Source organism: Paenibacillus sp. FSL H7-0323 (assembly GCF_038002725.1).
In the GTDB taxonomy this organism is placed as follows: domain Bacteria; phylum Bacillota; class Bacilli; order Paenibacillales; family Paenibacillaceae; genus Paenibacillus_AQ; species Paenibacillus_AQ odorifer.
Window position 1 is genome coordinate 1,556,698 of sequence record NZ_JBBODB010000001.1, and the last position, 115,343, is coordinate 1,672,040.

At 43.5% G+C, this 115,343-nt stretch carries 106 protein-coding genes and 2 pseudogenes (2 of these 108 only partly in view); 67 read left to right on the plus strand and 41 right to left on the minus strand.

Going from position 1 to position 115,343, the window contains the following annotated elements; translation table 11 throughout:
- The 21 genes from MHH89_RS07115 to MHH89_RS07215 all read left to right on the plus strand — a co-directional run.
- On the plus strand, positions 1-5,678 hold the 3' portion of the coding sequence (locus MHH89_RS07115; RefSeq protein ID WP_341086711.1) for a stalk domain-containing protein. The gene continues 1,120 nt to the left of window position 1, outside the view; 5,678 of the gene's 6,798 nt are visible here — the last part of the coding sequence; the start codon falls outside the window, past its left edge; its stop codon occupies positions 5,676-5,678.
- A 207-nt stretch (positions 5,679-5,885) separates the two neighbouring features.
- A complete protein-coding gene (locus tag MHH89_RS07120) occupies positions 5,886-6,563 on the plus strand; it encodes a response regulator transcription factor (RefSeq protein ID WP_076190267.1) in 678 nt (225 codons plus the stop codon).
- Positions 6,560-7,567, plus strand: a complete 1,008-nt coding sequence (locus MHH89_RS07125; RefSeq protein ID WP_076279713.1) for a sensor histidine kinase — start codon at positions 6,560-6,562, stop codon at positions 7,565-7,567. Before MHH89_RS07120 ends, MHH89_RS07125 begins: the two co-directional genes overlap by 4 nt.
- A gap of 83 nt (positions 7,568-7,650) precedes the next feature.
- A complete protein-coding gene (locus tag MHH89_RS07130; RefSeq protein WP_340976059.1) occupies positions 7,651-8,373 on the plus strand; it encodes an ABC transporter ATP-binding protein in 723 nt (240 codons plus the stop codon).
- Positions 8,370-9,143: an ABC transporter permease gene (locus MHH89_RS07135; RefSeq protein WP_341086712.1), complete on the plus strand. Its 774-nt coding sequence runs from the start codon at positions 8,370-8,372 to the stop codon at positions 9,141-9,143. The genes MHH89_RS07130 and MHH89_RS07135 overlap by 4 nt, the downstream gene beginning before the upstream one ends.
- Complete coding sequence (locus tag MHH89_RS07140) at positions 9,140-9,898, plus strand: ABC transporter permease (protein ID WP_076126564.1); 759 nt, start codon at positions 9,140-9,142, stop codon at positions 9,896-9,898. The genes MHH89_RS07135 and MHH89_RS07140 overlap by 4 nt, the downstream gene beginning before the upstream one ends.
- 190 nt (positions 9,899-10,088) lie before the next feature.
- Positions 10,089-10,673, plus strand: coding sequence for a TetR/AcrR family transcriptional regulator (locus MHH89_RS07145; protein WP_341086713.1), 585 nt, complete (start codon positions 10,089-10,091; stop codon positions 10,671-10,673).
- 157 nt (positions 10,674-10,830) lie between these two features.
- A complete protein-coding gene (locus MHH89_RS07150) occupies positions 10,831-11,700 on the plus strand; it encodes an NAD(P)-dependent oxidoreductase (RefSeq protein WP_341086715.1) in 870 nt (289 codons plus the stop codon).
- A gap of 63 nt (positions 11,701-11,763) precedes the next feature.
- Positions 11,764-12,816, plus strand: a complete 1,053-nt coding sequence (locus MHH89_RS07155; RefSeq protein WP_036677037.1) for an LLM class flavin-dependent oxidoreductase — start codon at positions 11,764-11,766, stop codon at positions 12,814-12,816.
- A 60-nt stretch (positions 12,817-12,876) separates the two neighbouring features.
- Positions 12,877-13,818 carry an alpha/beta hydrolase gene (locus MHH89_RS07160; RefSeq protein WP_341086717.1) on the plus strand — a complete coding sequence of 314 codons (942 nt, stop codon included), beginning with the start codon at positions 12,877-12,879 and terminating at the stop codon, positions 13,816-13,818.
- A 306-nt stretch (positions 13,819-14,124) separates the two neighbouring features.
- Positions 14,125-15,051, plus strand: coding sequence for an ADP-ribosylglycohydrolase family protein (locus tag MHH89_RS07165; RefSeq protein WP_076126570.1), 927 nt, complete (start codon positions 14,125-14,127; stop codon positions 15,049-15,051).
- A gap of 44 nt (positions 15,052-15,095) precedes the next feature.
- Entirely contained in the window at positions 15,096-16,745 is a 1,650-nt protein-coding gene (locus tag MHH89_RS07170; protein ID WP_341086719.1) for a DUF6138 family protein, read from the plus strand.
- Between the two features lie 602 nt (positions 16,746-17,347).
- On the plus strand, positions 17,348-18,028 hold the full coding sequence (gene pnuC / locus MHH89_RS07175) for a nicotinamide riboside transporter PnuC (RefSeq protein WP_076217644.1): 681 nt from the start codon (positions 17,348-17,350) through the stop codon (positions 18,026-18,028).
- A complete protein-coding gene (locus MHH89_RS07180) occupies positions 18,025-19,035 on the plus strand; it encodes an AAA family ATPase (RefSeq protein ID WP_341086720.1) in 1,011 nt (336 codons plus the stop codon). The genes pnuC and MHH89_RS07180 overlap by 4 nt, the downstream gene beginning before the upstream one ends.
- 26 nt (positions 19,036-19,061) lie before the next feature.
- Positions 19,062-19,949 (plus strand): NUDIX domain-containing protein, encoded by an 888-nt coding sequence (locus tag MHH89_RS07185; RefSeq protein ID WP_341086722.1) that lies wholly within the window; start codon positions 19,062-19,064, stop codon positions 19,947-19,949.
- 2 nt (positions 19,950-19,951) lie between these two features.
- On the plus strand, positions 19,952-20,503 hold the full coding sequence (locus MHH89_RS07190) for an NADAR family protein (protein ID WP_341086723.1): 552 nt from the start codon (positions 19,952-19,954) through the stop codon (positions 20,501-20,503).
- A gap of 59 nt (positions 20,504-20,562) precedes the next feature.
- Complete coding sequence (locus MHH89_RS07195) at positions 20,563-20,796, plus strand: hypothetical protein (RefSeq protein ID WP_341086724.1); 234 nt, start codon at positions 20,563-20,565, stop codon at positions 20,794-20,796.
- 302 nt (positions 20,797-21,098) lie between these two features.
- Positions 21,099-23,054: an AraC family transcriptional regulator gene (locus tag MHH89_RS07200; protein ID WP_341086725.1), complete on the plus strand. Its 1,956-nt coding sequence runs from the start codon at positions 21,099-21,101 to the stop codon at positions 23,052-23,054.
- Positions 23,055-23,128: 74 nt separating this feature from the next.
- Positions 23,129-24,154, plus strand: coding sequence for a FecCD family ABC transporter permease (locus MHH89_RS07205; RefSeq protein WP_445739124.1), 1,026 nt, complete (start codon positions 23,129-23,131; stop codon positions 24,152-24,154).
- Entirely contained in the window at positions 24,151-25,164 is a 1,014-nt protein-coding gene (locus MHH89_RS07210) for a FecCD family ABC transporter permease (RefSeq protein ID WP_076179405.1), read from the plus strand. Before MHH89_RS07205 ends, MHH89_RS07210 begins: the two co-directional genes overlap by 4 nt.
- A gap of 9 nt (positions 25,165-25,173) precedes the next feature.
- Positions 25,174-26,031: an ABC transporter ATP-binding protein gene (locus MHH89_RS07215; RefSeq protein ID WP_076190254.1), complete on the plus strand. Its 858-nt coding sequence runs from the start codon at positions 25,174-25,176 to the stop codon at positions 26,029-26,031.
- Positions 26,032-26,577: 546 nt separating this feature from the next.
- Here MHH89_RS07215 and MHH89_RS07220 read toward each other — a convergent pair.
- Positions 26,578-27,489, minus strand: coding sequence for a helix-turn-helix transcriptional regulator (locus MHH89_RS07220; RefSeq protein ID WP_076126589.1), 912 nt, complete (start codon positions 27,487-27,489; stop codon positions 26,578-26,580).
- A gap of 99 nt (positions 27,490-27,588) precedes the next feature.
- Here MHH89_RS07220 and MHH89_RS07225 point away from each other — a divergent pair, with 99 nt between their 5' ends.
- From MHH89_RS07225 to MHH89_RS07235, 3 genes are all read left to right on the plus strand, one after another.
- On the plus strand, positions 27,589-28,530 hold the full coding sequence (locus MHH89_RS07225) for an alpha/beta fold hydrolase (RefSeq protein ID WP_076281777.1): 942 nt from the start codon (positions 27,589-27,591) through the stop codon (positions 28,528-28,530).
- Complete coding sequence (locus MHH89_RS07230; RefSeq protein ID WP_232061375.1) at positions 28,506-29,096, plus strand: YdeI/OmpD-associated family protein; 591 nt, start codon at positions 28,506-28,508, stop codon at positions 29,094-29,096. Before MHH89_RS07225 ends, MHH89_RS07230 begins: the two co-directional genes overlap by 25 nt.
- A 244-nt stretch (positions 29,097-29,340) precedes the next feature.
- Entirely contained in the window at positions 29,341-29,511 is a 171-nt protein-coding gene (locus tag MHH89_RS07235; protein ID WP_217696906.1) for an alpha/beta fold hydrolase, read from the plus strand.
- A 20-nt stretch (positions 29,512-29,531) separates the two neighbouring features.
- On the opposite strand, the gene MHH89_RS07240 is transcribed toward MHH89_RS07235, so the two are convergent.
- Complete coding sequence (locus MHH89_RS07240) at positions 29,532-29,849, minus strand: hypothetical protein (RefSeq protein WP_076302981.1); 318 nt, start codon at positions 29,847-29,849, stop codon at positions 29,532-29,534.
- Positions 29,850-30,195: 346 nt separating this feature from the next.
- Between MHH89_RS07240 and MHH89_RS07245 the strand changes: the two genes are divergently transcribed.
- Positions 30,196-31,689 carry an SMI1/KNR4 family protein gene (locus MHH89_RS07245; protein WP_076281776.1) on the plus strand — a complete coding sequence of 498 codons (1,494 nt, stop codon included), beginning with the start codon at positions 30,196-30,198 and terminating at the stop codon, positions 31,687-31,689.
- A gap of 366 nt (positions 31,690-32,055) precedes the next feature.
- Positions 32,056-33,528, plus strand: a complete 1,473-nt coding sequence (locus tag MHH89_RS07250) for a serine hydrolase domain-containing protein (protein WP_341086729.1) — start codon at positions 32,056-32,058, stop codon at positions 33,526-33,528.
- Between the two features lie 216 nt (positions 33,529-33,744).
- Here the strand turns inward: MHH89_RS07250 and MHH89_RS07255 are convergent, their stop codons facing one another.
- The 4 genes from MHH89_RS07255 to MHH89_RS07270 all read right to left on the minus strand — a co-directional run bounded on the left by MHH89_RS07255 (position 33,745) and on the right by MHH89_RS07270 (position 36,195).
- Positions 33,745-34,095, minus strand: coding sequence for a hypothetical protein (locus tag MHH89_RS07255; protein ID WP_036677002.1), 351 nt, complete (start codon positions 34,093-34,095; stop codon positions 33,745-33,747).
- Complete coding sequence (locus MHH89_RS07260) at positions 34,085-34,324, minus strand: helix-turn-helix transcriptional regulator (RefSeq protein ID WP_036677000.1); 240 nt, start codon at positions 34,322-34,324, stop codon at positions 34,085-34,087. Before MHH89_RS07260 ends, MHH89_RS07255 begins: the two co-directional genes overlap by 11 nt.
- Before the next feature lie 292 nt (positions 34,325-34,616).
- Positions 34,617-35,186: an MFS transporter gene (locus MHH89_RS07265; protein ID WP_076281774.1), complete on the minus strand. Its 570-nt coding sequence runs from the start codon at positions 35,184-35,186 to the stop codon at positions 34,617-34,619.
- Positions 35,187-35,271: 85 nt separating this feature from the next.
- Positions 35,272-36,195 carry a ketopantoate reductase family protein gene (locus MHH89_RS07270; protein ID WP_076281773.1) on the minus strand — a complete coding sequence of 308 codons (924 nt, stop codon included), beginning with the start codon at positions 36,193-36,195 and terminating at the stop codon, positions 35,272-35,274.
- Positions 36,196-36,343: 148 nt separating this feature from the next.
- On the opposite strand from MHH89_RS07270, the gene MHH89_RS07275 reads away from it, so the two are divergent.
- The 4 genes from MHH89_RS07275 to MHH89_RS07290 all read left to right on the plus strand — a co-directional run bounded on the left by MHH89_RS07275 (position 36,344) and on the right by MHH89_RS07290 (position 38,602).
- Complete coding sequence (locus MHH89_RS07275; protein WP_076217632.1) at positions 36,344-36,895, plus strand: TetR/AcrR family transcriptional regulator; 552 nt, start codon at positions 36,344-36,346, stop codon at positions 36,893-36,895.
- 408 nt (positions 36,896-37,303) lie between these two features.
- Complete coding sequence (locus tag MHH89_RS07280; RefSeq protein WP_076106729.1) at positions 37,304-37,537, plus strand: transcriptional regulator; 234 nt, start codon at positions 37,304-37,306, stop codon at positions 37,535-37,537.
- Between the two features lie 374 nt (positions 37,538-37,911).
- Positions 37,912-38,202 carry a hypothetical protein gene (locus tag MHH89_RS07285; RefSeq protein ID WP_076281772.1) on the plus strand — a complete coding sequence of 97 codons (291 nt, stop codon included), beginning with the start codon at positions 37,912-37,914 and terminating at the stop codon, positions 38,200-38,202.
- On the plus strand, positions 38,162-38,602 hold the full coding sequence (locus MHH89_RS07290; protein WP_139332083.1) for a multidrug efflux MFS transporter: 441 nt from the start codon (positions 38,162-38,164) through the stop codon (positions 38,600-38,602). The genes MHH89_RS07285 and MHH89_RS07290 overlap by 41 nt, the downstream gene beginning before the upstream one ends.
- A gap of 138 nt (positions 38,603-38,740) precedes the next feature.
- On the opposite strand, the gene MHH89_RS07295 is transcribed toward MHH89_RS07290, so the two are convergent.
- Genes MHH89_RS07295 through MHH89_RS07310 form a run of 4 tightly spaced genes read right to left on the minus strand, consistent with a single transcriptional unit; the run spans position 38,741 to position 41,027 of the window.
- Positions 38,741-39,208, minus strand: a complete 468-nt coding sequence (locus MHH89_RS07295) for an SRPBCC family protein (protein ID WP_076277576.1) — start codon at positions 39,206-39,208, stop codon at positions 38,741-38,743.
- A 23-nt stretch (positions 39,209-39,231) separates the two neighbouring features.
- Positions 39,232-39,975 (minus strand): pirin family protein, encoded by a 744-nt coding sequence (locus tag MHH89_RS07300; RefSeq protein ID WP_341086737.1) that lies wholly within the window; start codon positions 39,973-39,975, stop codon positions 39,232-39,234.
- Between the two features lie 13 nt (positions 39,976-39,988).
- Positions 39,989-40,840, minus strand: coding sequence for a DsbA family protein (locus tag MHH89_RS07305; protein ID WP_341086739.1), 852 nt, complete (start codon positions 40,838-40,840; stop codon positions 39,989-39,991).
- Positions 40,830-41,027, minus strand: coding sequence for a hypothetical protein (locus MHH89_RS07310; RefSeq protein WP_076279732.1), 198 nt, complete (start codon positions 41,025-41,027; stop codon positions 40,830-40,832). Before MHH89_RS07310 ends, MHH89_RS07305 begins: the two co-directional genes overlap by 11 nt.
- Positions 41,028-41,179: 152 nt before the next feature.
- On the opposite strand from MHH89_RS07310, the gene MHH89_RS07315 reads away from it, so the two are divergent.
- The 3 genes from MHH89_RS07315 (at position 41,180) to MHH89_RS07325 (ending at position 44,113) form a co-directional block, all read left to right on the plus strand.
- On the plus strand, positions 41,180-41,554 hold the full coding sequence (locus MHH89_RS07315; protein ID WP_076217626.1) for a winged helix-turn-helix transcriptional regulator: 375 nt from the start codon (positions 41,180-41,182) through the stop codon (positions 41,552-41,554).
- Between the two features lie 452 nt (positions 41,555-42,006).
- The gene (locus tag MHH89_RS07320) at positions 42,007-43,407 is read left to right on the plus strand and encodes an MFS transporter (protein WP_076281769.1); all 1,401 of its coding nucleotides are present in this window, start codon (positions 42,007-42,009) and stop codon (positions 43,405-43,407) included.
- Positions 43,408-43,522: 115 nt separating this feature from the next.
- The gene (locus MHH89_RS07325; protein ID WP_254847688.1) at positions 43,523-44,113 is read left to right on the plus strand and encodes a TetR/AcrR family transcriptional regulator; all 591 of its coding nucleotides are present in this window, start codon (positions 43,523-43,525) and stop codon (positions 44,111-44,113) included.
- A 162-nt stretch (positions 44,114-44,275) separates the two neighbouring features.
- On the opposite strand, the gene MHH89_RS07330 is transcribed toward MHH89_RS07325, so the two are convergent.
- Positions 44,276-46,093: a GAF domain-containing protein gene (locus MHH89_RS07330; protein ID WP_076217624.1), complete on the minus strand. Its 1,818-nt coding sequence runs from the start codon at positions 46,091-46,093 to the stop codon at positions 44,276-44,278.
- A 206-nt stretch (positions 46,094-46,299) separates the two neighbouring features.
- Here MHH89_RS07330 and MHH89_RS07335 point away from each other — a divergent pair, with 206 nt between their 5' ends.
- From MHH89_RS07335 to MHH89_RS07450, 24 genes and pseudogenes are all read left to right on the plus strand, one after another.
- Positions 46,300-47,892: an ABC transporter substrate-binding protein gene (locus tag MHH89_RS07335; RefSeq protein ID WP_076277581.1), complete on the plus strand. Its 1,593-nt coding sequence runs from the start codon at positions 46,300-46,302 to the stop codon at positions 47,890-47,892.
- A 25-nt stretch (positions 47,893-47,917) separates the two neighbouring features.
- Positions 47,918-48,865 carry an ABC transporter permease gene (locus MHH89_RS07340; protein WP_076217622.1) on the plus strand — a complete coding sequence of 316 codons (948 nt, stop codon included), beginning with the start codon at positions 47,918-47,920 and terminating at the stop codon, positions 48,863-48,865.
- Between the two features lie 16 nt (positions 48,866-48,881).
- Entirely contained in the window at positions 48,882-49,778 is an 897-nt protein-coding gene (locus MHH89_RS07345; RefSeq protein WP_076279734.1) for an ABC transporter permease, read from the plus strand.
- A gap of 24 nt (positions 49,779-49,802) precedes the next feature.
- Positions 49,803-50,786, plus strand: a complete 984-nt coding sequence (locus MHH89_RS07350; RefSeq protein ID WP_076217620.1) for an ABC transporter ATP-binding protein — start codon at positions 49,803-49,805, stop codon at positions 50,784-50,786.
- A 9-nt stretch (positions 50,787-50,795) separates the two neighbouring features.
- On the plus strand, positions 50,796-51,779 hold the full coding sequence (locus tag MHH89_RS07355; protein WP_076217619.1) for an ABC transporter ATP-binding protein: 984 nt from the start codon (positions 50,796-50,798) through the stop codon (positions 51,777-51,779).
- A 30-nt stretch (positions 51,780-51,809) separates the two neighbouring features.
- Positions 51,810-53,105, plus strand: coding sequence for a CapA family protein (locus MHH89_RS07360; RefSeq protein ID WP_076217618.1), 1,296 nt, complete (start codon positions 51,810-51,812; stop codon positions 53,103-53,105).
- A 20-nt stretch (positions 53,106-53,125) separates the two neighbouring features.
- A complete protein-coding gene (locus MHH89_RS07365; RefSeq protein ID WP_076306612.1) occupies positions 53,126-54,550 on the plus strand; it encodes an amidohydrolase in 1,425 nt (474 codons plus the stop codon).
- A 25-nt stretch (positions 54,551-54,575) separates the two neighbouring features.
- Complete coding sequence (locus MHH89_RS07370; RefSeq protein WP_076217616.1) at positions 54,576-55,994, plus strand: M20 family metallopeptidase; 1,419 nt, start codon at positions 54,576-54,578, stop codon at positions 55,992-55,994.
- Positions 55,995-56,037: 43 nt separating this feature from the next.
- Positions 56,038-56,919, plus strand: coding sequence for a DMT family transporter (locus tag MHH89_RS07375; RefSeq protein ID WP_076279737.1), 882 nt, complete (start codon positions 56,038-56,040; stop codon positions 56,917-56,919).
- Between the two features lie 164 nt (positions 56,920-57,083).
- The gene (gene aspA, locus MHH89_RS07380) at positions 57,084-58,508 is read left to right on the plus strand and encodes an aspartate ammonia-lyase (protein WP_076217614.1); all 1,425 of its coding nucleotides are present in this window, start codon (positions 57,084-57,086) and stop codon (positions 58,506-58,508) included.
- 16 nt (positions 58,509-58,524) lie between these two features.
- On the plus strand, positions 58,525-59,925 hold the full coding sequence (locus tag MHH89_RS07385; protein ID WP_076307877.1) for a M20 family metallopeptidase: 1,401 nt from the start codon (positions 58,525-58,527) through the stop codon (positions 59,923-59,925).
- Positions 59,877-61,196: pseudogene (locus tag MHH89_RS07390) on the plus strand (NAD(P)-dependent malic enzyme); the annotation flags it as partial. The gene MHH89_RS07385 and the pseudogene MHH89_RS07390, both read left to right, overlap by 49 nt.
- 23 nt (positions 61,197-61,219) lie before the next feature.
- Positions 61,220-62,038: an alpha/beta fold hydrolase gene (locus MHH89_RS07395; RefSeq protein ID WP_305953995.1), complete on the plus strand. Its 819-nt coding sequence runs from the start codon at positions 61,220-61,222 to the stop codon at positions 62,036-62,038.
- Positions 62,039-63,130: 1,092 nt separating this feature from the next.
- Positions 63,131-63,982 (plus strand): aldo/keto reductase, encoded by an 852-nt coding sequence (locus MHH89_RS07400; RefSeq protein WP_076307878.1) that lies wholly within the window; start codon positions 63,131-63,133, stop codon positions 63,980-63,982.
- Positions 63,983-64,035: 53 nt separating this feature from the next.
- Positions 64,036-65,019: an aldo/keto reductase gene (locus tag MHH89_RS07405; RefSeq protein WP_076279739.1), complete on the plus strand. Its 984-nt coding sequence runs from the start codon at positions 64,036-64,038 to the stop codon at positions 65,017-65,019.
- Between the two features lie 59 nt (positions 65,020-65,078).
- The gene (locus tag MHH89_RS07410) at positions 65,079-65,867 is read left to right on the plus strand and encodes an SDR family NAD(P)-dependent oxidoreductase (RefSeq protein ID WP_076279740.1); all 789 of its coding nucleotides are present in this window, start codon (positions 65,079-65,081) and stop codon (positions 65,865-65,867) included.
- Complete coding sequence (locus MHH89_RS07415; protein ID WP_076217609.1) at positions 65,867-66,187, plus strand: putative quinol monooxygenase; 321 nt, start codon at positions 65,867-65,869, stop codon at positions 66,185-66,187. The genes MHH89_RS07410 and MHH89_RS07415 overlap by 1 nt, the downstream gene beginning before the upstream one ends.
- 235 nt (positions 66,188-66,422) lie before the next feature.
- Complete coding sequence (locus MHH89_RS07420) at positions 66,423-68,255, plus strand: beta-glucoside-specific PTS transporter subunit IIABC (RefSeq protein ID WP_076279741.1); 1,833 nt, start codon at positions 66,423-66,425, stop codon at positions 68,253-68,255.
- 59 nt (positions 68,256-68,314) lie between these two features.
- Positions 68,315-69,757, plus strand: a complete 1,443-nt coding sequence (locus MHH89_RS07425) for a glycoside hydrolase family 1 protein (RefSeq protein WP_076306613.1) — start codon at positions 68,315-68,317, stop codon at positions 69,755-69,757.
- A gap of 172 nt (positions 69,758-69,929) precedes the next feature.
- Positions 69,930-70,718: an SDR family oxidoreductase gene (locus tag MHH89_RS07430; RefSeq protein ID WP_076217606.1), complete on the plus strand. Its 789-nt coding sequence runs from the start codon at positions 69,930-69,932 to the stop codon at positions 70,716-70,718.
- Between the two features lie 80 nt (positions 70,719-70,798).
- Positions 70,799-71,506 (plus strand): SDR family oxidoreductase, encoded by a 708-nt coding sequence (locus tag MHH89_RS07435; RefSeq protein WP_076279743.1) that lies wholly within the window; start codon positions 70,799-70,801, stop codon positions 71,504-71,506.
- A 42-nt stretch (positions 71,507-71,548) separates the two neighbouring features.
- Entirely contained in the window at positions 71,549-72,400 is an 852-nt protein-coding gene (locus MHH89_RS07440) for an aldo/keto reductase (RefSeq protein ID WP_076279744.1), read from the plus strand.
- 382 nt (positions 72,401-72,782) lie between these two features.
- The gene (locus MHH89_RS07445) at positions 72,783-73,952 is read left to right on the plus strand and encodes an MFS transporter (protein ID WP_076220729.1); all 1,170 of its coding nucleotides are present in this window, start codon (positions 72,783-72,785) and stop codon (positions 73,950-73,952) included.
- Positions 73,953-74,005: 53 nt separating this feature from the next.
- On the plus strand, positions 74,006-75,166 hold the full coding sequence (locus MHH89_RS07450) for an FAD-dependent monooxygenase (protein WP_081386221.1): 1,161 nt from the start codon (positions 74,006-74,008) through the stop codon (positions 75,164-75,166).
- Positions 75,167-75,286: 120 nt separating this feature from the next.
- Here the strand turns inward: MHH89_RS07450 and MHH89_RS07455 are convergent, their stop codons facing one another.
- Positions 75,287-75,835, minus strand: a complete 549-nt coding sequence (locus tag MHH89_RS07455; protein ID WP_076220730.1) for a TetR/AcrR family transcriptional regulator — start codon at positions 75,833-75,835, stop codon at positions 75,287-75,289.
- A gap of 229 nt (positions 75,836-76,064) precedes the next feature.
- On the opposite strand from MHH89_RS07455, the pseudogene MHH89_RS07460 reads away from it, so the two are divergent.
- Positions 76,065-76,266 (plus strand): annotated as a pseudogene (locus MHH89_RS07460) (aldo/keto reductase); the annotation flags it as partial.
- Between the two features lie 72 nt (positions 76,267-76,338).
- A complete protein-coding gene (locus MHH89_RS07465) occupies positions 76,339-77,502 on the plus strand; it encodes an MFS transporter (protein ID WP_341086743.1) in 1,164 nt (387 codons plus the stop codon).
- A gap of 1,694 nt (positions 77,503-79,196) precedes the next feature.
- On the opposite strand, the gene MHH89_RS07470 is transcribed toward MHH89_RS07465, so the two are convergent.
- The 12 genes from MHH89_RS07470 to MHH89_RS07520 form a co-directional block, all read right to left on the minus strand.
- Positions 79,197-79,730 carry a putative immunity protein gene (locus MHH89_RS07470; protein ID WP_341002745.1) on the minus strand — a complete coding sequence of 178 codons (534 nt, stop codon included), beginning with the start codon at positions 79,728-79,730 and terminating at the stop codon, positions 79,197-79,199.
- A gap of 15 nt (positions 79,731-79,745) precedes the next feature.
- Positions 79,746-81,623, minus strand: coding sequence for an asparagine synthase (glutamine-hydrolyzing) (gene asnB, locus MHH89_RS07475; protein WP_341086744.1), 1,878 nt, complete (start codon positions 81,621-81,623; stop codon positions 79,746-79,748).
- Positions 81,624-81,771: 148 nt separating this feature from the next.
- A complete protein-coding gene (locus MHH89_RS07480) occupies positions 81,772-82,710 on the minus strand; it encodes an alpha/beta fold hydrolase (RefSeq protein WP_341086745.1) in 939 nt (312 codons plus the stop codon).
- 278 nt (positions 82,711-82,988) lie between these two features.
- Positions 82,989-83,201 carry a DUF896 domain-containing protein gene (locus tag MHH89_RS07485; RefSeq protein ID WP_036676956.1) on the minus strand — a complete coding sequence of 71 codons (213 nt, stop codon included), beginning with the start codon at positions 83,199-83,201 and terminating at the stop codon, positions 82,989-82,991.
- A gap of 62 nt (positions 83,202-83,263) precedes the next feature.
- The gene (locus MHH89_RS07490; protein ID WP_248548678.1) at positions 83,264-83,680 is read right to left on the minus strand and encodes a MarR family winged helix-turn-helix transcriptional regulator; all 417 of its coding nucleotides are present in this window, start codon (positions 83,678-83,680) and stop codon (positions 83,264-83,266) included.
- 188 nt (positions 83,681-83,868) lie between these two features.
- A complete protein-coding gene (locus MHH89_RS07495; protein WP_036676951.1) occupies positions 83,869-84,963 on the minus strand; it encodes a HAMP domain-containing sensor histidine kinase in 1,095 nt (364 codons plus the stop codon).
- A gap of 81 nt (positions 84,964-85,044) precedes the next feature.
- Positions 85,045-85,683: an ABC-2 transporter permease gene (locus tag MHH89_RS07500; protein WP_076126625.1), complete on the minus strand. Its 639-nt coding sequence runs from the start codon at positions 85,681-85,683 to the stop codon at positions 85,045-85,047.
- 17 nt (positions 85,684-85,700) lie between these two features.
- Complete coding sequence (locus tag MHH89_RS31290) at positions 85,701-86,336, minus strand: ABC-2 transporter permease (protein ID WP_405168292.1); 636 nt, start codon at positions 86,334-86,336, stop codon at positions 85,701-85,703.
- Positions 86,329-87,198, minus strand: a complete 870-nt coding sequence (locus MHH89_RS07505; protein ID WP_076281762.1) for an ABC transporter ATP-binding protein — start codon at positions 87,196-87,198, stop codon at positions 86,329-86,331. Before MHH89_RS07505 ends, MHH89_RS31290 begins: the two co-directional genes overlap by 8 nt.
- Entirely contained in the window at positions 87,195-87,575 is a 381-nt protein-coding gene (locus MHH89_RS07510) for a GntR family transcriptional regulator (protein ID WP_341086748.1), read from the minus strand. Before MHH89_RS07510 ends, MHH89_RS07505 begins: the two co-directional genes overlap by 4 nt.
- 156 nt (positions 87,576-87,731) lie before the next feature.
- The gene (locus MHH89_RS07515) at positions 87,732-88,409 is read right to left on the minus strand and encodes a M99 family carboxypeptidase catalytic domain-containing protein (protein ID WP_076280406.1); all 678 of its coding nucleotides are present in this window, start codon (positions 88,407-88,409) and stop codon (positions 87,732-87,734) included.
- A 180-nt stretch (positions 88,410-88,589) separates the two neighbouring features.
- On the minus strand, positions 88,590-89,888 hold the full coding sequence (locus MHH89_RS07520; protein ID WP_076132990.1) for an alpha-glucosidase/alpha-galactosidase: 1,299 nt from the start codon (positions 89,886-89,888) through the stop codon (positions 88,590-88,592).
- Between the two features lie 257 nt (positions 89,889-90,145).
- On the opposite strand from MHH89_RS07520, the gene MHH89_RS07525 reads away from it, so the two are divergent.
- Positions 90,146-91,009, plus strand: coding sequence for an AraC family transcriptional regulator (locus MHH89_RS07525; protein ID WP_341086750.1), 864 nt, complete (start codon positions 90,146-90,148; stop codon positions 91,007-91,009).
- Positions 91,010-91,019: 10 nt separating this feature from the next.
- Here the strand turns inward: MHH89_RS07525 and MHH89_RS07530 are convergent, their stop codons facing one another.
- A complete protein-coding gene (locus MHH89_RS07530; protein WP_370510713.1) occupies positions 91,020-91,550 on the minus strand; it encodes a GrpB family protein in 531 nt (176 codons plus the stop codon).
- Between the two features lie 39 nt (positions 91,551-91,589).
- Positions 91,590-92,810, minus strand: coding sequence for an MFS transporter (locus tag MHH89_RS07535; RefSeq protein WP_076126637.1), 1,221 nt, complete (start codon positions 92,808-92,810; stop codon positions 91,590-91,592).
- A gap of 187 nt (positions 92,811-92,997) precedes the next feature.
- Here MHH89_RS07535 and MHH89_RS07540 point away from each other — a divergent pair, with 187 nt between their 5' ends.
- Together MHH89_RS07540 and MHH89_RS07545 are read left to right on the plus strand one after the other, a co-directional pair.
- A complete protein-coding gene (locus MHH89_RS07540) occupies positions 92,998-93,777 on the plus strand; it encodes a GNAT family N-acetyltransferase (RefSeq protein ID WP_076126639.1) in 780 nt (259 codons plus the stop codon).
- 24 nt (positions 93,778-93,801) lie between these two features.
- A complete protein-coding gene (locus tag MHH89_RS07545; protein ID WP_076277588.1) occupies positions 93,802-94,110 on the plus strand; it encodes a DUF4190 domain-containing protein in 309 nt (102 codons plus the stop codon).
- Positions 94,111-94,185: 75 nt separating this feature from the next.
- On the opposite strand, the gene MHH89_RS07550 is transcribed toward MHH89_RS07545, so the two are convergent.
- The 8 genes from MHH89_RS07550 to MHH89_RS07585 form a co-directional block, all read right to left on the minus strand.
- Positions 94,186-95,376, minus strand: a complete 1,191-nt coding sequence (locus MHH89_RS07550) for a Ger(x)C family spore germination protein (protein ID WP_341086752.1) — start codon at positions 95,374-95,376, stop codon at positions 94,186-94,188.
- Positions 95,369-96,472, minus strand: a complete 1,104-nt coding sequence (locus MHH89_RS07555; RefSeq protein ID WP_076218056.1) for a GerAB/ArcD/ProY family transporter — start codon at positions 96,470-96,472, stop codon at positions 95,369-95,371. The genes MHH89_RS07550 and MHH89_RS07555 overlap by 8 nt, the downstream gene beginning before the upstream one ends.
- A 37-nt stretch (positions 96,473-96,509) precedes the next feature.
- Positions 96,510-98,180 carry a spore germination protein gene (locus MHH89_RS07560; RefSeq protein ID WP_076126801.1) on the minus strand — a complete coding sequence of 557 codons (1,671 nt, stop codon included), beginning with the start codon at positions 98,178-98,180 and terminating at the stop codon, positions 96,510-96,512.
- Positions 98,181-98,352: 172 nt separating this feature from the next.
- Positions 98,353-100,551: a DEAD/DEAH box helicase gene (locus MHH89_RS07565; RefSeq protein WP_076126645.1), complete on the minus strand. Its 2,199-nt coding sequence runs from the start codon at positions 100,549-100,551 to the stop codon at positions 98,353-98,355.
- Positions 100,548-101,867 carry an ATP-binding protein gene (locus MHH89_RS07570; protein ID WP_076126647.1) on the minus strand — a complete coding sequence of 440 codons (1,320 nt, stop codon included), beginning with the start codon at positions 101,865-101,867 and terminating at the stop codon, positions 100,548-100,550. Before MHH89_RS07570 ends, MHH89_RS07565 begins: the two co-directional genes overlap by 4 nt.
- A gap of 15 nt (positions 101,868-101,882) precedes the next feature.
- Positions 101,883-103,439 (minus strand): TerB N-terminal domain-containing protein, encoded by a 1,557-nt coding sequence (locus MHH89_RS07575; RefSeq protein WP_341086754.1) that lies wholly within the window; start codon positions 103,437-103,439, stop codon positions 101,883-101,885.
- 184 nt (positions 103,440-103,623) lie between these two features.
- Positions 103,624-104,826, minus strand: a complete 1,203-nt coding sequence (locus tag MHH89_RS07580) for an MFS transporter (protein WP_036677382.1) — start codon at positions 104,824-104,826, stop codon at positions 103,624-103,626.
- A 90-nt stretch (positions 104,827-104,916) separates the two neighbouring features.
- Positions 104,917-105,684, minus strand: a complete 768-nt coding sequence (locus MHH89_RS07585; RefSeq protein WP_036676915.1) for a DUF1836 domain-containing protein — start codon at positions 105,682-105,684, stop codon at positions 104,917-104,919.
- Positions 105,685-105,798: 114 nt separating this feature from the next.
- Here MHH89_RS07585 and MHH89_RS07590 point away from each other — a divergent pair, with 114 nt between their 5' ends.
- Positions 105,799-107,109, plus strand: coding sequence for a hemolysin family protein (locus tag MHH89_RS07590; RefSeq protein ID WP_076126650.1), 1,311 nt, complete (start codon positions 105,799-105,801; stop codon positions 107,107-107,109).
- 80 nt (positions 107,110-107,189) lie between these two features.
- Here MHH89_RS07590 and MHH89_RS07595 read toward each other — a convergent pair whose 3' ends face one another.
- From MHH89_RS07595 to MHH89_RS07605, 3 genes are read right to left on the minus strand one after another with little or no spacing between them, the layout of a single operon-like run.
- Positions 107,190-107,693, minus strand: coding sequence for a GNAT family N-acetyltransferase (locus MHH89_RS07595; RefSeq protein WP_341086755.1), 504 nt, complete (start codon positions 107,691-107,693; stop codon positions 107,190-107,192).
- A 24-nt stretch (positions 107,694-107,717) separates the two neighbouring features.
- The gene (locus MHH89_RS07600) at positions 107,718-108,146 is read right to left on the minus strand and encodes a GNAT family N-acetyltransferase (protein WP_076184843.1); all 429 of its coding nucleotides are present in this window, start codon (positions 108,144-108,146) and stop codon (positions 107,718-107,720) included.
- A gap of 25 nt (positions 108,147-108,171) precedes the next feature.
- A complete protein-coding gene (locus MHH89_RS07605; protein ID WP_036677380.1) occupies positions 108,172-108,525 on the minus strand; it encodes a VOC family protein in 354 nt (117 codons plus the stop codon).
- Positions 108,526-108,716: 191 nt separating this feature from the next.
- Between MHH89_RS07605 and MHH89_RS07610 the strand changes: the two genes are divergently transcribed.
- Positions 108,717-110,033, plus strand: a complete 1,317-nt coding sequence (locus MHH89_RS07610) for a TrkH family potassium uptake protein (RefSeq protein WP_076184980.1) — start codon at positions 108,717-108,719, stop codon at positions 110,031-110,033.
- A 54-nt stretch (positions 110,034-110,087) separates the two neighbouring features.
- Here the strand turns inward: MHH89_RS07610 and MHH89_RS07615 are convergent, their stop codons facing one another.
- Positions 110,088-110,366: a hypothetical protein gene (locus MHH89_RS07615; protein WP_076126655.1), complete on the minus strand. Its 279-nt coding sequence runs from the start codon at positions 110,364-110,366 to the stop codon at positions 110,088-110,090.
- Between the two features lie 178 nt (positions 110,367-110,544).
- On the opposite strand from MHH89_RS07615, the gene MHH89_RS07620 reads away from it, so the two are divergent.
- The 3 genes from MHH89_RS07620 to MHH89_RS07630 all read left to right on the plus strand — a co-directional run bounded on the left by MHH89_RS07620 (position 110,545) and on the right by MHH89_RS07630 (position 113,461).
- Positions 110,545-111,777 carry an aminopeptidase gene (locus MHH89_RS07620; RefSeq protein ID WP_076281757.1) on the plus strand — a complete coding sequence of 411 codons (1,233 nt, stop codon included), beginning with the start codon at positions 110,545-110,547 and terminating at the stop codon, positions 111,775-111,777.
- 44 nt (positions 111,778-111,821) lie between these two features.
- On the plus strand, positions 111,822-113,051 hold the full coding sequence (locus MHH89_RS07625) for an aminopeptidase (protein ID WP_341086756.1): 1,230 nt from the start codon (positions 111,822-111,824) through the stop codon (positions 113,049-113,051).
- A gap of 227 nt (positions 113,052-113,278) precedes the next feature.
- Positions 113,279-113,461, plus strand: a complete 183-nt coding sequence (locus MHH89_RS07630; RefSeq protein WP_076126661.1) for a hypothetical protein — start codon at positions 113,279-113,281, stop codon at positions 113,459-113,461.
- A 73-nt stretch (positions 113,462-113,534) separates the two neighbouring features.
- Here the strand turns inward: MHH89_RS07630 and MHH89_RS07635 are convergent, their stop codons facing one another.
- The 3 genes in view from MHH89_RS07635 to MHH89_RS07645 are tightly spaced (at most 25 nt apart) and all read right to left on the minus strand, a layout consistent with a single transcriptional unit that may run on beyond the window.
- Positions 113,535-114,227 carry an AlkZ-related protein gene (locus MHH89_RS07635; protein ID WP_076190238.1) on the minus strand — a complete coding sequence of 231 codons (693 nt, stop codon included), beginning with the start codon at positions 114,225-114,227 and terminating at the stop codon, positions 113,535-113,537.
- Between the two features lie 25 nt (positions 114,228-114,252).
- Positions 114,253-114,825, minus strand: a complete 573-nt coding sequence (locus MHH89_RS07640) for a TetR/AcrR family transcriptional regulator (protein ID WP_341086757.1) — start codon at positions 114,823-114,825, stop codon at positions 114,253-114,255.
- Positions 114,826-115,343: the 3' portion of an MBL fold metallo-hydrolase gene (locus MHH89_RS07645; protein ID WP_341086758.1), read on the minus strand. Its footprint extends 199 nt past the window's final position; the window shows 518 of its 717 coding nt (coding positions 200-717); its start codon lies off the right edge, out of view; the stop codon is at positions 114,826-114,828.

Below are 115,343 nucleotides of genomic sequence, written 5' to 3' on the forward strand. Positions count from 1 at the left end.
TGAAACAAGGTGAAACAGCAACATTTAGCATTACGGCATCAGCCGCTGCTACCGCTTATCAATGGTATGTATCTGATGATGAGACTGGCTTGAGCGGGACAAAAGTCAGCGGAGCTGATAAGGCAGTATTAACACTTTCCAATGTGGACGCAGCTTCACAACAAGGCAATTTTTATTATTGCGAGGTTTCCTCGGCAGAGGGAGTTGTAGTGAAATCCCATGCTGTACCGTTGTTGATAACCACCAATACGCAGGTGAATGCACCAATTAATCCAACGCTTGACTCGGATTCGGGTATTTATAATGGCGCTTCCAATTACGGGGATACCCTTGTAACACTGTTCAAAGACGGTGTACCTGTTGGTTATTATTTATCGAAAAATGGGGGACCCGACCAGCCTAACAATCATGAAAGGCATCATGTTCTGCCCTATGCAAGGGCACTGGGAGTGGGCAACTACACGGTTACAGCTATTGTCATAAATAATGCGGGAGATATCAGTGAAGAAGTTGCAGCATCCGGAAAATTAAAGATTGAGAAATTGCCTGTACCGGCAAATGCCAGATGGAACGGCACGTACGCTACATGGGATCGCGTCGCTAACGCATCTGCCTATTCGGTTCAACTCTTCAGTAATGGAGTGGCTAAAGGAAGCCCGATTGCAGCAACAAGCAATGATGCGGCTTTGTCCCCGACTTTAAATGATACATTTAAAATAAAAGCAAACGGCAACGCAACGTCACGATTCTTAGACTCTGATGAGTCAGGGGAGAGTGCACAATATTCAGCGAACATTGCGCTAATTCGCCAGAACGATACATTACGGGCAGGAGATAGAACGCGGTTAATGGTTGACACAGCTGATGTGTTCGTTGCTGATAACATCAGCTTCAGTCCGGCGGATCAAGACAAGGATAAGATTGAAGTTGATGATGCCGGATTCGTGACGGTTAAGAAAGGTTATATTCCGACAGGGAACGAAGAAGTTACTGTACATGTGAGCGTTGATTACTTCAATAAGGCTGACACTAAGTTTTACGATGGATTTGAAGAGGAGAAGAAATTTTCAAATGGTGCGAACGGATATGTTCACAGCGATGTGATGTCCCGTACCGGAGGAAAGGCCGCGACATCAAGCGGCACCGGTCAGGTGGCGACTGTTCCAGGTACCTATAATTATGCCCCTGCAACCGGTAAGACAACAATCGTTACTGCTTGGTACTATGATGATGGCAGAGCGGCTTCCAATGACCACGCTGTCTTTGGCTTAACCCCATCGTCCAATGAACATATCGCAATAAATTATGGCAATGGAGATGGTGACTGGGCGGCAAATCTGACCAATTACGCAGTCAGGCCTGGTTCATCCGGGAGATTCTATCCTGTAGATGTCCAGCGAAGCGAAGGTTGGCATAAATTTCAATGGTTCGTTACATCAACAGGAACAACCTATAAAATCGATGGACAAGACATTCAAAGGCAAACAACAGCTGGCGGAAATTTTGATACTCCAGTTAAGAACAATATTTCCAAGATCGATGCATTGCAGCTTGCTACGAACTGGGGCAACAAGCCTGGAACGGTTAAGGATATACAGAACAGGCATTTTATCGATGACGTATATGTTATCGATAGTGGAATAGCAGCCCAAACCGGAACAGCTTCTATTACGCTAAAGCTCTTACCTAAAGAGTATAGTCACTTGGAAGACAGCACATATGTTATTGGTCTGGATGACTATAATATCACCGTAAATCCTGATTTAACGGATCTGGCTGGAGTGAAGATCGGCGCTGTAACTCTGCTGCGGAATGTGGATTATACGGTTAGCGGTAATGTATTGAAGATTAACAAAGAATCATTCACAAGAAATAATATCGTGCCGGGAAAATATACCGTTAGACTTGATCTGTATCCTGCCGAAATCACCTTCGAGTTGAACATTGTCCCCCTTGAAGTCCGTGATTATTATCTCTCCAATAACGGTGACGATCATGCAGATGGACGCACACCAGCTACGGCATGGAAATCAATCTCCAAGATTAATGAATATGTATTTATGCCAGGTTCAACTATTTATCTGGATGCGAATAGCGTATGGAACGAACAAATCAGACTGCGCGGCAATGGTGAGGAAGGAAATCCGATTACGCTTACAAAATATAATACGACCGACCCTAACCAACGCCCGGTAATTAATGGTGGAGGAACAGCGTCGAGCCCATCAGGCATTTCCTTAAACGGTACCATTGAGTTATATGACGTAAACTATTGGGTAGTCAGTGGAATTGAAGTAACGAACATCGGCAATGCGGCAGGTGACGGCCGCTCCGGTATCGCTGTAATGTCACGGATTTCCAAGCTGGGACAAGGTCAGTTTAATATTCAAGATTATGCTGATGCTCGTATGCAAGGAATCGTCATTCGAGATAACTATGTTCATGATGTTAATGGGCTGCACCAAGCAAATGGGGCAAGTAAGGTATCCGGCGGCATCATTATTAATGGTTATGTGGATATATTGGTTGAAGGCAACAAAACCCTTCGTTGTGATAACGAAGGTATTCGCAATAATGCCTACGGGCCAAGCAATCCAGGGACTAATAACACAGGCATTACTTGGAGTAATTCTAGCTATCCTTGGGCATCCAACGCTGTGTTTAGAAACAACTGGGTTTCTAGTTCGGTTGGAGATGGCATTGTCATGTCCGGCGGGAACAACTCCCTTGTGGAACGAAATGTGGTCACAGACAACGGTTATAGCTATTTAAGCGATAAGAGCGGCAATCTGGTTACGAACTGGGGGCCAAATAATACAACACCAACATATCTAGGTTCGCAAAACTATGCGGCTGCGTGGATTATGGCAAGTAAAGGCACCATCTTCCGCTATAATGAAGCTGTGGATAACCCTTATCATGCAAGTAATGACGGTATGGCTTGGGACATTGACAACTATTGTCAGGACAATGTGTATGAATACAATTACAGCCGAAATAACTATGGTGGTTGGTACTTACAGATGAATGCTGCCAAGGGCAATATCGTTCGCTATAATATTAGCGTGAACGACGGCCGCAGCCCCGATTTTAACAAGAGCTTTAACAGTCTAATATTGCTTGCAGGAGGTTCTTCAACGAGCGAGGAATTAAGTGGCTTATACTATAACAATGTCATCGTCACACCATTGAAGAATAGCAGTTCGTTAGTATTTGACCCGACAGCCTCCAACTTGCACATTTATTTCCAAAATAATATATTTGCCTACACTGGGGCAAACAATCAGGTTGGTCTGAAAGGCGGGGGAACATCAGCTCCATTTGCAGCCGGACGGTTTACGAACAACATTGTGTATCCGGCTAATCTTTTTGGCAGCATGAACGCAGGTGGAGGCGGATATCTAGGTGCAGGCGTAACAGCAACAGACAACCGCTATGTAACGGAAGAGGAACTGAATTCTATATTAAAAGATTATAAATCTGCACCTGAACATTGGATTACCAACAGTGGGACAGTGGATGCCAAGCTTGATTACGATGCGATGAACGGGTTCCGTCTTGCGGATGGTAATAACCTGGCCTATGGTGCAGGTGCCGAGATTGTAAGCCCATATGTGGATCGGGCGAATGCTCTGCCTCATATGACGGAGAGAACAGACTTCTTCGGCAATTCACTTAGCGCTAGAACGCATTCCATCGGCGCGCACAACCCTTATGCGGTAACTTTTGATTCCAATGGGGGCAGTGAAGTTGCGGTGAAGTTCGCTGACATGGGCGGTACAATTACCGAGCCAACAGCGCCGACAAAAGATAAAACTGTTTTCGGCGGTTGGTATCAAGATAAAGGATTAAACGATGCTTGGAATTTCGATGCTGATCCTGTTACAAGGGATATTAAATTATATGCGAAATGGGCTGAAGACGCAGGTACGGCACCAACGATAATGACGAATTCGCTTGCGGATGGCAAGGTAGGACAACCTTATTCGGCAGTTCTTACCACTGATGGCGATAAGCCGATCAAATGGGCCGTTGTAGAGGGGCAATTACCATCAGGATTGAGCTTGGATGAAGATGTTGGTGTTATCTCTGGTACACCGGATCAATGGGGTCAATTTAAGTTCAAAGTTCAAGCAAACAATGACGTTGGCAGTGACACAAAACAGTTCAATATAGTGATCACTGAAGATGCCTCAGTTGATACAGCTCCGGAGATTATCACTAAGAATTTACCAAATGGCAAAGTTGGACAACCGTATACAGTAACACTAGCGGTATATGGCAGTGAACCGATTTCTTGGAAGGTCCAGGGAGGAGATTTGCCAGTAGATTTGAACCTAGATGAAGCAACAGGCGTTATCTTGGGTACGCCTCTAGAGGCGGGTTATTACGAATTCACTGTTGCAGCAACGAATGATTTTGGTAGAGATGAGCGAGAATTGAGCATCGAGATTAAAGAAGATAAGCCAGTGGATACAGCTCCGGAGATTATCACTAAGAATCTGCCAAGTGGCAACGTTGGACAACCGTATACGGTAACATTAGCGGTTTACGGCGACAAACCGATTACCTGGAAAGTGAGTGATAATTATTTACCTGCTGGGCTGAATTTAGAAGGAGCTACGGGTATTATTTCAGGCGTGCCTACTGAAGCGGGAACTTACAAATTCAATATTACGGCTTCCAATCATGCTGGCATGGATACGATAGAGTTAACTATTGTAATTACTGCAAATGACAGTGGTGGCAATAATGGCAATAACAATGGCGGCAATTCAAATGGCCACAGCAGTACGCCGACTCCTTCGCCAGAGTCATCAGTAGCGGAGCGTATTGATGCTACAATCAAAGAGCAGCTGAAGAAGGGTAATTCCATTGCATTGACGATGTCAGCCGGAAAAGATGAGCTTGAGATTCAAAGCGATACGATCGGTGCGATTATTAATGCCGACAAACCGCTAATCGTTACGAATGACACCATATCTGTTAAATTGTCCGCTGAATTGTTGAAGCAGTTGAATACAGGAAAGCGGATGAAGGTTGTCATTATACCTGTAGATGAAAGAGGCGGAGCTATAGGGCGGGGATATGAATTAAAGATCTTCGTGGATGGCCGGGAAGTAACGGATTATATAGGGCTTATACCCGTAACCTTCGATCTGTCAAAAGAGAAGTTGTCGACAAACGAGCTTAACATGTTATGCGGTGTTATGCTTCAATTGAACGGTAACATGGAGCGTTTAGGCGGCAACTATGAGCGTGAGACAGGTAAATTTACTTTCACGGCAAAAGGACTAGGTTATATCTTCATTACAGCCAAGCCTGAACCTGTGAAATTGGAATTCACTTTAGGAAAGACAGGATATAAATTAAACGGAATCGAAATGAGTATGGACGTTGCTTCAACGGTAGTTAAAGGCAGAACGTTAGTCCCACTGCGCTTCGTTGCCGAGAGCTTAGGAGCAAACGTAAGCTGGGATAACGTTACGAAAACCGTAATGATTACTTTGAAAGGTCAGACTTTGTCGATTAAGATCGGTGAACTTGCACCAGGAATGGATGTAGCAGCTGAACTTGTAAACGGTCGTACTATGCTCCCATTACGTTTCATTGCTGAGTATTTTGGTGCAAATATATTCTTCGATAATACTTTGAAATCCATTAGTATCACGAAGTAGTATTTCCTAAAATTAGCAGCTACGCTCGAAACCCTCTAACATGCACTGCCATGTTAGAGGGTTTTCTAGTGTGCGCCCGGCATAGACGATAACTTGGCGGTGAAAGTCCTCTATTAACGAACAATAAAATTGTCTTAACTGGAAACAATTCTTTAGATTGTGTTAATCTGTCTAATAGTGAACTCGGTTTAGAAAGAGGGAAGTTACTTGAAAAGAAACGTGTTATATATTGAAGATAATGAGAAGATAGGCAGTTGGGTAAAGGAAGAATTGGAACAACGAGGATTTTCAGTACAGTGGCTGCTTTCTGGTGAAGGAGCTGAAAAAGAAGTAAATCAGCATGAAATCGTTATTTTGGATATCATGTTACCCGGTTTAGACGGATTTACTGTGGGGAAACGATTAAAAAAGGCAGCTCCTGCTGTTCCTATTTTGCTGTTAACTGCTCGAACATCGATAGATGATAAGGTAGAAGGGTTACAATTTGCTGATGACTATTTAACGAAACCATTCCATACGGATGAACTAATTGCTAGATTAGAAGTATTAATCCGTCGAAAGGGCGGAACACATTCCGAACGCATTTCATTAGGGAATTATATTGAAGTAGATCCGGAAATCCAAACGGTATTTGACAAACACACAGGAGAAGAAATTATATTGACAGGGAAACAACATCATATTTTGATGTACTTCTTACGCCACCCTAATCAAGTTTTACCAAAAGAACAAATCTATGAAGCCATCTGGGAAGAAGCTTATATCACAGGTGATAAAACATTAATGGTACATATTCATCGACTGCGTCAAAAGCTGGAACGCCATCCAGACTCCCCAGAGATTATTGAAACATTGAAGGGAATAGGCTATCGGGTGAAACTATGAGACAGACTAAATCACTATTTCGTCGTTTTCTAAAAGGACATTTTCTATTTATCTTTTTACCTCCGATCGTACTTATTTTCTTATCTGCGTTCATTGCGTCTCCTTTTAATGAAGAAGAGCTGAATAAGTTAAATTATTTTTACATTGTACTTCTTGTGTTTGGTTTTATTATTGTCGCATTTGTGGTAATCTCTTGGATTTTCTTCTTGAGACTTCGTAAACGTCTCACCTGCTTACAGGAAGTCATGTCATTTTCAGCTAATCATAACTCATTTCCTAAACCAATAGCTGTTCAAAGTGATCGTATGGATGAAATAGACCAGTTAGGAAGTTCCTTTAATTGGATGATTCAACAGCTTGAAGACAGTCGCAAGCGAGAACATGAAGAGGAATTGTTACGACATCGACTCATCGCGAATTTATCTCACGACTTACGAACGCCGCTTACCATTTTGAGAGGACATGTCACCCGATTAAATAAAGAATCAATGAGTCTAGAAGGACAAAACTCATTATCAGAGATGAACCATACGATTACTAGAGTCGGAGATCTAATGGATGATTTACTTTCCTATACATTGCTTACATCAGGAAAACATCCTTTTGAGCCCACTTCAACAGATATTGGACGTTTAGTAAGAGCATCTGTTGCTGCGTGGTATCCTGTATTTGAAGAAAAAGAAATCCGGATCGAGGTTGATTTACCGACAGAGAAGACTTTTTATTGGGAAGCAGATCCTAAATGGATGACACGTGTTCTGGATAATTTATTTCAGAATATTCTCCGCCATGCAGCAGAGGGCAAATATGTAAACATTGTGGTTGATGTAGAAAAAGAACAGATCATTGTTGCAGACAGAGGTCCGGGGATGGATAACTCTTCCTATGAGCGTGGGGCGGGGATAGGTTTATCGACTTCAAATTATATGTTGAATAAAATGAAGCTTAAAGCTGACTTTACATCAAATGAAAACGGCACAACAGTGGCTATTGGTAGAGCTTAACCTAAAGTTAAACCAGAAGTAAACAGCAGGATAACCGAGATGTAACTTTGCTTCTTTATAATTAGAACCATAACAGAAAGGAAGTGTTATGGTTGCTTACAATTAATAACTTAGTCAAACATCGCGGAACTGGGAAAATCTTATCAGGTATCAGTTTTAAAGCTAGACCTGGCAGAGTAACTGGTTTTCTAGGTCCAAATGGAGCAGGTAAAAGCTCTACACTTCGCATCCTGCTTGGATTAGATCGTGCTACCTCAGGGAGTGCACTAATCAATGGAAAGCCATACGCAGAATTACAGAATCCTGTATCCACAGTAGGTGCCGCACTTGATGGATTTGGAGCTCATCGTATGCGAACAGGACGGGCACACTTGCGTTGGATTGCCCGTGCCGCAGGATTGTCTAACTCACGTGTCGAGGAAGTTCTGGAAATAGTAGGTCTTACTAATGCAGCCGGAAAAAGAGTTGGGAAGTATTCTCTTGGTATGGGGAGGAGACTTGGAATAGCAGCTGCGCTACTCGGTGATCCAAAAGTATTGATTTTAGATGAACCCGTAAATGGGCTCGACCCAGAAGGAATTCGGTGGATTCGGACATTTTTACGTGAACGTGCTGAGTCTGGAAATACGGTGTTGTTATCCAGTCATCTAATGGGAGAGCTTGCAGAGACGGTTGATGATGTGGTGATTATTAAGCATGGAACTATCGTTGCAGATGGAACATTGGAAGAAGTAATAGGTAACTATTCCACGCTGGAGGAAGCCTTTTTTGCCCTGACATCTGAAAATGCGGGTGAAGTTGTATGAGAGCATTCAACGCGGAACTATCTAAATTGTTCTCCTTACCGGGTATTTGGCTTGCTTATCTCATTGGAGCGTTTGCCCCAGCGCTTATTGCTGCCTTGGACAGCATAGCACAAAAAGAGGAGATTATAGCTGGAGTTAGCACGCGGCTATCGGAAGTTGGCTATATCGGGTTAGCTCTTGGTGTGCAAGGCGTTATTATTCTTGGTGTGCTTGCTGTCAGCAGTGAGTATTTGACAGAGAGCAGTGAATCTGGTGGAGGACAACAGATTACAACGAGTTTAACTGTTGTTTCATCCCGTCTTCATTTTTTGCTGGCAAAAGCAGGCGCTGTGACTGTGATCAGCATACTGCTTTGTATTGTTGCTATTATGACAACTGTGTCTGTAAGTCATCTTATTCTTGGTGAATATGCCCCTGCATTTGAATGGTCCAGACTTATCGGTGCCATTTGTTACTGGACATTCACTGCTCTTTTAGCACTTGGAATTACTTTTCTAACTAAGAATGGCATCCTCCCGCTTGCTGTGCTCATAATAAATTCATCCGTTGTATCATTTAGTGTCCTGTTGTATAGGGTTACAAAGTTGGCGTTTTACTTACCAGATAGAGCTGGCGCTGAAATGTTTATGTTTACAGACAACACGTCCACAGGCAGTTTATTCGAGAGGTTTCACACCCCTTTCACAGGCGGTTTAGTCATGTTTGCCTGGGTAGTCGTTGTTTTCATTGTTGCAGCTATTGTATTCCATAGGAGGGACGTTGCAGCATGAGTGTCTCATCTAGTAGAAAGATAACACAAATCCTGGGTGCTGAACTGGATAAATTAGTTACATTACCATTGATAGGGCTCACTCTTTTGGTTACATTCATTCTTAATTTAGGTTTAGCCGCCGCTTTTACTTCTGTTGATCTACAAGGGGCAGCAGGAACGCAAAATATACTGAATACAGGACTTTCTTCTATGGGATATCTTCAAGCAGGATTCATTATTCTTGGTATCTTAGCTACTTGTTCAGAGTATACAGGGGGACAGATTCGAACTACTTTAACTACGATACCTTGGCGAGGGTTTCAATTATCCACGAAGTATTTGGCCTTGACCATTATAACCATTCCTGCGGCGTCTTTTACTACTGCATCAGGTGTACTATATACCTTTATCATGATGAAAGACACAGCAGTAGTGATTGAAATAGACGAAATGATAAAATCATTAGCAGGTGCAACAGGCTATCTAACTTTAACCACACTTCTCAGTGCAGCTATAGGTGCTTTATTAAGACGAACTACTCCTGCTTTAGTGGTACTGCTTGGCTATTACTTCATTGTCAGTCCATTGTCGAAAGATTTTCTACACAATACTAAATATTTTTTTCCAGATACAGCAGGATATTATATGTATATGCCGCCTTCCTCCGATGAAATAAATGTCCTTACACCAATGGAAGGGACAGGTATTTCCCTGTTATGGACACTGATCTTTATTACAGCAGCTATTATATTTTACCGTAAACGAGATGCCTAATTCTGAGCTAGCTGATTTGATCATTAAACTAGAATAATATGCAACAAACATTGATGTTTGGATAAAAGATGTTTATGAGCAATTCAATGACTAAGTATTTGCTCTTAAGAACGGACACCAATATGAGTGTCCGTTTATTTTATAAATCTGGACTGATCAGTTCAGATATGTTATATTTCAATGACGGGAGGTGTTACTTATCGCTAGGACAAAAGAATTTAACAAAGATCAAGCGCTGCATCAAGCCATGCTGTTGTTTTGGAAAAAAGGATACGAAGCGGCTAGCATACCGGATTTACTAGAGGTGATGGGCATTAGCCGATCCAGCCTTTACGATACGTTTTCCGACAAGCAAACCTTGTATACAGATGCCCTTGAGCATTATAAAAAGGGGAATTTCAATAAGCAGGCTATTCTTGAACATGCATCTAGTGTTAGAGATGGAATTCTTCAATTTTTTGAGTATCATATTGCTTCAGCATACGATACCAGCCTGCCGGGCGGGTGTTTTGTTACGAATGTAGCTACAACATTGGAGTCGCCAGATGAAAAAATTAATGAGTTGATAAAGACTAGTTTTTTGGAATTAGAGCAAGCTTTTTGTGACCTTTTAGAAAAGGGCCAGCAACGGGGAGAAATTGATAAAACGACTGATATCAAAGCGTTATCTTATTTATTGTTGAATTTACATCAAAGCATTAATATTATGGCCAAAGCAGATCAGAATCCGGAACGTGCAAAAGAGATGATTAACTTTGTAATAGCAGGAATCTAATTTTTTTTAATTATTTAGGAACGATCGTTCCGTTATCATATTTCCCATATTTTGAAGGTGCTAATTAAGGAGTATGTGTTAGACTATATTTTTTTTAATTATTATGGAACGATCATTCCGTTATTGAGAAATCCCTCAAAATAAGGAGAGGTGTCTAATGAAAGTATCGTTTATTGGGCTTGGAAATATGGGGCTCCCAATGGCCCAAAATCTGTCGAAAGCGGGTTATGAATTAGTCATCTTTAATCGGACCCCTGAAAAAGTTGAACCCTTAATGAAACAGGGAGCACGATATGCCAAAACACCGCTAGAGGCAGTGAAAGAAAGCAATCTTGTAATTACCATGCTTTCTGATGATGCTGCTTTGAAGGAGGTCGTCGAGGGACCAGATGGTGTTCTGAATGGATTGTCGGAAAATGGAATTCACATCTCTGCCAGTACAATCAGCGTAGATCTGGCTCGAAAATTATCCGTCTCGCATGCGGAGCGAAAGCAACACTTTATGTCTGCCACGGTGATGGGGCGCCCAGATGCCGCTAAAGAAGCTAAATTGCGTATTATTTTAGCTGGTCCGGAACAAGCAAGACAACGGGTACTTCCCGTTTTAACAGTATTGGGTCAAGAGATAGTAGAGATTGGGGATCACGGCGAAGAAGGGAACGTTGTGAAAATTGGCGTTAACTTTCTAATTGCTTCAATGCTGGAAGCTTTGTCGGAAGTGCAGCTAATGGTAGAAAAGCACGGTATTGATTCGTCCCGATTTATGAATGTCGTGAATGCTCTTTTTCAATCTCCAATATATCAGAACTATGGAGCGATCATGAGCGAACAACGCTTTGAACCGGCCGGTTTTAAAATGAAGCTTGGGTTAAAAGATGTTGCATTGGCTATTGAGGCAGCGAAGTCCGTTCAAACTCCTCTACCTTTAGGTCAGCTTATCCACCATCACTTGTCTGAAGGAATCGCCAATGGTTATGGTGAGTTGGATTGGACGGCTTTAATCCGTTGTCTTGAGCATTCTTCTTAAAAAATTGGGTTGCACCGATGATGTCGGGCGAATTGCTAGAGAAAATATAAGGAGAGATTAACTATGGAAATAGGTGTTACTTCGTTCATAGAAACAAAGCCTGATACTGAGACCGGAGTTGTGATGAGTCACGCACAGCGATTACGAGAAGTCGTCGAAGAAATCGTCCTTGCGGATCAGGTAGGACTTGATGTGTTTGGCATAGGTGAGCATCATCGTGAAGATTATGCAGCTTCATCACCCGCAGTGGTGTTGTCTGCTGCAGCCCCCCTAACAAAGCGGATTCGATTGACGAGTGCTGTGACGGTTCTTTCATCAGCTGATCCTGTCCGTGTGTTTCAGGATTTTGCCACGCTTGACGGCTTATCCAATGGACGTGCCGAGATTATAGCGGGCCGGGGTTCCTTTGTTGAATCCTTTCCGCTTTTTGGGTATGACTTGCATGACTATGAGGATTTATTTAATGAAAACATCGAGCTGCTTCTGAAAATACGGGAATCTGAGAAAGTTACATGGAGTGGAGGACATCGATCAGCGATAAATAATCTGGGTGTATACCCGCGCCCTGTTCAGCACTCTTTACCCGTATGGATTGGTAGTGGCGGTACCCAGGAGTCTGCCGTGCGTGCAGGACTTCTGGGCCTGCCATTAGTCCTGGCGATTATCGGTGGAAACCCAACCAATTTTGCTCCGCTTGTACAACTGTATAAAAAGGCGGCAGCTCATGCCGGACATGATGTATCACGGCTTCAGGTAGGTTCACATTCCATCGGATTTGTTGCAGAAGATACGGAACAGGCGGCAGAACTCTTTTTTCCGTCTACCCAGTACGGTATGAATAAGCTCGGCAAAGAACGGGGGTGGGCGTACTACGATCGTTCCAGCTATGATGCTGCCCGACGCTTTGATGGTGCGTTGTATGTAGGGGATCCGGAGACAGTCGCCCAAAAAATAATCCATCTGCGTAAGCATGTAGGGATTACACGATTCATGATGTATGTTCCCTTAAGTACGATGCCGCATGAGTTGGTTATGCGGGCTATAGAACTGCTCGGTACAGAGGTTGCGCCGCGAGTACGAGAGGAAATTGCCAAGTGGGAAGCTCAAATGGGATAAGGATTATCTATGAATAAGACGTAAACGAACGAATTCATTATTTTATTTGGAGGGATTATTATGAGTGTTGAACCACGTATACTACCAGAATTAAGAGAGGTTTATTCACAATTTCCTGGGTTTGAATTGGAGAAGAATTTAGAGTGGAGCAGGAGCTTAGTGTCAGCTGCATCCGTGGAAGGATCAGAGCATGTAAACACAACCAGGCGCAAAATCCCGAGGGATGGAGGCGAGATGCTGGTGAAAATTTATGAGCCTGCCGGGCGAACGAATGACTTGTTACCTGCCATGCTATGGATTCACGGGGGCGGATACGTGTTAGGACATCCGGATATGGACGACGAATTATGCGAACGTTTTGTTCAGACAGCAGAATGTATAGTCGTATCGGTTGATTATAGGCTTGCTCCCGAGCACCCTTATCCGGCGGCGATCGAAGATTGTTATGCTGGATTGGTATGGATGACGGAGGAGGCAGCCTTGCTTGGCATTGATGTGAATCGGATTGCAATTGCCGGTGCTAGCGGTGGCGGCGGACTGACAGCAGCGCTCGCGCTGATGGCGCGTGATAAAGGAGGACCGTCTCTTATTTTCCAAATGCCATTATACCCGATGCTTGACAACCGAAACATCACACCGTCCAGTCATGAGATTACGGAAGCAGGCGCAATCTGGAACCGAACAGACAACATAGCAGCTTGGAACATGTACCTGGGCCAGGAGAGCGACGTCAGAGGAAAATCTACTTATGCAGTACCCTCGAGAGCGGAGAACTTGGCAGGTTTGCCGCCAGCCTATACTTGTATAGGTCAGCTCGATCTATTCCGAGACGAGACAATGGAGTATGTGGCACGACTTGCACAAGCAGGTGTGGATGTCGAATTCCACCTGTATCCCGGTTGTTTTCACCTTTTCGAAATTTTTGCTCCAGAAACAGAAGTGAGTCAGCGCGCTGTTCAGGGCTATATGGATGCGATGGCCCGGGCACTTCATCCTAGCTAATTATAGGGACTAAAATAAACTGCGAATACGCAGAAAAAGTTGAATGGTTATTTAAGTAGAGACACGTAATTATTCGGGAAAGATTCATAAAAAAGATGAGGTTGTTGATTTTAAAAACAGCCTCATCTTTTGTTATATATTATTGATTTCAAAAAAGGCTTAGATTACTATCGTATTGTTCATTGGAAGCTTATTTCTTCAATTTTTATTTACATGATGCAAAACAGTTTAAATATTGATAGGGTAGGCTTATATATTTGTAGACAGCTTGATCCAAATTATATCTAGTGATAAGGAGAATACAACATGTGGGATAAGATTAAGGGTGGGCTTTACGGCTTATTGATTGGAGATGCTCTTGGTGTCCCCTATGAATTCAGATCAGCGGAGCAGCTCCCACCTCTGGAGCAGATTGAGTTTACTCCTCCTGTGGGCTTTCAGCCCACCTACCGAGATGTTCCTGCCGGCACCTGGTCGGATGATGGTGCGCAGGCACTATGTCTGCTGGAGAGTCTGATCGATAAAGGTACACTGGAGCTAACTGATTTTGCTGACAAATTGGTCGACTGGTATCATGAAGGTAGATGGGCAGTAGCCCAACAAGTTTTTGATGTTGGAATACAAACCAGTCGTACGTTGTCTACTTATTACCAAGGAATGTCCCCTTACGAGAGTGGCAATACAGTTCCTGATGGGAAAGGGAATGGGGCGCTAATGCGCGTGCTACCACTTGCCTTGTGGCACAAAGGAACAGATAAACAACTCGTTCAGGATGCACATACTCAATGCCTTGTAACTCATGCACATATCTGTAATCAGGTATGTTGTGCCTTCTATGTGTTAATTGCACGTGAACTGTTGCAAGAGCAAGACTTCAATCTGTGCTACCGAACTGCTCTTAGCAAGCTTCGAACGATCTACCAGCAGATGCCTGAGCATGAACGGGAGCTCGAAGAGAACATTCATCCAGATAAAGTATTCTATGGCGAAGGATCTGGTTATGTTGTGGATTCCTTGTTCAGTGCGTGTATGATCCTCCAAACCTGCACTTCCTACGAAGATGCCGTCAAACGAGCAGTTGCCTTAGGCAACGACACGGATACAACAGCCTGTATCACAGGTGGTCTTGCCGGAATCCGATATGGGTATGAGCATATCCCTCAGCGCTGGATCAACCAGCTGCGAGAGACAGATCTGGTTGATCAACTGCTGCTCCGTCTTCAATCTGCATGAGGAGTACTAGGTTCTATTAGCACTAACTATGAGGAGGAATGGGAATGAACGCAGCAGTACAGAGGTTTTTAGACGATGTGTGGAGCGAGATGATAACCATATACAACAAAGAGACTATAAGAATAAATGAATTCATAGGAAATCGTCCGCTCCAGGCAGGGATAAAGGATTATCTTCAGGTAGCTTGGCGTGACGGAAAAATACATATTGAAGTTGAAGAACCGTTCGATTGGACGGACAGCTCTTATGAAATCGAAGCAGGTCCTTATATCGCCGAACTCACGGATGAATTAATTAGATCTGAACTTTACCCGGCATTATGCAAGAGAGTGGAGGAGCTTTTTTTATCAGAGAAGTTAGGTCCTCGTTTTTTTGATTACCGATTCCAGATCGTACTTTCCTTTGAAATGGAGGACGAAGACTTAACACTTTGCGTGCATCTGGTTAACGAAGAGAAGCTGAACGAACTCCGCAAATCATTACAGAAGTTTATAACATCCAAAATCATGTCTGATCTTCCCGTATTGCCGAGTGTTGATGACCAGTTTTTCTTTTCTCATCACTTGATGAACCCTGATCTTATAAAGCAAGAAGAAAATGCGGTTGGCCCATTAATTGAGCATTTATCCGACAAGCTCAGAAGTAATAGGCGACGCTTAGACGAATGGACTGGCCAGTATACTTTGGCTATGGATAATTGGATTCAAAATATTTTTCTTCCATGCTATTTTGTGCGTACAGGCAGCTTTAGAATGGATTGGATACCTAAAGAGGATATGGCGCTTATGGATCCGAATGCAGATCAACTTTCCTTTTTTGTATATGCCGCTCTGCAAATTGGAAAAACGAAACCGGACATCCGGGAACAATATTTGAAACTAGCTGTCCAGCTTGGTTCAAAACACGCAGCGGAGTATATCCTGGGGGGAAGCGGGAAATTCACTCCAGTATATAAAGGGACCCGTGTTGAAGTTGATAATAATGATGTAACACAGAGCATTGAAGTCCGGATTTTGAACGAGGAGGAAGCAGCTTATGGAGAAGCATTGGATCACATTACCCAATTGCTGCAGCAGGGATTCCCGAAGGAATATCACCTGAAGCTGAAAAGCAAACAAAGGAACTATCTTCCTCTAAAAAAAATGGCTAAATCAGGTCTTCATCAGTTTTTTGCTGGTGCACTAGCCTATCCGTCTCTTTTTCCTAAGCTGGCTGCGTATGCGGATATCGCAATGGAGCCCTATGCGTGGTACAAGGACACGGAACCGGGTGAAAAGTCGGTCATGCCTGGTACCTATGCTGTACTCGGATTAGGATTATATAGCAAGGAATATTTCTCACTCGTCTCTCGTTATATGGAGATGGTAGATTCGGAGCACCAAATGATACAGCATAGTTATGCGGAGACCTTTATTGATACGCACGGTGTGGAGGCTGAGCTTATGCCAGTTCTAGTCGACATTCTGCTAGCAGGAAATGAGGAAGCAAGATCTGTCAAAAACTTCGTGATCGATCGGGTCGAGCTTGCAGAAGCGCTGCTTCAAGAGCTGTCGCCTAAAGAAATATATGAACGGGAGCAGGTTCTATACCGGATATTCGGAAGCCGTGCAAAGCTGGAAAAATCCGTGAAGTCAGAGCAGACGGAGCTTGAGCTTAGAGTTATTCTCTCGGAGCTACTGACTCTTATAAGTTGATTACGATATATAAAAATGGAATTCCCTATTGGTTCGGGCAGGAAGATGATGATGTTTTTATTGTGGCTTCAGTGGAGCCAAGTGGTTTATCATTTTATGCACAGATGAGTAATAGTGATTAGAGTTCTTGGATAGAGAGATTTAAATTGGAAGCGACAAAAGTATTAGGATTTGATGTTGGTGAACCCGAAGACGGGTTTATGTAATGAAGTGCACAATTTAATTGTGGGGATGATTTCGTGTTTACTGAAATGGTAACTCAGTATTTACCTGTTCTCTTAGAAAAAGAGGGTGATTATTTATTGGAGTAGAAAGACAGAATAGTAAACCTTAAAAACAGTCCACCTATTGGTACGTTAGTTGAACAAAATTAGAGGAAATCCCTTTTAATAGGGGTTTCTTTTTATTTTTACAAATTTAAAGTTAGTTCTGTTGAGAAGCCTTAAATAAGTACCTGTCTGTCGAAATAGGAAGAATTTGCTTGCCCTTCGCAGAATTTTCTGTTATTTTTGATAGTAACAATATGTTATTAACAAAATGATACTAAGTATAACTAATTTTTTTCGCTCTATGAATGAGTGGAAAAAGCGGAGGGATACAAGATGAAAAAGGTGGCGGCTAACTGGAATCTGTTCGAAATTACGTGGTTGATACTATTTACCTCAATCGCTGTCGGGTTTACAGTGATTACAAAGGACTCTTTATTCGGATTCACGGTATTTATTACTGGGGTGTTATGCGTGGTGCTTGCAGCGAAGGGCAACCTGATGAGCTATGTTTTCGGCATGTACAATACCATCGGTTATGCTTATTTGGCCTATATTAACGGTTTGTTTGGAGAGGTTATGCTGAATCTGCTATTCTTTGTTCCAATGAATGTCATTGGCTTCTACATGTGGAAAAATAATCGCCAAAAAGACGGTAGACTGACCATGCGGCAGATGGATCTTAGAAGACTGCTCCTCGTTGGGATGGTCTGTGTAATCGGCTGTTTAGTGCTCGGATTTGGGCTTTCGTTCATTCCGGGACAGAATTCGCCTTACATTGATGCCACTACAACGGTGCTATCTGTTGTGGCGACCTTCTTAATGGTTAGAAGATTCAAGGAACAATGGCTGGTCTATATCGTGCTAAATCTCTTTACGGTGCTGCTGTGGGCGATTCGCATGCTGGAGGGCAGCGGGGAAGGCCTACTGATGATCGTGATGTGGAGCGCGTATCTGGTCAACGCAGTTTACGGGTACTATATTTGGAATAAAGGGGCGAAGGAGGTGGCGGCATGAACACGCTTGGACTAACACTGGGGAAGTTTGCCCCGCTGCATAAAGGCCATCAGTTCATGATTGAAACGGCGCTACAAGAGGTCGATGAATTGATCCTAGTCATTTACGAAACGACAGTCACTCCGATCCCGCTTCATGTCCGGGCAAATTGGATTCGCAGGCTCTATCCGGAAGTCCGGGTAATCGAAGCTTGGGATGGTCCGGATGGATATTCGGATGACAGGGAACATGAGGTTCGGGAAGAACAGTATATACTCGGTTTGCTGAACGGAGAGCAAGTAACGCATTTTTACTCGAGCGAATTCTACGGCAAACATATGAGTCTCGCTTTGGGTGCAATAGACCGGCGGGTGGATGAAGCCCGAGAATGGGTCCCGATCTCAGCGACGATGGTCCGTTCCAATCCATATCAGTACAGGGAGTTCGTAAGTGATATCGTGTACCGGGATTTGATCACGAAAGTGGTGGTCGTTGGAGCAATGTCGACGGGTAAGTCGACGATCACCGAAGCGCTGGCACGGCGATATTGCACGACGTTCGCAAGCGAATACGGACGCGATTATTGGACCGAACATCAGGTGGACCGCCGAATCAGCTTGGAAGCGTTCGATGAAATCGCGGTGGGTCATATCGAGCGCGAAGAACAGGCAATGCTTGCGGCGAACCGGGTTCTGTTCGTCGATACCAATGCGATCACGACGTATATGTTCGCCCTAGATTACCACGGCCGGGCCCCCGAGCTGTTAACCCGGATCGCTCTGGAGAACGCGCAACGTTATGATCTGTTCTTCTTATGCGCTGACGATATTCCTTACGACGATACGTGGGACCGCAGCGGGGATCAGAAGCGGCATGTCTTTCATAAACAGATTATCGCGGATTTGAAGGAGCGGCGGATCCCCTATATTACGCTGCGGGGGAGCCTGGAGGAACGTATACGCAAGGTAGATGAAGTGTTGGCAAAGTTCGAGCCCTACGGGAACTATTTCGGAGAGCTGAACGGTTAAATCAAATATAAAGGAGGCATACCTACTTGGATTTGTTGGATAAGGATGGACTTACGGAATCTGAATTTTTGAAGCAATACAAGGCAGGCGATTACGAGCGTCCTTCAGTGACAACGGATATGGTTATCTTCACTGTGACGGAAGACGAGGCTGACAGTTATCGCAAACTACCGGAAAAAGAGCTACGCGTCCTACTAATTCGCCGGGGGGCTCACCCCTTCCTGGGCAAATGGGCGCTGCCTGGCGGTTTTGTCCGGCCGAATGAGACGACTGAGCAGGCAGCAGTAAGGGAACTATGCGAGGAAACTGGCGTAGAAGACGTTTATCTGGAGCAGCTGTATACGTTCAGTGATATCGGGCGCGACCCACGAACCTGGGTAATAAGCTGCAGCTATATGGCTCTGATTAACAGCGACAAGTTGGAGTTAAAGGCAGGTGATGATGCAGCAGACGCCGCCTGGTTCAAGGTATCCTATCGGCCGCTGCGGGAGCAAAAAGAACTGATTGTGGACGGATACATCAAGACGCTGGAGTACGAACTCAAACTAAGCAGTGAAGAAGAAGAACTTTCGGCGGTCGTGGCGAGGACTATGACAGCGAAGACTACATCGACTGGCACGGATTATGAGATCGTATCGAATGACGGATTGGCCTTCGACCATGCGAAGATCATAGCATGCGCTATTGATCGGTTACGGGGAAAAGTGAATTACACCGATATTGCAATGCACTTGATGCCGAAGCTTTTTACCTTGACGGAACTGCAGCAGGTTTATGAGGTAATTATGGATAAAGAGCTGTTGAAGGCGGCCTTCCGGCGTAAAGTAGCCGACCTTGTAGTGGAGACCGATCATTATACCGAAAATGCGGGGCATAGACCATCCCGCTTATATCGGAGAAATTTGGAGGGTTAACGATGATTTACAATATCGATGAGTTAAGAAAAGCATATAACGAGGGGAAAAAGTTCAAATTCGTGTTTTTTTGGGGACATACACCGCCTAAGGACGGGAGCGTTGATAAAAGCTGCTTCAGCCAATGGTGGCTGTGCACGTTCACGGTAGAGGGAACGCAGTACTCATGCGCCGAGCAGTTTATGATGGCCGAGAAGGCAAGGTTGTTCGGCGATGACGAAATGCTGGAGTCCATCCTTAAAGCTAAGCATCCAAAGGAGATGAAGGCTTTTGGACGTGCGGTCCAAAACTTTGACAAAGATATTTGGGATAAGGAATGTTACAGCATCGTCAAAAGAGCCAGCTTGGCCAAATTTTCGCAGAATCCGAAGCTTAACGATTATCTTAACTCGACGAAGAACCGCATCCTCGTCGAGGCTAGCCCGCGGGACCGTATTTGGGGGATCGGCATGAGCCAGTCCAATCCGGATGCTGAGAATCCCATGAAATGGCGGGGCAGAAATCTGCTGGGGTTCGCACTGACGGAAGCGCGGGACGAGTTGCTACGGAGTTAGATTTATACAAGATTAAATTAATGGACTTGAGGAAATCAATGACAGGATGAGGGATGACCGTGAAATATACCGATTATATCTGCCTGAAAACAGGAAGATACCAATCAGTAGGAAAGTTTGGCGATAATATTTATGCATATGAGGTCCTTACGGGGGTAACCGACTCCCCGGAGTACCATCAAATTTCTAAGGCGGAATTCGATTCTTTTGAAACTTGGAGCCAAGAGTACATTTCGGATCTTAAAAAAAGTATGAAATCATTAACCGCCCCGTTATCTGCAGCGGCTACTTAGGGAGAGCGGAACTTAATCTTTCACTGCTTCGGAATATTTAGCTGTAAATAATATCTTCTACTGACATTATAGAAACGATTCTTCGCTCAGAGGACAAGAACATAGTCTCACTGGATGCCGCGCTGTGCGCGGCTTTTTTTATCGGTACAAGTTCTTGTCTTTTGTTTAGGGCAAGAACTTGTCCCCAATGTCACTTAATGATGATATACTTACCTCATTAATTATGATATTGATAATCAATATCAATTGAATTGATAGGTGATATATAAATTGCAAAAGGTGAGATGAAGGAGCGCAGATAGATGCAAGACGAAGCAGCAGCAAGCCAGGTATTTACACCGGAGATGATCGATACGATGGCCCACATTTGGACACGTTCGATCATTACATTAATAGATGTACGTTTTCAGAATGTAGCGTCCCAATACCCGTTGGAGCAGTATAAAATGCCTAGTAGCATGTTTATCTATGCATGTGGAGGAGAAGCACAAATTCAACTGAATGAAACCACATTTGGAATGGAACGCTTTGGTTTAGTTCACGGAGGGAAGGGGAGCCTGCTCAGTATTTCGCCTAAAGGGGAGAAGGTGAAGACCTTTATGGTATTTTATAAAGCAGAATTACCTCTTTTTTTCAAGAGGCACCTGCAGCAATTACTCGAGGAAGTAAATCCATTTGTTCAACAGTATGGTTATACACCAAGTAATCCTATCTTGCTACTCGATTGGTTTCAACAGATGATGAATGGCTGGAACCGCGGCAAAGCGATGGATCAGTTGCAGGCCAAAAGTTTTCTATATCAATTGATACATGGGGTGTACAGAGATTTTGAGAGTGGGGAGATTCGGTATCTCCAGCCAGATCCAGCCTGTTCTGCCAAGATATATCTCGATAAACATTACATGCAGCCGATTATGTTCCAAGAAATTGCTGATATGTTTGGGATCAGTGGCGGGCAATTGACGCGGCTGTTCAAAAAAAAGGAAGGCATGAGCTTACAGGAGTACCTCATTCAGAGAAGGATTGAAGCTGCCTGCCATGACTTGAAACATACAGAAGCAACCATTAAAGAGATCGCAACAGGATCTGGTTTTGCAGATGAGAAAAATCTGTTTCGGATGTTTAAGAAGTATTACAAGATGACACCAAGTGATTATCGGAAAATAAACGCACTATCTATGCAGGTTGATGGTATTGATAATGATTCTCATTTTCTTTACTATGAGAGGGAACTAGCGGGTCTAGTCCAGTCTTATAGAGAAGGGGAATCAACCATGTTTGGAAAAGTAAGAAGTAAAGAAATGATCTTGGCGGCGACGATGAGCTTGATGCTGTTATTGTCGGCATGTGCGTCGGGAACGCCATCGAATAACGGGGGAACGGTGAATTCAAACCCTGCGCAGACACAACAGACGACACAACCGGAAGCTTCAGAAGCAGTCTCGCAGACGAGAACGATATCCACAGTAAAGGGTGACGTTAAGGTACCGAACAACCCTCAGCGTGTTGTAGTCGATTATTTGGTTGGTGATGTGGTGGCCCTAGGTGTAACTCCTTTAGGGGTGGCGAGAGCGGCAAGGGACGGGAAAGAGGCTGTTTTTGCTAACCAGATTACAGACTCTATTAAAATAGCTATAGAGCCGGAAGATGTCATGACTCTTGAGCCTGATCTGATCATTTTAGCATGGGGCGATGAAAATTATGAAGATTTATCCAAAATTGCCCCGACAATTTATGTCCCTTATGGTGATATGACTACAGAAGAGCGGATACATTTTATTGGTGATGTTTTGAACAAGCAGGAAGAGGCTAAGGCTGTTCTGAGTGCTTATGCCGGAAAAATCGAAGAAGCGAAGCTAGCCCTTCAGAATGCAGGTCTTTCAGACGTGACGATTACTATGGGGGAATTCAGTGATAAAAGTAACTACATCGCTGGAGCCAAGCATGCGGTTGGCGAGCTTGTTTATAATGGACTTAAAATGAAGGCACCTTCAAAAGTTCAAACTGATATTATTGACACAGATAAATATTGGGGAGATATCTCTATGGAGGTCTTGGCTGCTTACATAGGGGATTATCTAATCGCTATAGGAGATACGGAAGTCCCTACTGATAATGCTGTCTGGAAATCGCTACCTGCTGTGCAACATAATCGGATCATATCGGTGGGTACATCGCTATCTTGGTCCACGGATATAATGACTTCCAGTGCATTGATTGATCATATTGTAAATCAATTGCTGGCTATGGCTAGATAAGGATTTTGACGAGGTAAAAAGAAGTACTCCAATTTGTAAATATGACTATCAGTAGGTAAGGAAAGGAAAGCGTAATGAAAAACAAGCCTGAACAAAAACGCCGTGGGGCGGTGAATTTCACCATGTACATGGTGGTAGGGCTTGGATTAACGGTTCTCATGTCGGCGGCGTCGATTAGCTTCGGCGCCGCCGACATGAGGTTAGCGACTGCATGGGAGGCTATTTTCCGATTTGATCCAACGCTCACTGAGCATCAAATTATACAAACCCTACGTCTTCCGCGTACCGTAGCCGATCTGATCGTCGGATGCAGCCTTGCGGTATGTGGGGCTATTATGCAGGGAACGACGCGAAATCCGCTGGCTGACTCCGGGCTGATGGGCATCAGCTCTGGGGCAGCATTCGCGATTGCTCTTTGCCTGGCCTTTCTGCCGGGTTATTCGTATGGGCATATGATGCTGTTTGCTTGTCTGGGAGCAGCACTCGCGACCGGGATCACTTACTTCATCGCGTCACTGGGCAAGCGCGGGATGACGCCTCAGCGGCTGGTACTGGCAGGACTGTCCATCTCTATGCTATTTGGCGCACTCAGTCAGTATTTAGCGATCAATTATAATCTGGGTCGAGCATTAGCATTCTGGACGGCAGGCAGTACAGCGGGGGTTAAGTGGGAGGAATTGCTGATCATCTCACCGCTATTTGTTGGTGGTGTACTGCTGGCGCTGGCGCTATCTCCTTCTGTTACACTGCTCAGTTTGGGGGATGATGTGGCAAGTGGACTCGGTATTCGTAGCGGACTGGTCAAAGGTTTATCGACGATTATCGTGCTCGTGCTGACTGGATTGGCTGTTGTCTTAGTTGGTCCGATCGGGTTTGTTGGTCTGATTACCCCACATATTGTGCGATACATGGTCGGTGTCGACTATCGTTACATTATTCCGGCAGTTGCACTATATGGTGCGTTGCTAACCGTGTCGGCCGATCTGGCTGGCCGCTTGATCAATAAGCCGTTCGAAACACCGATTGGTATTATATTTTCTATCATTGGTGTGCCGTACTTTCTCTTCCTGGCTCGCAAGCAAAGGAGGGAATCTGAATGATCAAGCAGCGTTATACGGTGCAAAGGGGCATTATCGTCAATATAGTGCTTATGGTGCTCATCCTTATGTTTGCTGTCATTAGCATGAATTCTGGCAAAATGAATCTTTCACCGCTAGAAGTGCTGAATGTTCTCCTCGGAAACGGTACAGATAAGCAAAATCTGATCGTGTTCGATTTTCGCCTGCCACGAATCACACTGTCGATCTTGGTAGGTCTGGGAATGGGAGCGGCTGGGGTCGTGATGCAGAGTTTGCTGCGTAATGACATGGCTAGTCCAGGGACGCTGGGGATTAGTTCGGGATCGGGTTTGTTTGTCCTGTTCTTCGTCGTATTCATCGCATCGACAGGAAAGGGCTCCTTTATTGCCCTACCACTACTGGCCTTTGTTGGCGGATTATTGGCGGCGGGATTGATCTTCTTATTGTCGTATCGCCGTGGGCGAGATATTTCGCCAATCGGTTTGATCTTAACCGGGGTCGCACTCGGAAGCGGGTATGAAGCGCTGACCACCTTCCTGACTCTCAAGCTGAATGATTCGCAGATGGATTTCATGCTGCATTGGCTGGCGGGAAGCTTATGGGGCGCTGATTGGCGTTATATTTCCGTACTGGCACCATGGGTCTTGATTTTACTCGGCTATATTTTCTACAAGTCTCGCATACTTAACACCCTCCATCTGGGCAATCAGACGGCAGAAGGGCTGGGTCTTGCCGTGAAGCGGCAGTTTTTGGGGTTGTCGATCGCTGCGGTTGCTTTATCCTCTGGCAGTGTGGCCGTGGGCGGAAGCTTCTTTTTCGTTGGCTTGATCGCTCCGCATGTGGCAAGAAAACTGGTCGGGCCCGATCATAAATTGCTCGTTCCGGCTGCCAGCTTGACCGGAGGATTAGTCGTGGTGCTGGCTGACACGATTACGCGCACGGTTAGCTTGGGGGGAGATGTGCCGACGGGAATCGTCATTACGGTCATCAGTGTTCCGTACTTTCTTTATTTACTATCGAAGGCCAATTAGGAGGACGTCATGGAAAGTATTACAGCGCAACAAATCGATATTGCCTATAATGACACGCTTATCGTAAAAGAACTGAACTTGCAGATTCCGCGTGGACAGATTACCTCGATTATTGGTCCCAATGGATGCGGCAAATCAACCGTACTAAAGGCAGTCGGTCGGTTGCTCAAGACGAATAATGGTACGGTTTATCTGAATGGCGCCGATATCCGTACGCTGTCCACCAAGGAAGTGGCCAAGCAGATGGCGATTCTGCCGCAGACGCCGACCGCACCGAGCGGTTTGACGGTCGGTCAATTAATCGCCTATGGGCGTTTTCCACATCAACGGGGCTTCGGCAAGCTCTCCAAAGAGGATAAGCAAGTAGTAGCCTGGGCCCTATCGGTTACACAGCTTACAGCGTTTGAGCATCGTGAGGTCGATACGCTATCTGGCGGTCAGCGTCAGCGCGTATGGATTGCGATGGCGCTCGCCCAGCAAACCGATCTGATCCTGCTGGATGAACCCACAACCTATCTGGACCTGGCGCATCAGCTTGAAGTGCTGGAACTGCTCTATGAACTAAATCGCAGTCAACAGGTGACGATTGTGATGGTGCTGCATGACCTGAATCTGGCAGCACGCTTCTCCGACTATATGGTGGCGATTCGTGAGGGTCAGGTGGTGGAGCATGGTTCGCCAGAGCGTGTAATGACGGTACGGACGCTGCGTGAGGTATTTGCCATTGATGCCGAGATTATGCTGGAACCACGAACAGGGCGACCGGTGTATGTGACGTACGAGCTCTTGCGTGATAATCGTAGAGAACAAGGTGTGGATCAAGGATTCCCAAAAGCTAAGGAACAGAAGGAGGCGATTGCCACTTGAAAATCGCATAGCGTGTCCTCCTAGGCGCACGGAAATACTGGTGCAGTTAGGCATTGGATTTGCCGGTGTCATGATAGCCACGATTCAACGCGTATAGCCTTTGGTGTAGCTTCCACAAGCAACTAACTCCATGAAAGTGGGCTAAGGCTTGTTGCAGAGGGGAGAGATAATAATAAATAACAACATATCCTAAATTCACAGCCGCAGGTAACTAGCTTGCGGGCTTTTTTTATTATTCGGAGCACTAGATTACGTGATTAATTTGAGAGAACCAGTATATATAACTCTAAATGAAGCAAGGAGGACTATTGAAGGTATCAGAGGTATGCGCAACAAGCAGATTGCCCGGAAACTGCAGATGGGGACCGCAACACAGCAGTTGAGAAGATCAGCTGGTTCAGACTCAGGCGCACAATCACAATAGAATCTAAACGTGGCTGAAATCTTGGAACAGATGTATCACACGGTGAAGACAAATCGGGCTGAACCGTACCATAAATAGGGTGAAAAGTTGAGTTGAAGGTTGAAGCTTTAATGCTAAATATATCAGGAATAGTTCTCCATCATTTGATATAAATAATTTCGAAAGTCTTCAACATAGGTTTTGGGCTCTACAACTTTTAGATGAGTGCCGAAGCTTGCTAAAAGTTGAAATCCCATACGATTTTGTGGGACATAAATGGTTGCTAATAAAAATCCAGAATTATGGTCTTCAATACTTCTTCGACCATACCTTTCGATGATTTGATCTTTTATGCTAGGCGATATCCAGGCCTTAATCGTGACGAATTCAGGTAGATAATTTGCTTCGTGTACTTGCTCTGACCAATCGTCTCTAGGATGAAACGCGCGTTCATCCATAGTAATATGATCGATCCGAGATAACTTGAAAGTTCGATATCCCTGTCGATGTAAACAGAATCCTTTCAAGTACCAACTCGATTCGCTAAAATGCAGCTCATAGGGCTCGACCATTCTATTCGTTACAGCCCCGTCCTTATCTGTATAATCAAACGAAACCAGCCTCTTTTTTGAAATGGATTCTTGATATGTCTTTAAGGTTTCAAGAATCTCGGACCGACCTTCCCAATCATAAAACGACAGTTGAATGGAACGATTTAGAGACAATGGACTAACCATTGCCTCTATTTTTTTTATCGTTCTTTCAACTTCTTCAGTACGGAGGATTTGTTCCAATCCGCCGAGCGCAGTTAATATATTCTGTAAATCGGAGCTGCTTAAAAGGCGTTTATCAACCTTGTATTCATCCATTATGCCGTAGCCCCCTTTGACCCCATTGACAGAGTAGATCGGGATGTTCGATAAGCTCAATGTTTCCATATCGCGAAGGATCGTTCTTTTGGAGACATTGAATAGTTGTGAGAATTCCGTTGTAGAAACAACCTCTTTTTTCAGCAATATCATGATAATCGAAATGAGTCTCTCCACTTTGTCCATAATTGCCCTCTTTTTTTACATGATTTCAGAAAGGTGACACCTAGATGTCATCTTTTATTCATTATACTACAAGTATCACAAGAAGGAGGTTTTAATTCAATGTTTAATCCAACCGATTTTCCCAAGCCCACCCTTATTTCAGCCAACGGTGTGGAACTCGAAGTGTTTGAAGCAGGCCGAGAAAACGCAGGAAAACCTATTGTACTCTGCCACGGCTGGCCAGAGCATGCCTTTTCTTGGCGCCATCAGATGGACGCACTTGCCGCAGCGGGCTACCATGCCATCGTCCCCAACCAGCGGGGTTACGGCAACTCATCCCGTCCGACCGAAGTAACAGACTATGACATTGAACACTTGTCGGGTGATCTCATCGCGCTTCTCGATCACTATGGATACGAGGACGCTACCTTTGTCGGTCATGACTGGGGTGCATTCGTCGTTTGGGGACTGACCTTGTTGCATCCAAACCGCGTCAATAAAGTGATAAATCTGAGCTTGCCTTACCAAGAGCGCGGAGAAAAACCCTGGATCGAGTTCATGGAAGAAATACTTGGCGGCGATTTCTATTTCGTCCACTTCAATCGACAGCCAGGCGTCGCGGACGCCGTATTCGAAGACAATACATACAGGTTCCTTCGCAACCTGTACCGGAAGAACGAGCCTCTCAGAGCACCTGAGCCAGGTATGGCGTTGATCAATCTCGCCAGAGCAGAAACACCGCTCGGTGAGCCCGTATTGAGCGAAAGCGAGCTGGCCGTTTACGTCTCCGCATTTGAAACATCAGGGTTCACGGGCAGCATAAATTGGTACAGGAACCTTGACCGCAACTGGCGCTTATTGGCGAAAGTGAACCCAATCATCCAGCAGCCGACCCTCATGATCTACGGCGACCGGGATGTGGTTGCGAAGTCTGAAAACCTGACAAAGTTCGTGCCCAATGTGGAAGTGGTCAATCTGGATTGCGGTCATTGGATCCAGGAAGAAAAGCCGGAAGAAACAAACCAAGCGATTTTAAAATGGCTGGAACAATGGGAGATGTAGTTTTTTTCAACAACCAAGAAGAGTTTAACGATTGGTTAGAAGAACATCATGCTGAAGCTAGTGAAATTTGGGTGGGCTATTTTGGGATAAGTACAGGTCGTGCAAGCCTTACTTGGTCTGCATCAGTAGATGCCGCTCTTTGTTTTGGGTGGATTGACGGTATACGAAAAACCATTGATAAACAAAGCTATAAGATTCGCTTTACTCCGCGCAAAGTAAATAGTGTATGGAGTGCTGTGAACGTAAAGAAGGTAAAAGCACTAATACAGTTTGGAAAGATGAGACCTGAAGGAATGCACGTCTTTAACAACAGAACCGATGCACAAGGCTATTCCTCTGAACAAAGAAACGTGGAACTTGCTAAAGAATATGAAGAACAAATCAAGGCAAATCAAACAGCCTGGCTATTCTTCACTAATTTATCACCATCCTATAAAAGAGATTCAATCTGGTGGGTAATGAGCGCCAAGAAAGAGGAAACACGATTAAGAAGGCTTGGAATATTGATCGCTTCATCTGAAGAAGGGCTAAAATTTCAACATTGCAAAAAATATATTACAGAATAAGGAAATATAAATAACAAAATAATGGTTAAAAGGATTTTTGGTACTGCATAAATCTGGGTCTATTGTTTCCCTGATCTATAGGAGAGAGGAGCTACTGTATTTCTCAATCAATTAGGGTTTAATTCTCATCAAAAGTCAGAACGTTTTAAATGCGAGGCATAAATCAAATCGCTAAATGAAGAAGGGATGAAACAGCTCATCCAAAATCGCAACCCCCTTCATTTTCATGGTACAGCCGACCCTCATGATCTATGGTGACCGGGATACGGTCCAGAGGTCTGAAAACCTGACAAAGTTCGTGCCTAATGCAGAAGTGGTCAATCTGGATTGCGGTCATTGGATCCAGCAAGAAAAGCCGGAAGAAACAAACCAAGCGATTTTGAGATGGCTGGAAGAGCAGAATGATGCTGAATAGAGTCGCTTAGCAAGCAAAACTTAGAAAAACAATAAGGACACCCAAACAGGCAAGGTCATTAAGTTAAGCTCAAAGGTAAGAACGGGAATAAAAATGGAATTCAAAACGGCATGGGAAAGCCCCGTGCCGATCGCTGTCAATACGAGTCCTGAATGAACTTCATTAACAATCTCTTGAATTTCAAGTACTGTCCATGGAGATGTCTCGTCCACGCTCAATGCATAATCAACATAGGTTAAGTTCGACGGAGTAACATCTGTTACTCCAGTAGTGTCAAATATTGAGTGGTCAGGCGCATCGCCAGCTTGCTGAACGTAGTAAGCATTAATCGTATCCAACGCGGCTTGTGGAGACAATGGTGCAGGTGTTTGTGTAGGTGTCTGCGTTCTATAGATGTTACGCTGAACCGTACCATTAAATAGGGTGAAAATTAGTTGTGAATGAAGTTTATATAGAGATAAAATTAACCCCTAAGATGACTCTTAGTTTTTTTCATATGACTTAATACAACAATATTTACAAATTCATGATACGATATTGCTAAATCGGGAGATAGATGCTCCATATTTAAGATAGAATTAATTATTGATAGAACTGTTGAAGATGAATCATAACAAAATGATTGATGATCAACCAAGAATGTTTACTGAAACTATTATGACTCTGTAGAATGGGGGCCAATATATGTCATTAGCTAATAAAAAAGAAGAGTGTTTACTTATAGAGACATTAAAATCGCATATACCAAATGTAGAGGAATTACTGAATCCAGCAGTTGAGGAATCAGAAATAAATCTTTTCGAGAGCATGATGAACTGCAAATTTCCAGAAGATTTCAGAAAGCTATACATGAATTTTAATGGAGAAGGAGAGCAGATTTTTGGCATAATGGCTGGTCTTGGTTGGATGAACATTGAATCGATAGTAAGCAACTGGAAGTCCCTTTTGGAATCAGCGTACGATATTATATCCAGCAAATCAGATGTAATAAAAGATGGGAACTACAGAGAAGGCTGGATTCCTTTTGCTGAAGATGGTGGTGGCTCATTTTTGGCAATAGATTTAGACCCCGGAGAAAAGGGCGTTTATGGGCAAATTATTACGATAGATCATAATTCTCATTTTTCCTATGTTATTGCAGAAAGTTTGGGACATTTCTTTGAATTTATCGATTCGAGTCTCAGAAATAGTAGTATTGGTATTCGTGAAGAAGAAGATGTAATCATATTATCCCGTGAAAGTGGAAGTTTGTTAGATGATATTTTGGCTCTGACTAATTTGAATATCGAAGAGAACAGCCTTATCCCTGTAAGCGGATTTTGGGAAGAGTATTTTAAAGACGATGTTGAAAGTGGTTTTGTATCTTCAAAAACATTGAAAAAAAAGAGAATGGTATTTATTAGAGCTGATCAAGCTCAAAAATACGGAGCAATATCTTTGGATATTTTAACCCATATGGTTAATCTTAAAGAACTTATTATACATGCGGATGAAATTACTAATTTTGATGTACTTCAACGGTTGACTTCTTTAGCAGAACTTGTGATAGGATCAGAAGCTTTTAAAGAGTCTGATTTGAAGTACTTGGTTTCTTTAGATGGGTTAAGGAAGCTAACATTAATAGGACTTCCATTAAAAGATATACATACACTGAAAGATATAAAGAAATTAAAGAGTTTGAGATTATGTAGAATGAACTCAATTGATAGGGGATTAATTGGAACTATAAAAAATTTGAAGGAACTAAGCTTAGAAGAAATGGAGGTTGGCGACCTGCTTTATATTTCAAACCTTAGTAAGTTAATAAAACTAGAGCTCAAACAAGTGACAATACCACATTTATCATTCTTAAAAGCTTTAAAGAATCTAACGGTTTTTGAGACAGATAGCTGTGCAATAGATGAATCACATATAGAGGTTATAGGAGAATTGAAGAAATTAAAGCAGTTCACTTATCCGGTTGGAGATTTAACAATACTCAAAAATTGTATGAGTCTAAAGCAGATTGGAGTAGATGCATCAAGACTTAAAGGTTTGGAGGAAATTTCAGACTGTAATATAGTCGATATAACTATATTTCATGCAACATCGAAAGAGAACGCGAAGTCCGTAGTTGCGGAGTTTAATAAATACTTTAAACTTCAGTCATATGGATGGCAGGTCACATGGAAAGATTAATGAAGCTTGCCTGCACTGAGCTTTATCATTATAGGGTGAAATTTTTATAAAAGAAAGGAGACTAGCCATATTGGTTAGTCTCCTTTCTTTTTGTCGTTAGACCAACGCTGATACCTAATAAAATAGTAATGATGAAGCAGAAAAATTGTAGACATAAGATTTAAACCATTGACCTTTCCGCTAAGTAATCAGAGGGGCCTTTTTTGCGAAACAAGAAATAATATACATGGGTCTGTGAAGTTTACAATTGTAATCTAATTATTGAACGTCTAGCATTAAGTATATTGGAGCGACGCATTAGGCGGATAAGGCGTACTACAGGTTGTTTATATTATCCTCGCATAATTTACTCGAAATGGAGAGCTTATGAAAAAGACTATTGTTTGTGTAATAGCGATACTTATCGTATTCTCAGGATTCGCAACACAAAGTTATGCGGCGTTGTCAGATACGCAATCTGCGGCAATACACGCGTTGCTGGATGATGCCCGTCGTATATCAGGTGTGCCGGGAATGTCAATCTCGATACTAGCTGATGATGAAATTTTCTACTTTTCTTCCGGGTATGCAGACCGTGAAAGTGGGTTGTCTGCAAGTGAGAACACACTATATGAACTGGCCTCGGTCAGTAAAGCCTTTACCGGCATGGGTATTCTGCTGTTGGAGGAACAAGGGCTGCTGTCAATGACTGACACTGTCCAAAAATATTTACCTTGGTTTACGTTAAAGTATCAAGGAAAACCTGTTGATATGCAAAGCCTTACACTCAATAACTTTCTTCACCATACTAGCGGCCTAACAAATGGTAAGCATTCTCAAAATATTCCACAAGGCAATACACCAGATTTGCTGCAAAAGACTGTGGAAATGCTGGTAGATGTTGAGTTGGCGTTCCCTCCCGGTGAACAGTACAACTATGGGACCGTTAATTATGACGTATTGGGTTTGGTTATTGAGATTGTGTCGGGACAAAGCTATGAAGACTTTATGAGGGAACAGGTATTTCAGCCGTTAGGTCTTCACCAGACGTATGTTTATAAAGAAGATGCTCAAGCCACCGGACAGTTGGCACAGGGCTACCGTTCTTCCTTTTTTATGACAACTCCATATAACGCGCCGGATTTTTCCGGGAATAAACCCGCAGGCTACATCATTTCTTGTACAAAAGATATGGCGCGTTGGATGGGCATACAGATGGGTATTGTGACGGACATACCCGAAATATTCCATACGGTTATCGAAAAATCACATCAGGGTGATATGTCTGTTCCGGCCGTCAACGAAATGTATTATGCGGCGGGCTGGACGGTAAACGCCAACCAAACGATTATAGAGCACCCCGGGGGAAATCCCAATTTTGGAACCGAAGTGATCATACTGCCAAATGAACGAACAGCCGTCTGCTTGCTGACCAATGGCGCAAATATCAATAGAAGCATGGTACTAAAAGTTAAAGAGATATTAGACGGCAATCTAACGCAGTCATATGAAATAAGCGGCACACAGCTTTTGGACATCATTTTATCGTCTACCACAATTATTTTTTGCCTATTGGCCGTTCTGTTCTTTCTCTTAGGATTACGCAGAAGAAAAATGAATGGGCGGCAGCCAATGACTAAAAAGCGAATAATCGTAACAGCTATTTTGCTGATGGCTACGATTGCCCTGTGTATAATGTGCTGTGCATTAGATTGGCCAACGATACTTATTTGGCAACCATATAGTGTTCTTACAGCCTTGATTTCTTCAGCATTATTAACAGCAAGCATTACATGGCTTGTATACAATCACCGATATAATAGTCTCATAAAAGGCGGGGGCAGAGCGCGGTTTTTTTGATTTATGAATACATGTTCTTGTCACGATCAAAGGACAAGAACATGTATTCATTGCCGCTAGAAGCAGAGGGGGGAAGGAACATAAAAGGATATTTTTGATTTTAGCAATTTATTTTACAACCCGATTGCACCTATTGAACTTCCATACCACTTAGTTAGCATATTTATCAACATTGTCTAATCCCCATCCTTAGCTGGTCCTCGCTCTGACCCTTCCTTACGACAAATCCTTTTTATACTGGATGGCCATGTAAATTCCACCAGCTAAAAACGCTAGCGCATATTTGAACAAGAAAAAGATGTTCCACATATACTCTTTAGGAAAAATCATGTCACATAGAATAATTGTCAACAGCATAAAGTAACTGCTTTTCAAAAAGATTTTATTTGTCCGTTCATCGTCTTGCCCAATCTTCTTATAAAATACATAGGTAAAAATCGCACTACCCATGAGCAGTAAAAAACCTACTCCAATGAGAATATTCCAATTTCCCGTAGATTGCTCAGCCCAGGACTTTAAAGGGTGGAAAATTGCGTTATGGATATCAGAAATAGACTTAATTTTCATTTTGATCATTTCCTTTCAAATAAGTAAAAACATCGTTTACATCAACATTAAAAAAATCGGCAATTCGAAAAGCCAATAGCAGAGTCGGCACATAATTCCCTTTTTCCATTACGAAAATGGTTTGTTTGGAAACCCCGACTTTCTCTGCTAATTCTTGCTGAGACATTCTGGCAAGTACACGATATTCATAAACCTTATTGGATATCGAATCACCGAAATCTTTCTTCATGACCATCACCTCTTGAATCAAATTATAAACTGATTTTTAACAAATGTAAAGTTTACTTATACTTAGTTACATAATATATTTATGTTTACCTGGACTACTTTGATTTAACAAAAGCCAGAATGCAGAAAGAACCTGACGAGATTCATGATTCCGCCTGGTTCACATATCGATCTAATGTAATTTATGGTTTTTGGTGGTGCATTTTATGATTTTCAGTGGTGCAAATCGATGAATGATTGCCACGATCGTGCAAGAACAATTCACAGTCAATAGCAGACGGATCGCAATCGGATTACTTAACGGATCTGGGATGGACGAAATCCATGCCTTTTAGCACACCAGGCAACAAACAGAGCAAGAAGGTATTGATAGGCAGCACGATATCCACACCTTGCTTCCCCGCAGCCTGAGCAAGTGCTGTCTGCAACAATGTTGCCGCACCACCGAATGTCAGCCCCCACAGCGCAACAGAAATGAAGATAATAGTACCATGCTCACTCCAAAGTCCTAGTACAAGAGATATCAGAGCAAATCCGGTAAGACTGATGAGAACCAAAGGACGCAACCAACGATCAATGAAAATCCCAATCACCCAGATTCCCACCAGTGCCATAATTCCAAAAACAAGCAGAACCTGTCCGAGATAGGGTTCAAGCCCCATATCATCCAGGAAAGGAGAGATATAGGTATACAAAATATTATGAGCCAGCATCCAGGCAAGAACCACAACCAAGATAGGAATCACCCCAGGTGTGAGTAAAACTTTGAATACTGAAATGCGTTTATCAGCCGACTGTCCCGGATAATAAAGCAGCGACAGTCCAAGACTTGATAAATAAAGTCTTGGACTGCCGCTGTTCAATTATCATTTCCCGGTAGTTTATTCAAGGATGCTACGAAAAAACTATATATTTAGATTTTCATACTCAGATTATTTTAACAAAAAATTACGGAACATGTATTTCCGATTTGATATCATGTTGACTTAAAAATTTCATTAAATCATTACTCAGCTGTACAATCTCATTGTTAGCATTATTCGCATAATCCGGCAACATCATATCCCTAACCATCTTAGTTCGTAGCCATGTCATAAAGAAGAGATCCAAAAGTAAGTTTGGAAATTTAAGCACCATTTTAAGTATTGGAGGATCAATTAAAACGCCCGCTTTTTGTATTTCCCTAAGATACGCTTTTAAAGTGACTGTTATTTTGCGTGCCGTCTTTCTGGTTCTGGCTGTTTTTTTGTCAATAATCTTATTCTCAGAATGCAAAAAACTCAACATGGCAATATCTGATACGGAATGTGTGATTAGATACGCTTGCATATCCTTTTTAATAACGTAGGGAAGCTTTGCTGTTTTAAATAGTTTTGCGAGGTTTTCTATGCGTTCTGTCGCTACACCATTAATTTCTCCAAATGCAGTTGCCGCTATAAACTTTGGTAGAAATCGCGCATGTAATACCCCATCTTTAATCTGTCCGCCGAAGCCGGGAAAAGCTGGTAAAAGTCTATCCCCTACGATATCCAGCCACGAAGAAAATCCAATTGAATTACTAATCATCGTAACTATATTTTTGCTTTGATTATCTTTTAGCGCTAACAACGCTGCTTCGGACCGATCATAACGAACGGTAACGAAAATAAAATCGTATACATCGTCATTTTCGAGCGTATCCATGACATTCACTTGTATCGATCTAACTGTACCTTTTTCTATATACTGCAGGCCATTTTCTCTTAATGATGTATATCTATTCGAATGTGCAAACAGGCTAACGTCAAACCCTGCTTCAATAAGCTTAATTGCGTACATGCTCCCGATGACACCTGCACCAAAAATTAAAATTCTATCTTGTTTTGCTGACATATAAACCACCCCTACTTATTAATATTCCCTTTGGATTATCCGACAACGTGTTGTATGATGTGATTATAAATCTTCATTATTCCTTGATCAACCATCAGTTTTTTATGATTTGTCGGATGATATTCTTATTCACTAGTAGGAGGGAAACATGAAAAAGCAACCCCAAATAACGGAGAAAACAAAACAAAAGTTTGTAGAAGTTTTTTGTGAGTTATATAGCCAAAAGCCGATTGAGAAAATTTCGATTCAGGAAATTTCGAATAAGTCAGGATATAACCGCAGCACCTTTTATCAATACTTTACTGATATTTACGAATTGTTAGACTCTGTTGAAAATGACCTATTGAATGAAATGAAAAAAGAATTGGCAAATAAAGAGCTATCGATGGATACGGTTCAAGATACGCTCTATTGTCTGGATAAAAAAGAACATCTCCTGGTTCTTAATGCCCTTTTGGGTGATTATGGAAGTGTCCGTTTTTTAAAACGCTTAAAAAAAGAAATCGCTTTGAATCAATTAGAATTAAACGTTCCGCAAAACCAATCCTTAACGCCATACTTCATTGAGTTTTACCTGACAACTGCCCTTTCTTTATTTCGTCTTTGGCTCCAGCGTCAAAAGGATTTATCGTCAGAAGAATTTTTCAAGTTAGTGGAGAACCTATATTCAAGAGGGTTTACGCCCTATATTAAAGAATGAGTCTGTCATTCAAACCAAATGCATATGTTCTATAACAATAAAAAAGCGCGCATAAGCTTGTTTACACAATATACTCCATAAAAACTGACCTAACTTACTCTTAAGGTGGACGATGTTATAGACCACGAGATGGGGCGTTATTGCTTATATATGCACGGAGTGAGAGATATGAACATCATTAATCAATATAGCAATGAGGATTTAGCAGATTTTCTACACAGTGCTATTATGCATCATTAATCTCAATTTTGAACAGGAAAATTAGGCTGAAAATAGGAAAACCTCAGATTGAACTAACAGGAAACATGGGGAACTTCATCGTTATAGAACCCTTTATGAAGTATATTCATGCTGGCAATGGACATCGCTTAAGGTTAAGTATTATCTTATGCGGGAGGTCATCACTTTTTGAAATTTGAACTAGGACGTTGCTTACTGAATGAACGATTGATGGAATCCGGGAAGTCAGCGGAATGGCTGGCAAAAGACTTGCTTTTTAAACCGGAACGAGTTTACGACTTTATTGAAAACAAAAGAGTGATGCCACTCAAAATTGCCATATCGATCGCCGATTCCATCGGTTGTGATGTTCGTGCCTTGTATGAATTAATTCCGAATGATAATGAAGTAAAGGGAGATTAATGGAATAAGTGGTAGGTTGCATTAAGACTACGAATGTGATCCATTAAGATAAGATAATGGGAAACGATAGCTCTATCAAAATAAGAAGGCAGTTGATCATTGTGAGATACTGCTCGGCATACGCGCGTAACGCATTCAGCTTTCTTCCCAAAAGCAGGTCGAGTATGGTTCCTGATGCATGCGCTGAACAGTGTTAGCCGGAGCTTCTTGCATTCTGGCACGATGTGCTGCCGTGGAGCCCAGTGCCTAGTTTACATCGTCCTGCCAATTTTCGTACTAAATATTATCTTAGCTTTATTCATTATGAAAAACGTCACCGAACCTAATCATCCTCTTAATTGTTCTCTCCACTGTCGGATTTGGCGGCTTGCTCTATGGCTTCAGTAAGACTGGTTCCAGCGGATGGAGTAGTGACCTTTATTCTTCGGCAGTACCGGTTGGCGCAGCCAATTCTTGAATTCAGGGTTTTCCAAGATCCGGTGTACTCTCTGACGACGATTCTCGGGGTATTTACATTCACTTCAATGATTGGCACAGAGACACTGATTCCGGTATTTATGCAGAACATGCTGGGGTATAATGCTCTGGAATCAGGTCTTGCATTACTACCCGGGTGCGCTCCTGATGGGCGCCATGATGCCGGTTTCAGGCCGGTTGTTCGATAAATTCGGAATTCGCTGCCTTGCCATCACAGGATTTACAATTATCACTGTTACAGGTTTTTTGTTCACCCAGTTGGAAACCGGAACGACTTACGGCTATGTACTGACGGTTTATATGATTAGAATGATTGGTATCTCGCTTGTCATGATGCCGCTAATGACGGCTGGCATCAACCGCTTGTACCGCAAGCTGATCTCTCATGGCACAGCAATGAATAACACGATGCGCCTCGTCGGAGGTTCAATCGGAACAACTATTCTGGTTACGGTCATGTTCAATGCAATCACTTCAACACGGCAACCTATGCCGGAGGATATGATAGGAGGTGTATACTCGGCATTTATGGTGGCAACCCTCCTGGCACTAGCCGGAGCTATCTTAACATTGTTTGTTAAAAAGTGAGCAGCAGTTAGCTGCGAAACACGAGTGATGGTAAGCATTGAATAGCTGCAGCCGTCAGGAACACAATAAAGCCCTTTTACCCCGGCTAAGGAGGTGAAAGGGCTTTTTATTGCTTGCCTTCCAGTAGTCTGAATTAGCTTAAAGAGCTCCAACTGTAACCATTTCTCTTATAGAGGCAAGTGTTGTTTCAACGGCTTCAATATAGCTTTTCTCCATTTTATTAGAGAATTCTTTCTCTGCTGCTTTGTTTTGTTCTCCGCTTCTTAGTTCGAAGGTAAAGGTAAATCTTACAGATAAATTGCCATGTTCATCTTCTTCGATTTCATTTTTAATGAAGCCTTTAGTCGGCCCGCCCAGAGGTTCAAAGACGATCATCTGTTCAGGGAAAAAGTTAACCTGTTCATTCATTCTTTCACCGTACAGCACCACTTCCCGCAGAAGTGATCTTTCGTCCTTTTCTACTACTGTGCACTCTGTTATCGCACCTACAAAACGGGTTGCGTCTTCTGCTTTCATAACAAGACCTTGCCATACTTGATGTCTATCCAATACGGGATGATTTTTTGTACTATTGTTAACCGGGATGCTGCTGGATACTGTAAACATGGTATCACTCCTATTTTAGTAATTTATCTTTTTCTTCCACTGAAAGGTCCTGCCAGCGTCATCGGAGCATCTAGTTTAACCAGGAACAGCACAAGAGAAGAGTCCTCAAGAATTTGAATCGTTGACATTTCAGAGAGGGAATAAGTTACCGCATCTCCTTTATTTATTGTAATATCATTCATTGAAATGCTTCCATCCATCACATAAAGCCAAGGTTCCATGCCCTCTATGCTGGGAGGCTGCATTTCTGTTGCCGCTTTAGCATGGGCATCATAAACGATTACTTGTTGTCGAATTTCAAGTGGAGCCTCAACTTCTTTTGGTCCTGCCAGCAATGTCCATTCTCCGTTTGTAGGAATGACAACACGCTCAAAGAACTGAACTTTCGAAGGAAGATCAGCCTTTTCCGGCCGGATAAAGATTTGTAGCATATCGACGGTACTGTTCGGTGTGGACTCCTCATGAAAGAAGCTTTTACCCGCGTTCATCATCATTAGATGGTTAGGAGATACTTCAATCCGGTGTCCGGCCGAATCTTCGTGCAGCATCTTTCCTTTCCACATATAGCTAAAAATCTCATCATTGTTATGCTCATGCATTTTAACAAGCGCACCGGGTCCCAGAATTCCACGATCGATTCTGCTCAGAGGACCAAAAGCATAATCTTCAAGCAAAGGATCTCCCCAGATTAACCCCGGACGCATTAAACGAAGCTGAAAGAGGCCTTGCCCCATTTGATGCCCTTGATTAGCTTTGAGTACTTGCATGGAAATTCCTCCTTTAAATTTGTTCTAAGTCCCATACCCGTCCATGTCCGTTGACATCAGTTTGGGTAAGACCTAAATCGGCTGATTGATTGAGCAAATCAGTTTCCATGTCCGCTAAATCCCGGTTATAAATACTTGCCAATTCCTTAGTGGTCAATGGACCATAGTCCGTAAGCAATTCGCGGACTGAGCGTGGCTCATATTCTACTAAATCAGCCCCTAGCCTGGAGAAAACCTGTAAATAAGTGTCATACGGACGATATCCGTTCAACAGGAGAGTATCCGAATTATCTCCGGCTAACGCATCCAGTAAGCGAATGGCTACAGTCGGAAATCCAGTCACTCCATAGATCCGGCAGATGCGCAAATCCTTTTCGAAAAGCTTCTCAGCTGCCCCTGAATCCAGATCCCGTTTGAATTGTTCGACGTCAAGGCCTGGTATATCATCTGCCAACTGAATATAAACATCATGTTCCTGAATTTTCTTCCGCTCTGTATGAACAGCCCGGCGCAGTCTCCGCAAATAATCATCACCTATGGAACTGCCTTGCATCTGCGCTGCTTTGACCGCGATATTGGAAGGCCATGTGGAAAAATGGGGGTCGGTAATATCTAGCATGACCCGTTCATCACTGGGTTGACCCGTTTTTTCTGATACTAGTCTCCAGTGGGGTGCAACTTGCGCTGTGCTTTCGATTTGATTCTGAGCATCGTAAAAAGCAGACATATCCTTCGTTAGCCCACCCATAACATATTTAAATTGAATTTGCTCGCGATAACGTTCTTTTAATTGATAGGTTATAGGCTCGGATGCCCAGCACCATACACAAAACGGATCGGTAAATGCTATGATTTCAATCTTCATTTTCTTTCTGCTCCTCTTCTATCCGTGAACAAACACCAGTGTTAAGATCACAACCAATCGCTTCTTCATTATCCCAGTTGATTAGAGTAAGCTTAGAGGGACTGCTATTAAGTAAAGCATCATCATCTTCACAATCAAGCCGGGGAGCAGCACTTTCGTATTCAGCGATATCAATCTGTTGCGCCATGATGTTAAGCCTCCTTATGTTTGCATTGAAACAACGTTTGTACCAGCCTCATTTGGTGTCTATGAAGTTATTATGTACCCATGCATCCCAATTGTGAAGTAAGCACAAAATTGTGGTATAGTATCAAAAAAGGTACTAATGGAGGTCTCAAAATGGATTATGAATTCGAAGCATGTCGCGTGATTCCTGTGCTTGAAATCATAACGGGAAAATGGAAACCCCTTATTCTGCGTCATCTGATTAAAGGAGGCACCAAAAGGTTTAGTGAGCTGAGAAGCTTAATGCCAGAGATCACTCAGCGTATGCTCACACTGCATCTGAGGGAGCTGGAGGAGCAGCATATCGTTAAAAGGAATGTCTATGCGCAAGTTCCGCCTAAGGTGGAGTATTCTATTACAGAACATGGTCTAACTCTGGAGCCCGTGTTGGCAGTTATGAATGAATGGGGTACCAAGCACCTGCAATTCATGCAAGAGATGGAGCTTGAGAAAAGGGCCGAGGAGAATGAAATATTGAATTTCGATTGATTGTGGTAAAAAAATATTGAATATATAACTTTATAATAAAGCACGAAAAGGATGTAACATTACAAAAAAAGGGATCTATTTCCTCATATGATGTGATTCACTTCAATTTCGGTTCGGACTTGAGGCGATAGAGGACTGTGTAAGGCTGCTATTTACCGGCAGCCTTTTTAAATTGCCTAACGGTTGTCTAACGTTAGGAATTCATTGCTATTTCGTTTTGGCTTGACACTATATATAAAAGAGGATATTATCTTTTCGAATGTCAGTAAGCACTGACAGACATACTTGAGGTGAAAGGGGAACTATAAGCGTACTATCTTTTGGAATAAAAGTGTGAATTCAATCGGCAGGAATCGATCCAATTCTACATAAAGACTTATCCTGTTAGAAGGAGGAGCGAGTTTTTTTGTACTTAACGAAAATATATTACCTTTTAGAAGTGAGGCAAACTTATGCAAACTACAGATAGTATTCAAAAAAATAACGGTGAGCGCTTAATGCGAATTCTGGTCTTTACACTGATCATTTCCGTTATGAATGGAACGATGTTTAATGTGGTGCTTCCGGTGATCAGCAAACAATTTCAAATTTCACCGTCGCAAGTGAGCTGGATGGTGACCGGTTATATGATTGTATACGCAATAGGAACTGTCACCTTCGGCAAACTGACAGACAAATACAGCTTGAAGAACTTACTGACCTTTGGCCTCATCTTTTTAGCAGCCGGCTCCTTAGCGGGGATCTTGGCCTCCGCTTATTGGATGATGATCGTCGCACGTATCTTACAGGCAGTTGGGGCATCCGTCATTCCTGCGCTGGCCATGATCATACCCATTCGTTATTTTTCACCTGAAAAACGCGGCCGTGCGTTAGGCACTACCGCTATCGGAACAGCTCTTGGTGCTGCACTTGGTCCGATCATTGCTGGTTTGGTGTCCAGCGCATTGAATTGGCAAGTCCTTTTTGTAATTCCTTTGCTTTCACTGTTTACGTTACCTTTCTACCGGAAGTATTTGGATAATGAAAAAGGGAGTGCCAGCAAAATTGACTTTATTGGCGGAATTCTGTTAGCAGGAACAGTAGCTACTCTGCTGCTTGCGTTAACCAATGGAGGTATAGGTTATGCTGTAACCGGAATTGTTTTATTGATCTTGTTCATCTTACGTATTCGTCATGCTGCTGATCCGTTCGTAAAGCCGGTTGTTTTTAAAAACAAATCTTATTCCTTCGGTTTAGCCATTACCTTCGTATTGACTGCAGTAGGCTTCGGCGTTCCCTTTATGGTGCCGCAACTGCTGTCACAAGTAAACCATTTGTCAGCAGCCGTAACAGGGCTCATTATGTTGCCATCAGCCCTTGTGACCGCATATATGGGACGTAAAGGCGGTAAGTTAGCTGATGAAAAAGGCAATTCCTTTCTGTTGTCTACAGCCGCCACCCTTCTTATCATTGGTTTCCTGTGCTTGTCTTCCGTTGTAGGCATGTCACCTATATTTATTTCCCTATTCCTAATCTTAAGTGTTCCCGGTCAATCGTTTATGCAGATTGCCTTGTCAAACACCATTTCAAGAACACTGCCGAAGGAGCAAATCGGAATTGGTATGGGCTTGTTATCGATGTTTAATTTCATTGCTGCAGCTGTATCCACAGCGACTATTGGGAAGATTCTTGACTTTGGTACCCCAACTATTCATTTAAACCCGCTGCCGACAAATAGCGCTGCTTTCGTATACAGCAATATTTTCCTTGCGCTTGCGTTGCTGGTTGCTGTAATGGCCGTTTTATATTTCGTTCTATTCGGCCGCAGTTCGAAAATGAATACAGCCCAACGTGTGGAAAAGGGCCAAATGTAACCGGTATTAATGAGGTTCAGGTGTGCGCCGGTTGCCTTGACATTTCTTTTGTGAAGGGCTATTATCGCGAGGAATGACAGTCGGTACGAACTGGCTACAAAATGAGGTGGGAAAGTTGCGCAACAACAGCACTTTAAGCACTAGTGATAAATTGCTATTGGCAGCAATCGATTTAATCGCAAGCAAAGGCTACAAAGGAGTAACTACCCAGGAAATTGCTGCGACAGCCGGACTCAGTGAAAAAACACTGTTTCGGCAATTTGGCAGCAAACAAAATCTGCTCGAAGCTGCATTTGACCGTTTTCATTATGCTGAAGAAATGACAAAGCTATTTAATGAAAAACTGATTTGGGATTTACAGACGGACTTGTTATTGATCAGTCGAACCTATCATGAAATCATGAACCGTAACCGCAAAATGATTATGATCAGCATTAAAGAGATAGACAATTTACCGGGATTTCATGAAAGAACAATCAAACACCCCAGACAATTCATGGAGATACTATCGAATTATTTTAAGGTTATGTTCGAAAAAGGGAAGCTAATTGATACGAATCCAGAGCTTCAGGCGTACTCCTTCATTTCAATGAATTATGGGACCTTCCTAAACAACCTGGATAACGGCCGGTTTTTCCCTCATATATCACTTGAATCATTTATTGCGGAGAGTGTGAAGACATTTACTAGAGGCTTGGCGCCTTAAAGAGCAACCGTTTTATGAAAATAGGAGTAACGTAGTGAAGCGATCCTGAGACGTATATTGCAAGCCTTGATCCGAATGGAGCAGTGCTTGCCAATACGTCTCTTTTTGTATTCATTGTGTAATTGCTGAAGATGTTATATTCATTACTCTATTCGTCCCGTGCTAATGCTTTTGGTTAAAGGTATCTTTGAGATGATAAGCCATTTGAATTTTTAACATATCGTCTTTATTGTCGAAGCGTATGTTCAGCACTTGCTGGATTTTTTTGAGCCGCTGATAAAGCGTATTGATGTGAATACCAAGCACCGCTGCTGTATTGATTGCAATTTTATCCTCAGACATATAAATGTGCAAGGTTTGCTCCAACTGGCTACTATGACCCGGTGTGCTTTCCAGAGGGCCAAGGATGTCTGAGATAAACTGGTGGATCTCGGAGACATCCTGTCCAAGGAATAACCGGTTGATACCTATATCCTTATATTGAATACATCCAGATTGCTGCTTGCTGAACATATAGTGCAGGGTTTTTTGAGCTTCCGTATTGCTTTTGGCAATATTGACTATGCCTTTGTAAGGGGTACCCATTGCTGCACTCAGCACGTACTTGCTTGAACTGAACCGCCACTCCTGAATCATACGCTCCATGGATTGTTTAACCCATTCGGCATCTGCAGCATGGGGGAAGGAAGTTAGCATGATTACTTGATTATGAAGTCCAAACGCCATATGGGGTGTGCTATTAAAAGTCTCGTTCAGCTTGAACACAAGCCGCTGGATGTTAATTTCTGTCTGATACAGCTCAAATTGACCGGTTATCTCCAGTATAGAAACCGACATGTACCCGGAGAAATCAAGACCTAATTCAACTCCCTTGGCCATCAGCGCATCGTCATTCTGGTTCTGCAGCAACTTAGTGAAGATTTCTTTAGTCTCCTTATAGTAAATGTCAGTGAGGCTGAGTTTCTTGATCATCTCCAAGGCGAACAGCGAGCTGGATTGCTCAAGAGTCACAATGTCCATGCTGGCAATCGGTCCGGTAAGCCTGACCATGATGCACCCCAGCAGCACCTTATCGACAGTAACGGGATGCAGATAAAATTCCTGTTCATGGAAGCTGATTGTAAGCGGTACGTGATCCTCGGTATCCCAAAGCCCTGCAATATCATCAAATTCAAGCTGTATCTGCTGAGAATTGCCGTTATGGGAATGCTTGTTGAGCATATCCACGAAGGACGCCGGCATTTTGATCATGCGGTTCAGCTCTTTGACAATGGCATGTATGCCTTTGTTCTTCAGAGACAAAGCAGTCAAGGCCTCATGAACCTCCAGGCGTTTCTGCAAAATCTGGTTGTTCTCCTGAATCTGGCCGCTCAGCTCCGTAACCTCCTGCAATACATTCTGAACTTCGCTATACAGCTTTGCATTCTCCACAGCGATAGCTACCTGATCGGCAAATACTTTCAGTAATTCTAGATCATAGGCGGTGAACAAGCCCTCATCATCAAACCGGTGCAGCGTTAATGTCCCTCTTCGTTCTCCTCGTATGGTAACCGGAACAGAAATCATGGAACGGGCAATATATTGTTCATCGGTGAGCAGCTTATTACGGAAGTTCTGATTCTCCGGCGACAGGTGCTCCAGTTCATCCAGCATATCGTTCATATTGTAAATCCTAGCAATCCCATCATCAAATACCTTTCCCGACAATGATTCACCTCTGCGTGTATTATGCAGCAGCGAGCTTGCAATATTCCCCACATAAGCCAGTGGAATCAGCAATTGCCGTTTCTCGTCGAATAAGCGGAAGATTCCGCTTGTGCTGAGGGGAATGACTGTCAAAGCAATTTCTAGGATTCTGTTCAACAACTCATCGTAGTTAAGTGTTGAGGTGAGTGTCCGGATACCTTCAATAATATTTCTGAATTCACTGCTGCTGAACAGCAGCTTGCTGGAAATGACAGGGTTTACTTTCGGATTCAATTCGACATCTCCTCACCATTGCGTTAGAATACATGACATTAAAATCGAGATTATAGAGGTAACATACATATATTCTATACTAAATTAGAGGTTTTAAACATAGAAAATTGTCGATAAATCTATAGAATGAAGACAAGTCAGAGTAAATTTGTTTTTATGATAGTTTTTCTGACATATCATTAAACATTATTAAAGGGGGCGTTTCAATGAAAAAGGGTACGATGCTGCTGATGATTATGGCGGTAATGATGTTTCTGTATGGCTGCAGTTCTTCCGGTTCGAATTCCGGTTCCGGTGCAGCAACCGGCAATTCGGAAAGCAATAGCGGCGGTGCAGCGCTAAGTGATGAATTAAGAATCGCTTATCCGACTCAGCCGTCCACGCTAGACCCGCAGATGGTTACAGGTGGTGCAACCAAGGATGCTGCTCGTCCAATCTTTGAAACACTCCTCACCTTGAATTCTAAGTATCAGGTGGTCCCAATGCTTTCGGAAAGTTGGGACAAGAGTGAAGACGGTCTCGTGTACACCTTCCAGCTGCGCGAGGGTATTCACTTTCATAACGGGAAAGAGATGACTTCCTCAGATGTTGTAGCCTCCATGAATCGCTGGATTACCTTATCAACAGCTGCACAAGGAATCATCGGAGATGGCAGATTCACAACGGATGGAGATTATACCGTTGTCCTGACATTAAATAAACCTTCTCTGGATGTGTTGCTAGTAATGGCAACCTACAAGCAATTTCCGGCTATTATGCCTGCTGAAGTCATTAAGAGTGCCGACCCGAGTTCCGGTATTAAGGAATTCATCGGAACCGGGCCTTACAAGTTCGTAGAATGGAAACAGGATCAATATATTTCATATACCAGAAACGATGATTATCAACCGCTTGATACGGAAGCAGACGGACTTGGTGGCAAGAAGGTGGCTGAAGTTAAGGATATCCGCCTCTCCTTTGTCTCTGAGGACTCCACCCGCATGATTGGCTTACAGTCGGGAGAGTATGATGTTGCCAGTCAGCTTGGAGCCGACAACTATGACAGCATCAAGGATGATTCCAGCCTGAATACAACCCAGGTAATGACAACGAACATCAGCATGAACTTTAATAAGAAGCAAGGTCTGTTTACCGATTTGAAAATGCGCCAGGCCGTAAATGCGGCGCTGAATATCGATGATATATTCATGGCGAATCCGGGCATTCCGGAGTTCTACCGCATTGACCAATCGTACATGCTGAAGGAGCAGAGCGACTGGTACGTGGAACCGGAAGCAGGCCTTTTCAACCAGAAAGACCCGGAGAAAGCCAAATCTCTTCTGGCGGAAGCAGGCTACAATGGCGAAGAAATCCGCCTGCTGGCAACCCGTGAATATGGCTATATCTATGATCAGGCCGTTGTAATCAAAGATCAGCTTGAAAAAGCAGGGATGAATATTAACCTGGTTGTGTATGATTGGCCTACGCTCGTAGCGAAGTTAAACGAGTCCGCTGAATGGGATTTGAATCTTGGCGGTTATACCTCCGTAGTAACACCCTCCCAAATCTCGGCTTTAAATCCGAACTATTACGGCTGGACAAATGACCCGGCCATTACGGAAGGGCTCAGCAAGATGAACGCCGCTGCATCAGAGGAGGAAGAGCAGGCGATCTGGAAAGATGTTCAACAGACCGTGTGGGATTATCTGCCGACCATTAAGTTGGGTGATCTCTACACCTTGACAGCAACAACCTCGAAGGTTGAAGGGTACCACGATTTCGAAGGAATTGTGCTGTGGAATACCAAGGTCTACAAGTAATTTTCAGTCAAGGAGGCGGTACGGAGTGAAAGCATATTTGATTAAACGCCTGTTGTCTGTACTGCCGGTATTGTTCATCGTCTCGCTGCTCGTATTCATGATTATTCATTTGACGCCGGGTGATCCGGCGTCAGTCATGCTGGGAGACGAAGCAACACCGGAGGAAGTGGCGGCCCTGCGCGACCAGCTTGGTCTGAATCTGCCGCTCTACCAACAGTACTTTCACTGGATTGGCAATGCTCTGATAGGTAATCTGGGTTATTCCTATTTCATGCAGCAATCGGTTACGGAAGCGATTTTTGACCGCCTTGGGCCAACGCTTTCATTAGCAATTATGGCTCAATTGATTGCAGTTGTTATAGCGATTCCAATCGGTATTATCTCTGCACGGAAACGGGGTACAGCAACAGACCAGTCCTTAATGAGTCTGTCACTGCTTGGGTTGTCGATCCCAAACTTTCTACTTAGCCTGTTCCTGGTGCTGATCTTTACAGTCAATCTGAAATGGCTGCCGGTTGCCGGATACAGGCCGCTGAGTGACGGGTTATGGACGCATTTCAGGTATTTAATCATTCCCGCTACTGCGCTCGGCACGATTACAGCTGCGCTTATTGCCCGGATGACCCGTTCCTCGATGCTGGAGGTGCTGAATGCCAACTATATCAAGACAGCCCGGTCCAAGGGGGTCAAGGAAAGAGGCGTGATCTACCGCCATGCCCTGAGAAATGCATTCCTGCCCGTATTGACAGTCATCGGTCAGACCTTTGCTGGGCTGGTTGCGGGGGCTGCGGTTCTCGAAACCATCTTCAATATCCCTGGAGTCGGCCAGCTGATCGTCAACTCTGTCCAGCGTCGTGATTATTCTGTCATCCAGGGAGCTGTGTTATTTATTACCGTAGCTTTTGTATTTATCAACCTGCTGGTGGATCTGCTATACAGCGTCATAGATCCAAGAGTCCGGTTAAATGGCTAAGCAAGGAGGGCATGAAATGGACGCAATTGAGAATATGAATCTGCAAACTGTGAAAGTCCATATGAAAAAACAGCACCGGAGCCTGATGATGAGGAGGCTGCTTGCGAATAAATCTATGGTGTTCGGATCTATTATTGTCCTGATTCTAGTCATTGCCGCAATTGCGGCTCCATACATCACCAAGTATGACCCTTATGAAATGACTGTTGCAGACCGCTTGAAGGCGCCGGATACGAACCATTGGTTCGGCACGGATAACTTTGGACGCGATATATTCAGCCGGACACTTTACGGTGCCCAGGTATCCATGGGGGTAGGATTTGCCGTTGCACTTGCCACTTCAGCCATGGGGCTTGTGATTGGCCTGTACGCCAGCTACTACCGGTTCCTGGACAATATTCTAATGCGAATCTGCGACGGGCTTATGGCTTTCCCGGGTATTCTGCTCTCCATCGCACTGATGGCCGCGCTCGGAGCCAATGTCACCAATGTCATTATTGCGCTCAGCATTGTCTTTACTCCAGCAGTAGCCCGGGCTGTCCGATCTTCGGCGATTGTCGTCCGGGAGCAGACCTATATTGAAGCCATGAAGGCACAAGGGGCTTCCGGCAGCCGGATATTATGGATGCATATCGCACCGAATACGCTATCTCCGCTGATTGTACAATCCACTTTTATTTTTGCCGAAGCGATCATCGTGGAAGCTTCACTCAGCTTCCTGGGTACAGGAATTCCGGCGCCTTCGCCCAGCTGGGGCAATATTCTGTATGACGGCAAGCTGGTCATCATGAAGGCGTGGTGGATGACGGTGTTTCCCGGCTTAACAATGGTACTGTCCGTGCTTTCGCTGAATCTGTTCGGCGACGGGCTGCGTGACCTGCTGGACCCTCATACGCAGAATGTAAAAAAATAAAACACGGAGAGGAGAAGGCTATTCATGAACAATCAGCTGCTGCTGGAGGTCAAAGAGCTCAAAACGCATTTCAAGACAGAACGAGGCAGGGTAACGGCAGTTGACGGAATAACATTCCATGTCAATGAAGGTGAAATTGTTGGCATTGTAGGTGAATCCGGCTGCGGAAAAAGTGTAACCTCACAATCCATTCTCCGCTTGTTCGACGAGAAATACACAGCCAGCTATGAAGGCGAGGTGCTGTTTGAGGGCAGGAACCTGCTGAAGGAATCCCTTGGCGGGATGGAGGATATCCGCGGCAATGATATCGCCATGATCTTTCAGGACCCGCTCAGTTCACTGAATCCGGTCTACACGATAGGGTATCAAATCGCAGAAGCGGTCCGCATCCATCAGCAGGTATCCAAGAAGGAAGCCCGGCTGCGTGCGGTCCAGATGCTCCGGCTGACCGGAATTCCTTCCCCGGAGAGACGGGTGGACGAATATCCGCACCAGCTGTCGGGAGGCATGCGACAACGGGCGATGATTGCCATGGCACTCGCCTGCCGCCCGAAGCTGCTGATCGCCGACGAACCGACAACGGCGCTGGATGTAACAATTCAGGCACAGATTATGGACATGATTATGGAGCTGAACCGGGAGCTTAACATGGGCGTAATTCTCATCACGCACGACTTGGGCGTGGTTGCTGAATCCTGCAAACGGGTGGTAGTCATGTATCTGGGCCAGATCGTGGAGGAGGCAGATGTGCAGGATCTCTTCGACACTCCACTTCATCCGTATACGAAGGGATTGATGCAGTCTATTCCCCATATGGATGGGGACCGTTCCTTGCCGCTTCACGTCATCAAGGGTTCAGTGCCTTCATTAAATAATGTACCGAAGGGGTGCCGGTTTGCCGCGCGTTGTCCTTACGCCGATGAGCTGTGTCTGTCGAGGATGCCGGAGCTGAGCGAGGCGGACAACGGCCAGAAGGTGCGATGCTGGCATTATGAGCAAATCAAGTAAAGGAGGCGGATGACAATGACCGTTCAACAACCAAGACGCCCTTTGCTTGAGGTAAAGGGCGTCAAGAAATATTTCCCGGTAAAAAGCCCTCTAGGGGCAACCCTCCAGCAGGTCAGGGCGGTTAATGACATTTCTTTCAACATGTACGAGGGTGAGACATTCGGTGTTGTAGGCGAATCCGGCTGCGGCAAAAGCACTATGGGCCGCACCATTCTCCGACTGACTGAACCAACGGAAGGCCAGGCAATTTTTCAGAACAAGGATCTGTTTGGACTCTCGGAGCGGGAGATGAAGCCGATGCGCCAGCAGCTGCAGATGGTATTCCAGGACCCGTATTCCTCACTCAATCCGCGCAAGCGGATTGGCGCTACGCTGGAGGAGCCGATGATTATTCACCGGATGGGGAATAAGCGGGAGCGTACAGACAAGGTGATGGAAATTCTGCAGAAGGTGGGCATGAATGCCGATCAATATTATCGTTATCCGCATGAATTCTCGGGAGGGCAGCGCCAGCGTATCGGGCTGGCCCGCGCACTGGTCATGAATCCCAAGCTGATCATTTGCGACGAACCGGTCTCTGCGCTGGATGTATCCATTCAGTCGCAGATCATCAATCTCATGCAGCAGCTTCAGCGTGAGCTTAAGCTGACCTTCCTCTTCATTGCCCATGATATCAGCGTGGTCCGGCATATCTCTGACCGGATCGGCGTGATGTACCTGGGGCAGATGGTCGAGCAGGCTCCTACAGACAAGCTGATCAGGACTCCGCTGCATCCTTATACCCAGGCCCTGCTGTCAGCGGTACCGGCCACGAAGCCGAATGAGGTCCGCGAGCGGGTGATTCTCAAGGGGGATTTACCTTCTCCGCTGAACCCGCCTGCGGGTTGCATTTTTCATACCCGCTGCCCTTATGTCATGGACCGGTGCAAGACGGAAGCCCCTCTGAATAAAGAGGTAACCGAGGGACATTTCGTAAGCTGTCATCTGCATTAGCAGGCTGTTTTAAGCCAGGGAGGGATTAAGATGGGAAGTATTTCTTTCATAGCCACCGGAGACAGCTTCATTACAAGGAGGCTGGCGAATCAGGGAGTAAAGTATACGGTTCTGGCTGAATTGATCCAATCGGCAGATGTGCGCTTCACGAATCTAGAAGTCACTACGCACAGGTATGAAGGCTTTCCGGGGGCGGTGAGCGGAGGCACCTGGGCGATTGCTCCGCCTGAGGTGCTGGCGGACCTTAAGGCATACGGCTTCAATCTGGTCGCCTGGGCCAATAACCACAGCCTGGATTATTCCTACGGCGGACTCGAAGCGACGGCTAAATATTTGGATGCCTACGGCTTCGTCCATGCCGGATGCGGAGAGAATCTGGCGAGAGCGGGGGAGCCCAAATATTTGGATACCCCCTCCGGCAGGGTGGCATTAATCGCGGTTACGTCCTCTTTTCACGAGTCGTGGCCCGCCGGAGAGCAGCGTGCCGATATGATAGGCAGGCCGGGGGTCAACCCGCTACGGCATGAAATACGGCAAGTGGTCACTGCAAGACGGCTGGAGGAACTGCGGGCCATTGCGGAGGTTACCGGCATCAATGCTGAATACCATTATGCTGTGGAGAGCGGCTACCGTGTGGCCTTGCCGGAGGGACAGCTTCCCTTCGGGAGCTATATTTTCGAAGCCGGTGAGAAGGAAGGTGTGGCTACTTCAGCGCATGCCGGCGATATGAAGCGGATTCTTAAGGCGGTATCGGAAGCGGCTAGGCAAGCGGATGTTGTTCTGGTCAGTATCCATACCCATGAAATGCAAGGCGCGCACCTAGATGAGCCGGCCGATTTCCTGCGCGAGTTCGCACATGCCTGTATTGATACAGGCGCACATGCAGTTATTGGTCACGGCCCGCATAAGGTATGCGGGATGGAGATGTACAAAGAGAGACCGATCTTCTACAGCCTGGGAAACTTTATCTTTCAGAATGAGACGGTGGCGCATTTGCCCGCTGATTATTATACAAAGTTTGGCCTGGACAGTTCCCACGGAACTGCTGATGCGTTTGATCAGAGGGGGCAGAATGATACCCGGGGAATGGCCGCCAATCTGCGGATCTGGCAGTCCTTCCTACCCCGCTGGACCATGGAGAACGGCCGGATTATCGAAATTACGCTGCACCCCATTGAAATGGGCTTCGGCCTGCCGCGTTACCAACGGGGCTGGCCTGAGTTATCTTCAAGTGATGCAGCGCTTCAGGATTTACAGAGGCTGTCCAAGCCGATGGGTACGAACATCCGGATTGCAGGTGGAACCGGAAAGGTAGAGCTACTATAAGAGGGTTAGGAGTGACGGCCATGGGTACCATTGAAATTAGATCTGAAGCTATTGAGCATATCAGCGGAACGATTGAGCATAAAAGAGAGCTGCTGGCCAGTATAAACGACCGGATCTGGGAATTTGCTGAAACGCGTTATGAAGAGGCGCGCTCCGCAGAACTGTTCGCGCAAATTCTGGAGCAGGAGGGCTTTGAAGTAGAGAGAGCCGCTGGAGGAATACCAACCGCGGTAATTGGCAGCTTCGGCACCGGATCCCCGGTGATCGGTATCCTGGGTGAATATGATGCTTTGTTCGGTCTTAGCCAGGAAAAGGGCCTTTCCAGCAAGCAGCCGGTGGTGGAAGGCGGAAACGGTCATGGCTGCGGCCATAACCTGCTGGGCAGCGGGGCCCTTGCGGCAGTCATCGGGGTGAGACAATACCTGTTGGACCAAGGATTGTCCGGCACTGTACGCTTCTACGGCTGCCCTGCCGAAGAAGGCGGGGGCGGCAAGGGGCTGATGGTTAAACGGGGCTTGTTCGAAGGGGTGGACGCGGCTATTACCTGGCATCCCGGTCCAGCCAATTATATTAATTCCGCTACGCTGCTTGCTACACGCCAGGTATACTTCCAGTTTAAGGGGCGGAGTGCCCATGCAGCGGCAGCCCCCCATCTGGGTAGAAGTGCGCTGGATGGTGTGGAGCTGACCAACATGGGGGTCAACTATCTGCGGGAGCATATGGAGTCTGACTGCCGGATTCATTATGCGATTACAAACACAGGCGGAATTTCACCGAACGTTGTGCAGGCAGAGGCAGAGGTGCTGTACAAGCTGCGTGTTCCCCGCTCCGAGCAGCTGGCAGATTTGTATGAGCGGATTGTGAGAATCGCCGAGGGAGCGGCTCTGATGACCGGTACTGAACTTGTGATCCGTCCCGACTCCGGCGCTTCTGAGCTAATCATGAACCGTACACTGGAGCGGGCAGCCTATGCGGTATTCCAGGAGATCGGTGTTCCTGACTTTGATGCGGCTGAGCTGGAATTCGCCTCCCGGATCCGCACGACGCTGACCGAACAGGATAAGCTGGATGGACTTCCTTCCGGTCTGGAAGGGAAGGCCCTGTCAGACCGGCTGGAGCCTTATTCCCCGCAGGACCACCTGGTCATGGGCTCCTCCGATCTCGGCGATGTCAGCTGGCAGATGCCGATGGTGCAATGTTATGTCGCTTCCATGGCCCTAGGCACACCGCTGCATACCTGGCAGGTGGTTAGCCAGGGAGCTTCGTCTTCGGCTCACAAGGCACTGCTCCATGCCGGAAAGCTGATGGGACTGACAGCGCTGGAGCTGTTCCTGCAGCCGGAAGTGCTTGAACAGGCTAAGGCGGAGCACCGGCATAAGGTTACGGGCCGCAGTTACTTGTGTCCGATCGCAGACGATGTGGTTCCCGGTCCAGTCAAACGATAAATTCAATCTGATGGGAGTGGTATAGATGACCCCAATACAGGCGGAAACGCTAAGATTTATAGAAGAGTATATCGATCAGAAGCAGGAGCTGCTGATCTCTGTAAGTGACCGGATCTGGGAGTATGCCGAAACCAGATATGAGGAGCAGCAGTCCGCTGAACTTATGGCGGAGATTCTGGAGCAGGAAGGCTTTGAGGTCCAGCGTGCCGCAGGCAATATCGGGACTGCTGTTGTAGGCAGCTACGGGAGCGGGAAGCCGGTAATCGCTATTCTTGGAGAGTACGATGCCTTGTTTGGGCTCAGCCAGCATCGTGGAGAGAACGCGAATCATCCGGTAGTCCCGGGAGGCAACGGCCATGGCTGCGGGCATAACCTGCTCGGTACGGGCGCGCTTGCCGCAGCGATCGCCGTCCGGCACTGCCTGGAGCAGTATGGTCTTGCCGGTACGGTACGCTTCTATGGCTGTCCGGCCGAGGAAGGCGGGGGCGGCAAAGCCCTGATGGCCAGAAACGGCCTGTTCGAGAATGTTGATGCTGCATTGACCTGGCATCCGGAGGCAAGGAACAAGGTTACCAATCATACCTCTCTTGCAACCTGCCAGGTGTACTTTAAGTTCAAGGGCCGCAGTGCACATGCTTCCGCGGCCCCTCATCTGGGCCGTAGTGCGCTGGATGCCGTCGAATTGATGAATGTGGGGTGCAACTATTTGCGGGAGCATATCATTCCTGAAGCCAGGCTGCATTATGCCATTACCAACAGCGGCGGCATCTCGCCCAATGTAGTCCAGGCGGAAGCGGAGGTGCTGTACAAATTACGCACTCCACGTTCTGAAGATCTGGCAGAATTGTATGACCGGATATGCAATGTGGCGAAGGGCGCTGCTCTTATGACGGGTACAGAGCTTGAGATTCAATTCGACTCCGGCTCCTCAGAGCTTATTGTCAACAAAACGCTGGAGAAGCTGATGTATGAGCAATTCGTCCAGCTGGGCGGACCGGTTCATAATGAGTCTGAGCTTCAGTTTGCGGAAGCGATCCGCAGTACATTGACTAGTCAGGAGCGGACATTCAATGTGCCGGCCGGGCTGCACGGCAAGGCGCTGGCAGACCGGGTGGAAGAATACGATCCGCAGACCTCCATGCTCTGGGGCTCCACAGATGTCGGAGACGTCAGCTGGAAGGTGCCTACGGTTCAATGTGAAGTCACCTCAGTTGCACTGGGGACCCCTTTCCATACGTGGCAGGTGGTCAGTCAGGGCGGAATGTCCATAGGGCATAAAGGGATGCTGCAGGCAGGAAAGGTCATTGGCGCTACCGCACTTGAACTGTTCCTTCAGCCAGAGGTTCTGGCTGAAGCCCAGCGGGAGCACGCCTTGCGCCTGAACGGCAGAACCTATAAATGCCCCTTCCCCGATGACGTAACACCAGGACCTGTTAAGCGCTAACCTTTGGTTAATGCGGTGATACAGCAAGTAAGGGGAATGAACAATGAAAGTATCACGTGCCGGTACGGCTATGCTGGTTATGCTGCTGATTTTGATCTGGGGTGCTTCGTTTCCGGTCTATAAAATTGCACTGAATTATGCTCCACCTCTGCTGTTTACAGGTATAAGGACTTTGGCGGGAGGGGCGATCCTGTTTCTGCTGATGGTTCACAAACGGAGCGCACTGAGGTGGAAGGCCAACTGGCAGATATATATTCTTTCTGCGGTCTTGAACGTCATTTTATTTTTTGGTCTACAAATCATGGGGCTTCGTTATCTGCCTTCCGGCATGTTCGCAGTGATTGTATATTTACAGCCGGTTATGGTTGGTGTGCTGGCCTGGCTGTGGTTAGGAGACCAAATGTCAGCCTTGAAGGTGACCGGATTTCTGGCGGGGTTTGCGGGTGTTGCTGTGGCAAGTATCCAGAACTTAAGCGGGAATGCATCTGCAGCTGGGCTGCTTCTTGCCCTGGGTACAGCGATCAGCTGGTCTGTAGGCACGGTGTACGTCAAGAGAGTCAGCGGCCGGGTAGACTTCATGTGGCTTGCGGCCATGCAGTGCTTAATTGGAGGAGTGGTGCTGACGGGTGCCGGTTCCATTACTGAGACTTGGAGCGGCATTGTATGGAACGGCTCTTTTTTAATAAGCCTCCTGTACGCGAGCGTGTTTGGAGTTGCTGTATCCTGGATGCTGTATTTCTTCCTGGTGAATGCCGGCAATCTTCAAAAGATATCCTCTTTCCTGTTCCTTGTCCCCATAGTTTCCGTAACCCTTGGTGCGCTGCTGCTGAATGAGCCGTTAACCGGATTTCTACTGGCCGGCCTAATGCTGATTGCCTTCAGCTTGTATTGCATCAACCGGCAGCCGAAAGTCAAAGATCCCTAAAAAAGAAGATAGAGAGATATAACTCTTGTTCATTTCTCACACTTGTGGATAGTTGCCCCAGTACCGTCCTATGGAACTGCGGACTAACCATAGCGGGAAGTGAACCTCGATGACGCTTCATACCCGCAGAGCTCAAACGCCCAAGTAATCTAGGAGGCAAGGAAATGACAGAGGAAGCATTTCGGATTGAAAGGGATTTTCTTGGAGAGAAACAGGTTCCGCTTGATGTATATTACGGTATCCAGACGGTGCGCGCCCTGGAGAACTTCCCGGTTACCGGTTACCGCATTCACGGGGAATTGATTGTTGCACTGGCTATGGTTAAAAAGGCGGCTGCAGCCGCGAACATGGAGCTCAAGCAGTTGACGCCGAGACTCGGCGAAGTGATTATACAGGCTGCAGGCGAGATTATAGCGGGACAGTGGCATGGTTCGTTCATCGTTGATCCGATTCAAGGCGGAGCAGGAACCTCCATTAACATGAATGCGAATGAAGTCATTGCGAACCGGGCCATTGAGCTTCTCGGTGGACGTAAAGGTGATTATAGGGTTGTTAGCCCAAATTCTCATGTCAACATGTCACAGTCAACTAATGACAGCTTTCCTACAGCGATTCACTTGGCGGTTCTCTCCATGCTGGAGAAGCTAATTGGAACTTTACACGGGCTGCATGCGGCGTTCGAGAGGAAGGCAGCGCAGTTCGATCACGTGATCAAAATGGGACGCACCCATCTGCAGGACGCTGTTCCGATCCGGCTGGGGCAAGAATTCCAGGCGTATGCCAGTGTACTGGGCCGGGACATCCAGAGGATCAGCAGAACGAAAGAGCTGCTATATGAAGTGAATCTCGGTGCGACTGCTGTGGGGACGGGTCTCAACGCAGACCCGCAATATATTGTAAGAGCTGTGGAATCGCTTGCGGACATCAGCGGGTTCCCGCTGATTCGTGCGGGACACTTACCAGACGCTACGCAGAACACGGATGCCTATACTGAAGTGTCTGCTACTCTGAAAATCTGCATGATCAATATGTCAAAGGTAGCCAATGACCTGCGGTTAATGGCCTCCGGCCCGCGGGCCGGATGGGGTGAGATTACGCTGCCCGCCCGGCAGCCGGGTTCCTCAATTATGCCGGGCAAGGTTAATCCGGTGATGTGCGAGCTGGTTAACCAGGTGGCATTTCAGGTCATGGGAAATGATCATACGATCTGCCAGGCTTCAGCAGCCGGGCAGCTGGAGCTGAATGTGATGGAGCCTGTGCTTGTATTCAATCTCCTCCAATCCTTAACAATCATGAATCAGGCATTGGATGTATTTAACACCCTCTGTGTGCAGGGAATTGAAGCTAATGAAGAACGCTGCCGAAGTTATGTGGATCAGAGCGTAGGCATAATGACAGCGCTCAACCCGCATCTGGGTTATGAAACGGCGGCAAGAATCGCCAATGAAGCAATTGCCACCGGGAAGTCCGTCCGCGAGCTCTGCCTTCTGTACAATGTGCTGTCGGAGGAGGAGCTGGATTTGATTCTCGATCCCTACCAAATGACCGAACCCGGCATTGCCGGTAAGGAACGTTTGGAATATAGCTGAAAGTGACGTGAGGATTATGGATTATTATCAATTTATATCGGATATCATCGACCAGAAGCAAGGGAAGCTCACGGAGGCCAGTGATCAAATCTGGGACTTCTGCGAAACACGTTACCAGGAGCACCGCTCAGCGGAGGTCTTATGCAAGGTACTAGAAGAAGAGGGCTTCAGTGTTCAGCGAAGCGCGGGAGAGATAGAAACGGCTTTTGTGGGCACTTACGGCAAGGGGGCGCCTATAATCGCCATACTTGGTGAATTTGATGCCTTGTCAGGGATGAGCCAGGTTGCCGGTGTAACCTTCAAAGAACCTTTGCAAGAAGGTGCAAACGGACATGGCTGCGGACATAATCTGCTGGGTGCAGGCTCGCTTGGCGCTGCGGTTGCCGTCCGGCATTATCTGGAGAGAAGCGGCCTGCCGGGAACCATCCGTTATTACGGCTGTCCTGCTGAAGAAGGAGGCGGCGGTAAAGCCTATATGGCGCGGGCGGGATTGTTCAAGGATGTCGATGCAGCCTTTACCTGGCATCCATGGGATGAGAATCTGGCATATAACAGCAGAATGCTGGCCACCTGCCAGATCCAGTTCACCTTCAGGGGCAACAGCTCGCACGCATCTGCAAGTCCCCATCTGGGCCGCAGCGCACTGGATGCTGTCGGACTTATGAATGCAGGAGCCAACTATCTGAGAGAGCATTTGATTTCTGAGGCAAGGCTGCATTATGCCATTACGGATGCCGGCGGACACTCGCCCAATGTTGTGCAGGCCAAAGCCTCGGTATTGTATAAGCTCCGTGCTCCAAGAATGAGCCAGGTGAAGGAAATGATCCAACGGGTATGCGATATCGCCAGTGGCGCAGCCATGATGACCGGAACCCGTGTAGAACATCAGGTGGATGGTGCCTCCGCAGATCTGATTCCTAATTTCACCTTAAGCCGGGTGATGCACCAGTGCTTCACTGAACTCGGTGGTGCGGCTTTTACAGAAGATGAGCAGCGGTTTGCCCGGGGGATTCAGGACAGCTTCTCGGCGGAAGAAAAGCGCATAGTGCGGAACGGAGGCGGAAGGATTCTGTCGGAGCAGCTTCAGCCGTATTCAGAGGAGCAGGGATATGTGTATGCTTCGACAGATGTGGGGGATGTCAGCTGGATTGTGCCTACAGGGCAGGTCTATGTGACCACCTGTGCATACGGCACCCAGCCGCATAGCTGGCAGCTGGTGACACAGGGCAAATCTTCTGCAGCCCATAAAGGCATGCTGCTGGCAGGCAAGGTGCTGGCTGCTTCAGCTATACATGTGCTGCAGCATCCCGCAGTGATTGCTGCTGCGAAATCTGAGCTGAAGGAACAGTTGGACGGAGAGGTGTACCAGTCACTGATTCCGCCGGAAGTGCAGCCGGCAGCAAGCAGAGCGGTCTAGCAGAGAAAATCGAGACCATCAAGAGTGTGAAGGGGTTGGGAAGAGTGAAGGACAACGAGATTCTAGGGACCATGAGCTTCAGCATGTACGAGCAAATATTCGCAGCTCATCAAGGGGGGAAATTATCAGTAGAGCCTAAGCAGACTGTACACAACAGTGTGGATTTGGCAAGAATCTATACTCCCGGTGTTGCAGAAGTCTGCTCTGCAATTCATAGGGAACCGGATAAGGCCCACACATTAACTATCAAGAAGAATACCGTTGCCGTGATCTCAGACGGAACTTCCGTGCTGGGCTTGGGGGATATCGGGCCATATGCAGCCGCTCCTGTAATGGAAGGCAAAGCCATGCTGTTTAAACAACTGGCTGGGGTGGATGCTTTTCCGATCTGTCTGGACACTACCGATACAGAGGAAATCATTCGTACGATTCAAAGAATCAGTCCTATATTCGGCGGGATCAATTTAGAAGATATTAGCTCTCCAAGGTGTTTTGAAATAGAGCGCCGATTAGCTGATCTGTTGGATATCCCTGTGTTTCATGATGATCAGCATGGTACTGCGATCGTGGTGCTTGCCGGATTGTTCAATGCGCTGAAGGTGGCAGGCAAGCAGATCGATCAAATTCGCGTTGTCGTCAACGGTATCGGAGCGGCGGGAATGGCGATATGCCGAATGCTGCTAAGAGCCGGTGTCACCAGACTCGTCCCCGTGGACCGGGAAGGAGCTATCGTACTAGGCGGCCGTTATTCTCAGCCCATGTGGCAATGGCTGGCGGAGCGGCCAGAAGTGGAAGCCATTCCTGGGCTGCTCAAGGAAGTTATCAGGGATGCGGATGTATTTATCGGGGTGTCCAGAGGAGGGGTTCTTACGGCTGACGATGTGCAGTATATGGCTCCCGGCAGCATCGTCTTTGCCATGGCCAATCCGGACCCGGAGATTGCACCGGAGGAAGCTCTGCCTTATGTTCAAGTATTCGCTACAGGACGCAGTGACTACCCCAATCAAATCAACAATGCCCTTGTTTTTCCCGGGATTTTCCGTGGAGCCCTGGACTGCCGGGCTTCCTCCATTAATGAAGAGATGAAGCTTGCTGCTGCCTATGCCATAGCTTCAGCCATTCCGGATGCAGAATTAAGCCCGGTGAATATTGTTCCTGCTGTATTGGACAGAGAAGTCGTCGCGAGAGTGAGGGTTGCTGTGATTAGAGCAGCTGTTTCATCTGGGCAAGCGAGAGTTATGCCTGTAGACTTAATGGATGGAGTGTCGTAATCCAAATAATAACGGGAAGGGCTGTGTATTTTATTGTCATTAACTGCAAAATTGTAGGTGAAGGATTCCCGGTAGTTATTTTGCATGGCTGGTCTTTGGATCACAGCGTAATGTCTGGCTGCCTAGAGCCGAATTTTGTGAAACGGCAGGGCTGGAAAAGAATCTACATCGATTTACCAGGAATGGGAGCATCGAAAGCTCAAGCAAACATTCGTAATTCAGATGATATGCTGCAAGCGGTTCTTGACTTCATAACTTTACAAATTCCTGATGAACCTTTTTTGATCTTCGGGTATTCATACGGCGGCCTTATTGCACGGGGTGTTGCACATTATCTTCAAAAAGATGTACGTGGCATGCTCTTAATTGCACCAGTAATTGTAAGTGAACCGTCGGAAAGAAACTTGCCGGAGAAAAGAGTCATCAAGGCCGATAGTTCATTGCTGTCGCGTCTCCCCCTGGAAGATGCCTCTGAATTTGCTGCCGTGTCCGTTATTCAGGGAGAAGAGGAATGGGTCAGGTTTAATCGCGAAATTCTCTTACCCTCAAGAAAAGCGGATCACTCATTTTTAACTCAAGTCCGCAACAATGGATACGGGTTCACATTTGAAATGGACACTGATACAACGATAAACGAGTATCCTGTACTTATTATTACTGGTCGTCATGACCATATTGTCGGATACAAGGATGCATGGGGTATATTGGATGAATATCCAAACGGAGCTTTTTCATTGCTGGATTTGGCTGGACATCATCTACAAATAGAACAGCCCAATATATTCAATGCCTTAGTAAACAATTGGCTTGATGAACTTGAGAGCGGATATATAAATTGCTGAGTTATACCCTTGTAAGAGGAAATGAAACTCTCCACTTGATTTTCAAGCAAATTCCGGATCAGGTGTATAGGAAAGTTCAGTGTCTTTTTCAGAAATATATTTCAGAATTTCGATAACTTCCTTTGGTCTATCTGTTTTTAAATGAAAGTTAATTTTTAACTCAGTGTAGTTTCCCATGATGAATTATTCAAATGCAACAGATGGACATATTTGGAGAAAAAATAGGCGGTATCAATAAATCGATATTCTACCGAAGAGGTTTATCTAAATGATGGAAAGGTCGCCTACCTAAAAAAAAATGTCGTCTCATTAGTGAGGAGGATTTGTGTCCTTACCTCCGATGTAGGAGAACAAGAACATAGTCCCATTGGAACCCGCGCCTAGCGCGGGTTTTCTATTTTAAGGGATCAAGTTCTTGTCCATTGCTCAGGACAAGAACTTGGTACTATTGCCGATTCGATTAATATCTAATTATTAACTTGTTCCGGTTTCCAGCTCAAATCGGTAATCAAACTTTAGTTGGCATTACAGAAATTATTGGAAGTTTTTAATGAATAAGTACCGAAAGCTCAATTAATTGTACAACTTGTCTTTTAACTGACTGGACTGTCCAATGACACAAAGTTACCTATATTATGACGGATTTTAATTTATGTATAAACAATGATGTTTTAAGCTAAGTAACACCTATATTAACAACCAGGGGATAATATATAATCTGCTTCGCTGCCTTTGTACAATAATAAACCACAATGTAAATCGTTTTGAGTACTAATACACGAATCATGATGTTTTAGTGATTGATGCTATGCTATCTATGTTTTATCATACACATATGGGCATTAAACCATTATTGTGTATTCGGAAGGAGATGATGATATATAGCATTTAATAACAATAAAGTGAAAGTGGATGGAATCTTTATTTCCAGATGAAATGGATAAATAGCCTGTAATGACCGGTCATTAGGTATTGTACTAGAGGTGAATATGTCATCAGTGCAGTTCAGACAGAACACCGTATTAATGCTATTAATAGAATCAGTGACCTTGCTACTTTTCATAAAAAAATAAATGTTCAGGAGAAAAATATATGGAAAAAGTAATTTTGAACAATGGCATAGAAATGCCGATTCTCGGCTTTGGTGTATATCAGATAACTGATGCAAATGAATGTGAACAAAGCGTTTATGATGCTCTTATGGCAGGTTACCGTCTGATTGATACTGCTGCAGCATATCTAAATGAAGAAGCGGTAGGACGAGCAATCAAACGAAGTGGTGTGCCTAGAGAGGAAATATTCGTTACTACAAAAGTTTGGATTCAAGATGCAGGTTATGAGAATACAAAAAAAGCATTCGCAAAATCACTAGAAAAATTGCAATTGGACTATTTGGATTTGTATTTAATTCATCAGTCTTTTGGTGATGTGTATGGTTCTTGGCGTGCTATGGAAGAATTGTATCGTGAAGGTAAGATCAAGGCTATCGGAGTATGTAACTTCCCTATGGACCGATTGGTAGATTTGATTGATCACAACGAAGTTACTCCTGCTATAAACCAAATTGAAACGCATCCGTTCACCCAGCAAGTAGAAAGTTCTCTTTATATGAAAGAGAATAATGTTCAGATCCAGTCATGGGGTCCATTTGCTCAAGGAACAAATAATATCTTCCAGAATGAAGTTTTAGTTTCAGTGGCTGAAAAACATAAAAAATCCGTGTCTCAGGTAATTTTACGTTGGTTAACCCAAAGAGGAGTCGTTGTGATTCCAAAGTCTGTTCACAAGGAAAGAATCATCGAAAACTTCAATATCTTTGATTTTGAATTAAGCCAAGAGGATATAGAGTTGATTGCTACATTAGATACGAAAAAGAACCTGCTCTTTTCATTTGACGATCTGGAAAGCGTCAGATGGCTCAGCAACGTTAAGTTTGATATTTAATGCTCAGATACCACTCAACGAATCATTACAACAACTAGAAAGAGGGATAAAAAATGGAGTATACAAAACTTGGTAATAGCGGATTGGATGTATCGCGAATTTGTATGGGAACGATGGGCTTAGGTGTAGAATCCAAGCGTTGGCCTCAAAAATGGCTGATTGATGAGGAGAATAGCCGTCCGATTATTAAAAAGGCACTAGAACTCGGGATCAACTTCTTTGACACAGCAAATGTGTACTCAGACGGTTTGAGCGAGGAATTTTTGGGACGCGCTATAAAGGATTTTGCAAATCGGGATGAAGTCGTTCTTGCAACAAAAGTGCATTACCCTATGCACGACGGTCGAAATGGTGCTGGTCTTTCCCGGAAGACAATCATGAGTGAAGTTGATAAAAGCCTTAAGCGCCTTGGAACTGATTATATCGATCTCTATCAGATTCACCGCTGGGATTATAACACCCCGATTGAAGAAACGATGGAAGCGTTGCACGATGTTGTGAAAGCCGGAAAGGCAAGATACATTGGTGCTTCCGCCATGTACGCATGGCAGTTCCAAAAGGCATTACATGTAGCTGAGAAAAATGGCTGGACAAAGTTTATATCCATGCAGAATCACCTTAACCTCATGTATCGTGAAGAAGAAAGGGAGATGCTCCCACTTTGTAAGGAAGAAAAAATCGGTGTTATACCATATAGTCCTCTTGCATCAGGAAGATTGACGCGTGATTGGAGTGAAACAACAAAACGTTCGGAGACTGATCAAGTTCAAAAAAATAAATATGATGCAACAGCCGATACCGATCGAGCAATTGTAGAACGTGTTGCTGAATTGGCAGAAAAACATGATGTGCCACGCGCTCATATTGCACTTGCTTGGTTACTGCAGAAAGAACCGGTAGCAGCTCCAATTGTAGGCGCTACAAAAATATCTCATCTCGAAGACGCAGTAGCGGCCCTTTCTGTTTTCTTAACACCGGAAGAAGTAGCATACATGGAAGAACCATATGTACCGCACACAATCGTAGGTCACAATTAATACGTGTATGACGACATTTATAGGATAGCTAACTAGATTTGGAAAGTGAGGACTAATCAATGGAAAATGTAAAATTAACATCAAAAGTATTAGAAGGACGCGTAGCACTCGTTACAGGTGGAAGTGCTGGAATTGGTTACGGAACTGCTAAGCGTTTGGCCGAAGCGGGAGCATTTGTCTACATTGTCTCGCGGCGTCAGGAACAGATTGAACAGGCTGCAGTTCAGCTCGGATCATCGGTGCGAGGCATCGCAGTTGATGTTACGAAAAAAGAGGATTTAGAGCGTCTTGCCGAGACCATTCTGAAAGAGCACGGTGCCCTCGATATCGTCTTCGCCAATGCTGGCGGAGGTAGAGCTATCCCCTTCGATGATCTCACCGAAGGGGATATCGATCACTTGCTCGGCGTTAATATCAAGGGAGTTATTCTTACCATTCAGACCATGCTTCCGATTCTTAAGGACGGAGCTTCAGTTATTCTGAATGCTTCGATTACCGCTGACATGGGTCTTCCTGGTTTTGCAGTTTACGCATCTACCAAGGCAGCTGTACGTTCGCTGGCACGCAGCTGGACCACAGATCTTAAGCATCGGGGAATAAGGGTGAATTCTGTTAGCCCAGGCGTTGTGCCAACTGAGGGTTACCGCACCGAACAGTACATGACTGATGAACAGGTTGCTGATTACGCAGATCGGGTTATAAGTGAGATTCCGGTAGGGCGTGTCGGAACACCTGAAGATATCGGTGACGCAGTGGTCTTTCTAGCCTCTGAAGCGAGTAGCTTTATTACTGGTATTGATCTGGTAGTCGATGGCGGCCAAACGCGAGTATATGCGGGGAATAACTAATGAAAACAACCTTGAAATCTGACGAACAGCACATCATTTGCGAATTACAATGCGAAGCGTCGAACCGCGAAAAGGTAAAAGAACTACTCTTAGAACTTGTCGAACCAGCACGTTCTGAGGTGGGGTGCCTTTACTACGACTTATACCAAAAAATTGAAGAACCCAACACCTTCTACATTCTAGACGGTTGGGTTAATGAACAAGCTGTTGATGAGCACACTCAGCATCCGAATGTGCCAAAAGTTATGGAACATTTGAGCCCTTTACTTCTCTATCCTCCGAAGATCACGCTGAGTAACCGCGTGAGTGATCCGTCATAATTACTAAATTAACTATCCGTCTAACAAAAATAGGAATTCGTACTTTATGTTAATGTTCAATTGATTTCTTCCGTCTATGAGCCGAGCTAGAACTTATCATAGTATTCTAGCTCGGTCTTTTTTTCAAAGGTATTATCCCTATATTTGTAGCTATTTGTGCATCGAAGTTTCTACATTGTAATTTAGTTAATTGTAATATTTGCTTCTTATGACATTACAAAAAGGATGCTGGAAAATGAGTAATCAAAACATTGCGAAAGAAATAGTTCACTTGGTCGGTGGAGAACAAAACATATCTAGCCTTGTGCATTGTGCAACACGGCTACGTTTTAATTTAAAAGATAATAAACTGGCAGATAAAGAGAATCTCAAAAAATTAAGTGGAATTCTCGGCGTGGTGGAAAGTGGTGGACAATTTCAGATTGTGATAGGAAGTCATGTCTCGGAGGTTTATAAAGAAATTTCGAAGACTACAAATACGGATGCCTCAGAAAAGTCTCCAAATGAGAAAAAGGGAAGTATTGGAGCCCAAATATTTGAAGTTATTTCCCGCAGTTTTTCACCTTTGCTTGGAGCCCTTGCTGGTGCAGGTATGCTTAAAGCATTATTAACTATTTTAACAATGACTGGGATATTATCAGCAGAAAGCGGGACTTACTTTATTTTATCAGCTGCTGGAAACGCTGTCTTTTACTTTCTCCCAATTTTTCTTGGTATAACCATTTCGACGAAGTTTGGAGCAAATCCATACGTTGGCGGAGCCATTGGAGCTGCATTACTAGAGCCGAATTTTACAAGTTTAGTTAATAATTCGGGTGACGTCTCTCATTTTCTAGGTATTCCAGTGGTTATGATGGATTATTCTTCTTCTGTGTTCCCTATTTTTATCGCAATTAGTATATATGCTGTTTTAGATAGATTCCTAAAAAAAATCATTCATAAAGACATACAAATGTTTATGGTTCCTATGTTGTCATTAGTTATCATCGTGCCATTGACTGTTATTGCTTTTGGTCCTTTTGGTGTGACTCTAGGGAATTTGATTGGGCAGGGGATCAGCTTTTTGGCTACTCAAAGTGGAATCTTAACAGGCGCTATAATGGGTGGAGCGTTTACTTTCCTTACCTTATTAGGACTTCATTGGGGACTTACTCCAATTGTTTTAGCTAACTTAGCTGGTGATGGAGATCCACTTCTTGCAATGGCTTCTGCAGCTATCTTTGCACAAATAGGAGTTTCTTTTGGTGTTTTGTTGAAAACAAAGGACAAAAATTTAAAAACACTAGCTGGATCTATGTTATTACCTGGTGCATTGTCAGGTGTAACAGAACCAATTATTTATGGATTAGTGCTTCGTTACAAACGTACACTTCCTTATATTGCGGTTTCAGGAGCGGTCGGAGGAGCAATTGTTGGCCTTGTTGGAGCTAAAGCAATATCATTTTCATTTCCATCTTTTTTAGGTATTCCAGCATTTTCACCAATGGGACTATACACGATTGCTATCCTAATTTCATTTGCTTGCGCAACACTTCTGACAGTAGTTTTGGGATATGAAGATAAACAGAAAAATGTCGAAGCAAACAAGACAGAGTCTGAACAGCAATCTTTAAAGCAAGAGGTTATTCTCAGTCCATTAACAGGAGTGATTAAGCTATTGGCGGATGTGGAGGATGAAGCTTTTGCCACAGAAGCTATGGGTAAAGGGATATCGATTGAACCAACTGTGGGTAAAGCTGTATCACCTGTTAACGGTGTTGTTACAACCGTTTTTAGGACTGGACATGCAATTGGTATCACGTCAGACAAAGGTGCAGAATTACTCATTCATATCGGAATCAATACCGTCAAATTAAAAGGAAAATACTTTTCTCCGGTTGTAAATGAGGGGGATCGGATAATTCAAGGTGACCTACTAGTAAACTTTGATATTGAGAAAATTAAAGAAGCTGGATATCTAGTTACTACCCCAATAATTATTACAAATTCAAGCAGCTATACTGATGTTATTGATACTAATAAAGAAACCGTCCAGGAAAAAGATGATTTATTAACACTAATCATTTAATTATTTTCAGTAGAAATGATAGACAAAATATATGTATGGGATTAAGGAGAATGATAACTATGAATTATGAAGAAAAGAAGTTTCCAGAAGGATTCTTATGGGGCGGGGCTACTGCAGCAAATCAATTGGAAGGCGGATTTTATGAGGGTGGAAAAGGGCTGAATATAGCTGATGTTCTACCTGGGGGAAAAGAACGGCTCAACGTATTGAAGTCACCAGGTTTCGATTTTGAAATTGATACAGAAAAATATAGTTATCCAAATCATGAGGCTATAGACTTCTACCATCGCTACAAAGAAGATATCGCGTTATTTGCAGAAATGGGATTCAAAGTATACCGTATGTCCATCGCTTGGACAAGGATATTTCCTAATGGAGATGAGATGGAACCAAATGAAGCAGGCTTAGCTTTTTATGATCGTGTGTTTGATGAATTGCATAAATATGGTATTGAACCGATTGTCACGATATCTCACTATGAAATGCCGATAAATCTTGTGAAAGAATATGGAGGCTGGAGAAGTAGAGAAGTAGTAACCTTCTTTGAAAGATATGCAAAAGCAATTTTAAACCGTTACAAAGAAAAGGTGAAGTATTGGCTCACATTCAACGAAATCAATTCTGGACTTGAATTACCGATTTTCGGTCTTGGTTTTGCGATTCAAAATGACGAAGACAAATACCAGCCAACTTTTCAAGCTTTCCATCATCAATTTGTTGCAAGTAGTTTGGCGGTTAAGGCCTGCCACGAAATTATTCCCGATGCGAAAATAGGATGTATGATTATATATGCACCTATATATGTCTATGACAGTAAACCTGAAAATGTAATGTATGGTCTACAAAAGTCACGTTTTTTTAATAATTTCTGTGGTGATGTTCAAGTAAGAGGGGAATACCCAGCTTTTATCAAACGTTACTTTAAAGAACATAACATTAATATTGAAATTCAACCTGATGATTTACAGCTTCTGAAGACGTATACAGTTGATTTTATTAGTTTTAGTTATTATATGTCACTGACCGAAAAGGAAGAAAAGTTAGCTACTGATATTGGAGAAGGAAATATCTTAGGAGGAATGAAAAATCCGTTTTTAAAAACTAGTGAGTGGGGATGGGAAATAGACCCTATCGGATTAAGAATTTCACTAAATGAGTTATATGACAGATACCGGAAACCACTTTTTATTGTTGAAAACGGTTTAGGAGCAAAAGATAAGGTAGAAGAAGATGGTTCAATTCATGATGATTATCGAATTGATTATCTTCGCGAACATATTAAACAGATGCGTGAAGCTATTGAAGATGGTGTTGAATTGATGGGATATACGCCTTGGGGTTGTATTGATCTAGTAAGTGCTTCAACAGGAGAAATGTCTAAACGTTATGGATTTATTTATGTCGATAAACACGATGATGGTAACGGATCACTAGAGCGGAGTAGAAAGAAGTCTTTCTTCTGGTATAAAGACGTAATAGAAACAAATGGGGCAAAACTTTAAAAATTGTTAATTAGAAACTATACAATTTCGTTTGATTCGTGCACTAATACACAATTTAGGATGACTTAGTTATTGACCATATTCTGGTACTAGATATACTTATTCACGAGAGCGTAGTAAATCACAAGTGTGAATTTGGTGAAATCAATAAGTATAATAAAGGAGAATAATCATGGGAAATCGGTTTGATGGTAAAGTAGTATTAATTACAGGTGCAGGCTCTGGTTTAGGTCAAGCCTCTGCATTACAAGTAGCAAAGGAGGGAGCAAAGCTATCACTAGTTGATTTAAACTCGGCAGCTTTAGAAGAAACAAAAGGTAAAGTGCTCGAAGTTACACCTAATGCAGAAGTGCTCTTAATCACTGCTAATGTGGCAGATGAAAAAGCAGTTGAAAACTATGTCAAAGATACAGTCGAAAGATATGGAAGAATAGATGGTTTCTTTAACAATGCAGGAATCGAAGGGAAACAAAACCTCCTAACAGAGGATTACGATTTTGAAGACTTCCAAAAAGTCATAAGTATTAACTTAAGCGGTGTATTTTATGGTATGAAATATGTATTGAAAGTTATGAGAGAACAAGGTTATGGCTCGGTTGTCAATACGGCTTCAGTTGGTGGCATTCGTGGTGTGGGAAACCAAACCGGTTATGCGGCTAGTAAACATGGTGTGGTTGGGTTAACAAGAAACTCTGGTATTGAATACGGTCAATACGGTATAAGCATTAAAGCCATTGCACCTGGCGCAATCCTGACACCAATGATTGAAGTATATTTAAAACAAATCGATCCAGTTAATTGGAAAGAAGCAGCAGACGAATTAGTTCAACCTAATCCAATGAAGCGTTTCGGAAAACCAGAAGAAGTCGCTTATTTAGTTTCGTTCTTACTTTCTGATCAAGCAAATTTCATCAATGCAACCGTAATTCCAATTGATGGTGGACAATCTAATAAATATTAATTGAACTATAAAGAGTGGTTGAGTATTTTTTGACCACTTTTTATTTGCAATTGCATTTTAGGAAAGAAAAGAGGTTTCAAATGCCTAATGATAAAAAAGTTGCTTTAGTCACCGGCGGAAATCGAGGAATTGGTTATGAGCTCGTCAAACAATTGGCTTTGAATGGTTTTAAGGTTATTTTGGCAAGTAGAGATCCAGAAATGGGTCAGGAGGTTACACAAAAACTAAATGAAGTAGATCTGGATGTTACGTTTGTAAGGATGGATGTCGACGATCAAGAAAGCATCCGTCAGGCTGCAACTGTAGTCAATGAGAAGTATGGGAAACTAGATGTATTAATAAATAATGCTGGTGTGTATTTGGATGAGAATGAACGGCTATTAACGATGAATCCTAGTCTTCTAGAGCACACGATGGACATTAATTTCTTTGGTGTTTATTATGTCATCCGTGCCTTTCTCCCCCTCATGAAAAAGCGTGGCTATGGGAGAATTATTAATGTTTCTTCTGAAATGGGAGCGATGCGGGATATGTCCTCTCAAGGAGCAGGGGCCTATAGGCTGTCTAAGCTTGCCTTGAATGGATTGACGCAATTGATAGCTGCAGAAGTCAAAGGAGATATCAAAATAAACGCTGTCTGTCCGGGCTGGGTAAGTTCTGATATGGGTGGTCCATCTGCTCCAAGAACTCCAAAACGAGCAGCGGAGTCTATACTCTGGTTAGCGACTATTGGTCCTGAAGGACCTTCTGGTGGGTTTTTCAGAGATGGCAAAGAACTCGAATGGTAACAATAGATATTGGTTAATCAAAGAAATGCGGAGGATTAAAATATGCAAAAAGTTATGTTGAACAACGGTGTGGAAATGCCTATCCTTGGATTTGGTGTTTTTCAAATTCAAGATGAAAAAGAATGTGAACAAGCTGTTTGTGATGCCCTAATGGCAGGATATCGTTTAATTGATACGGCTGCAGCTTATCAAAATGAAGAAGCTGTTGGAAGAGGAATTAAACGTAGTGGTATTCCAAGAGAAGAAATATTTGTAACTACAAAACTGTGGATTCAAGATGCTGGTTATAATAGTGCAAAAAAAGCATTCAAAAATGCATTAGATAGGTTGCAGTTAGATTATTTAGATTTATATTTGATTCATCAACCTTATGGTGACATCTATGGCTCTTGGCGAGCGATGGAAGAATTATATCATGAAGGAAAAATCAAAGCGATTGGAGTTAGTAACTTCCAAAATGATCGCCTCTTAGATTTAATAATGAATAATGAAGTTAAACCTGCTGTAAATCAAGTGGAGACACATCCGTTTTTTCAACAAATAGAAAATGCCCAATTTATGAAAGAACAAAATGTTCAAATTCAGTCTTGGGGTCCTTTTGCTGAAGGGAAAAAAGATATCTTTAAAAACGAAGTATTGGTAACAATAGCAGAAAAATATAATAAATCAGTTGCTCAGGTAATATTACGTTGGCTAACTCAAAGGGATATCGTAGTTATTCCAAAATCAGTACGTAAAGAAAGAATTATCGAAAACACTAATATATTTGAATTTAAATTAAAACAAGAAGATATGGAACTGATTCAAACATTGGATACAAAAGAGAGTTTGTTTAATCGTCCGAATGATATGGCAAGAGTGAAGTCGTTAAACAGCATGAGATTTAATATCTAAAGACTTAATAAATAAGAAATATAATACGTAAAAAAGAATACTAAAAGCAAACCAAAAGTATAGTTCCTTCTAGTAAGGGATTATGCTTTTTTTGTCGTAGATAATTTTTCAAGTACCCTCGTAATATTCCCTATAACATTCATATTATCGCAATTATAAATTTAATATACACAATTTTAATTGAAGTGTGCACTAGTGCACATTTTTTAGGAGTTTAGTAATTGATCATGTTCTATTTTTATATATAATAATACACATGAGTGGTTTAAGCCATTCAAATGAATTTAGTTACTGGTGCAAAGGAGAGAGAGCATCAAAAAAAGAATTTAAGAAAATGTTCTAAGAAAGATTGGAATTATAAAAATAGGTTGGAGATGATTAAATGTCTAAAAGAAATAATTTGTTTATATTTATATTAACCCTGGGTGTATTTGGTATTTTGAATACTGAAATGGGTGTTGTTGGAATATTGCCTCAAATTGCTGAACGCTTCCATGTCAGCGTATCTCAAGCAGGATTACTAGTGAGTCTCTTTGCACTTGCTGTTGCCATATCTGGTCCAATTTTGCCGTTATTGTTCTCTGGTATCAACCGCAGAAAGGTATTGTTATTTGTACTTGGTGTATTCGTTTTAAGTAACATTGTTTCTATATTTGCTCCAAACTTTACTATTGCATTAATTGCTCGCGTAATTCCAGCATTTTTACATCCAGTATATATCTCAATTGCTTTGACAGCAGCAGCTAGTTCAGTTAGTGAGAAAGAAGTTCCTAAAGCTGTTTCAAAAGTCATTTTGGGTGTGTCAGCAGGAATTGTAATTGGTGTACCCATCACAACATTTATTGCTAGTGCAACTTCGCTTGATCTTGCGATGACATTCTTTGCTGTCGTGAATGCAATAGCATTCATGGGTGTATTACTATTTGTCCCATCTATGCCTGTTAAGGAGAGACTTTCCTACGGAGCCCAACTAAGCGTGTTGAAAAAACCCATAATTTGGCAATCAATTACCGCTGTCGTATTTATAAATGCAGCAACAGCTGGGGTTTATAGTTACTTCGCGGAGTATCTTGAAACCATTACTCATATTTCTGGTACAGCCCTTAGTTTAATGTTAGTTATATTTGGTGTGGCAAGTTTGTTTGGGAATGTCTTAGGTGGAAAATTACTTTCTAAAAATGCTATTAAATCTGTAGTGATCTATCCATTCGTATTTGGAGCAGTATACATCTTATTATTCTTGATGGGCAAGTTTACTGCACCTATGATCATCATTGTTGTGTTATGGGGAATATTGTATGCAATATCAAATAATATTAGTCAATATTGGATTACATCTGCAGCTCCAGAAGCTCCTGAATTCGCTAATGGATTGTTTCTAACAGCAGGTAACTTAGGTATAACCATTGGAACGACTGTAGGTGGCTTATTTATATCTGGGATGGGGACCCAATACATCGTATTAGGAGGACTGCTGTTCTTGATATTGAGCTTAATATTTATCTTACTGAGAACCTTCATGTACAGTCCTAATAAACAACTAGCTAAATAAAGAATGCGATCTAAAACCATGAATCGCAGCAAGTGTTTTAAGGAGAAGATATAATGAGTGAAAGAAATGTAAGAAGGGATAATTCCCTTAGTAAATCAATCGATGAAACGTTTGACGAATCTATTCAAGAAGCAAACCAATCTGCTGTAGTTGTCGGTGCGTCGCTTTCTGGACTCATGGCAGGGATTGCTCTTGCGCGATCTGGATTACATGTAACCATTTTAGAGAGCGCTGGAGCAAAACCACGTAGTGGCGCTGTTCTTCAAGTTGACAGCGGAGATATTGATCGGACTTTAACAGCGAAAGCTTTAAGAAAACTTGCTTCTGGTGGAATGAAGTCTGTTGAAGCCTGGTCTTCTGTGCAGTCTCGATTGCGTGCAGAAGCTAAATCTCATCCTAAAATCGACTTGCGTTATGATACTCGCGTTCAAACTGTTAATCAGGACAACGACTCAGCTTGGGTTATGACGGATAAGGGTGAGACATTCCACGGAGATATTTTGATTGGTGCTGATGGTCACCGCAGCACTGTGCGACGTCATGTTGCACCACATAATCCGAACGCAACTTTTGCGGGATATGTGATATGGGTAGCTATTGTAGATGAGAATGTTATTCCTAAAGAACATCGGCCTAATCGTAATGCACCAAGGGTAGCTATGCCAGATGGTATCGGTGACTTTTTACTCGGTGGTATTGTTGCTGGAACAGATGGTTCTCATGATCTAGGCCATAGACGACTAGGATGGGCTTGGTACGATAACACTCAAAATGATTTGTTACGTCGTCTTGGATGTGTGGAAGGAACCGTTGTACGACATTCGCTCAATGCTACTGACATTCCAGAACAGACATTGATTGAGCTAGCTGAACAAGCTTCTCATAGATGGCCACAACCATGGTTAGACGCAATTCTTTATAGCATTCGAACACGTAACCTTACAGGAACACCGATTGCCGAATACGTTCCTGACAAACTTGTGAAAGGACGTATAGCTATCGTTGGAGATGCTGCACATGTACCTACACCACTGACTGCATCGGGATTTAATGCTTCATTACAAGATGCTGCTACCTTGGCAGACTGTGTTGCAAAGGGAATACAAGGAATTGCAGCAACTGAAGCTCTTTTGGAATATGAATCTCTCCGTTTAAAGGATGTACGTCAGATTGTGCAATCTGGACAATCTTTCAGTCGCTCTTTTGGACGATAATATAGTTACGTGATTTGATATGATGTTAGTGAAGCTGAAGATGGATTTAAAAAATCATATTTCATGCAAAAAAAAGGAGCAGTTTGCAAAACTGCTCCTTTTTTTTGATTTGTAAGATAACTATGAGAGATTACTTTCTAATAACATTCCGACTTGTTTTCCCATAACTTCAGGTGGATAAGGCATTCCATTTGTAAACCACCATTCCACGATCCCTACGTAAGCTGGCGAGATAAACTGTATAATAATATCTTCGTTAATTCCGCGTTTTTTCCCCTCCGTCATATCCCATCCATTCTTGATATCATCGGTGACAAACTCAAGGAAACGGCATCGGAAGAAAGGGGCTCCTTTGCTGGCTAGTAAGGCCGAAAAGAATGAATAATTTCGTTCGAAGTATGCGAACCAGCTCACATTGCCATCTAAAGTATCCATATCAGATTCCAATTCGCAGATTCTTTTTAATTCCTTAATATGTTCTTCGATAAGCTTATCCAACAGATCAAATTTATCCAAGTAATGAAGATAGATGGTTCTGCGATTAACATTTGCTCTATCAGCGATATCCTGGATTGTAATGTCATCAAAGTTTTTTTCGCTCATCAGTTCTATAACAGCTTTTTTTATAGCCTCTTGAGACTTCAGACTTCTTCTATCCATCTTAGACATTGTGAGAATCACCCAACTTTCTAAAAATTAAATACTCAATTTCTATTATTTTGTGTACTAATACTCGAATTATAGTGATTTGGTGTTGTTGATATTCTGTTTCTCTATATAATTATACACTCATGGTCATTAAACCATCAATGCGTATTTTCAATGGCTGGCAAAATAAAAAAGGAGATGATGATATGGGAGTCAAATAACATCTAAAAATAACAAAATGGCTTTATTCTTGCCTAAAGTAGTTTTGAACCATGGATGTTGAAATGCCTATTCCCGGCTTTGGTGTTTATCAGATAGAAGATTCAAATGAATGTGAACAAAGTGTTTCTGTGCCCTAATGGCAGGTTATCATCTGATTGATACCACTGTAGCAAATCTAAATGAAGAAGCGGTTGAGCCGAGCAACCAAACAGAGTGGCATGCCAAGAAAGTAAATAAGGCTTGTCATGAAATTTTCGCCATTACTTATTTTAATAAACTATAAAAGGTAGGGAAATAACATCATGAAGAACAATTGGAAAATTTACATGCTTGCCTTTATTAGTTTTTTAGTTGGAACTTCACAATTCAGCATCGTGGGAATGTTGGATAAAGTGGCTGCTTCCGTCGAGGTATCGGTATCGACAGCGGGACAGCTTATTACGATATTTGCACTCGCTAACGCAATCGGTACGCCTATAGTTATAATTGCGATAGCAAGGATGAATCAGCGTAAGCAATTGCTTCTGGCTCTCACTATCATAATACTGGGCAGCATATCTACAATCGCCCTCCCAGGATTCGGTTTCCTAGTAGCCTCTCGCGCTATACTCGGGATTGGAACAGGGGTATTCGTTGTCACCGCTTATTCTATAGCTGGAAAGCTTGCTCCTCCCGAACGTTCGGGAAGAGCAATGTCCAACGTCGCAATGGGCTTTAGCTCATCCCTTGTATTCGGTGTCCCTATCGGCCGAATGGTTGCTGCGTCATATGATTGGAAAACAATCTTCTGGGTCATCGGTCTTCTAAGCCTGCTGGCAGCATTCGCCGTCGCACGGTTAATTCCAGCAACAGAAGGGGAAGCATCCGTACCTCTAGGTAAACGTCTTAGCCATTTGAAGAATCCAAAAATTGCGGTTACCATTAGCGTGACGTTCTTAGTGTTTACCGGTTATTCTATAGTTAATACGTACATTACTCCTTTACTAACGGCTATCATGCCGATGATGGAACAGAAAATGAGTATAATACTCTTCACCTTGGGAATAGGAAGTTTAATTGGATCCAAGCTTAGCGGCTTTTTATCAGATAAAATTGGTAAAGTTCCTACGCTCATATGTTCTATGGTCCTTCAAATTCTCGCTCTCACATTGCTGTCCATCAGTTCTGGAGGTGTTATCTTAGCTATCCTATTACTCATGATCTGGGAGATAGCATGCTGGACGTTCGGTCCAACCCAGAACTTTAATCTGATGTCACTTGCTCCGGAGGCTTCCGGCATCGTGCTTAGTCTGAACAGTTCCTTCGTACAATTCGGATTTGCCGCTGGCGCTGGCATTGGAGGAATTACCATGGGAGGATGGTCAGCTTTAGCGATCCCTTGGATCAGTGTTGTTTCAGTTGTGTTAGGGATCGTCGTCTTTGCTTTTTCTTTTAGGTATTCAACAATCTCGAAAAGTCATGCGTAGACAATGAAACTATATCCACATATCTGAATGCTGCACCAGTTGATAAAGCGATAAAGAAATCAGGTCAATGTCTTGATTTAGAGCCAAATTGAGAATATCGAGGCATTCGTGGATGCTGTATAAATGTGCGAGATGAAAAGAAAATAAGGTTGACATTAACGCAAAAAAATTTATGAATTATATCATCAATCAATCGTACTATATAAAATCGAAGATGTAAGGAGTATTCTCTGAGAAAGAGTTCCTTGTGATAGACATTGGATACTCTAGTGTCGTTTTAATTAATTTGGCTAACTATGGTTTGCTCTATGGGTGACCATATGACTCTCCAAACGCTAAAGATCTTACAGTACAGTTTTATGGAACTAGTTATATTGAAAATAAGGCGATTACCCATTCGATTTTGAGTGAGTAGTCGCTTTTTCCATATTTGCCTAGCTTTACGGAAATTATATATCTAATTTAAGTGATACTATAGATTAAACGTGGATCTGATTCTAATAAGTTAATCAGGAAAGGGTGATTTTATGAGCAATTCGAAAAGCAGACATATGATGAATAGATCCTATATTAAGGAAGTCATTCGTGAACTTAAAGTTATAGGGCATGAGGACGATCGAGCTAAAGAGATATTAATCAATACGGTGGTAAAAAGAGGGGAAGGGCCAAGGGTACGGAAAAGAGTACAAGCCTTGGTTTACAGCCAAGCAAAGTGTCGAGCTAAAGTAAGAGAATTGCCTGTTTCTAAGCCTAAGCGGTCGTCGATCATATTTGTGATATCAGAAAGAGGAAGAAGCAAGTTTTCCAGTAAGTACTTATGACTTTAAGCTCTATGAGTATTTTATTGAAGAGGGTAAATCCTTCGATACTTTTTTATCTTCGATAGCATAGAATTTTTCGAATGCTGTTTTCTTCCTAAATAACCCGCTATTTTACTGTGCTCTTGCCAATGTACTCGTTAAATTTTCCTCCGGATATATAATCAAATTAGTTTCACTCCAATTTCAATCTTTTCCTAACATCCTGTACTACTCCAGCTTTCTTACATATACAAGTGAAAGTGAAGAGAGCAACACGTAGTGACAGGCCTCGTGTTACTCTCAGTTCTAAATACTTTTTTTTACGACAGGTACGGGATCCCAAGTATCCGTTCAATAGGAAATAGTACTAAAAAGGAATAGGTGACGTTTGACAAAGAAGCATGATTATTGAAAACAACTCCAATTGAGTTTTTTTTGTGGCTAGAATAGGGGCTTTATCGGCAATGGGACCAAGTTATGGGACCAAGTTTTTGTCCTACAAGAACGAACGAAAGCAGGTATTCCCAAGCTGAAATACTATTCATAGACATATGTACAAAATACGGGTTTTGTGAGGAAGTAGTGTATAAATTAAAGGAACCAACCAATTTGATTCAAATTATTGCCAATTTACTGTCTATTAATGATTATCTAATCAATGTTCAAACCTGTTCAAAATAACTGCCCTTTCCTTAGCAATTGATTCTTATTTAGTAATCGTATTATCTAAAACGAGTATTAAGCTTTAAAGCTCATCAAGTCTCGCATAAAACTTTAAGTGCTGATCATGTTTTTATTGTTGCATTAGATTACATAACTCTCGATTATAAAAAGTTAATTATTACCATTATTTAACTTTTATAATCATCCTCATACATGTTCATCTTTAAACCTTCAATTACAAAGTAACTCTTCAGCTATCCTTAATTGTCTTTCCCGTTCTTTAGTAGCTGCCTCTGCAACTGAAGAATGATCTGATATGTAATTCACCAGTTTTACTGCATAGTCACTGCAAACCATAGCGTGTCCTCGCATATGTCCAGTTGCAATGGCTTGTGCAAAAGAACGGGCAGTATACTTACTAGCCTCGGTTGTGGACTCTTTGGCCAATTCATTGACTATGAATCCAACTTTTCTTAAATCAAAGGCTCTCATCTCACCAGTTATACGCTTTTCTAGCGTTTCTATACCTAAATCAATCCGCGGGTCATTTACAAGTTGCTGGTCCAGATGATCCAGGTGCTCAACTGCTACTTTCAAAGCCCATTTGGCCAGAAACTTCTGCGGCAGCTCTTCAAGCGTTTCTTCAAGCCGATTTCTTAATTCATGGTTATCTACAATCTTTATCTTTGGACTAGTATAAGTAAACATGTTAGTTTCTCTTAATTGCTGTTCATGTTTATTCCATGCATATTCCTCAATATTCAACGAATCACTCCCCCATTACAACACGGCACTATTTAATTGTTTCAGGTCTTCTTTTATAAAAAGAGTGTACCATACTGAAAAAATGTAAATTAGCCAGATTCTACGCGAATAGTCGCCTTTATTACTCCGATGCTGGGTAAACATTTCTTCGATGATATTCATATTGAATATTTCTTCAATGCCACTATAGCGTATTTGTTCGAACATTATATTTGAAATTGGAGTTTTGAGCCAATCACGAATGGGTACGGGAAATCCTAGTTTCGGTCGATTCACAATAGCTTCCGGAACGATTCCTTCCATAGCTTTACGCAAAGCAAGTTTTGTTGTTTTTTGCCCAATCCGATTGGACACAGGTATTTTACTAGCCGTCTCGAAAACCTCTTTATCTAAAAACGGGACTCTTAATTCTAATGAATGTGCCATGGACAGCTTATCTGCTTTTGATAAAATGTCTCCAGGTAACCAAAAATTCAGATCAATAAACTGCATTCTTGTCGTAGGATCTAGGTGAGCTGTCTTATCATAAAAAGGCTTAACGATATCCGTGGGATGTAAAAAGCTATTCTGAGCGTGTACCGATTCGTGAAGCAAGTTCATTTTACCGCTTTTGTTAAAAATATTAGCATTTCCGAAAAAACGCTCTTCTAAAGGTGTCAGACCCCGAAGTAAATAATTTTTGCCATAAAAATGATAGGGATATACAGATAATGATTTTCGTAACGAATCCTTTATGAAGTTAGGCATCCAGGTTATCGGTCTTAATGCATTTGGCTCTCTATAGATTCTATACCCTCCGAATAATTCGTCAGCGCCTTCCCCTGATAGGACAACCGTTACATGTTCTTTTGCAAGCTGGTTTAGATGATAGAGTGCAATAGCGGAAGGATCTGCAACAGGCTCATCTAGATGCCAGACCGTTTTCGGGATACTTTCAAAAAAATCTTTTTGCGATAAAATGTGAAAATAATGATCTGTCCCCAGTTTGGCTGCCGTTTGATTTGCAATGATTGTTTCATTGTTCAGCCCTTCAAATCCAATCGAAAAGGTTTTTGTTGATTCTTCTGCTCTCATCATTGCAGCTATTGCGGTGGAGTCAATTCCACTGGACAAAAAACATCCTCTATCCACATCACTTTGTAAATGAAGGTTTACAGACTCTTTCAATTTCCACTGAATTTCTTCGGCATAGTCTGCTAAAGATCGTTCTACCGGTTGAAAATGGGGTTCCCAATATTTCTCGATCTTCATTACACCATCCGAGTTAACCAATAATCGCTCCGCAGGTCCTAATTTATGAATGTGTTCAAACATCGTATCAGGATGCGGGACATACTGAAAAGTTAAGTAGCTGAATAAACTTTGATATTGAAGCTTTCTGGGTACCCCTTGCACTGCAAGTATGCTTTTAATTTCCGAAGCAAATAAAAGATTATTTTCGTCTTTGTAATAATAAAAAGGTTTGATCCCGAAATGATCTCTAGCAGCAAAAAGAGATTGTTCCTTAAGATCCCAAATCGCAAAACTAAACATTCCACGTAAATGATGGACACAGTCCTTGCCGTATTCCTCAAATAAATGCACAATGACCTCTGTATCTGATTGCGTCTGAAAGTGATGTCCTTTTAGCTTTAACTGATCTCGTAGTGTTTTATAATTATAGATTTCACCATTAAAAACAATCCAAAGGGTACGATCTTCATTCGTCATCGGTTGATTACCATCACGTAAATCAATTACAGACAATCTGCGAAAACCAAGTCCAATGTGAGAATCGAGCCATACTCCCTCATGATTGGGGCCTCGGTGATTCATAACCCCTGTCATTTGTTTTAAGGTTTCTTCATGTGGTGGCTGTCCATTATATTTTAATATTCCTGCTATTCCGCACATACTATGGTAGTCCTTCCTATAATAAAGATTAGGATATAGAGTGCCCATAATTGCTTTGATAAATTTATCATTTTTTTCTAAAGGATTCACTTATTTGAAAATACGAAAAAAAGAAAAGCCTGAATTAGCAGGCTTTTCTCATTCATTCTTACTTTATCTCTCCCATAAAGCTTCTAAAGTTCTCGACAATGTCTTTAGATCGGGTATGGTGCAAATAATGCTCCCCATCAAGCAACATCAATTTCCCGTGTAAGGAGTCTTTAATCTGTTCTTTATGCAGGGATTCCCAGCCTGGAACATCCGTATTGTCTTTCACTAGGAAGAAAATAACAGGAAGATCTTTAGGGAAATTTAATGTTTCGGTGGCTTTGAAATTACTTTTAAAATGCTCTGCTTCGCTGATGATATTAGGATTCATCATGTTTTTAAGTGAAATCATTCTATTTTGTTCTTTAGTTTCCTCATCATCACTTGGTGTAACGATTTGGGCTGGATTGAGCTTTACCAGCAATCTCATAAATCCTGAGTTTTTAAGCAGCTTATAGGTTCCTGATGGAAATTCTTCATCGTTGCCCCCTTGTGTGGGTACGCTGCTGTCTATGCCTACGAATGCACTAACCTCGTTTTCGTATTTGTTCACATAGTCCAGTCCGTAAATTCCCGCTATAGAATGTCCCATCAGAATATAACGATCTATCTTTAATTCTTGTAAAGCTTCATGAAGCTCACTCACGATATTGTCGACCGTTCGTTCTTTTGTGGTGATATCGCTTAGTCCATAACCAAACGGCTCAACTACTATAACTTTATAGAAAGGAGTCAGTTCATCTACAAGTGGTTTGAAATCAATTACTGGTGATGCGGTTCCAAACCCTGGGAGTAACACGATTGTTTCCTTGCCTTGCCCTTGTATGGTAACATTCATCTTTTTCCCGTCGACAGGTACAAGCTGACCATAGGGTTCTATTTTTCCTTTCTCCACTTTATTGCTGATCACATTGACTGTAAAAACGATGACCAGAAAAAGTGCTAGGAGTATGACTATAGCGACTATTACTTTAAGTAAAATTAATAATGTTTTTTTCATACTTCATTTCCTTCCTTGGCGTTTCTTTTAGTTTTCTCCAACTTCTGCACCCCTTCATGTTATCTCTTATCTTTTGTCTAATTCATTCTAACAATCCAGTCTTAGATCCTCTGTAACGCAAGTTTAATTGATTCTTAACTTTCACCAGCTCCTAAGGATAACGAATTAAGCTTCTGTTAAGATTTATATAACAAAAAACACCTCTAGATATCCGTCGATTAACCATAGGCTAATCTAACGTTATCTAAAGGTGTAGTTTCCACTTATTAGTTCATTGATTATTTACGCGCTGCACGAAGCTTCTCAGGGGTTACATCGTTTCCATCCGGATCTAAAATTGTCACGCCAGAAAGACTGTTACGAACTTGTCCACGAATTTCACGCAGATAGTCTTCACGCAATGCGATCTGTTCAACCCATTCGCCTTGTGTCAAGCCTACTTCACGTTCTTTCTTAGCTAATTCATTGATGCGAGTCAAACTTGTAATCATCTATGTTCCTCTTTTCTTAGTTTTAATTAGCTTACTAACGGTTATGGCGATTAGTTCCAGATTCAAGCTAAATTATCGGCCATTTGTTTCATAAGTCTTCTTAATAATAAACGTTCTTCAGGTATAATTCCGGCTAGTAATTTATCCAGCTGTTTGTTCCAGATCTGTTCCACAGGTTCGCAGAGATTACGTCCGGCTGGGGTTAGATACACTCGGCTAACTCTGCCATCTTCAGAATCTCTTTTTCGAACAACAAACCCATGATTTTCAAGAGATTTCACCATATTTGTTATGGTTGGAGGCTCACAATTCAAGCGTTCACTTAGCTGTATTTGTGTCATTCCATCTGTTCTCCATAACCGGCATAATAACTGTTCTTGACCCACATGAAGATTAAGTTCTCTAAGTAGCTCTGCATAATCTCTACGCATTTCCGCTGATATTCTATCCAGTAGTTCCCTTATCTCATCTTCTATCACAGATATTTCCTCCGTACTGCCTTACAAATTACTTAGCAAGCTAATGATATCACGATTTATTAAAAATTTCAAATAAATGTCCGTAACATTCATCCTGTTTGCTGACCAAACCATTAAAAAAGGAGTAAAACCACAAGATCACATAGATCTCGGCTTTACTCCTGCTCAGTCGACACTTGACTTCGTTCTCAATTATTTTGTGGAAGCCGCACTTCAAACATCGTCCGCACTACACTGCTTTGTGCAGAAACTGTTCCAGCATGTTGTTCCACAATGTTTTTAGTGATAAATAAGCCCAGTCCCGTACTCCCTGTGGGATGCGTTCGCGCTCGATCCCCGGTGTAGAACATATCAAAAATACGCGGCAGCTCTTCCGGATCAATACAATCTCCATAGTTAATGATCTCAATAACGACTTCGTTTTCCTCTAAATACCCATGAATATCAATAAATTGACCGTCGCTTCCATATCGCGCTGCGTTGGTGAGGAGATTCTCAAATACACGTGCCAGCAGCTCACCGTCACCCTCTATCTTCAGAGGTTGGGTTACATCCAAGCGGGAAGTAAGACCATTTTTCTCAAAAACGGGATATAACTCTTCATTTAACTGCAAAAGAAGCTCACTCAGGTCGATCGAGGTTTTTTCAAGCGTAAGCTTACCATAGTTCATTCTTGTGATTTCAAATAGCTCATCAATTAATTTTTCCAAACGTTGAGATTTAGTATAAGCGATCGTTGTATAATGTCTGGTCTGTTCTGGCGTTAATTCATTGTCCTTCAGGATAAAATCCAAATAACCTATAACGGAGGTAAGTGGTGTACGCAGATCATGTGCCAGATTTAATACAAGTTGATCTTTACTGCTCTCCGCAAAGTCGCCCCGCTCGATAGCTTCCTGTAGATGATCAATAGCCAGATTGATATCATGGCCAATAAGGCCGAACTCATCTTTAGAAGGGATATCCACCCGCTCCGAGAAATCACCCGACGCCAGCTGATGGATCCCTTTCGAGATTTCCTTGAAATAATTTGCATATGGTTTAGTAAATATAAAAAAGAATAAGATGGCCAAAGGAATGAAGATAATCAAAAACGCATTAACATCACCGATATCCCGCATCAAGTAGCGAACTTTAGTCAATGGATTTTCTAATAAGACCTCTGATCGATAATATCTCTGCAGAATTTTATAGATTGAAAAGGTAATTCCACCGGATACAAGCATACTGGCCATCAGCAGCATAATCATTTTTGTGCGAAAGCTATAGATCATTTTAGGCATTGGTTATATACCCTTCCCCTACTATTTATCTTTGTAGTGACAATGGTATATGAATTCATTCAAAATCTCAAATCCTTCGAATCAAAGATCTTTCCGCACAAAAATCCGCAGAGAAATGATATATGAACAGCTAAGCAAGAATATATAAGCCAGCCCTAGGATTATAAAGGGAATGACCGTACCTTTCACTCCAAAACTCAGCCATCTGTTCACATCAGGTATCCACTGGATCAAAAAGCTAAACACGTTCGGTCCAAACATAACAATCATCATAAAAACAAGATTAACCACTTGCGCTCCCTTTGCCCCTAACCAGTAATGAATCGGTAAATAAAGCATCGCAAGGAGAGGGAAAATGGATAACGTAATACCAACCTCTTGCCAAAAATGAGGGGTTACGGCTTTACCTGTTACAATAATCAGGAGATAGGTAAAGGACGTGGCTGCCAGCCCAACAAGCGCATACGGAAGGATCGAAAAATATTTGGCACGGACAAGCTCTTGTCTCCTTACAGGGAGATTAACGAGAAACCGTTGCGTCATCTGCTGAGTATCCATTGAGCAGGAGCTTATCAATAACAGCATGGGTGGCATTACCGTAAATAAACTGAAGCTATGATAGTTCGAGTAAGCTATAAAAATAAAAAAGGGGATTAGCAGCATCAGAAATTTACGCAGAAGAATGAAGTCTTTTTGAATTAAAAAAAATGATTTATACACTTTACGTCCTCCTTAGCTTATAACTCTTCCTTGCTAAACAATCGTAGAGAAATCCTATAAGAGCAGTACAATATGGAGAGATAAACAATCCCTATCAAACCAATCGGCAACAGATGATCCTGAAGCTTTATGTCGGTAATTGTTAAGAAAAAGGATGAATTTGAGAGTGAAGATCCAGTGTTCAGGGTGGTAATCGTTATTACTACATTAAAAAGGATATTGAAGTAATAGTTTTTGGAACCAAGCCAATAATGAATCGGCAGATAAATAGACGCAGCCAAAGGAATCATCAGTAATGTTAAAGATACCCCTATCCAATAAAACGGGCTAATGGAATATCCAAATGAAAAGGAAATTAGTAACAAAGCTAAAGAGCAAACCAAACCGATGAAACAATAAGGAATAAGTGATAAGTATTTAGCCAAGATAATCTCTTGCCGTCTTACTGGTAACCCTATCACAAACTTTGTGTTGTTATTCTGTGCATCCATAGAACAGGAGTATACGAGCAACAGTAAAGATTGAAAAGTAGCAAACATGCTGGAGTTATCCAGTTGAACATATGCGATGAACAAGATACTCAAGAGAAATATAGGGATAAAATTCCGCAGGAGAATAAAGTCTTTTCGAATCAGCAACAAGAGATTAAACATACAAAGTGTTTCCCTTTACCGTAAAATACATGATTTCTTCCAGAGTAGGTGTTTCGCATATGGCATGACCTCTAAAGAAGTGTTCCCCCTCAGAGCGATTGTTCAGAAGCCCCTCGAAACCAACTTCCGTCTCTCTAAGCCCGATGAACCATTTTCGTACATCCCGATCAAGCAACTCTTTATTGCCTTTTACCAGCATGTATTTGTTGGCTAGAGATTCTTTCATTTCATTAAATACTAGGTGCCCTTCGTTCACAAAAACAATATAGTCCGCGATCCGGTCCAAATCAGTCGTATTATGCGTTGAAAAAAGAATAGACTTCTTCTCATCCTGGATATGCTCACTAAGCAAATCAAGCAACTCTCTTCGGAATATAGGATCAAGTCCTGCAGTAGGTTCATCCATAATGAGCAGATCTGCACCATGTGATAAGGCAATGGCGAGCGAATACTTCATTTTCATTCCTTTGGAGAGCTCCTTAATCTTTTTCCGCGGGGAAAGCTTGAACATCTCTATGTATTTCCTATACGTTTCTTGATCCCAACGACTATAAAAAGGAGCAATAATCTTACTCATCTGATCGATGGTTAATTGATCGTAAAAGTAATTTTCATCGGAGACATAGCCAATCCGATCCTTATTCTCTGCTTCATGGATAGACATCTCCTGGTCAAAAATCTTGACGCTGCCATGATCAGGAAACACCATCCCCATCATCATTTTTATTAATGTTGTTTTCCCTGCCCCATTCGGTCCAATTAGCCCCGTGATATACCCTTCTTTAATACCGAACGTAAGTTCGCATAGGCTAAAATGGCCATATTTTTTAGATATTTGGTCCAATTGAATGACTTCTTTCATTCTGTCTCCTCCTCATAAAGCAATTTCAACATCTCACTAAGCTCAGCAAAATTAATCCCCAGCATTTTACTCTCGTCGATAATCTCCTTCATTTTGTTCTCCATAATCCGTAGCCGTTGTTCCCGAATAAACTCCTGATCTGCACCAGAAACAAAGGAACCTTTCCCCACAATTGAATTGATAAGCCCTTCTCTCTCCAGTTCTTCATAGGCTCGTTTCGTTGTAATTACGCTAATCTGCAGCTCTTTGGCTAATAGCCGGATAGAAGGTAATGGGGTGCCAGACACTAACTCTCCTTGCAGAATCATCTGGCGGATCTGGCTGACAATCTGTGCATAGATGGGTTCACCGGAAGTGTTGGATATCAATATGTTCATGGAATCGTGCCCTCACTCCTAGTTTATGTGTTATCAATGTATATATGTAATATATACACTATACCCATTGTTGTCAATTAACTTTCTAGTATCGGCGAAAAAGCTGATTCCTAGGATCTAAGAACCAGCTTACACAGTTATCAGATATTTTCTCTATCACAATAATCCCGCACTTTTTAAAAAACGGCTAACAATATCTATCTGATAGCGAATCCGTAGCTCACGATCAAGGCTCCAGCAGGTTTCCACAGTAAATGCTTTAGCCCCTAATATACGGGTAACGGCTGCCCTTGAGGAGCCGGGGCGCTCCCGTAAACGGATATTAAAATGATAAGCGGTTTTGGGAATCGTTCGATTAATGCCTTTGATGACACGTTTTGCTGTACCTGTTCCTCGGCTTCCCGGAGTGACGATGATCGACTGGCCAAGTCGCTTCGGATTTTTTTGTGACAACCCATTTGCTTCATGAAGATCCAGAAACCAGGTGGGACGATATCTTAGTACTAGCTGTAGCAAAGCTGAAGCTAATGGATGTTTTGCCGCTGTTTTGCTAGAACGTGGAAAGGTGCGATTTAAATCGGGTACACCTCTGATCCGTTTGCGGTAAGCTTTTTGATTCATTAGAGGTACTACAATGATCGTGCCCCGGTGTATATACAACCTTCTCTGGTTAAAACGTTCTACAATGATCTGTGCGGCACGAATACTTCCTGTCTCATTCCCATGTATCCCCGACACCACCATAAAGACAGGACCAGGAAGCTCACCTCTAATCACATAATAAGGAGTAGCATAAGCTGTGGACGATGCTAAGGTATAGCTTTCAACGATCATAAAGGATCACCTCCACATTTAGATAATCCATATATGTGTATTCCGATGTCCCCCAGTTGTCCTAGACAGATAAGCAAGAAGAAACGACGTGGTCTTTTTTAAAGATAGCATTCGTTTTTCGTAGAAATACAATCAAAAAAAGCCTGATTTCTCAGGCTTCCTTAGTCCTAACTAGTTAATTTATTTATACGCCGGGAGCCAGTCTCCATGGGCTGTGATCAGCTCGTCGCACATATTTGTAATGTCATCCATCGACAATTCAGCTGCTGTATGTGGATCAAGCATTGCGGCGTGATAGATATGCTCTTTCTTATGGGTAATCGCTGCTTCGATCGTTAACAACTGTGTATTAATGTTTGTACGATTCAGTGCGGCGCACTGTGGAGGCAGATCTCCCACGTAGGTCGGAGTTACTCCGCTTCTATCTACTAAACAAGGGACCTCTACACATGCTTCTTTTGGCAGATTGGTGATGAGACCTGTATTCATAACATTGCCACCTATTTTGAAAGGCACATTAGTTTCGATAGCTTCCATAATATAAGACGCATATTCATGCGAACGTTCATGTTTAAGTTCTTTGTTATTAACCAATTCTTCACGCATTTGTTGCCAACGTTCAATTTGATCTACACAGCGGCGTGGATACTCGTCGAGTGGAATTTGAAACCGTTCGATAAGCTCAGGGTAATTACGTTTGATAAAATAAGGATGATACTCTGCGTTATGTTCCGAAGATTCCGTAATGTAGTAACCGAATTTAAGCATCATTTCATAACGGACCATGTCTCCGTGATGTTCTTGTTGCTTCTCAGCGGCACGGCGTTTAATTTCCGGATACAAATCCTCGCCGTCTTTAGTAACCTCCAATAACCAAGCCATATGGTTAATCCCAGCGATCTTAGCCTGAACACCTGTCTGATCCATACCCAGATGCTCGAACAAGCCCGGAATACAATGCTGCACACTATGACATAATCCCACCGTCTTTACACCGCCATAGGTATTCATCACATTGGTCAGAACTGCCATAGGATTCGTATAGTTCATAAAGAGTGCGTCCGGACAAACCTCCCGTACATCCGCAGCAAAGTCCAGCATCACTGGAATAGTACGCAGGTTACGGAAAATCCCACCTATGCCAACTGTGTCCGCAATCGTTTGCCGCAAGCCATATTTCTTCGGAATTTCAAAATCTGTGATGGTGCAAGGATCGTAACCTCCCACTTGGATTGCATTAATGACATATTTAGCTCCACGCAAAGCTTCTTTACGATCCGTATAGGATTTCACAACACAAGTGCTGCCGCTGCTCTCTTTTATATTATTTAGCATATTCTCGGAATCTTTCAGGCGTTGTAGATCAATATCATACAGGGCAAGTTCAAACCCTTGCAGGGCTGGCGTTCTCATACAATCTCCCAACACGTTTTTGGCAAATACAGTGCTACCCGCTCCGATAAATGTAATTTTAGACATGTGAAATATTCCTCCTTATAGGTGAGGTAAACGGTATTAACATCGCAGTTTTATGGAATAGAGTAAACTATAATTCCCTTATAAACACTAGGATGTCAGATCATAACCGTCTGCTCTCTTCACTAATCACTATAAATGAGAGCGGTCCCAATGAGTATGGAGAAATACAAGAGATATATGGACGTTTGTTGCATTTGTATATTCAATCCTATAATCTAAATGTATTATAAAAGCAATCTTGGGGAGGTTCTAAGTAAATGGCTTTAGAGCATTATCATTTTACAGCAGGGTTTAATCTGGCTCCCGATGATCATGACCTATCTGTATTATTCAGCGGAGAAGGCAAGCCCGTTCCTGGCCATAAAATGGGCCCCTCTGTTCATGATTACTATCTCATTCACACAGTAATTGACGGTGAAGGTGTTTTTCAAAGTGGCAGTAATTCGCAGGGATGTAGTAAGGGGGATACCTTTGTTATTTTTCCGGGGGCGTTATTTAGCTATCAGGCAGACATGGATCGTCCGTGGACATATGTATGGGTGGCCTTACAAGGGGAAGCGGTTGAACAGCTACTACACGAAGTGGGAATTACAAGGGACAAGCCAATAATCCACTTAGATAACCTAATAGAGATACATAAAGTATATGAACATATTCGTTTATCCTTTCAGCAATCTGCTTATCCTCGACTGGAGAGCTTAGAAGCTTCGGGTTGGCTGCGGCTGCTAGTGCACAAATTCGGTATTGCGAACATAAGTTCGCTCCCCTCTCAATCGATAGAATTACCGGATGTTATCGACCGTCAGATCGATCAAGCGATCCGTTGGATTTCTCTACAGTTTCATCAACAGATCAGTATCGACCATATGGCATCGTCTCTAGGCTATCATAGGGCGCACCTCTCTAAAGTCTTTAAACAAAAGATCGGCATGTCTCCCAAACAATATTTATTAAAGGTTCGTATGGATAAAGCAAAAAAACTGCTAGGAGGCACGCTGACCATCGACCAGATCTCTTCCTCGGTCGGTTTCAATGACGCGTTATACTTCTCCAAGCAGTTCCGTAAATGGAGCGGCATGTCTCCCAGTGAATTTCGAAATCATCTTCGAACGGGCAAGTGATTGATGTATCTTACGTTTCTTTCATGGCTTTAGATAAAATTGAGCTAACAAACGTTGTCTTTCCTTCACAATAAGCATCAATGTCATAACGATGTTGTTCTGCCAAGCGTTGTTTGACCTCTGCATACGCTTGACGCGCTGCTGTATTCGATCGCAGATAGTCTCTGAAAGCGATATGCTCCAAGTAGCCTTTTCCATCCTTAGGACATACATACAGATGATATTTCATAAATCCATCATCCTGAAGTCTTTGAAACGCTTCTCTTCCCTCTATTCCCAAGTTCCCTTGGTGTTCATATCCATGCTGTTGTAAACGTTCTATGATTTGTGGGAGTACATCGTAGCTGTCCATCACAAGATCAAGGTCGATGATAGGTTTAGCAGCTAGCCCTTCAATCGAAGTACTGCCCACATGCTCGATAGAAATAATAAGATCTCCGACATAAGATAAGAGCTGTTCTTTTAATCTATTGAATTCTGCCTTCCACTCTGGGTTATACGGGACAACCTCTATAACTTTCGTCTTCTCAGCGATGATCAAACACCTCCCGGGTATAATAAAAGGTACTGTAATCCGTTTCTAGCTAGTCTCTGGTATATCCTCTTTCTCGATCACTCTATATACGATCCATATGCATAAAGCGGCTACAACTAGCGTTCCCCCCATTAAGCAGACACCACTCCAGCCCCAATGCTGCCATGCAAAACTTCCCAGCGTGGATCCAATCGCTCCACCTGTAAAAGTGCTGACCATAAAAACAGTATTAATACGACTGCGAGCCGCTGGTTCAAGTGCATATATCCGTGTTTGGTTACTGACCTGTGACCCCTGTACCCCAAGATCCAGAATAATAACTCCAGCAATCAAACTCCAGATCGTAAATCCGGCTAAACCAAAAAATCCGTAAGCAATTAAGGTAATTAACAGTAGGATTCCTACAATCTTTTTAGGAGCAATTCTGTCTGCTAACCTCCCGATAAATGGAGCACCAGCAGCACCTGCTACACCAATAAGACCAAACAATCCTGTAATAGAGCTACTGTAGTGATAAGGTTCTCCTTCCAGAAAGAAAGCTAGAGAAGTCCAGAACACACTAAAGCCGCCAAACATGCAAGCCCCAATTAAAGATGACTCACGAAGCGTCGAATATCTGCGAATCAGTTGTCCCATTGATTTCAGCAGATCTGAGTACGAGGAATTATTGTCTGGTTTCGTTGCCGGGATTAGCCGATAAAGAATAAGGGATAACAATAACATGACTACTGCGGCAATCCAGTACATCGCTCTCCAGCCAAACATATCCCCTATAATTCCGGATATTGTTCTTGCTAGCAAAATACCAAAAAACAATCCGCTCATTACAGTGCCTATAACCTTCCCCCGCTCCTCCGGTAAAGCTAACTCAGCCGAGAGAGGAATGATGACCTGCGGCACCACCGTAGTTATGCCGATAGCAAAGCTGGCGATATACATCCAAGTGAGGTTTTGTGCGGTAGCGAAACCAATTAGTGACAGTGATACAGCAATAAGAAGTCCTGATATCAGTGTTCTGCGTTCACGAATGTCACCTAGTGGAACAAAAAATAACATTCCCAGCGCGTAGCCGATTTGAGTAAGCATCGATACATATCCCACTGCGTTAGAGGAAGCATTAAATGTGCGTCCTATCTCAGCTAGGAGCGGCTGATTATAATACATATTTGCCACGCTTAGTCCTGATGCAATGGCTAGAATTAGGATGAATTGCTTAGATAGACCTTCTCCTACACGAACAGCAGCGCCTGTGATAGATTGTGTCATGAAATTATGTGCCTCCGTTCACGTATGCTGCTTCAAACAGCGAGCTTTATTTCCCTAATATATTATAACAGTCAATGTCAACCTTCCTTCTTCAATAGATTAATGATTAGTAAAGGGAAAAATATAAATATCTGCATAAGTACAATTTATAGTAAAATATATAAATCTGAGCTAGGAGTGGATGAACGTGCACCAGAACGAACGAATCATAAACAAATTACAAACGAATCCCTTAAAGAATGTAAGCTTGTTAAAAATGTTAAACTCCTTCCACGAAGTCATGGAAACACATCTAGTTGAGCATGGTGATCAGTGGGGTATTGTATTACTTCTTCCAGCCACAGCATACGCATATGATCATAGGGTATATCCTCAAGCGGATTACATCGTATTTTTGGATTACAGCTGCCCCGATATATTTCCAGCTTTACTACCACTGCTCCCAGCACAGGCGAAGCTTGTGTTTAAACTACAGGATGTGAAGTACCAAGAGGCACTGTCTGCGCATTTTTCTTTAGAAAAAACTCGGGGGTTTTTCTCTTACAGCACAACTGAGGGGTTAAGGTATAGTAAGGACAAAGAGGTGTCAATCAATCATTCATTTGACGACAGACTACTTCCACTTTGGGCTGCTAACCATTACAATAAGGAAGAAATTGAGGAATATTTCCAAAAAGGAGCGTTTTCCGTTTCAATCTTTCAGGGCGACAATCCGGTTAGTACCTGCCTAGCGTTCCGAAATGAAGAGCAGATTTGGGAAATCGGCGCTGTTCATACTTTAGAAGCATTTCAAAGATACGGATACGCGAAAATGGTAGTTCGCACAGCCATACAAGAAACGTTAGAACGAGGCTTTATTCCACGCTATCACGTCCTTGAAAGAAATCAAGCGTCCATTCGTCTAGCTGAATCTATTGGACTTGTCCCTTGTGTGCAGCTAGAGCACTGGATTAACTACATTCAATAACAAACTCTATTGGAGGTGATTTTAATGAGCTATCCACCAAACGACAATTTGAACTATTATCAGCCTCCACCCCCTCCGGCACCGACGAATGGCAAATCAATCGCTGGTTTTGTCTTGGGAATCCTCTCTATTGTTGTGCCTTATATTGGTTTTCTGTTAGGAATTATTGCGATTATTCTATCCGCCTTATCGCTGAGGGAAATCCGTAATCGTTATGAACAAGGCAAAGGCCTCGCGATTGCAGGCCTGGTATGTGGAATTGTGGGCACGCTGATGTACGCAATTATTATATTATTCGTCGTTGTGTTTGTTTTTGCAGCTTCTACTTACTAACCACGAAAAGGATCTCAATAGCCATCATCGGCTGCTGAGATCCTTTTCGAGTTAACACGCTATCAAGTGAACCCTTCATTCAGTCGTGGAACCAAAATCGGTGATTTTAAGCTTAACATCAAAGGTCAATGGCATCCGAATAAATTCCTCGTCCCAATGATCCTTGATCTTTTTCCAAACCTGCGGTTTTTCTATGCTAAACCAATTTCCGAACCCTGCCACATCTACTTTATAGGTGGAATGCATTTTGTGAATAAGAGCATTGATTTTTTCGGTTAATCTTTCCTCGAATATCTTCTCCAATTCTTTGAAATAGGCAACTTCCGCGGAATGCTCATTATCATCCCAATTCTCAATAAGACGTCCATCAGACTCAATGGCTACATGAATAGAGAACTTCTCATCCGCAGTCTCCTTCAGCGTAATCTTGCTCTTAACTGATTTAATTTCATAAGTAATCGCTTCATTCAACTGATTATAGGCTTTAATACTCCCACCTTTTATGTCCCCTTTGATCCAGGCAATACTCTCCACATCCTGTTGATCAATATTGCCAATCCACTGTCCTGTGTCTCCCTTGATAATACCTGCTCCGGAAAATTCCACCTCACCCTGTGCCTCCACGATGTTTTGTAAAACAAAGCTTTGCCTGGAGTACATAAGTGCATCTAGATTAGACAACGTTATGCCCTTCATAACTTTACTGGTTCTGAAGTGGTTATGAATCATGTCTGCCAGACGAAAAGAAGGAATTTCCTCGGAGGTCGTGTTAAGTGTGTCGGATGCAGGCCCTTGGCTAAGAAATATAAGACAGCTAGGGCGGATATCATTATCTCGCAGTAAAAAGTCCATTAGCCGTCTGATCTTCTCCTGTTGCACCAGTTTCTCAGATATGACAACAACCTTGAGGTGATGACCTATAATCGGACGGTTCTTACGTATTGAGATTTGGCGGAATATCTCAAGCAGAGAATCCCCTGTCTCAGAAATATTGTGATAATGAGTTTTGGGTGTTGCGCCATCTTTGCCAGTGTTTCCGAGTATTTTTTCAGGCACAATTTGTACCGTAGCCGTCAATTTATTTTTCTTAAAATAGCTTCCTCCGAGTTCCTCAAACTCCCGTTCGACTCCTTTCGGCTCCCCCTTGTCAAGCGCCAATCCCGTATAAACACTCAAGTCTTCAATCTCCTTACTGCTCCAGCAGCCAGACTGCGTAAGTAGAATCACGAATACCAATAGTAGGCGAATAACCCGCTGTCTAAACATTCTGCTTGAGTCCTTTCTTCCTAATGATTAATACAATCGACAATAACAGTGGCAGCATTATAAAGATCAGCACACCCATATAGCCAATCGCATCACCAAGACTAAAGACATCATTGATGCGCTGAGGGATCATCGTACAGATGAAGATGATGGGCATTAAAGCGAACATAACCGGATGGATCTTTAGGTGGAATACCTGAGAGATGCCAAGTGACGCATTAAAGAAAAAGCTGCAAAAATTACAGAACATCTGCATCAGCCAAATGACGAGCAACGGAAATTCAAATCGTTCAAAAAAGAACCCTGATATTTCAAAGCTCCTTACCAAATCTATCGTAGGCCAGGTGCTGGTGATTACAGAATTGATGGATAGGCCGCCGATAACCATCACAACAGTAACCAGATACAGTACCAGCGGGATACTTAAACCGACCATCATTCCTTTGACCGCTTGCTGCGGATGTTCCATAAAGGCCGTCATTGTCATCACAACCTCACAACCGGTAAAGATCAGGATGCTCGACTTCATGCCTCGGATCACCGGCATCAGCCCTTCACTCAGAAAAGGGCGTAAATGCTGGATATCAAATATTCTGGCACTTAAGATATAACAAATAATCAGGATAAAAATACTGATCGGAAATACAATCTGAAACACGCGGGCCATGGAATTAATCCCACCATAGACCAAATAAGTGCCCACCCAGATGAACGGCATTACAATTGCCCAGATCGGAGTTCCTTCCAGAAGAAAGAACAATGTTACTTCCGCCAGAACGCGGATTTCGAAACCCGCAATCACAATAAAGTAAAGAATCAATATTGTACTCATTACACTGCCTGGAAGATTCCCAACAATTCTTTTAGAATACTGAAAGACAGTCTTCCCTGGAAATTGCTGGCTAAGCTTCACCATAACCAATATGACCAAAGATACGACGATACCTCCCAGCACTACTGAAATCCAGGCATCGGGAGTCTGCACAGCCTTAACAACATTTCTGGGCAAAGTCAAAATTCCCGCACCTAGCATTGAATTGGTCAAGATTATAGAAGCCTGCGAGGTTGTGATCTTGTCATCAGTTCGTTTAAACACTGTGGTCTCCCCTCTGCTCCTGCTAAGAATACATTCTCTAGGACCTGCGTTTTTTCTTCTGGGTCTTCAGCATCTCCGGTCTTCGCTTCATGATCGATAACGGTGCACGAACGAACAAATCCTTCCAGTCACTTAAGCGGAAAGGGGAAATAGGGGTGACGTAAGGAACTCCAAAGCTTGAAAGCCGAGTCAGATGGCTGCAAATAAGCAGGAAGAAAAGGATGGTTCCGAACATGCCCAGGACCGCCGCAAATAACATGCCTGCGAATCGTAAGATCCGGAGAGTAATTCCCGCACTGTACATCGGTATGGAAAACGAAGAGATCGCTGTCACGGCTACAACAATTACCAGAAACGGACTCACAATACCAGCCTGTACCGCGGCATCTCCAATGATTAGACCTCCGACAATCCCCATTGCCGGACCTATGGGCTTCGGCAGCCGAATTCCAGCTTCACGCAAGATTTCAATGGAAATTTCCAGAATCAACACTTCAATTAATGCAGGAAAGGGTACACCTTGGCGTGTTTCGATAATGGAGATCGCCAGTTGTGTAGGAATCAGTCCCGGATGAAAAGAGATAAAGGAAATATACAGCGCCGGAGCCAACAGAGCCAGAAATGATGCGCAAAACCGGAGTATCCGCAAAAGTGTACCCGGAATCCAGCGCTCATAATAATCCTCAGGAGACTGCAAAAGCATACTGAACGTCACTGGAACAACGAGTGCAAACGGTGTGCCATCCAGCAAAATCGCGACTCTTCCCTCTAACAAGGAAGCAATTACCCGATCGGGTCTTTCCGTATTCTGTGTCTGCTGAAACGGGCTTAAATAATCATCCTCGATCAACTGTTCCACATAGCCGGATTCCAGAATAAAGTCCATATCAATTTTGGAGATACGTTCCTTCACTTCCTGGAGCAGATCAGGATTTACAATGTTTTTCATATAAGCGATAACCAGGTTCTTCTTGATTTCGCTGCCTACTTCAACCATTTTCATTTCCAGATTCTTATTAAGCCCTTGGCGCCGCAGCATAGAGGTATTCTCACTAAGCACCTCGGTAAAGCCAATCCGAGGCCCACGCAGTAAAGCCTCCGAGGTTGGCTCAGTAATCGCGCGCACGGATCCATGCGGAGAACCCACCAGCAACATCTCACGCATGCCTTCGACAATCAGCGCAGTGTATCCGAATAGGACAAACTCCTGCAGTTGGTCTAAATCCTTGGCTTCACTAAGCTGAGCTAAGGGGAGCATATTCTGTTTCAAGTAGTTGTATATTCCTTCTGAAGCCTGCGTTTCGCCGGCATACATCAGATTCTGCAGCACCTGCTGATTGATTAGCTCCTCGTGCTGCATCCCCTCTACATAGACCAATGCGGCACGTGCCTGTATACCTTTAACTGAGAATTCACGAAAATGTACATCACTGTTCTCCCCCAATGCCGTTTTTATCGCTGTCAGATCGGCATCATAGTCCTGGGTAAAAGCAGTAGACACAGGAGGCTGCGGATTTACTTCCCGATTGTCATTCTTCTTCAGTTCCGCATCCTGTGATTTGGCCTCTGTTTCCTTGGAGCGTCCGCTTCCAACATAAAAATACAAATGCCTGTAAAGATAAAAAATCCCTACGGGAAAGAGCAGCGTAATCGCCGCCTGCATAAAAATTGTCCAGTCCGGAATATAAGAGACTATTTTAGGCCACATCGCAATCATCCTCTATAGGAATCTGTTAGTACTATTCTCCTTCCACCCTATTCTTATGCAACATTTGAAACTTAAGGAAAGTTCATATATCAGCATTGGTCCGGACATAACAAAACGCCCGCATAAGCGGACGTCTGCAATTTAGAGTATTTTCAACAGGTACTGCTTAAGGTTAATTAGGTTGCTGCCACTGCTTTAAAACCTCAATCAAACCCGGGACATCTAATCCATCCAAGGAAAAAGCTTTGCGCAGCAGCTCATGCGGTATGAACTCATCGTATTTTCCGAGATAGGGTGCTTCATCTGGGGATAACAATGATAATGGATCTGTGGCAGCCATACTTTCGGCAATGATCTCTGCTTCCAGCGTTTCTGCATCTGTTTTACCCGCAACGACCATATAATAAGGTTCCATGGGAACGATAGAACGCAGTCCCAGAGGGCTCTTCAGGTTGTTCTTCAGAAGGCGCTCCAGCGTACGGAATTGCCGACTACCGGCCCAGGGCAGAATGAACATGGAATCTCCACCCGCCGGCATAACGGACCGCACAAGCATTCCGCTTTCCTTCGCTAAACGACGGGCTCGTTCAAGACGCGCAGCCGCACTCGGAGCTAAATACGGATACAATGAAGTGGCTCCTAAGATTTCACGGATCTTGTTCATGATGCGTGTATGTACATCCCCACCCGCACCAAGCCACAACGTATCTACTTTGCCGCGTGAGGTTTTCACATAAACGGCTTTATGGCGATTATCCACCTCTTCTACCTTCCAAAGCTTACCTGCCAGAGTAAAACAGTAGCCTGGTGGTGGAACCGTTGTGATCGATCCGATTTCCTCAGTCCCGTTATAGACCACATGCTCTTCATCATCTTTGAAGACCGCGTAGAAGCGGAAGTTATTCACGATCTTCTCTCCCGCCATCCCGATGATCAAGCTGCCTTCGTCCATCTTCTCAATTTGTCCCATGCCTAACATATAGGTCATGAAAATATCATAATCAGTAGGATCTATGGTTTTAAACGAAGGCAAACTCAGAACCGCTTCTTTTAAATCATCCGGTTCGGCCTCACCCATACTTTTCAAAATGCTCATCGTCTGATGGTACAGCAGTCCAACTGGCAGCTGACGCACGACCAGGGGTTCCACCCATTTCTCGCGCACATATAGCTCAATTACCGCTATCGCTCGAAGCAGTGTCCACGGCATCCGCGCCGGAAGCTGAGCTTCCTCGTCCTCTTCCTCGGGCGTGACAAAGATCATCTCGGATGCAGCGTCTCCACGCCTGCCCGAGCGGCCTAACCGCTGCACAAAGCTTGCGCAGCTATAGGGAGCGCCGACCTGTAGCACTCGCTCCAGCTCGCCCAGATCAATACCCAGCTCCAGCGTCAACGTCGCTGCGGCAACAGCCGGTCCGGTGCCTTGCCGCAGCGCGGCTTCCGTCTCTTCACGCAGCATCGCGGAGATGCTGCCATGGTGAACGTGAAATACATCCCGTTCACCACGCTTCGCGGCCGTTCTCCGCATCTCTAGGGTCGCCGTCTCCGCATCTGAACGGCTGTTGGTGAAGATCAACGCCTTCTTCAGATGCGTATGATCATAAATAAAATCGTAATAAGACTGCTTCGCACGTTCTAAATGCTCCGCCTGCACCTCATCCCGTGCATCCGGGAAAGAGAAATGCTCCACACTTAAACGGAGCTTACGCCCGCCTTGTGGAGCGGACACTTCAACGCTCTCCCGCGTGCCCGCCGCCAGCCACTCTGTGACAGAAGCGTAGTCACTCAGCGTAGCTGATAGACCGATTCTGCGAGGATGACATCCCGCCATTCGTGAGATTCTCGCCAGCTGGCTTAACACCTGGATCCCCCGGTCAGCTCCCATAAAGGCATGCACCTCGTCAATGACAATAAAACGTAGATCATGGAACAACGCTGGTATAGCATTCGGGCGGTTCATCAACAATCCTTCAAGCGATTCCGGGGTGATTTGCAGCACGCCTGAAGGATTCTGCACCAGTTTTGTTTTATCGGCTTGAGGTACATCTCCATGCCAGTGCCACACCGGAATATTGCCTTCACGAAGCAAATCATTCAAACGTGTAAATTGATCGTTGATCAAAGCTTTCAGAGGGGCGATATACAAAATGCCAACCGAACCGGAAGGACGTTCATACAGCTCAGTAAGCGCAGGAAAAAAAGCTGCCTCTGTCTTACCTGAAGCGGTACCTGAGGCAATCAGCAGATGATGCGGGGTATCAAAAAGCACCCGGCAGGCATCCACCTGTGCCTCACGCAAAGTCTCCCAGCGGTTCTTATAAATAAACTCTTTAATGAAGGGAGCCAGCCTATAGAACGGATTATCGCTCATAATTCAAACTCCGCCAGAAACCCATCCAGTTCATTTTGCTCAGTCTCAGCTGGCTTAGCCGTTTTTTCGCCCACTAGCTGTTCAAAAGTAATCTCCGGATGCTGGTGGAGCGTATGCAGCAGATCCATGAAATCACGTACTACCTCCCGTGGAGTCAAGAGTTCCTCAGCCCCTAATCTTCCAACCGCTTCCTCCATAAAATGAACCAATTGTTCCTGTGATAAACGTGCTTCATAACCATAATGTAGGGCGTGAATCTCTTTAAGCTTTTGCAGCAGTACAAGAATTTCCTCGTGTGATAACATGTCCAGTGCAATGATAGGTCCAGTATAATTGTTCAGACCCGCCGCCCCGTACCGGCCAGCAACCAATCGCGATCGCAGTGCCTCATAACTAAATAAACCACGCCGTCCATCTTCCACAAATTGCGGAGTTCCCCCTATAAAAATCCCTAAGTTCTCTGCCTTCCCCTGCATCGTATCATTGAACATGGTAAGCAGCTTTTCATAGTTGCTCTGACGGGAAATACTGTTCGTAATTTTATAAAGATTGACACCTTCATCAATAAACAGCAGCAGACCTTTATAGCCAATAGCCGCAGTAAATTCCGCCCAAAGCTTCATATAGTCATACCAATTATCATCATCAATAATCACGCCAACTCCAAGCGCTTTGCGGGCTTCTGTCCGAGTTGCAAATTCTCCACGCAACCAGCGAAGCGAATCCTGTTTCTGGTCATCATCGGCCAGCTTGTGTGCATTCCAATAAGAGGCGAGCACTTTGGCAAAATCAAAACCATGCACCAAACCACGCATTTCAGAGGCTACAGCGTAAATTCGCTTCTCTACTTCTTCACCAAGCTGAGGGTGATCAGGCCCATATTCCTTCTCCTGCATCACGGACTGCTGTAGCGTAATAATCCATTTCTGCAGGATGATCTCCAATGCTCCACCATCTGGACGTGTGCGGGTCGATAAATGGCTCATTAGCTCCCGGTAAGTCGCTAGGCCTTGTCCTTTAGTTCCTACTAACCTACGCTCAGGGGACAGGTCAGCATCTGCTACTACAAAATCCCGATCCATCGCGTAATTACGGATCATCTGAAGCAGAAAGCTTTTACCGCTGCCGAATTTGCCTGTAATCAGCTTAAAAGCTGCTCCACCCTCTGCAATGTTCTCCATATCTCTTAATATGGCTTCAATCTCCGGCCGACGGCCAACGGCTATGTGCTCTAGTCCGATACGCGGAACAACACCAGCCGTCAACGAATTGACTAGCGCAGTTGTCATTCGTTTAGGTATTTTTAATTCACTCATCCAAAGTTCACCTCATTAAATATTGCGCAGCATAGAGATATATTCCTCAACAATGTCTTCCCCCTCAATGATCAGATCACCAAGAATGTCCATTGCGATTTCATTAATCTCATCAATTAGAAGCTCTGACATCGTGCCATTAGCAGCAGCCAGCTTCAGTAAAGCTTGACTTCCATCCTCATCCAAAAGAGCAAGCAGTGCTTCCCGTTGTAGTGGACTTAAAGCATTGGCAAACTGTTCTGCCTCCGATCCTATGCTAACCGCTTGAGCTTCTTCAATCACCTCTACAGGCAACAATTCTTCCTTACTATCTTGTATTGGATCGATTTCACCGATAGTTGCTTCGAGCTCGCTAGCCTCGTAATCTTGCTCGTCCATATTCTCAACCGTAAGCATCGTCCGTACAATTTCAGAATCACTTTGCAGGCGTTCTAGCTTCTCCGGATCTATGACGACTGTCGGCCCTTTGTCTTCCTGCGTCTCTTTAAGATACTCACGCTTTAGAAAACGAGTGATCAAATCATCCATATCGGCCTCTACATTAATACCTTTAAGTCGTCCGCGGTAGCCCATCAGTTCCCGGAGTTTATTCTCAGTCAGACGAAATAACCTTGTAATCAGACTGCGAAGTGGTGGAGATTTACTAATACGTACAACCGGTATAAGAACAGAATAGCCATATAATGAAATATCATATACGGCACTTCGGAATAAATAACGCTCCCGCATCACCGCTGGTCCAGGCGGAAACATTTCAACTAGATTGGAGCCGTGTTTCCGGGTGACATAAGCATTAATTAACGCCACGACCTGCGGAATGTATTGTTCAAGAGCCTCATTGCCTTCTCCGATGTAGAACTTGGATTTACTAATATCATAGTCCGACATTGCCGTTAATACTGCGAAGGTTAGCTGCTCAGGAGCAGTCGTCAGTCCTCTCATTAATTCAAGCTCCGCCAGATCCCCAGCAAGACCACGTGAACGAGCCACAATGATAGAAAGCGGGACATCCAAATGATGTACAAAAGAGAAGTCCGCGATCCAGCCGCCAAGATATTGATCCAAACGTTTATAACTTTCCCGGTAAGCTTCCCAGATCAGATTTAGCTGCCTATAGCCATCATTAGGGTCAGTCCACCCCACGCCATTAATAAGCTCATATATATGCAGAAAAATATAAGAAAGATCTGTTTTCAGATATCTGCCTTGTCTAACTTCATTCCGCCAATAAAAATACCATCTGCTTTGCGTGCCTGTCATATGGCCATATGTAGGCCAGTAACTCTTAAAAGGAACAAAAAGCGCTGAGTCCTCAGTTCTTTCAACTAATTCCTTCGCTCTTGTTACGAACTGCCCTTCGGTGGTAGTCACAGGCTCCGGCGTTTCCATCTCTGTATCCCAAAGCTGCAGCTGTAATGAAGGTTCAGGGGTTGAATTTGTTTTGCCATTATTCTTAGAAGATGACTTAGGCAGCGCAGGTTCAGGGGAATTTCGCGGCGGAATCGGTACATTTTGTTCCGTACTTTCCCAGACTAATTCTGTGAAATGCGGTTGCTTCCTATCATTACTCATGTGCGATCGCTCCGTCCTTATAAATAAGGATTAATGTAAAAAAACGGTCCTGTTCACAACTGTGAAGGAACCGTTTTGTTCTTACGTGAATAGTGGTCATCCATAAGGACGACAACATCGTTTCTTCTTGATATTTTAGCATTGTTGATAGATTAACATCAAGTATGTAATGCAGAATCACACTTTAGAGAAGCTCGGTTCCCTTTGTTTCTTTGCCAAGAAACAATACCGCTAATGCACCGATAATAATCGTTACAAAAAATAGCATAAAGATCGAGCCAATCGCCATAGATTTACCTACTAGAACCCCTACCAGCAATGGTGCGATAATGCCCCCAATCCGGCCAAAGGAAGTTGCTAAACCAGCGCCTGTGGAACGAATAGCCGTTGGGTACAGCTCTGGCGTATAAGCATACATGCCACCCCAAGCGCCAAGATTGAAGAAGGATAAACAAATTCCGGCAGCCATCAGCATGCCTTCAGTAGTCGCATTTCCGAACCATGCAGCGCTAACCGCAGTGAACAGCATATAGATGACTAGGACAAATTTGCGTCCGAACTTTTCAATAAAGTAAGCGGCAGTAAAATATCCAGGCAACTGAGCGAGCGTCATAATAAGCACATACTCGAAACTTTTGACCAAGCTGAAGCCTTTAAGTACCATAACTGTAGGCAGCCATAGAAACATGCCATAATACGAGAACACCACCGTAAACCATAAAATCCACAACATAATTGTAGAACGGCGATATTCTGGCGACCATACGGTAGCGATTCGTTTCTTTAAGGAAACGGGTGCCTTTTTAATCTCAGCAAATTTCGGTGAATCATCAATCGCCCGTCTTAGATATAAAGCGTAGAGTGCAGGTACAGCCCCAATTCCGAAAGCTATACGCCAGCCATAATCAGGGATAATGAAGAACGCGATTAATGCCGAAGCAATCCAACCGACTGCCCAAAAGCTCTCCAAAAGCACAACCGCACGGCCTCTCTCCTGAGCAGGCATGCTCTCTGAGACCAAGGTAGAAGCGACAGGCAGCTCTCCGCCAAGACCAAACCCAGCAATAAAACGAAGCACACAGAGGATCGCAAAGCCTGTTGCAAATGCAGATAATCCGCTTGCCGCCGAGAAAATAAGGAGTGTCCACAGCAATACCGGTTTACGGCCAAAGCGGTCTGCTAATATCCCTGCCGCTGCAGCACCTACTGCCATACCGACGGAATTAATACTAGTCAATATACCGATCTGCTCCGGTCCCAGATTCCAATCCTTAGCTAAAGCTGCTACAACAAAAGAAATCATTCCGACGTCCATCGCATCGAACATCCAGCTCAAGCCAGCGCTGAAGAGTAATTTCCTTTGTTTCGGATTCCGCAGCAGTGTCATTTGATTCACTTCGAAGCCCCCTTATTTCAACCTGTTAACCAATAAACTTACTTTTGATTGTTTCACTTATACATTTTAAAATTGAAGTGCTCAAAAATCAAGAAATAAAGCAGCATTAAAGTATTGCCTAGCCAGCGATTGAAAATAACAGGTCTGCACAGAAATTGTGGCGATAAGCAGCATATTACGAACGGATTCTCTCTGCGCTCTCGACAAATGTGTCAGCCGGTTAATTACACGATCTATAGAGCTTTTTAACGAGGTATCTTCTTTCCAAGAGAACTCCTTGTGCAACACTTGATCTACTTTACATTGCGTCTGAATCGATGGATTGCTTTTGATCTCCTCAAAAAGCCCTGCATAGGCGTAATACAGCTTGGCCGGTTCAATTAGATCATCATCATCGCGATCCGGCTTTAGGAACATTAGCTGGAACAGTTGGCGGATACTTTCAAAGTTAAGAGCAGATTTGAGATCATCGATAATAAACAAAAGCGCCGCCTGATTAACCGAATATTTCTTTCCTTCTTTAGGCGAACCGAGATATTCCTTGAAGTCGCGCTTGACCCAATTTTGCATAGCTGTGACGGTCAATGTGGAATACTCTATAAGATGGCCCAATGAAGCAATTTCACCAAGTGAAAAGCCTTTTACATGGCCGCCTTTAATGATCTTTTGTAATATGGGTGGAACATTGGTTGATAAAAAAGCGGGCAACGAAGTCCCCTTTTGTAATTCTTCACGGTGAAACTTTGCCCATGCCTCTTGGAGGATATTCAGCGGTTTCCGGTCTGACAATCCGGTCAATGAGAGCAGTAGACTGGACATCTCCACACGAGTCAATGCAAATGATTCCATATCTGTTTCCCTCCACCATTTGATATTTTACTGAAAAGTTCGTAGAATAGTTCATAAGAACTCATAATAATGAGTATAACCTATTTTAGGAACGAAAGGGATGGTAAAGATTATATGGGTATAGGACTTAGTTTGACGTTGGTGGTTATTTTGATTATTTTAACCGCTTTTTTTGTAGCAACAGAATTTGCATTGGTGAGACTTAGAGGTAGCCAGATCAGTCAAATGGTGCTTGACGGAAAGAAGAATGCCTTGGCAGTACAGAAGGTATCCGCTAATCTCGATGGCTATTTATCCGCTTGTCAGCTCGGGATTACCATCACTGCGCTGGGTATTGGTGCACTGGCAGAGCCTGCATTCGAACAGTTATTGCTTCCTATTTTCGACTGGGCCAATATCAGTTCTAGTGTGAGTCACCCTCTTGCGTTTTTACTCGCATTCATCATTGCAACATTCTTGCACGTCGTTGTCGGAGAACTTGCTCCGAAGACGGCAGCTATAAACATTCCGGAAAAAATCGGTCAAATTACTTCACCGCTGATTATTTGGTTCTACAGAATTTTGTACCCTCTCATTTGGTTCATGAACGGTTCCGCTAATATGCTTGTTCGTCTTTTTGGGATGAAACCAGCTAGTGAGCATGGAGACGCGCATAGTGAAGATGAGATTCGTTTGATCCTGTCCGAGAGTTACGAAAGCGGGAAAATCAATAAAGCCGAATATGGCTATGTTAACCGAATCTTTACTTTTGATGAGATGCTCGCCAAAGAAATCATGGTTCCGCGAACCGATATGGTATGTCTTTTCACCAATCATTCGTTGAAAGAAAATTTCGAAATTATCCGCAAGGAGCAATATACTCGTTTCCCTGTGGCACAAGGCAGCAAGGATAATATTATCGGAATGATCAACACGAAACAGCTCTATTTGCAGTATGATAACAATCCTGATTTTGATTTTCATAGCTTAATTCAACCCGTACTGACAGTATCTGAGGTGACACCGGTCAAGAATCTTCTAACTCGTATGCAGTTGGAGCGTGTGCATATTGCCTTGCTGCTTGATGAATATGGTGGAACATCCGGTCTCATCACGATTGAAGATATTTTGGAAGAAATCGTTGGTGAAATCCGTGACGAGTTTGACGGTGATGAACGCAGAGAAGTCGAAAAAATAAGCGATACTAACTATCTGTTCGATGGTAAGGTATCTCTGTTAGAGGTCAAGGATCTTACAGGGCTTGATTTCGAAGATGAAGAAGTGACCACAGTTGGAGGCTGGGTATACAGTCATATCGCAGATCCAGCCATTGGCAAAAGTATTGTTCGTGACCATGTAACATTGACCATCCGCGAGATGAACAGATACCGTGTCCGCAAGGTTGAAGTTGTTATCGAACAATCAAGCAACACTGAATCATCATAAATTACGAAATCATAACCTTTATTCATAAAAAAAAGGATAGGGTCATCAGATTAAATCTGACACTCTATCCTTTTTTCTTTTTAGAGAATTTTGCTCATATAATACTCATCCACCCACTTACCATCGACAATAAGGGATTTCCGCTTCGTCCCTTCGATTTCAAACCCGCTCTTGGTATATAGCCCCAAAGCAGCTTGATTATGGGTCATGACGGATAACTCAAGACGAACAATCCCATTGTTCATAGCCCAGATGTCCATCTCCCGGAACAGGCCAGCCCCAATCCCATTCCCCTGATATTGTTTCTGAATCCCAATCACTATGTACGCGCTATGTCTATTGCGTCTAACACTTCCACCTCTAACAGACAAGTAACCTGCCAAATGATCGTCAACCTCTGCCCCTATAAGAATTGAAGTTTCTGCTGCCAGAAAGCTTTCGAGCATTTCTTTGACCTGACAAAGACTAGCTTGTCTTTCATCCGGTTCCAATAACATAAATTTGGACTCTTGGTCTAACTGATGCTGAAGTCGAAGCAGTTCACCTGCATCCTCCGGCACCAGTTCTCTAAGTGTAACCATCATATCATCACTTCCAATCGTAAATAACTATAAATACTTCTTGAATACCTTACTGGAGCTGCTATCATAACCAAGAATTTCGTAGAAACGATGCGCTTCTTCTCTCTTTGCAGCACTTGATAACATAATCTTAAGGGCTCCCTTGGAGATTGCTACATTCTCGGCATGTCTCATTAGCATTGCGCCATACCCTTTTCCTCGTACTTTTTCAGCCACAATGACTCTTTCTATGACAGCAAAGGGCCTATCGTCACACAAAGCATCCATACAAAAATGAAGATGTAACGACCCGACAATTGTTTCTTGTTCTTCGCACACATATAGAAAACTCTCCGGATGATCTGCTATCTGCTTCAGCCGCTCAGGAGATACATGAATAGCTGGATGCTCAGGCAGCAAAATCCGATAAAGTTCTTCAATGAAGGTAGCGTCTTCGGGCACTGCTTCTCTTATCATTCGTCTACTCCCTTCTATACAACGATTAACAACGACAGACCATGATCACATTTCCATCGGGATCTTTAAAATTAAACCAATGATCATGCTCAATATCCGTGAGAATCTCTCCTCCGTTGGCCTTTACATAATCATAAGCAGCATCAATATCCTCGGTGTTAAGATGAAACGAAGGGATGTTTAGAACAGATTCAGCGGTGTAAATCTTACTGTCCAAAACGATGCCCGGTCCCTGCATAGGGACTACATATAAATGACCGAATAATACCTCTCCATCTAATGGGAGTCCAAGCAATTGGCAATACCATTGTTTTGATTTCTCAATATCCTTTACCGGAATAAAAACAGCACCAATCTGATTCAGAATCGGACTTATCATCATTAAGAAAGCCTCCTCTTTTAAGTTGACGGATAGGGTGTTATTCTAGAATAATTCGATAAAATATGTCAATTACCTCCCTCCATTTAGGGAAGGGCTGGTAAGTTGTGTTATAATTCTGTGAGCATTACTCCAATATCACGTACGTCAGGAGAATTACATTGGCTAACCTGAACTTCGGTGGTTTTAAAATGACCCCACCCAAAGTTTTATCACTAGGATTCTTAATCCTTATCACTGCCGGGACTTTTCTGCTTAGTCTCCCGGTCTCCTCAACATCCGGACAAATATCCTTTATCGATGCCTTGTTTATGGCGACTTCAGCCACTTGTGTAACAGGCCTTGCGGTCATTGATACGGGAACTCAGCTAACTACCTTCGGACAAGTTGTTCTACTCATTTTATTTCAAATCGGAGGATTAGGCTTTGTAACGATGGCTACTTTGATTACCTTGGTCCTTAATAAACGGATATCCTTGAAAGAGCGAATCCTTTTGCAAGAATCCATGAACCAAAATTCGATGCAGGGAATTGTACTCTTAATCCGTAGAGTCCTGATCTATTCTCTTGTTATTCAGCTGTCGGGGGCCGTGTTGTTTGCTGGAAGGTTTATGATGGATATGCCCTTTGGGAAAGCAGCATATTATGGGATTTTTCACAGTATATCTATCTTTAATAATGCAGGCTTTGATCTCTTCGGTGATATTCATGGGCCGTTTAGCGGACTTACTCGTTTTGTAAATGATCCCATTGTTAACTTCACCTCAATGAGTCTCATATTTCTTGGAGGGATTGGTTTTATCGTTCTGTCTGATCTTATGGACTTTCCTAAACGCAGAAGACTCACTCTTCATTCAAAGGTTGTTCTTTGGACTTCTCTTATATTGATTGTTATTGGTGCGGGGCTGTTTTTTTTACTGGAGTTTAATTCTACGCTGAAGCCCTTGAGTGCAAGCGGAAAGTTTTGGGCGACCTTTTTACAAGCGGTAACTCCGCGATCTGGTGGTGTCACCACCATTGAAGTTCCACTTTTACGGCAATCCACACAATTTCTAATGATTCTATTGATGTTTATCGGAGCTGCACCTGGGTCGACGGGTGGAGGAATCAAGATCACTACATTCGCCGTACTGGTTACTGCAGTAGCTGCGCGATTACGGGGGAAAGAAGATATTGTAATGTTCCGCCACCGGATCGCTAAAGAAAATGTATATAGAGCCCTTACTATTACATTAATGTCTCTTATGCTGCTTGTCATCGCTACGATGTTATTATCCTTAACCGAGAGCGCTGAATTTCTAACTGTACTTTTTGAAGCAGTATCTGCTTTTGGAACCTCAGGCTTATCTATGGGCCTTACTCCGGAACTGACTACGGCAGGAAAGGTTCTAGTGATTATCCTGATGTTTATGGGCCGGACCGGACCACTTACACTTGCTTATGCTTTGAAACCAAAAGGTAGTAAAGAACTGTACCGTTACCCAGAAGGTAAGATAACGATTGGATAATCATGATATGGCCAGCGGCTACCAGATAATGCCGCTGGCGTCATATCAGTAATATTATTGTTCTTCCACGATTTCTTGTTGATCAAGTGCAGCATCCAGCAACTGATTGTACACATCATCGTTATTCTCCAGCAATGCATCCGTTTCTAAGAACTGTTCCTCGCTCCCAGGCTCACCCGCAAAGCTTAGACTGTAATCCCATTCCGTTCCTCTTGTACTGAAGAAAGTAATTTCATATGGAGCCTTATGATTTTCGAGAGTGAATACAGTCCTCCCTACATAACTTTTATCTTCTTTACGGCTCATTTCAGCACTTACGATCTCTAAATTCATCCACTTATCTTCCTTCCTATCATCAAATCAGCTACCCTTTCAGTATATCATTGAAATGAATGTAATTCCTTCTCTTTGCACTGTAAATTCCACGTAATTGACTTTTTTCATCCGGCGGTTAATAATTTAGTACAATGCTTGTAAAGTACTAAACTATTAGTAAATGGAGGAAATTACAATGACTGATTTTCAGGCTAAGCTTAGTAAATATGCAGATTTAGCTGTACAAATAGGTGTTAATGTTCAACCCGGGCAAATTCTAGTGGTGAATGCACCGATTCTTGCCGCTGATTTCGTACGTCTAATTACCGCTAAGGCATATGCTATCGGAGCAAGTTTAGTTAAGGTGAACTGGAGTGATGCAAGCATTACACGCCAACAGTTTGAACACGCTGCACCAGAGGTATTCACTCAGCCTCCTACTTGGTACGCAGGTGAAATGACTGAATTCGCCGAAAAAGGTGCGGCTATCCTTAACGTGATCGCTGAAGATCCTGATGCACTTAAAGGTATTGATCCAGTACGTATCTCCAATTTTCAAAAAGTACGAGGAGCTGCCCTCACCAAATATCGTGAAATGCAAATGTCCGACAAAGTGAGCTGGAGTATTGTAGCTGTTCCTTGTCAAGCTTGGGCGGATAAAGTATTCCCTGAGGTTCCAGCCGAAGAACGTGTAGATAAACTCTGGGAAGCCATTTTCCACACCGTGCGTCTTGACCGTGAAGATCCAGTAGCTGCATGGCAGGAGCATCTTGACACCTTGGAGCAAAAAGCGAATGTACTCAATGCAAAAAAATATAAAAAGCTGCATTACATAGCACCTGGCACTGACCTTAGCATCGAGCTTCCTGAAGGCCATATCTGGGCACAAGGAGACAGCATTAATGCAAAAGGTCATTCTTTTGTAGCCAATATGCCTACCGAAGAAGTCTTCACTGCACCACTAAAGACTGGTGTTAATGGCACTGTAAGAAGCACAAAGCCACTTAGTCATGGCGGCAACATCATCGATGACTTCTCTATTAGCTTTGAGAACGGCCGTATTATAAGTGTTACTGCTGAGCAAGGTCAAGAAGCGCTAGAGCACCTCATTAGCATGGATGAAGGAGCGAAATACTTAGGGGAGGTTGCCTTGGTTCCTCATAAATCCCCTATTTCTGAATCCAACATTCTTTATTACAACACATTGTTTGACGAAAATGCTTCTAATCACCTTGCTATAGGTATGGCTTATGCCTTCTGTTTAGAAGGCGGTAAAGACATGAATCCAGAGCAGTTAATTGAGCATGGCCTCAACAATAGTGTAACCCATGTAGATTTCATGATCGGGTCAGCTGAGATGAACATTTACGGGATAACTGCTGATGGAACTGAAGAACCTGTCTTCCTGAATGGAAACTGGGCGTTCTAATTTAAGCACACAAGAGATACAGGATATTGGGAGGAATAGAAACTATGTTGGATTTCAAGCAAAAGCTGGAGAATTACGCATTGCTGGCCGTGAAGATTGGCGTTAATATTCAACCGGGTCAGACACTCGTTGTGAATGCAGATATTGTATCCGCAGAGTTTGTGCGACTTGTGGTTCGTAAAGCCTATGAAGCCGGCGCAAGACTTGTAAAGGTGAATTATAGTGATGAAGTTGTATTACGTACACGTTATGATCTTGCTCCATCTGATTCCTTCCTGGAGCCGCCGCAGTGGCAAGCCGATGAATTAGAGGATCTTGCTAAAAAGGGAGCCGCATTTCTAACCATTATCTCCGCTGACCCAGATCTTTTAAAAGGCGTTGAACCTGGAAGAATTGCCGATAATCAACGTATCTCTGGGCAGACCCTAGCACCTTATCGTGAGTACTTAATGGGGAATCATGCGAGCTGGAGCGGCCTTGCCTTCCCATCAGCCTCTTGGGCGGCAAAAGTGTTCCCTGACGCTCCATCAGAGCAGCAGGTTGAACTATTATGGGACGCCATCTTTAAAGCCACACGTGCGGATCAGGAAGATCCTATTGAAGCATGGAGCCGCCATTTAGATGGACTCAAAACTCGTTGCGCTTCCTTGAATGAAAGTAAGTTTCGCAAGCTGCACTATACAGCACCTGGTACAGATTTAACTATTGAGTTGCCGGAAGGACACATCTGGTGTCAGGCTGGAGCTGTGAACGGTAAGGGCGTCCCTTTCTTAGCCAATATTCCTACGGAAGAAGTGTTTACTGCCCCTCTGAAGTCTGGTATTAATGGTAAAGTGAGCAGCACTAAGCCACTTAGCTACGGCGGCAATCTAATCAATAACTTCACGCTGACCTTTGAGAACGGTAAAGTGATTGATTTTACTGCTGAAGAAGGCGCAGAAACTTTGGCATCACTAATCGCACTGGATGAAGGCTCTTCCTATCTTGGTGAAGTTGCTTTGGTGCCTTTCCACTCTCCGATTTCTGAGAGCGGTATTCTTTATTACACTACATTGTATGATGAGAATGCCTCCTGTCATTTGGCTTTAGGTGCAGCTTATGCCTTCACAATTCAAGAAGGAATTACGATGACTAAAGAACAGCTGTTGGAAAAAGGAATGAATCAAAGCCATACCCATGTTGACTTTATGATGGGCTCACCTGAAATGAATATTGACGGAATTAACGATGATGGAACAACAGTACCTATCTTCCGTAATGGGGATTGGGCTTAAGGCTTAAACAACACCCGTTAGATCCTAGATAGAACCAACTTCAAACAACCCGCTTAGCTCTCTAATTAGAGAGTAAGCGGGTTGTTTTTGTTTTAACAGCAACATTTCAGGTGGTAAAATGCCCAAATTTGAATAAAAGTTCAATATTTGTTCACACTATTGTTGATTTCCGTTCACAAATATGTCACAATACAGTTAAGGATTGAATTTCCAAGGAGGGGATTATCATGTTGAGAGACCCAGTATCCAAAGAAGTTGACAGCCTCGAAGAAGAACAGCTAGAAATTCAACCACCGGTAGATTCAAGAATTGTTGCATCTAATGCTATTAAATACACTGCCTATGTTATGCTGCTTTTTGGATTCTTGTATTTCCTGATTGCTTACTTGGCGCCTATGTTGGAACCTTAATGTGATGGATAAAATTTTATTGGAAAACGCTTACGGTTAATCACTCTCTATGGAGCAGTGATTAACCGTTTTATTAATTCCATGAGAATGCTTTGTTTGTCCAAGCTATTGCTGTTGGCGACCATACCCCGTTCATCTTCGTTTGTATCCAAGCTCTGGCCTCTTCTCTATCCCCTTCAAAAGCGGATAGACCGTTATCTGACATCCAGTGACTGACCGTCTCGAACGAGGTGCTGCTCCAGCCATTTACTTCACCTTCATCATTCAGGCGTTGCTTGATGCCTGAGATCACCATATCTAACGATCCTTGAAGCTCAGTAACCGCGTTATCGAAGGCTGTTTTCTTTTCTTTTGCCTTCATATCAGCCTCTGCCCGAAGTTTACGTGTATCAATGCCTTCATGTTCACGAACAATCTGCAGTAAGGTCACAGCTTCTTTACTAGCCAACCCATCCTTATACCGCTCTTCAATAGATTTGGTACTGCCTACTGCTGCTACAAATGCCGGAAACCACTCCCTTGAGACCAAAATAGCCTTTTTCTTAATAAACTTTCCGTATCCTGCAAGACCCTCACCTGGAAACTGCGCACGCCATGACCACGGATCTAAATCTGTTCCAGTATGCCAATTCTCGGGCTTAGTTAAGCCGTTTAAAGACGGGTGCCCGGGAATCAGCGCAGCAAGCGGTAAAATCCCCAATTTCGCAATAATCTCTGCTGTTTCCCCATAAGTGGTGACACTACCTTGTTCGTATTCCTGACCCATTTGTTCATCATCTCCTAGATCTAATTTAATCTGATTTCATATTTCCAATTCCGGTTATAAAAGTGCTAATCAAGCGGGTTAGACTCTCGTTAGTATCGAGCGCCATACCAAATCCACCCTTTTGATCCAATGAGGCGAATCCATGTAGAATACTCCGTAATCCCCTTACGGCATGAAGTTCTCCTTCTTCACCTAATTGATAACTCTTCATCACCTGAATTATAAACTGCAAAATATGCTCACCAGCCGCTTCAAGCTCCGTGTTCTCCTGTTCAGGCGCTCGTAGTGTAGTCTCATACAAACCTGGTCTACTTCTAGCAAAATCCACATATGCTCGGCCCATCGCGTGTACAGCAGCATCTCCATTTAATCCCTCAGCTGCGTTCGACATGCATGTAAATAATAACTCTAAACCGTAAATGGCGAGCCCGGTCCGCAAATCCTGCAGGCCTTTTATATGGTTATATAGTGACGGGGAACGAACACCTAGTTTAGCTGCTAGTGCAGCCAAGGTAACAGCTTCTATACCTTCAGCATCGGCAATTTCTGCTGCTCTAATCACTAGCGTGTGACGATCTAATCCTGCTCTAGGTGACATTTAATTACTCCTATCCTGAATCATTTGTGCCTTACTTATGGCTTTCTCCATCTCTTGCTTTGGCGCTTTAAGTAAGTTGCCGTGACCCACAGCAAGTAAAGCTGGAGAGAACTCTAGAAGCTTAATCGCACTATTCAGAGCTTGAACTTTATTCCATGTAGCCATTGCTGGAAAAGGAAACAGTGGGATGATGGTTCCAGCCACCGCAGTTCCCCGGAAGGTCTGAAGAGCATCCCCCACGATTACAGCACCGCTGCGTGAATCAAGGAAAGACATAGAGCCGGGGGTATGTCCTGGAGTGTGAATCGCTGATAATGAGCCAATGGTATCCCCTTCGTGGAGAAGGACGTCTGGCTTGGTAGCTATCTTCTTCGGCACACCTCCCTTAATAGGGGTCTGAGGTTCTCCTTCCCGAAGTGAACGATCTCCACGAAGTAATGCCGAATCTCGCTCAGAGATGTACACCTGAGCCTCTGGACGTTGCTTTTTCAGTCCATCCAGTGCCCCAATATGATCAT

Coding starts and splice junctions, on each gene's coding strand:
- MHH89_RS07125 (WP_076279713.1), top strand. CDS start 6,560: ATGAGACAGACTAAATCACTATTTCGTCGTTTTCTAAAAGGACATTTT.
- MHH89_RS07135 (WP_341086712.1), top strand. CDS start 8,370: ATGAGAGCATTCAACGCGGAACTATCTAAATTGTTCTCCTTACCGGGT.
- MHH89_RS07140 (WP_076126564.1), top strand. CDS start 9,140: ATGAGTGTCTCATCTAGTAGAAAGATAACACAAATCCTGGGTGCTGAA.
- MHH89_RS07150 (WP_341086715.1), top strand. CDS start 10,831: ATGAAAGTATCGTTTATTGGGCTTGGAAATATGGGGCTCCCAATGGCC.
- MHH89_RS07155 (WP_036677037.1), top strand. CDS start 11,764: ATGGAAATAGGTGTTACTTCGTTCATAGAAACAAAGCCTGATACTGAG.
- MHH89_RS07160 (WP_341086717.1), top strand. CDS start 12,877: ATGAGTGTTGAACCACGTATACTACCAGAATTAAGAGAGGTTTATTCA.
- MHH89_RS07165 (WP_076126570.1), top strand. CDS start 14,125: ATGTGGGATAAGATTAAGGGTGGGCTTTACGGCTTATTGATTGGAGAT.
- MHH89_RS07170 (WP_341086719.1), top strand. CDS start 15,096: ATGAACGCAGCAGTACAGAGGTTTTTAGACGATGTGTGGAGCGAGATG.
- pnuC (WP_076217644.1), top strand. CDS start 17,348: ATGAAAAAGGTGGCGGCTAACTGGAATCTGTTCGAAATTACGTGGTTG.
- MHH89_RS07180 (WP_341086720.1), top strand. CDS start 18,025: ATGAACACGCTTGGACTAACACTGGGGAAGTTTGCCCCGCTGCATAAA.
- MHH89_RS07190 (WP_341086723.1), top strand. CDS start 19,952: ATGATTTACAATATCGATGAGTTAAGAAAAGCATATAACGAGGGGAAA.
- MHH89_RS07200 (WP_341086725.1), top strand. CDS start 21,099: ATGCAAGACGAAGCAGCAGCAAGCCAGGTATTTACACCGGAGATGATC.
- MHH89_RS07205 (WP_445739124.1), top strand. CDS start 23,129: ATGAAAAACAAGCCTGAACAAAAACGCCGTGGGGCGGTGAATTTCACC.
- MHH89_RS07210 (WP_076179405.1), top strand. CDS start 24,151: ATGATCAAGCAGCGTTATACGGTGCAAAGGGGCATTATCGTCAATATA.
- MHH89_RS07215 (WP_076190254.1), top strand. CDS start 25,174: ATGGAAAGTATTACAGCGCAACAAATCGATATTGCCTATAATGACACG.
- MHH89_RS07220 (WP_076126589.1), bottom strand. CDS start 27,489: ATGGACAAAGTGGAGAGACTCATTTCGATTATCATGATATTGCTGAAA.
- MHH89_RS07225 (WP_076281777.1), top strand. CDS start 27,589: ATGTTTAATCCAACCGATTTTCCCAAGCCCACCCTTATTTCAGCCAAC.
- MHH89_RS07230 (WP_232061375.1), top strand. CDS start 28,506: ATGGCTGGAACAATGGGAGATGTAGTTTTTTTCAACAACCAAGAAGAG.
- MHH89_RS07235 (WP_217696906.1), top strand. CDS start 29,341: ATGATCTATGGTGACCGGGATACGGTCCAGAGGTCTGAAAACCTGACA.
- MHH89_RS07245 (WP_076281776.1), top strand. CDS start 30,196: ATGTCATTAGCTAATAAAAAAGAAGAGTGTTTACTTATAGAGACATTA.
- MHH89_RS07250 (WP_341086729.1), top strand. CDS start 32,056: ATGAAAAAGACTATTGTTTGTGTAATAGCGATACTTATCGTATTCTCA.
- MHH89_RS07255 (WP_036677002.1), bottom strand. CDS start 34,095: ATGAAAATTAAGTCTATTTCTGATATCCATAACGCAATTTTCCACCCT.
- MHH89_RS07260 (WP_036677000.1), bottom strand. CDS start 34,324: ATGAAGAAAGATTTCGGTGATTCGATATCCAATAAGGTTTATGAATAT.
- MHH89_RS07270 (WP_076281773.1), bottom strand. CDS start 36,195: ATGTCAGCAAAACAAGATAGAATTTTAATTTTTGGTGCAGGTGTCATC.
- MHH89_RS07275 (WP_076217632.1), top strand. CDS start 36,344: ATGAAAAAGCAACCCCAAATAACGGAGAAAACAAAACAAAAGTTTGTA.
- MHH89_RS07285 (WP_076281772.1), top strand. CDS start 37,912: ATGGCTTCAGTAAGACTGGTTCCAGCGGATGGAGTAGTGACCTTTATT.
- MHH89_RS07290 (WP_139332083.1), top strand. CDS start 38,162: ATGGGCGCCATGATGCCGGTTTCAGGCCGGTTGTTCGATAAATTCGGA.
- MHH89_RS07295 (WP_076277576.1), bottom strand. CDS start 39,208: ATGTTTACAGTATCCAGCAGCATCCCGGTTAACAATAGTACAAAAAAT.
- MHH89_RS07300 (WP_341086737.1), bottom strand. CDS start 39,975: ATGCAAGTACTCAAAGCTAATCAAGGGCATCAAATGGGGCAAGGCCTC.
- MHH89_RS07305 (WP_341086739.1), bottom strand. CDS start 40,840: ATGAAGATTGAAATCATAGCATTTACCGATCCGTTTTGTGTATGGTGC.
- MHH89_RS07310 (WP_076279732.1), bottom strand. CDS start 41,027: ATGGCGCAACAGATTGATATCGCTGAATACGAAAGTGCTGCTCCCCGG.
- MHH89_RS07315 (WP_076217626.1), top strand. CDS start 41,180: ATGGATTATGAATTCGAAGCATGTCGCGTGATTCCTGTGCTTGAAATC.
- MHH89_RS07320 (WP_076281769.1), top strand. CDS start 42,007: ATGCAAACTACAGATAGTATTCAAAAAAATAACGGTGAGCGCTTAATG.
- MHH89_RS07335 (WP_076277581.1), top strand. CDS start 46,300: ATGAAAAAGGGTACGATGCTGCTGATGATTATGGCGGTAATGATGTTT.
- MHH89_RS07345 (WP_076279734.1), top strand. CDS start 48,882: ATGGACGCAATTGAGAATATGAATCTGCAAACTGTGAAAGTCCATATG.
- MHH89_RS07350 (WP_076217620.1), top strand. CDS start 49,803: ATGAACAATCAGCTGCTGCTGGAGGTCAAAGAGCTCAAAACGCATTTC.
- MHH89_RS07355 (WP_076217619.1), top strand. CDS start 50,796: ATGACAATGACCGTTCAACAACCAAGACGCCCTTTGCTTGAGGTAAAG.
- MHH89_RS07360 (WP_076217618.1), top strand. CDS start 51,810: ATGGGAAGTATTTCTTTCATAGCCACCGGAGACAGCTTCATTACAAGG.
- MHH89_RS07365 (WP_076306612.1), top strand. CDS start 53,126: ATGGGTACCATTGAAATTAGATCTGAAGCTATTGAGCATATCAGCGGA.
- MHH89_RS07370 (WP_076217616.1), top strand. CDS start 54,576: ATGACCCCAATACAGGCGGAAACGCTAAGATTTATAGAAGAGTATATC.
- MHH89_RS07375 (WP_076279737.1), top strand. CDS start 56,038: ATGAAAGTATCACGTGCCGGTACGGCTATGCTGGTTATGCTGCTGATT.
- aspA (WP_076217614.1), top strand. CDS start 57,084: ATGACAGAGGAAGCATTTCGGATTGAAAGGGATTTTCTTGGAGAGAAA.
- MHH89_RS07385 (WP_076307877.1), top strand. CDS start 58,525: ATGGATTATTATCAATTTATATCGGATATCATCGACCAGAAGCAAGGG.
- MHH89_RS07400 (WP_076307878.1), top strand. CDS start 63,131: ATGGAAAAAGTAATTTTGAACAATGGCATAGAAATGCCGATTCTCGGC.
- MHH89_RS07405 (WP_076279739.1), top strand. CDS start 64,036: ATGGAGTATACAAAACTTGGTAATAGCGGATTGGATGTATCGCGAATT.
- MHH89_RS07410 (WP_076279740.1), top strand. CDS start 65,079: ATGGAAAATGTAAAATTAACATCAAAAGTATTAGAAGGACGCGTAGCA.
- MHH89_RS07415 (WP_076217609.1), top strand. CDS start 65,867: ATGAAAACAACCTTGAAATCTGACGAACAGCACATCATTTGCGAATTA.
- MHH89_RS07420 (WP_076279741.1), top strand. CDS start 66,423: ATGAGTAATCAAAACATTGCGAAAGAAATAGTTCACTTGGTCGGTGGA.
- MHH89_RS07425 (WP_076306613.1), top strand. CDS start 68,315: ATGAATTATGAAGAAAAGAAGTTTCCAGAAGGATTCTTATGGGGCGGG.
- MHH89_RS07430 (WP_076217606.1), top strand. CDS start 69,930: ATGGGAAATCGGTTTGATGGTAAAGTAGTATTAATTACAGGTGCAGGC.
- MHH89_RS07435 (WP_076279743.1), top strand. CDS start 70,799: ATGCCTAATGATAAAAAAGTTGCTTTAGTCACCGGCGGAAATCGAGGA.
- MHH89_RS07440 (WP_076279744.1), top strand. CDS start 71,549: ATGCAAAAAGTTATGTTGAACAACGGTGTGGAAATGCCTATCCTTGGA.
- MHH89_RS07445 (WP_076220729.1), top strand. CDS start 72,783: ATGTCTAAAAGAAATAATTTGTTTATATTTATATTAACCCTGGGTGTA.
- MHH89_RS07450 (WP_081386221.1), top strand. CDS start 74,006: ATGAGTGAAAGAAATGTAAGAAGGGATAATTCCCTTAGTAAATCAATC.
- MHH89_RS07455 (WP_076220730.1), bottom strand. CDS start 75,835: ATGTCTAAGATGGATAGAAGAAGTCTGAAGTCTCAAGAGGCTATAAAA.
- MHH89_RS07465 (WP_341086743.1), top strand. CDS start 76,339: ATGAAGAACAATTGGAAAATTTACATGCTTGCCTTTATTAGTTTTTTA.
- asnB (WP_341086744.1), bottom strand. CDS start 81,623: ATGTGCGGAATAGCAGGAATATTAAAATATAATGGACAGCCACCACAT.
- MHH89_RS07480 (WP_341086745.1), bottom strand. CDS start 82,710: ATGAAAAAAACATTATTAATTTTACTTAAAGTAATAGTCGCTATAGTC.
- MHH89_RS07485 (WP_036676956.1), bottom strand. CDS start 83,201: ATGATTACAAGTTTGACTCGCATCAATGAATTAGCTAAGAAAGAACGT.
- MHH89_RS07495 (WP_036676951.1), bottom strand. CDS start 84,963: ATGCCTAAAATGATCTATAGCTTTCGCACAAAAATGATTATGCTGCTG.
- MHH89_RS31290 (WP_405168292.1), bottom strand. CDS start 86,336: ATGTTTAATCTCTTGTTGCTGATTCGAAAAGACTTTATTCTCCTGCGG.
- MHH89_RS07505 (WP_076281762.1), bottom strand. CDS start 87,198: ATGAAAGAAGTCATTCAATTGGACCAAATATCTAAAAAATATGGCCAT.
- MHH89_RS07510 (WP_341086748.1), bottom strand. CDS start 87,575: ATGAACATATTGATATCCAACACTTCCGGTGAACCCATCTATGCACAG.
- MHH89_RS07515 (WP_076280406.1), bottom strand. CDS start 88,409: ATGATCGTTGAAAGCTATACCTTAGCATCGTCCACAGCTTATGCTACT.
- MHH89_RS07520 (WP_076132990.1), bottom strand. CDS start 89,888: ATGTCTAAAATTACATTTATCGGAGCGGGTAGCACTGTATTTGCCAAA.
- MHH89_RS07525 (WP_341086750.1), top strand. CDS start 90,146: ATGGCTTTAGAGCATTATCATTTTACAGCAGGGTTTAATCTGGCTCCC.
- MHH89_RS07535 (WP_076126637.1), bottom strand. CDS start 92,810: ATGACACAATCTATCACAGGCGCTGCTGTTCGTGTAGGAGAAGGTCTA.
- MHH89_RS07545 (WP_076277588.1), top strand. CDS start 93,802: ATGAGCTATCCACCAAACGACAATTTGAACTATTATCAGCCTCCACCC.
- MHH89_RS07550 (WP_341086752.1), bottom strand. CDS start 95,376: ATGTTTAGACAGCGGGTTATTCGCCTACTATTGGTATTCGTGATTCTA.
- MHH89_RS07560 (WP_076126801.1), bottom strand. CDS start 98,180: ATGTGGCCTAAAATAGTCTCTTATATTCCGGACTGGACAATTTTTATG.
- MHH89_RS07565 (WP_076126645.1), bottom strand. CDS start 100,551: ATGAGCGATAATCCGTTCTATAGGCTGGCTCCCTTCATTAAAGAGTTT.
- MHH89_RS07570 (WP_076126647.1), bottom strand. CDS start 101,867: ATGAGTGAATTAAAAATACCTAAACGAATGACAACTGCGCTAGTCAAT.
- MHH89_RS07575 (WP_341086754.1), bottom strand. CDS start 103,439: ATGAGTAATGATAGGAAGCAACCGCATTTCACAGAATTAGTCTGGGAA.
- MHH89_RS07580 (WP_036677382.1), bottom strand. CDS start 104,826: ATGACACTGCTGCGGAATCCGAAACAAAGGAAATTACTCTTCAGCGCT.
- MHH89_RS07585 (WP_036676915.1), bottom strand. CDS start 105,684: ATGGAATCATTTGCATTGACTCGTGTGGAGATGTCCAGTCTACTGCTC.
- MHH89_RS07590 (WP_076126650.1), top strand. CDS start 105,799: ATGGGTATAGGACTTAGTTTGACGTTGGTGGTTATTTTGATTATTTTA.
- MHH89_RS07595 (WP_341086755.1), bottom strand. CDS start 107,693: ATGATGGTTACACTTAGAGAACTGGTGCCGGAGGATGCAGGTGAACTG.
- MHH89_RS07600 (WP_076184843.1), bottom strand. CDS start 108,146: ATGATAAGAGAAGCAGTGCCCGAAGACGCTACCTTCATTGAAGAACTT.
- MHH89_RS07605 (WP_036677380.1), bottom strand. CDS start 108,525: ATGATAAGTCCGATTCTGAATCAGATTGGTGCTGTTTTTATTCCGGTA.
- MHH89_RS07610 (WP_076184980.1), top strand. CDS start 108,717: ATGACCCCACCCAAAGTTTTATCACTAGGATTCTTAATCCTTATCACT.
- MHH89_RS07615 (WP_076126655.1), bottom strand. CDS start 110,366: ATGAATTTAGAGATCGTAAGTGCTGAAATGAGCCGTAAAGAAGATAAA.
- MHH89_RS07620 (WP_076281757.1), top strand. CDS start 110,545: ATGACTGATTTTCAGGCTAAGCTTAGTAAATATGCAGATTTAGCTGTA.
- MHH89_RS07625 (WP_341086756.1), top strand. CDS start 111,822: ATGTTGGATTTCAAGCAAAAGCTGGAGAATTACGCATTGCTGGCCGTG.
- MHH89_RS07630 (WP_076126661.1), top strand. CDS start 113,279: ATGTTGAGAGACCCAGTATCCAAAGAAGTTGACAGCCTCGAAGAAGAA.
- MHH89_RS07635 (WP_076190238.1), bottom strand. CDS start 114,227: ATGGGTCAGGAATACGAACAAGGTAGTGTCACCACTTATGGGGAAACA.
- MHH89_RS07640 (WP_341086757.1), bottom strand. CDS start 114,825: ATGTCACCTAGAGCAGGATTAGATCGTCACACGCTAGTGATTAGAGCA.